This is a genomic window from Cellulosilyticum sp. I15G10I2 (assembly GCF_900095725.1).
GTDB lineage: Bacteria > Bacillota > Clostridia > Lachnospirales > Cellulosilyticaceae > FMMP01.
The window spans coordinates 1-115,343 of sequence record NZ_FMMP01000017.1; the positions used below are offsets into that span (position 1 = coordinate 1).

The following is a 115,343-nucleotide window of genomic DNA, read 5'->3' on the forward strand; positions in this document are numbered from 1 at the left end:
GCAAATTTTATATTCTTACAATCTAATATTTTTGGTGGCGATGCGACTAGGGGACACACCCGTTCCCATACCGAACACGTAGGTTAAGACCTAGTCGGCCGATGGTACTTGCTTGGAGACGAGCCGGGAGAGTAGGTGGCTGCCAAATTACATAAAAATCAATCTCTGCAAAAATGCGGAGTTTTTTATATTGTGGGGCAAAAGTTTAATGGCAGAACACCAGCCTTCCAAGCTGGCCACGTGGGTTCAATTCCCATCACCCTTTTCTAATTATATAGGTAGATATCTTAAGAATTTAAGGTATCTACCTTTTTTATTTCTGCTTATTTGCCAATCCATTATAGTTTCAGCTACTTCTATAAAAGGTTATAGTTTTCTATTTTCACCAAATAAAACCCAGGTTTGTGATCAGTTTTTAGCTGTGTCATGATATTTGGGTGCCATAGTAAATGGACAAGTCTGCCAGAAGAATGTTATAGTAAAAAGAAATTACACTTATCTATCAGTAGATTTTATGTAAATTAGTACAAGGTTCTGCAGATTGTGTTTGTAGTAAGGTATTGCTTGAAGGAGGAATTGTAGCTAGAGGGCGAAGTATTTGCTGATGATATTTCTTACAAGTACGCATTGTTTACTCCAATTGTAAGAAATAAAAAGCAGGCGACGGTTGGATGTCAGTCTGATGTCTAGAAAGGTTGGAACTAGAATGAACGATATATCTGGTTTAGTATTGGATTTGATCAAGGGAAATAGACTAATGAAGGGAAAAACAAGGAAAATCACTACAGAAATACGAAGAAATTATATATTGTTTGGTCTTTGCCTATTTCTATTTATTTCATTTAATATTTATGTTACTGGAAATTTTATTAAGAATTATACTGATCTTTTAGATAAGCACAAATCAATTAATGAGATGGCGGTATCTTATAATGATTCTAAATCATATTTTCAATTATATATGAAACAGCATGAAAAAGATGTAAAAGATGATTACTATCAGGCCAATGATCACATCTTTTTCATTTTATCTAATTTGCGAAATGAGATGAATAAGGATCGGTCGTGCATCATGATGTACCGTATTGTATATCAGATGCTCGAGCATAGGATGGAGAAAATTCAACCCTATATGGAGCCGAAAAGTACGGTGTACAAGGGAGATGTCAGCTATATTGAAAATCTGGATTTATTGATTGAGCGTAATATGAATTTGTTGAATTCTTATTACCTTGAATATATATCCGGTTTTTTTTCGGAGTATTCAAAACGGCTTAGAACGATGACTATTTTTGTAAATGTTTCACTGCTGGTGATAGCCTTTTTCAGCTTTTTTATTAATACCTCCATATATCGCAATATGGTAGAAGGAATTGAAAAGCTGACTGAGGCAGCACAGGAGATTAAAACTCAGAATTTGGATATAGAAGATATTGCATATACACCATATATTGAAATGAATTTTGTTATTCGTACATTTAATGAGATGAAACACACGATTCGAGAGATGATACAGGAGATTAATAAAAACTTCAAGATCAAGGAACGTCTATCAGAGCAGGTATTGGAAAATGAGATGCAGAAGAGGCGTCTGGCGGAGTCAAAGATGAAGGAATTACAGATGCAAATTAATCCACATTTTTTGTTTAATACATTAAGTTTGGTGATTCGCAGTATTCAGTTAGATGAAAAAGAAACATCCATTGTGTTGATTAAGTCTATTTCTCGTATTTTGCGTACGAGTATCGAGATACAATCCACATCAATTGCCATCGATGAAGAAATTGAATTGCTAGAATCCTATCTCTATATTCAAAAGATTCATGGAAAAGGTCGAATTGATTTTCAATTGGATATAAGAAAGTCGTATATGGATGAGGAAATCATGGTACCGCCATTGATCATTCAACCTTTGATAGAAAACGCAATTCAGCATGGGTTAAAAAATATAGTAGCAGATGGAAAAGTAAAGATTTCAATTGTAGAAAAGGCTAAATGTATACAAGTGATTGTAGAAGATAATGGATGTGGTTTGTCAGATCGTGTGGTTGATAATTTGAAAAATCATATTCAGACGAAGAATATAGGGATGTACAATGTTATGGAACGTTTGCGATTGATGTATCATAAAGACGATGTTATGGAGATTGAAAGTAATGGCAGAGGCACAAAAATTACTTTGTTCTTGTACAAGGAGGTAGAGGAGGCAGAGAAGATAGATGATTAAATTGATGATTGCAGATGATGAGCAATATGAGAGAGATTACCTACATAGGTCAATAAGCGAGCGATATGCTGGCATCCTTGATATTGTATACATGGCAAAGGATGGGGCGGAAGTATTAGAAAAAGCGGAAGAGTATCGGCCAGATATCATTTTAATGGATATACGAATGCCAAGGATTGATGGATTGGAAGCAGCGGCACAGTTAGTACGAAAATATCCAGAATTGCAGCTGGTTATTGTTTCAGCATATGGCGAGTTCTCATATGCAAAGCAGGCACTGAAAATAGGAGTAAAGGATTTTTTGGTTAAGCCGTATTTAGACAATGAATTGGCGGAAACACTAGATAAGGTAATTGCTGAGCTTGGTACAAAGTTTAAAAATAATTTGGATAAACAAGAATCCGAGGGTGAATTTAATTTTCATGAAGATATCGATAAGGATATTGTATGGGATGCAGCTTTTGGAAGAAAAAAGAATCCTATGCTTCAAAAAGAACTGGCTATGTGGGGAGTTCAGGACTGTAGTTTTAAGAGTATCGTTTTTTTAAACAATGGCATTTCTAGAATGGGACCCATTGGCTATGAGATTCTAAAAGGGATCTTCTGTATTAAACATACACATGTAATTATGAGCTATTTATTTAGACATCTGGTTGTGTATGTCTTCGCCGAAGAAGACAGTGCATATGCAGCTCTAAATGGATGTATTCGAAAAGCTAGAAACTATATTAAGGAACTAGACAAGGAAACAGTCTTTTGCGGAACAAGTGGCATTTATCAGGATTATAATGAGCTGCCAAAGGCCTACCAGGAGGCAGTGAGATATGTTTCGGAATATTCAAGTCCAGAAATAAAAGAGAATCTTGAGATGGATATCGGAAAATCATGGCAATTATGTGATTTAGAAGATAAGGTGTATTTTTATCTGGCAAATGGCAATATGGAACAAAGTTTGTTTTGGATGCGGCAAATATGGGAACTTCTTGGAGTAGAGGGTGGGGCTAATGAAACATTCAGAAAGAGTACATTGAGAAGAAGTCTTATGACAATTATTAGAAAGATTAATAAACTTCCTGAAAGTAGATTACATACTGCGGATGCCATTCATTTGTTTCGGCTTTTTTCACATGCATCAAGTGAAGAGTCAAAGTTGTACCAGTTTTTAGAAGAGTGTGTTCAACTTATCATAAAAAGCAAGAAAAGTATGCGGATTAATAATAATACTTTTGTGGTTCGGGATGCTAAAAGTTATATTGAAAATCATTATAATGAGCCGGTAAGTCTTCAGAGTGTGTCCGAAGCGTTAGGAATCAGCACAGGATATCTTAGCAAATGCTTTAAGAATGTTGAAGGAATTTCATTTACAGAATACCTAACCGATTATCGCTTAACAAAGGCAAAAGGGCTTATACGTCTAGGGAATAGTACCATAACGGATATTGCTTACAAAGTAGGGTTTTCTGATTCTAATTATTTTGGGAAATGCTTTAAAAAGAAAGAAAAAATGTCACCAAAAGAGTATTATACAATTCAGGCTATGGATTCAAATGTAGAGATGGAATAGTCCTGAACCAATATTTCCTTGTGTGGATTTCATATTACCTTTACCAATCTTCACAAAAAATTTATAATTACTTCATCAAAATAATGTTTTAGGAGGATGAAGTAATGAAAAAGAAAAAGTTAGCAGCAGTAGTAGCAGTCGTAATGGCGACAGTAATGGGAATGGGATTGGCCGGTTGCTCTCCGTCAGGAAATGCTGGTACATCAGCATCAGAAGGGGCTGGAAAGACAGAAGCAGTGAAAGCATCAGGAGAAACTTATGAACTAAAAGTCTCCACTACTCAACCTGATACATCTATGATTTATCAAGGGTTAAAGGCTGCAGCAGATAAAATTGCAGAGGATACAAACGGCATAGTAAAGGTTACAATATATCCATCTGGCCAGCTAGGTGCAGAGGAAGATATGATTGATCAGGCCTTATCAGGTGTTGGTGTTGCAGTTCTTACAGATGCAGGCCGTATGTCAAGCTATGTGAAAGATATTGGTATTTTTAACATGGCATACTTTGTTGACAATTATGATGATGGTCTGAAAGTAATCAACACAGATACATTTAAAGGCTGGTCAGAAGAACTGAAGGATCAGGGAATTCGTGTATTATGCTTTAACTATTATGATGGTGCAAGATCATTTATGACTCAAAAGGAAGCTATGAAACCAGAGGATTTAAAGGGACTGGTAATCCGTACGCCAGGGGCTGACCCATATAACGCTTCAATCACAGCAATGGGAGCAACGCCATACAATGTTGGCTGGTCAGAGGTTTATAACAGTATTCAGACAAAGGCAATTGATGGTTGTGAAGTACAAAATACTTCAGCAGTATCTTCTCATATTTATGAAGTATGTAAATATGTAAATAAAACAGAACATATTAATTTATTTAACTGTTTGATTGCTGGAGAAAAGTGGTTTCAAGGGATTCCAGAAGAATATAAGCAAGTTGTTTTAGATGGTTTCTATGAGTGTGCATATGATAATGCGCAGGATATTGTTGCAGCACAAGAAGACCTTGAAAAAACTCTTGTGGATAATGGGATGACAATCGTAGAAGTTGATAAAGAGGCATTTAAAGAAGCCGCTGAATCTGCATATGATAAGATGGGCTGGAAGGAACTTCGTGGTGAAATTTATAAAGAAGCAGGACTTAATTAACAGTAGATCTGGAGGCAAGAAATGAAAGCAGTCTATGAAAAATTTTGCAAACTAGAAAAAGTGATGGCAAGTGTATTGCTTGCAGGTATCATGGTGCTTGTTTTTGCAGCAGCGATGTTTCGAACATTCAAGTATCCATTAAACTGGGCACAGGATGCAGCGTTGGTAGCATTTGCCTGGATGGTGTTTATGGGAAGTGATCTTGCAATCAGAACAACAGGTTTTATTGGAATTGATGTTCTGCTTCGTAAGTTTCCGCCAAAGGTCCGCAAGATCTTGGATATTCTTTTTAAACTGATTATCATTGGCTTTTTAATGGTACTGGTAGTATATGGTGTTGTTATGGTTCAGACAGGTTATCAGAGACAGATCAATACGTTACATATTAGCTATGCATGGGTTACAGCAGCTGTTCCAGTAGGTGCACTGTGCATGATCATATCTACAGTTACAAAATTAGTAGAAGTAATAAAAACAAAAGCAGATGATTTAGGAAGGCGGGGAAACTAGTGGGATATGCAATATTAATCTTTCTGATTCTTTTGATACTTGGAATGCCGGTAGCATTTTCAATTGGTATTTCAGGATTATCATTTTTCCTAATTCGTGACTTACCAATGGCTGTTCTAGTGCAAAAATCAATTTCAACAACCCAGAGTTTTACTATGCTTGCAATTCCTCTATTTATTCTTGCAGGAAATCTGATGAATAGTACAGGGATTACAAAGAAATTGATGAAACTTGCAAATATTTGTACGGGACATATGTATGGAAATATTGGTCAAGTTTCATGTCTCCTTTCAACTTTGATGGGTGGTGTTTCGGGATCAGCAGTAGCAGATGCAGCAATGGAATGTCGTATTCTTGGACCAGAAATGAACCGCTTGGGATATAAAAAAGGCTGGTCTGCAGCAATTAATGGTCTTTCTGGCCTGATTGTTGCAACAATTCCACCAAGTATGGGGCTGATTATTTATGGTACAGTCGGAGAAGTTTCAATTGGCCGATTATTTATGGCTGGTTGGGTGCCAGGTGTATTGATGTGTATTTTCTTGATGATTGCTACATCATGGAGTGCGAAGCTTTATGGATATAAGCCAGAACACGACAGACCGGCAAGTATGGGTGAGATTGGAAAAGCAGCATTAGATAGTATCTGGGCTTTAATTTTCCCAATCATGCTAATTATATTGATTCGTTTTGGTATTATGAGTCCGTCAGAATCAGGCGCATTCGCCTGTGTATATGCATTAATTGTAGGTATGTTTATTTATAAAGAACTCTCATGGAAGGGCTTTATCAAAACATTGCAGGACAGTGTAAAAGACATAACGGTCATTACTATTATTCTTGCTTTTTCTGGAATCTTTGGATACGGAGTAGTATTTGACGATCTAACTACCAGTATTGCAACATTTATGGTGGGAATTACAGGGAATTCAACTATTTTGTTGATTATGGTTATCTTATTTCTTCTATTCTGTGGGATGTTTATGGAAACGACTGTTATTGCACTGATTTTAACACCTATTTTACTTCCTGTTATGCAGAGCGTTGGAGTAGACCCGGTTGTATTCGGTATGATTATGATGACATGTGTAACCTTTGGGGTGATGACACCACCAGTAGGAACTGCATTATACACGGTGTCAGACATTATGGATTGTCCAATTGAAGAAACAGTAAGATATGGATGGCCGTTTTATCTTGCAGTAATTATGGTGGTAGTATTTATGATATTTTTTCCACAAGCTATATTGTGGCTTCCAAATCTTGTTTATGGTGTGGCAACATAAAAAAATAAATGGTTTAGGCTGTTCTGTTGAAAAACAGGACAGTCTTATTGTGTGAAAGGGAAAAATGGGTTGGATAAGATATATGAGGAAAAGGATTAGAATTACAGTTGCTTTTGGAATAGGGATAGTCTTATTGGGCGTAATGGGAGGTTGTACCACAAAACAGAATGCTTCAGAGTTGAGCGAAGTAAAGGTAATCTTGCGATATGGGGAGGTAAACCCTGAAGGTCACATTATCACTAATACTGCCCATTATTTCGCAGATAGGGTAAAAGAACTTAGTCAAGGACATATTGAAGTTGAAGTGTATTCATCTGGACAACTAGGCGAGGAAACCCAATATTACCAAGCTTTGAAGATGGGTGCACTGGATTTATACCGAGGAAATATCGCATCGATTTCCGAAGCAGGCGATCTTGAGATTTCAGCACTGGCATTGCCGTATATTTTTAGAAACAGGGATCATTTTTGGGCGGTATGTAACAGCGAACTGGGTAATCGTCTGTTAGGCAGCGTTCAAGAAGCTGGCAGTCAAATGGTAGGGTTATGTTATCTGGATGAGGGACCGAGGAACTTTTTTGTAACTGAAAAACCAATAAAAAACCTCGCGGACATGAAAGATCTTAGAATACGGGTAATGCCATCAGAGATGTTGGAGGATACAGTGCGTGCACTTGGTGCGATTCCTGTCCCAACGGCCTATGCAGAATTGTATACTTCACTGGAATCTGGGAGTGTAAATGGCGGTGAAAACCCGATTATTAGTTACTATTCAAATCGGTTTTATAAGGTTGCACCCTATTATGTAAAAGATGGTCATTCCTACGCACCAAGTGTTATTTTGATGAGTGAGATTACTTGGAAAAGATTCTCAGAAGAAGATAAGGAAATTATACGTGAAGCAATAAGGATTACAGAAGAATTTAACAAGCGTGAGATTGAGAAGGCGGATAAAGAGGCTTATAAAAAGTTAGAAGATGCTGGGGTGATGATCACGGAGCTGGAAGATCCAGAAGACTGGAGTCATGCAGTGGAAATTGTATATAAGAAATATGGCCCAAAATATATGGATGTAATTGAAGCTGTACGAAATATCGAGTACTAGTATGCAGTGTTGCAGAATGCATGGAGGAGATATGGTTTTCTGTCAAGAAAAAGGACGACCTAAACGTGATTTTTTCATGAATAAATTATATTGCGGATTCTGCCTCAAAATCATGTGGAGACATCATATTGCAAAAACTATGAAGTCTAGTAGTATTATAAAATGTATCAATGTATTCAAATATCAACACATGGGCAAGTTTAAGATGCTTAATCACAAAACGATTAAGCCACTCGCGTATAATTACCCACAGTTTTTTCAGTAATTACATGGCCTTTGGCTTTTAGAGTTTCTGTTTTTTTATTATAACATCAAACATGAAAAAACTCACTTTAACTTCTCCTATTTATATTCTAGCATCAGTTGCTTGACTGTGACACCGACGGGGAGGTTTGGCATCTCGATGTCGGCTCATCGCATCTTGGAGCTGAAGCAGGTTCCAAGGATTGGGCTGTTCGCGCATTAAAGCGGTACGCGAGTAGGGTTCAGAACGTCGTGAGACAGTTTGGTCCCTATCCGTTGTGGGAGCAGGAAGTTTGAGAGGAGTTGTCCTTAGTACGAGAGGACTGGGATGAACGGATCTCTGGTGCATCTGTTGTCTTACCAAAGGCATAGCAGAGTAGCCAAGTCTGGATCTGATAAACGCTGAAGGCATCTAAGTGTGAAGCAGACCTCAAGATAAGACTTACCATCCTATAGAAACTACGTTTCATAGGAGTAAGACCTCTTAGAGACTATGAGGTTGATCGGTTGGAGCTGTAAGTGCAGTAATGCATGCAGGTGACCAATACTAACGGTTCGAGGGTTTGACCTAAAAAACAACGTTAATACATCGTAGTATTTGTTTTTGAGAGTGCAACAAAGTCTATTCATAGACACTCCAAAAAACTTCATGAATTAACGTTAAAAATAGCTTAATGCCGAACAGATTAATCTTTGAGGCTGGGAGAGAATAAGTATCCGGAAGATTTATCACGCAGTATTGCGTAGCAAATCTTATAGGTTTATTTAAAAGGCACTTAGGGAGACTGTTTGAACGAAGTGAGTTTCGACCGTTCGTTTAAAGAAAGCTATTTAGATTTGCAGCAAGACGAAGTCTAAATCTGGAGGATATTTATTCTCACTATTTTTGGTGGCGATGCGACTAGGGGACACACCCGTTCCCATGCCGAACACGTAGGTTAAGACCTAGTCGGCCGATGGTACTTGTCTGGAGACGGACCGGGAGAGTAGGTGGCTGCCAAATTACATAAAAAACAACCTCTGCAAAAATGCGGAGTTTTTTTATATTTGGGCTAAAAGTTCAATGCTAGAACGTCAGCTTTCTAAGTTGAATATATGAGTTCGATTCTCACCACCCGCTTACACAAAAAGTCATGAGATAATTAATCCCATGGCTCTTTTTTATATACTTTTTAACATATAAGAAACACTTGATATTCACCATGGACTCTAGTGTTACTGGCTGCTCTTAAGGGATCTGCCCTCTTTATGTTTTGACACTTATCTCAGTTAAATATATAATTAATGCATGTGATTTAACTTGATTTCTTAAAATATAATTATTACCTTGAAAGGAATATCTATAATGCCAAGCTTTAAAGACTTCTGGCTTCGTTTATCAATAAAAACTAAACTTTTATCTTACTTTTTTATTGTCATTGCAATAATTAGTTTTTTTAACTTGTATTTAAATAATAATAACTATACAATTATTGATCAGTTTAATGGTACTATGACTAATTATTACAGCATTAACCGTCTTATGGTGTTTACAGAAGAGAATAAGCATTTTGCTACAAAGTACTTACGAGAAAAAAAAGAAGAAGATAAAGCAAGCTATCTAAGCAAAAAAGCTGAGATTCTAACACTTGTTGCAGAACTCGAAACAAAACTCACTTCGCTAGATGCGTATTTTAGAATCAATGCCATAAAAAACGCCTTAGAGGTTATGTATGAAAAGTGGGATCAAACTATACTGGAACGGGAGCAAAATATTTCGACATATTTTAATGCATACTATGAAGGTGAGCGCATTAGTCTCTATACTAGCAGGTATATTGAGGATTTATTTTATATTAGTTTAGGAGAAGGTAATGAGCTTTATAAAAAGTTAGCAGAAGAAGCAAGAATCATGAGGCAGATCTCAATTATTCTCATTGCATTTAGTTCGGCTTTTGCCATGTTTATTGGTTTCTTATTTGTTAATTCATTTATTAATCCGATCAAAAAATTAGCAGATACATCCTTGCGTATTTCTTCTGGAGACTTAGAGGTTGAAGAAGTAACGATTGCATCAAAAGATGAAGTAGGGATACTAGCTGATTCTTTCAACACTATGAGTTTAAGTATTCAGAGTTATGTTAGTGATTTAAAAGAAAAAGTGATTATCGAAAAGCGACTTCATGAAGAAGAGTTAGAAGTCATACGAATGGAACAACTTCTTAAGGCCTCTCAGTTTGAAGCCCTGCAGTCTCAGATCAATCCCCATTTTCTTTTTAATACCTTAAATACCATATCAAGAACAGCTATGTTTGAAGAAGCAGAAGAGACATTAAAGCTGATACAAGCTTTATCACAGCTTTTTCGGTACAAGCTTAGAAATCAAGCTTCAGTCATTCCACTAAAAGAAGAATTATGGATGGCTAAAGAGTATATTTACTTGCAGAAGTCTAGATTTAAAGAACGCCTAACCTATGAAATCATAGTGGATGAAAGAAGTCAAATGGTCAGTGTCCCTATTTTTATGTTACAGCCCATTATAGAAAATGCCATTATTCATGGCATTGAGCATAAAGTACAAGGTGGTAAATTACGTATAAAAGTTACTAGTCGTTATATTGATGAAAAAGAAATAATTACGCTTAGAATTACAGATACAGGAGTTGGCATGAGTAAAAAACGGCTTGAGGAAGTTTTAAGTTTTAAAGATATTTCTCACCGCAGTATTGGTGTAAGTAATGTTTATCATCGCTTTATGATGATGTATAATCAACAAGGAACGTTTAAAATGATGAGTAAAGAGGGCTGTGGCACCTGCACGGAATTTAAGTTTGAAAGGAATGAACTTGATGGAAAGATATAAGATACTCATTGTTGATGATGAATCTATAGAACGGGATGCTATTAAGTTTATATTAAAAAAAGAAGCCTTATTTGATTTTGAGTTTTTTGAAGCAGTAAATGGACAGGATGCCATTTCAAGTGCGGCACTCCATACACCTGATATTATTTTAATGGATATTCAGATGCCTGGACTTAATGGGATTGAAGCTACCAAAGTTATAAAAAAAATATTGCAAGACAGCAAAATTATTTTTCTCACAGCGTATGATCAGTTTGACTATGCCCATGAAGCCATAAAATTGGGTGTTCAGGACTTTATCTTAAAGCCTGCAACTAATGAACGTTTTATAGAGGTTATTAAAAAAACAGTTGAGATGCTTCAAGAGGAAAAAGAACAAAAACTCCGTAAAAAAGAAATGGAATCTAAACTTGAGCAAGTCACTAAGTATTTAGAAAATGAATTTCTTACATCTCTTATTAATGGGGATATTGAAGAGGGGCAAGGTAAAGAGTACTTAGAATTTAACAGAGTGAATTTTAAGTGGGGAATGGGCATTGTTATTAGTACAAAAGCAGATCCAGAAGCTGTACCATCTATGCTGCGCTTACAAATGCTTAGAAAAAGGTTTTTGGAAAAGTTTGAGACAAGACTTGATATGATGGTAAACCATAAATATACCATTATACTTAAAGATTATATTTATGTATTTGCGCTAGGAGATACACAAAATGAACTTCTGCAAGTTCAGCAGAAAATTAGAGAAGCAATCAATGAAATAAGTGTATCTTTTGCTGAAGAACATAAGCTTTATGCGGATTTTGGTATTGGAGATCCGTGTAATAAACTTGATTGTCTGTGGAAATCTTTTTGGTCGGCAAAAGGAAACTGTAACAAGCGTCAGCCTATAAAAGAATCGATGAGCGAACAGAATTTAAAGGCTTTGGTTAAAAGTTTAAATGATCAAGACGAAGAAAGTTTTACCCGCTATATTGAGCTTGTTTTTGAAGACATTTCTCACCCTACACAAACTATTGAACATTTGCGTGTTAAACTCTATGAGCAGTTTATTCTTATTAGGGACTGGCTTTCTGATAAAATTTTTGATACGCCGCTGCACACTTTTGATCTTTTTAATCAGACCATGCAGATTAAGACTGAACATGAGGCAAAATGCTTGCTGAGGGAATTTGCTCATCAGTATATGGAGAAAATTAATAAGCAAAAAACAGATAAATCTTCCATTATTTTAGATCAACTGATCGTCTATATTAATATGCATTATGCAGAAAACTTAACCCTTGACCAACTTTCTTCTGTATGTTATTTAAGTCCTAGCTATATTAGTAAGGTATTTAAAAAACATCTTAATACTAATTTTATTGATTATCTAAGTTCGGTGAGAATTAGAGTGGCCAAACGTTTAATGAAAAATCCAGAGCTTTCTATGAAGGAAATTAGCTCTGAGATCGGCTATGTTGATCCTAACTATTTCACAAGAGTTTTTAAAAAGTATGAAGGCATAACACCTTCAGAATATCGTAGCAAATTTTATACAGGCGGAGGCTTAGAAAAAGAATATGAAGACAACTAAAGGGTTACTGATACTGTGTATAATAGGGCTTTTTATTTTGGGAAGTTGTAAAAACAGAATACCTGATCAGGAACAGAGTAAGCCGACGGTCTATTTGCGGTTAGCAGAAAATCAACCGCCTGATCACCCAACAACACAAGCTGATAAAGAGTTTGCACGCCTAGTAGAAGAAAAAACGAATGGGCGTATCGTTATTAAAGTCTATGATAGCGAGCAGTTAGGGCCTGAAAATGAAATTCTTGAGCAACTTCAGTTTGGGGGCATAGACTTTGCTAGGGTAAGTGCAGGAATGGCAGCACAAATAGCACCACAGCTTAATGTGTTACAGCTTCCTTATATTTATAAGGATAGTGACCATATGTGGCGGGTATTAAACAGTGAGATTGGTGAGTTTTTTCTGGAAAGTATTGCAGATAAAAACCTTATTGGCTTAACTTGGTATGATGCAGGGGCGCGCAACTTCTATAATAGTATACGAGAAATAAAGACTCTGGCTGATTTAGAAGGTCTGAAGGTCAGAGTTATGGAGAATCAAATGCTCGTAGACATGGCAAAAGCTTTGGGGACATACGTTATTCCTATGCCTTATGGAGAAGTATATAGTGCTATGCAAAGGGGGATCATCGATGGTGCTGAAAATAATTATCCAAGCTACGATACTTCACTTCATTATGAAGTTGCAAAATACTACACAATTGATGAACATGTGAGGATACCAGAAATGTTAATTGCAAGCCAAAAAATACGGGATCGACTATCAGAGGTAGATTTAGAAATTATTAGGGCCTGTGCTAAGGAATCTCAAGTTTTTCAAAGGAAAAAATGGCTTATCAAGGAAAAGGAGTCCGAACAAAAGCTGATAAAGGCCGGCGTTATCATTACTGAAATAGAAAATCGCAGTGAGTTTGTAAAGGCTGTTAGACCCCTCTATGACCAATATGCCAGCAATTATTTAGAGATCGTTAAGCAAATTCAAGACATGGAATAATATAAGTATTTGAACAAAATAATGCTATTATTACAAAATAGTCTTGGTAAACTCTGAAAAATAGCAGGCTGTTTTTTAGAGTTTATAAGATAGTCATGCTAATAGCCAGATTATTTATTGTGTGATAAAAACACTTTTTATATAATAAATATATAAGTTAAAACATTGATATTTAGGTATAAATATTAGTGTTTTGCGGAAAACTGGTGTTATGATGTAACAAAGTTACAGAAAACAACAAGTTTATCCATGAATTCACAGGAGGGGTAATATGAATAAGAAAATAGCAGCAATATTTTTAAGTGGTTTAATGGCAGTTTCATTTGCAGGTTGTGGTTTAAAATCACCAGAGGCACCAGCGGCACCAGCAGCACCAGCAGAAACAACAGCGCCAGCGGAAACAACGCCAGCAGAAACAGCAGCAGAACCAGAGGTTACTCTTATATATGCAGAAGTTAATCCATTAGATACTATTGTTGGTCAAACAGGTACTGCCTTTAAAGAAAAAGTTGAAGAACTTTCAGGTGGAAAGATTAAAATTGATATTCAGGCAAGCGGCGTTTTAGGATCAGAAAATGATGTCCTTGATGCAATGCTTGGCGGTGGCGGAACAATTGATATGTCTCGTATTTCAGCATTTGCTCTTACAAGCTACGGCGGAGAAAAATCAAAACTACTTTCTATTCCTTATACATTTGTAAGTCGTGAACATTTCTGGAATTTTGCTACATCTGAATTAGCGCCAGAATTCCTTTTAGAGCCACATGAAAATGGTAGTGGTGTGAGAGGTTTATTCTACGGAGAAGAAGGTTTCCGTCATTTCTTTACAGTTAAAGATATTAAGGGAATAGAAGACTTAAAAGGTATGAAACTTAGAGTTTCAAATGACCCTGTTATGCAAGGATTAGTAGAAGGTCTTGGAGCTTCACCTACAGTTGTAGCTTTCGGTGAACTTTATTCTGCACTTCAAACTGGTGTAGTTGATGGTGCTGAACAACCTATCGCTAACTACAAATCAAATGCATTCCCAGAAGTTGCACCAACTATCATTCTTGATGGACATACACTTGGGGCAATCCAAGTAGTTATCACAGATGAAGCTTGGGATAAACTTACAGAAGAACAACAAAATATTATTATGGAAGCTGGTAAGTATGCATCAGAATTCAACAGAACAATTTCTGAAGAAGCTGAAAACAAAGTCTTAGACCAATTAAAAGCAGAAGGTGTTAATGTTGTAGAAGTTGATGATATCACACCTTGGCAAGAAGCAGTTAAAGATGTAATTGCTACTGCTACAGCAAACAGTGCTGAACTTTATCAACAAATTGTTAACATGAAATAAGATTTACTAAGTATTAATAAGATGTTTTTATAGACACAGAGGAGGATCACAACCTTTGTGTCTAAATTTTTAAGGAGGTAAGGTATGCCTAACATTTTTAATACAATTGACAAGATTAAACCGGCATATGATGTGACGTATAAGGTAGTTCTTTTGTTATGTAAATTACTTTTAATAGTAGATATTCTTATTACCACTATGGCAGTGGCTGGCAGGTACATTCCTTTTATCCCAGATCCAGCATGGAGTGAGGAAGTCGTTTTAACGTGTATGGCCTATATGGCAGTGCTTTCTGCAGCTCTAGCGATTAGAAGAAATGCGCATATTCGTATGACAGCATTTGATAGGTATTTACCTAAAAAATTAGTAATTGGTTTAGACATTCTTGCAGATATTGCTGTTTTTGCACTTGCGATAGTTATGATCGTAGTAGGATGGAATTATGCAGTGCTGCTTGGCTCAAGAGGCTCTTATGTAAGTATGCCAAGCATTTCTAGGTTTTGGATGTATTTTCCAGTTCCGTTGGCAGGGATAGCCATGGTTATTTTTGAAATAGAAGCTATATATAATCATATTAAAAAATTTTTTGTACAGGGAGGGGATAAATAATGAGTGTTGAGAGTATGGCAATATTAATTTTGCTTGGTAGTTTCTTCATCATGGTATTTCTAAGATTTCCTATTGCATATGCAGTAGCACTTGCATCTTTATTTTCTCTTTTGTACCAAGGACTTCCGCTTACAACCATTGCTCAGCAGATGGTAAAAGGGATTAGTTCCTTCAGTCTTATGGCGGTACCTTTCTTTATTACAATGGGTTGTCTCATGGGATTTGGTGGTATCTCTGAAAAACTGATTGCACTCGCAAATGCCTGTGTTGGCTGGATGCGTGGCGGTATGGCGATGGTTAACATCGTTGCATCATATTTCTTTGGAGGGATTTCTGGTTCAGCAGCTGCTGATACCGCATCTCTTGGTAGTATTTTAATTCCTATGATGGTAGACCAAGGCTATGATGATGACTTTTCAACGGCAGTTACGATTACTTCATCTTGCGAAGGACTTTTAGTTCCTCCGAGTCATAACATGGTTATTTATGCGACGACTGCAGGTGGTATTTCTGTAGGAAGTCTTTTCCTTGCAGGTTATATGCCAGCCGCAATACTTGCAGTAACTTTAATGATTGGTTCTTATATCATTTCTGTTAAAAGAAACTATCCAAAGGGCGAACCATTCAGCATAGTTAATTTATTAAAACAATTTGCTGTTTCTTTCTGGGCACTTGCAGCGGTTCTAATCGTTGTAGTAGGTGTAGTTGGCGGCGTTTTTACAGCGACAGAATCAGCAGCGGTTGCGGTTATTTACAGTTTGCTTGTTAGTGTATTTATTTATAAAGGCCTTGATTGGAAAGGCGTTTGGAAAGTGCTTGATGTGTGTGTGGATACACTTTCAATCGTACTTATTCTGATTGCAACTTCTAGTATTTTTGGATTTGCTTTGACACGTCTACGTGTTCCAAGTTTAGCAGCAAATGCAATTATTAATCTTACGGATAATCCAATTCTTTTGGCACTGCTCTTAAATATTATCCTCTTGATTCTTGGATGTATTATGGATATGGCGCCAATTATATTGATTGCGACTCCGATCCTGCTGCCAATCGCAACTTCAATTGGTATTGATCCTATTCAGTTTGGTATTATGGTTGTATTAAACTGTGGTATTGGTCTTTTAACACCACCGGTTGGTGCGGTACTCTTTATTGGTTCGGCAGTTGGTAAAGTATCGATGGAGCGGGTTGTAAAAGCCACATTGCCATTTTACTTATGTATGGTTATTACACTTTTACTCATTACCTTTATTCCGGGAGTTAGTTTATGGCTTCCATCGTTATTTAGGTAGAGAAATATGAAATATACGTTTACTTATCGCACAACAGCATATGACCTTTGGCAGTTATCCATGTATAGTATTTATGGTTCAATGATCGGGATATGTAATATCATATTTACTGTTGCCATGTTACTGCTAGGCATAAGGTTTTGGGAAGATGTAAACAGCTTTGTGAAGATACTTTTAATAGTCGCAGTTTGTTTATTTACGATTATTCAACCAGCAGCTATTTATATGCGAGCCAAAAAACAGGTATCTGCGGTTTCGCATGATACAGAAATAGGTTTTAATGATCATGGTATTCATGTTAAAGCCGGAACTCAAACTTCGGAGTTGAAATGGCGTATGGTAAAAGGTATCTCAAAAAAACCGGGGATGGTTGTTATACTTCTTGTGACTAAGCATGGTTTTGTACTTAAGGATAAAGTGCTAGGACGCCAAAAAGAAGATTTATATAACTACATCATTTCAAAGACCAAAAAATAAACATAATTAACTTTAGATAAAAACAAAACCGTACTTACAGCCTATGTATTTACGGTTTTGTTTTTGATATAATAATGAAAAACTTAGATGATTAAAAGGAGAATATGATGGTAATTAAAGAAAATGATGCAAAAGTAACTATTCTAAATGATCTTGTAACACGCACGTTAATGGTTCATAATGATAAACTTATGATGATTCGTTTTGATTTTAAAAAAGGTGGAATAGGAGAGCCTCATAGTCATGATATCCATGATCAAGTGGGTTATATTCTGTCAGGTAAATTTGAATTAATGTGTGGGGGAGAAACTTATGTTGTAAGTGCAGGCGATTCTTATGTGGCTAATCCTGGAGTTGTGCATGGGGTTATTGCACTAGAAGATGGGGCTATATTGGATGTATTTACGCCTATTAGGGATGAATTTATTTGCTAGTCATGTTGTAATTGTTTTTAGCCCACAATAGTCAATAAAAAAACCTCTGTAAGTTGAGGTTTTTTTTTACGCTTTTTTATATGAAGTGAGCATATTAGGTATAAGTTTAAGAAGATAGTATTTTTTTAGAGGGTAGGACCTGTGTTTATTTCACTATATGAAATTATTTAACACAAAATGAAATAATGATTGACTATATACATAGAGAGGTATATAATAAATTTATAAGAAATACAGTTTCATATAATGAAAAATAGGGGGACTTTAGTATGGATATTCGTTACGGAGCTAATCAAAAGGATGCTAAGTATTATACGACAGAAGAATTAAGAGAAGAATTTTTGGTTGAAAACTTATTTGTAGCAGGTAAGAAAAGTATGGTTTATAGCCATATTGATAGAATTATTGTTGGTGGCGTAGTGCCTACTGATCAAGTGATTGAACTTGCAGATGGTGTGGATACAATGAAAGAACTAGGAACTAATTCTTTTCTAGAAAGAAGAGAGCTCGGTATTATAAACATTGGTGCTGAGGGTAAAGTTGTAGTTGATGGGGTAGAGTACGTAGTTGGCAATAAAGATGCTTTATATGTAGGAAAAGAAACAGCTAAAGTAGAATTTATAAGTAATGATGCAGCAAATCCAGCTAAATTCTATCTTAATAGTGCACCAGCACATACTGTGTACCCAGCAAAACATGTCAGCATGAAGGATGCTAAAAAAGTTGTTCTAGGAGACCAAGCTACTGCAAATAAGAGAACCATTTTTCAATTGCTGCACCCAGATGTATTACAAAGCTGTCAGTTAATGATGGGGCTTACAATGTTAGAAGAAGGAAGTGTATGGAATACAATGCCTTCTCATACACATGAAAGAAGAATGGAAGTTTACTTATACTTTGATATAGCAGATGATTCAGTTGTATTTCATTACATGGGAGAGCCTACTGAGACCCGTCATATTGTTATGCAGAATGAACAAGCGGTTATCTCACCAAGCTGGTCTATTCACTCAGGCTGTGGTACAAAGAACTATACATTTATATGGGGAATGGTTGGAGAAAATAAAACTTTTGATGACATGGACCATATCAAAACACCAGATTTAAGATAATAGAAACTATTTAAGGAGCGATAAATATGAATAATATATTAGATAAATTTTCATTAAGTGGTAAAGTAGCTATTGTAACAGGAGCGTCTACTGGGCTTGGCCAAGGCATTGCATTAGGTCTTGCAAGTGCAGGAGCAGATATAGTAGGTGTTGACTATGTTGAAATGCCAGAAACAGAAGAAAAAGTTAAAGCGTTAGGAAAAGACTTTATTGGTATAACAGCTAACTTACTTTCAATAGAGCCGATACAAGATATTATTGATCAAGCAGTAGCGAAATTTGGTAAAGTAGATATACTTATAAATAATGCAGGGATCATCAGACGTTGTGATGCCATAGATTTTACAGAAAAAGATTGGGATGATGTTATGAACATCAATGTTAAAACAGTATTTTTCTTCTCACAGGCTGTTGCAAAACAATATATTAAACAAAACAGCGGGGGCAAAATCATTAATATAGCATCCATGTTATCTTTCCAAGGGGGAATAAGAGTGCCTTCCTATACATCAAGTAAAAGTGGTGTAATGGGTATAACAAGAGCTCTTGCAAATGAGTGGGCAAAACACAATATCAATGTTAATGCGATTGCGCCAGGTTATATGGCAACAAATAATACAACTGCTTTAAGAGCTGATGAAGATAGAAATAAGAGTATACTAGAAAGAATACCTGCTGACCGTTGGGGAACGCCAGAAGACGTATCAGCACCAGCTGTGTTTTTAGCATCAGAAGCTGCTGACTACATCAATGGCTATACTGTAGCAGTAGATGGCGGTTGGTTAGCGAGATAATTGAAAATAGAGCATATAAATATGAGGCTGACAAAACGATTTTTGTCAGCCTTGTTGTTTTAAAGTACTTCCTATATAATAATAAGTAAAATGAGAATATTAAATGAAATATATTAAAGAAAGATAGGTTATACCATGGCTAAAGGCACACTGCAAACTGTAGATCGGGCATTACAGTTATTAGAGATTATATCAGAATACCCGCAAGGATTATGTACAAAAGAACTCGAGGATTTACTTGAGCTTAATAAGATTACCGTTCATAGGCTTCTTGCAACTTTAGAAAACAGGGGCTTTTTAGAAAGAGTCGGAAGCAACTATATTATAGGACTTAAAATGGTGGAATTAAGCAGTATGAAGCTTAATAATATCGAACTTAAAACAGAAGCATCACCCTATCTCAGGCAGCTTGTTAACATTTCAAAACTCCCTGTACAGATGGCTATTCTTGATCAAACAGAGGCAATATTTATAGAAAAGATTCATACGGTTAATAGTCTTAGAATGTACTGTCAAATAGGAAAAAGAATTCCATTGTATTGTTCCGGAGTAGGTAAAGCCCTGCTTTTGCAAGAAGATGATGAAAATATTCTTGCAATACTTTCTAAGATAACTTTTGAAAAGTTTACACCTACTACTTTAGAAACACCTAAGCAAGTTTTAGATGAGATTAAAACCGCAAGAAAATGTGGCTATACCATAGATAACGAGGAACATGAAATAGGGATTTTTTGTATAGCAGCACCTATTTATGATTATAGAGGAAAGATTATAGCAGCTCTTAGTATTGCAGGAGAAAGTAAAGCCTTCGTTGAAAAGCCAACAAAGGAGTTTACAGGCTTAGTAAAACAAACAGCTATGGACATATCTGCAAGACTGGGGTATACAAATATGAGTAGACACGAAAACTTGTCGCACAGATAATATGGAAATCATAATTTGTGTAGTGGCAGGCTCTAAGTGCCTGCTTTTTTTAATTTTTATTTATTTTAATATATGACATGTCTTTTTTACAAATAAAATCAAGATATTGCATAATGTTACTGTTTTTATTGTATTTGTATACATAATTTGATAATATTTAATTAGATTCTTACAATATAAAGAAACAACAGATAGACTTGAGTTATTCATCCCTATAATGTTGTTTATCAGAATGATTTCACATCACAATCATTTCTTAAGATTAAAATGCTATAAACAATCATTTAGAGAAGGGTGGTGATACGATTGTTAAGTTTATTAGAAAATTTAAAGTCGTATTTTAGTAAACATAGGAAGCAAGATCAGGATATTAATTATTATCTAAATCCTAATTATAAAATATATCCCAACTTTGAATCGATGAGGATTGCGATTGTGTATGGCGTCTTAGGGGTACTATGGATTTTACTGTCTGATGAATTATTAAGTAGAATTGTGACAGACTTAGAACTTTACAAAAGATTAGCGCTTTATAAGGGGTGGGCCTATGTAGTTATAACTATGATACTTATTTACTTGCTGGTTTTAGAAAGGCTTACGTTGTTAAAGAGAATGCTTAGAAAAATTTATGATAATTTTGAAGAACTCAGCGCAAATAATGAAGAGCTTATAGCTTTAGAAGAAGAGTTGAGGCACCAATTTGATGAGTTAGAGGTAAACCGTAATGCTCTTAGTATCAGTGAGCAAAGATATAAGCTGGCTGTTGAAGGTGCAGATTGTGGTATTTGGGATTGGGATGTGGAAAATCATATTTATTATTTTTCACAAAGGTGGAAAACCTACTTAGGTTATGAGGCTGATGAACTGGATAATACTTTTAAAGCATGGATTGATTTAATTCATCCTGATGAAAAGAAAGATGCTCTTAATAGAGTAAGGCATTATATTAGATCTAAAGAAGATTCTTATGAAGATGTTTATCGTATGCGGTGTAAAGATGGAAGCTATAGATGGATACTAAGTAAAGGGAAAGCAATATGGAATCCAAAAGGCAGATTAATAAGAGTTGCAGGTTCTCATACAGATATTTCAGAGCAGAAGCGGGTAGAAGAAAGGCTTAATTCCTTAGTTTATTATGATGCACTAACGCAGCTTCCTAACAGACTGTCATTTGAAGAAAAAGTAACTAAGTTAATTACTAATAAAAGAAGAGCCCATAAAAAGTTTGCATTACTTTATATGGATATTGATAACTTTAAAAATATAAATGACACTTTAGGACACCTAGCTGGGGATATGCTTTTAAAACATATTGCAGATATATTAAAAGAACATATTCAAAAGCCTGATTTGGCTGCAAGATTAAGTGGTGATGAATTCGCAGTTATATTTGAGAATATTAATGACAGACAAGAAGTTATTACCAAAATCTATAAGTTGCTCAAATACCTAAGAACACCATGGCATCTTTATAATCAGCAGTTTTTTATTTCGTTTAGTATTGGAATTGCCTTGTATCCAGAGCATGGTAGTGATTTGCCGCTTCTGCTCAAGCACGCAGATATGGCTATGTACGCAGTTAAGAAAAACATGAAAGATAATTACTGTTTTTATCTGCATGAAATGGAAGAGCAAAGTTTAAAGCATATTACAATGGTTAATGAGCTTAGACAAGCTATTGATAATGAAGAATTTGTTCTTTATTATCAACCTATAATGGATCTGGCAAATGGTGATTTAATAGCTGTAGAAGCTTTAATAAGATGGATACATCCTATAAGAGGCATGATATCCCCAATGGAATTTATTCCGCTAGCTGAAGAAACTGGGCTTATTTATACCATAGGAAAGTGGGTATTAAAGACCGCTTTGATGCAAAAGAAATATTGGGAAGACCAAGGCTATCCGCCTGTTAAGATGTCAATTAATGTTTCCGGAAAGAGAGTTACCCAAGATGAGCTTATAGATGAAATAAGACAAGTACTTTCTGAAACGCAAATAAAAAGTGATGAAATTCAGATGGAAGTAACTGAAACAGCAGTGATGGAAGATATTAAGGCATCAACTAGAATTTTAAAACAAATAAAAGATATGGGGATAAAGATAGCACTTGATGATTTTGGGGCAGGGTATTCTTCGCTAACTTATTTGCAAAAACTTCCCATTGATATAGTAAAGCTTGATAGAGATTTTATTAAAAACATCTCAAGCCAAGGTCAAGGGAATGTAATTGTAGAATCTATTATCAAGCTCACCCATGAACTCGATTTGGAGATCGTAGCAGAAGGCATAGAAACTAATGAGCAGTTAGAATTCTTAAAGATAAATAAATGTGACTATGGTCAGGGATATTTGTTTAGCAGGCCAATACCAAAAGAAAAATTAGAGCAATTGTTATCAGTAAAGCAGATTTAAAATTAATATAATGTATTTTTATAGAAACAACTTAAGTTAATAGGCTCTCTTTATGATAGACAGTTAAAATTATAAAACTGCCATCATGACGGGAGCCTGTTTTTACGTCATATATCGAACAAAGATAGGTCATTATTTTTCTTTTTCGCATAAATAAAGCAAGTATAATTAGAGATATAACTTTAGTTGAGAAAAAGGAGAAGATATAATGCGATTAAACGAATTTGATTTAGTAGTAGCTGGAGGCGGGCCGGCAGGAATAGCTGCAACGATTGCTGCGGCGAGAAATGGTATACGGACGCTTCTTATAGAACAAGCTGGTTATTTAGGGGGAATGGCCACCAATGCATTAGTACCAGCCTTTTGTCCTTATACTGACGGACATAACCTGGTGATAGGGGGAATTGGGTTGGAAGTATTAGAAAAGATGAAGAAAGAAGGCTATGAAAGCCCTTTTTATGATAATAAGCCTGATCGCATAAGAGGACTTGATTGGGTACCTATTGATGCTGAGATATTAAAAAGAGTATTCGATGAGCTCGTTATAGCCAGTGGAGCTCAAGTGCTTTTTCATACTACTGTAACTGGTGCAAATTACAAAGAAGGCGTTATAGAATCTGTAGATATACATCATAAAGGCGGCAAACAGACAATAAAAGCCCATTTTTTTGCAGATTGTACAGGGGATGCAGATTTAGTAGCCCTATCTGGTGGGGCATATGAATACGGAGATGCAAATGGACTCGTTCAGGCAGGTACACTTTGTTTTAGAGTAGCTAATTTTGATAGTGACCGCTTTATGAAATATGCCAGAGAAACGGGAGAAGACGGCAACTTAAATGTGGCTTCAAAAAAAGCAAGAGACGCAGGTGAATTTCCAACTGGAGAAAAAAACGTTGCAGGCATAGCACTTCAGGCAGATGGGGTAGCAGGCTTTAATTTTGGGCATGTGTATGATTTTTATCCATTGGATGCAGTTGATTTAACACGAGCAGAGGTTGAAGCTAGGTCAAAAATACCACAAATGATGCGTTTTTTACATAAGTATGTTCCAGGCGCAGAAAAAGCAGTTCTTGTTTCTAGTGGACCGCATATAGGCCTTAGAGAATCCAGGCGTATTGTAGGAGAGTATCAGCTGACAAAAGAAGATTATGATAATCGGAGGGTGTTTGAAGATGCCATTGCACGCTATGCATATCCTATTGATAGGCATGCAGTAAGATTGGAAGAGGCAGACTATGATTCACAAAACAGCGAATATGTTATTTCTAAATATAAGCGTGGAGAATACTATACCATTCCATTTCGTTCTTTATTGCCAAAAGGAATTAAAAATCTTATAGTTGCAGGAAGAACTATTAGTACTGATCGGGCTATGATGGGGTCTGTACGGGTTATGCCAGCTTGTTTTGCAACAGGAGAAGCAGCAGGGACAGCAGCTGCACTCTGCATAAAAAATGATCAGGAGATTAGAGATTTAGACACAAAAGAACTTCAAAAGGTGTTAATAAAACAAGGGGCTATACTCTAAGCTAACATCGAATATTATACATCCCATAGTCAGATAGTGGATTTAGTAAATATGAAAATTATATTAAGATAAGAGTACAAGAAACGCATGAAGCGTTAAATGAAGAGGGGGAAGTTTTATATGAAACAATTTAAAAGATTACTTGCGCTCACAATGGGTACTGTTGTAGCCCTTACGACACTGGCAGGATGTAGTAAACCAAGTAATACAGCGGAAACAACTAAAGAAACTAAGGAAGAAGCAAAAACAGAAATAAACAGCACAGAGACAGCACCTGGTGAAAAAACAGTTATTACTGTTTGGACAAAGGACAGACATGATGCCGAGTTCCAACAAGCTAAAGTTGACGCGTATAATAAAACAAACACAGATAATATTGAAGTAGTTTATGAGATTTATTCAGACAACTATGTGCAGGCAGTAGATATGGTATTTCAAAATGGAGATGCTCCAGATATGTTTGTTTTTCAAGAACAGATGTTTACTAACTACGTCAATTCTGGTAAATATGCAGATATTACACCGTTTATGGATGAGGAGTTTAAGAAGACCTTTGGTTCAGCACTCGTTAATGGTATGAACGTCATTGATGGCAAAACTTATTATGTGCCTACAGCAGCTACAACCTGCCGCTTGTTCTATAATAAGGAGATTTTTGACAGAGTGGGTCTTACAAAAGCGCCTGAAACCCTCGAAGAGATGGTTGATGCAGCTAAACTCATTACATCAAAACTTTCAGGAGAAGGAATCTATGGTTTTGCAGCTAATATGAAGAGTCCTACTTCTGCCTTAAACCGTTCTTTAGCTTATATGACAGAAAGAGAGCTTGGAAGACGCTTAGGCTACGATTTTGCAGCAGGTCAGTATAATTTTATGGACTATACAGATATTTTAAAGGCATGGAAAGAGCTTCTTTCACCAGCAGCGGCATTCCCAGGTTGTGAATCACTGGATATTGATCCACTTAGAACTCAATTTGCTGCAGGTAAAATTGGTATGTATATTTCATTTACTCATGCTGAACCTGGAGTATATGAAAATCAATTCCCTATGGAACAAGAATGGGCATGTGCACCAATTCCTACAAGTGGTGGAAAAGTAGTGGGCAAGCAAAACTATACACCTCTTAATGGTTATCTTTTTAATGCAGAAAGTGAAAATTTAGAAGCTGCTTGGAAAGTTTATAAAGCTATTTTTGCAAATGTTGATAATTTAGTAGAATACTATGAAGCAGGACTTGGTATTTCTAGTATTCCTGCTGTTATTGAAAAAGCAAAACCTGCTGATATCTATATCAATAATCCAACTTTACTAGTAGGAGATGGCGATGCTATATGGCCTAAAACACCTCACGAAAAGAATACAGATGCTGTTATTGTTGAAGGGCAAGTCATGTATGATGTATTTGGTGAGATGTTATTAGGTGATAAAGACATTGAATCTGGATTACAAGACTTAACTGCTAGATACAATGCAGCCTTAAAAGCTGGTATTGATGAAGGTATCGGTAAAGAAATTAAAATTGATCATTTTGACCCTATGAATCCATCTAAGTCATAATAAGTTACAGGTGAACATAAAAATCCTGACATTTGATGGTCAGCATTGTCACTAAAAAAATGGAGCTTTATAGCTCCATTTTATTTTAAAAAAGAAAGGAAGGATGACTGTGAACTTACAAGCAGCAGCAAAAACAAAAACACAGATATCTCCTGTAAAAAGAAAAGAAAGGCTTATAGATAACCTCAGATCATACAGTTTGTTGCTACCAAACCTCATTTTATTTATAGCATTTTCAGTTTATCCAGTCATTTGGACATTGCGATATGTTTTTTATCGCTATGGAGGATATGGATCAGGAGTTGCTAAATTCATTGGAATGGATAATATTATACGCGTTTTTAGAGATGAGATTTATTGGAAATCAGTAGTCAATACGCTTGTTTATGCAGGGGCTAAGATTTTATTTACGATACCTCTTGCTTTTTTACTCGCCTTAATACTAAGTAAAAAAAGAAAAGGGAATGGCCTCTTACAAAGTGTAATATTTGTCCCGACTATTATGAGTGCAGCAGTTATGGGTCTTGTATTTTATTTGCTTTTTAATGTCTATAATGGACAGATTAATCAATATCTGATGCAGTGGCATATTATTAAACAGCCTATCAATTGGCTTGGCAGAGAACATGCTATGAAAACATTAGTGATTACTGCTGTATGGGGTGGAGTTGGTAATTACATGGTTTACTTTATTGCAGGCATTCAGCAGGTCTCAGAAGATGCACTTGAAAGTGCAAGGATTGACGGGGCAAATAGATTACAGGCAGTTTGGTACATTATAATTCCTATGCTAGGACCTATTCTTAAAATTATATTAATGCTGTCTATTACAGCAGCCTTTCAAGATATGAATAATGTTATGGTTCTGACAGAAGGAGGACCTACTAATTCAACGATGGTAATGGCTTTATATGGCTATCAGTATTTCTTTTCGATTTCGCCAACTACTATCATAACACCACAATATGGATATGGCGCAGCAGTAAGTGCAGTCTCAGCAGTAATCGCAGGAATTATAACAGTTAGTTATCTTTTTATATCTAAAAAGCTAGATGATATTTATTAGAAAGCGAGGTCACATGAATGTATAAAACAAAAAAAATAGGCCTCGAGCTTATAGGACTTTCATTTATAGCTATTATGGTTATATTCACGGTATATCCTATTATATACACTATTTTAGGGTCCTTTAAAACGAACAGTGAGTTAACTTTAGGTGGCAGTTTTTTTCCGAGTATATGGCATTTTAAAAACTATTATCAGGCTTTTGTACAGGCAGATTTTACAAAGTACACCCTCAATAGTGTAGTAGTTAGTTTAACAACCATGGTCGTAGGGACGGCGACTTCAGCACTAGCAGGTTTTGTTTTTGCAAGAAAAACCTTTGTTTTTAAAAAACTGATTTTAGGAATGTATATTAGCCTAATGTTCGTAGCTTTAGGGTCTGTAACACTTTACCCTATTTATAGTATGTTAGTTGTGCTAAAACTTAACAAGACTATTTTGGGATTGATTTTAGCCTTAACAGGCGGGCAAGCATCACACGTCCTTTTAGTCATGGGATTTATAAGAGCCATTCCTAAAGAATTAGATGAGGCAGCAACGATTGATGGCTGCAACGTGTATGGCATTTTCTTCAGGATTATTTTGCCACTTATTAAACCTATTTTAGCTGTTGTAGCTTTATTTGTGTTTAGGTCAGCGTGGAATGATTATATTACTACATTAGTTATGAGTATTTCTATGCCTAAGCTTAAGACACTAACTGTTGCAGTTGTTCAGCTTAAATATTCTATAAATGCAGCAGCTGAATGGCACATTATGCTAGCTGGAGCTTCCATTGCTATTATTCCAATTTTGATGGTCTACTTCTTTTGCAACAAGCAATTTATAGGAGGGCTGACTGCAGGAGCTATTAAGGGTTAAGGGTTATTATTCAAGTATAATATATGATATAATTGTGACATAGAATGGCGCAGGAACTAGAGGGGATTGTTATGAGAGAAATCATTAAAAATACAAAGTTTAGAACAAAAATAATTGTATTATGTATGTCTATTTTACTCATCAACACGACCCTTGCGGGGATGCTTTATTATAGCTATGCGACCAAGGATACGCTGAATAATTATTATAATAGTTCAGAAGATATTTTATATCAAGCGAATAACCATTTGACAGACAGAGTTCAGTCAATTACAAAGCGGGTGCATGCTCTATATAATAATTCATATTTTTATAAGTCAGTCAATAATTACTTGACCCATGCAGATTCTGCTAATTATGCAAAGGTATTAGGAGATATGGCAGATTCTATCTCTGAACTTATTCAAGGAGATCGGTATATACACTCGGTCTCTGTCTATACGCAATATAGTGAGTTTGATAATTTTACTAGAACCAGAAGGCGGGAGTTTCGGTTTAAAGAATCAGACATGTATCGCTATTTTCAAGATAATCCTAGTGAAACAATTTGTTGGTTCCCGGCTAGAGTAGACCCTGTTTTTATTGGAAATGAAGTGGTTATACCTGTCGTTTACCGTTTTAAAATAGGCAGACAGGAAGTATATTTTGTCATTAGTCTGCAGCAGTCTGAAGTCATTAAATACCTTAAAAATACTTATTCCTCTTTTGAGAAACTATTTATAGTAGATCAATATGGACGAAATGTAGCGAACTGTGGTCCAGAAGAACTAAAGATAATAGCATTTCTTGGGAGTGAAGATTTAGAGGGGCAGAAGGCTGTTTGCAAGCAAGTAGTCTACAAAGGAATAGACTATTTAGGAACCTATACACAGATGAAAGGAACGGGCTGGCAGATTTACAGTTTAAGGTCGAAGGACTCTTTAATTGGCAATCTGGAGAAACTTAGGTCTTTTATTATTATCATTCTCATTGTAAGTACGATGGTAAGTATTATGGCCATTGTTATTTTGGCTAATAGCATAACTAAGCCACTACGCCAATTTGTCAACATTATGAATAAAACGATTGGGCAAGAGTTTCATGTGCAGTTTAGGTATCCTTATAATGATGAGGTGGGCCATTTAGCAAAAAGTTTTAACTATATGGTGGGTGAAATCGATGATCTTGTTACCCAGTTAAATATCAACATTGAAGCGCTAAAAGAAGAAAAGGAAAATGTAAAAAAGGTGCAGGCACAAAAACGTAAAGCTGAGCTTAAGGCACTTCAAGCGCAGATTAATCCACATTTTCTTTATAATACTCTTAATGCGATTACTTGGCAGGCGGCTGACCAGGGAGCAACAGAAATCAGTGTTCTATCAAACTCTTTAGGTAAGTTTTTTAGAGTTAGTCTCAGTAAAGGTAAAGAAATCATTACTTTTAGAGAAGAAATAGAACATGTAAGAAGTTATTTAAATATACAAAGCATTAGATATAAATCTAAGCTCAAATATGAAATTGATATTCAGGAAGAAATGTTGGATATGCCTATTATTAAACTGGTGTTACAGCCTTTAGTGGAAAATGCTATTTATCATGGGATTAAGCTTAAGAAGACGACGGGTTTTATTAAGATTTATGGAATTTGTCTCATACAGGATAGTGGCAAAAAGGTCCTCAATCTCTGCATAGAAGATGATGGTGAAGGTATTGGTGAAGAAAAGCTTGAAGTTTTAAATGCAAGTCTACGGCTTGGGGTGACTAATTCCAATGAAGGATACGGTATTTATAATGTAAACGAACGTATTAAATTATACTATGGAGAGGAATATGGTCTTATATTAGAAAGTGAGAAAGGGTGCTGGACGAAGGCAACAATTATGATTCCAATGCATGTAACGGAGGAGGAGTAGGATGTATCGTGTAATCATTGCGGATGATGAGGAATATGTAAGAGAGCTTTTGCCAAAATGGATTAATAAAGCAGATATTGGCATGGAGGTCGTAGGAACAGCTGAAAATGGGGAGCAGGCCCTTGATTTAGTGGAAACATTAAGCCCAGACATTCTGATTACGGATATATGTATGCCGCTCGTTGGCGGGTTAGATTTAATTAAAGCTATTCAGGAAGCCGATAATTCAATTAAGACAGTGATTATCAGTGGATATGATGATTTTACGTATGCAAAGACTGCCTTAGGGTTAGGCGTAACAGATTACTTATTAAAACCTTTTCTGCCAGATGAACTCTATAAAGTGCTGGACAAAATAAAAGAAGAATTAAGTCATAAGGAAATCCTTTTAAATAATATGCAGGATATGCAAAGTCAGCTGGAAGATAATTTGATGTATATTCAGGAGCGTTTTATTAAGGGTATTATCGAGAATCCTTCGGAACAAATAAATGTTATTGAAGAAGCAAAGAAAATTAGAATTGATCTTCAGGCGAAATTTTATTGTGTGGGAGTTGTAAGGATACAATCTAATCTTGGTAATGAACGATGGAACTTTAAAAATCAGAAGATGGTAGAGGACTTTCTTATTATCATCAAAGACGGTTATTTTGAAAACAGTCTCAGGCACTATGCTGTAAGCTTCAAAGATAGTCAGCTAACCATTATATTTTGCGGCAGTCACCCAAGTCAGCAGGAGTTTTATGATAGTATTGCAAGGGGGATTGAAAAGATTAATCAGAGCTTAAAAAAATACTATGATATGCGTTTGATTTGTGCCTTGGGAAAAGTGTATTTTAATTGGGAGGAGATTGCATCTTCGTATCAACAAGCTTTTGAACTTTTAAAAGGAACTTTAAACCATGAAGGCTGTATCATTTCTTGGTCAGATGCCGGGCAGGTTTACGCGAAAAAAGAAACTAGAGTTTATAAAAAACCAGAACAATTAGAAAAAGAACTTATTTTAAATATTAAGATGGCTTATAAAGATAAGGCTATTGAATGCTTAGGGACTATTTTGAACTATTACGAAAGCTTAAATGGAGGTGCTTCTGAATTTATAAATATTTCTCTAATGGAACTGATATTTTCCATTTCAAGTATGTTGGAGGAAGCAGATAAAAACTTGCATATTTGGGAAGATGAACCGATGAAAAGTTATTTGGCGAATGATATCTCTTCTAGAAGTTTATTAGATGCAAAAATTGTACTGGAGAAGTATATTGGTGTATGCTGTGAGAAATTTTGCAGTATAGCAGAAAGTCAGGGAGATAAAATTATCTATAAGGTAAAGGTTTTAATAGAGCATAATCTGGCAAATGAAGAGTTTAATCTGGAGTCAGCCTCATCACAACTATTTTTTAGTCCCCATTATATCAGACAATTATTTAAGCAAAAGACAGGTGAAGGCTTTATGGAATATTTAATCAGAAGAAGAATGGAAATAGCTGCTAAACTGTTAAAAGACCCTCAATATAAAATTTTAGATGTTGCGCTTAGCACAGGCTATAGCAATCAAAGGTATTTTGCGAGTTGTTTTAAAAAGTATTATGGGTGTACGCCTACTGAGTACAGGAGTCAGGAAAGTTAAACAGTTGACAGCGATACATATTTAGGGAGGATAAGAGATTATGGGAAAAATGTTTCCAGAATTAAAGTCAAGTGGAGTGATTAAGCGTTATAACGGGGGGGATCCTATTTTAAGTAAAGGTGATATGCCTTTTGAGGCGGATTGTATATTTAATGCTGGAGTTATCAAATATCAAGGGAAATACATCATGGCATTTCGTAATGATTATGATTACAATGAAGAAAAGCAAAACTTCAGAAAGTGTATGATTGGGCTTGCCTACAGTGAAGACGGAAAAAAATGGGATGTACAAGAAGAACCTTTTTTAACAGCGGCAGATTTAAATGATCCGGAGATAACAAGAATATATGATCCGCGTTTAACAGTTATAGAGGATAAGTGTTATTTATGTTTTGCAGTAGATACAAAGCATGGTATACGTGGAGGAATAGCTGTTACAGAAGATTTTAAAACAATCGAGATTTTATCAATGACAGCCCCCGATAATCGTAACATGGTTTTATTTTCTGAGAAGATTAACGGCAGATATGTAAGGCTAGAAAGACCTTTTACGGTTTACTCAAGAGGAGGAATAGATCGTTTTGATACTTGGATGTCTTTTTCTGAGGACCTTCGTTATTGGGGAGATTCAAAACTATTACTTGCAGTAGAAGATATTCCGTTTGCCAATGATAAAATAGGGCCGGGTGCACCGCCTATTAAGACAGAAGCGGGGTGGCTGACTTTATTCCATACGGTAGATATAGACAGAATGCGTGGTAAGAATGGATGGGAAGATTGTTGGCAAAAACGTTATTGTGCAGGGGTTATGCTGCTGGATTTAGAAGATCCATCAAAAATTATTGGGATGTCTCGTGAACCTTTACTGGCTCCAGAAACGAAGTGGGAAGCGGATGAAGGCTTCCGTACAAATGTTATCTTCCCAGGAGGTATGATTTTAGAAGATAACGGTGAAGTAAAGATTTATTACGGAGCATCGGATACTGTAGAGTGTTTGGCTACAGCTACAGTAGAAGATTTACTTGCTCTTTGTAAGCCGGTTTAAACTTTTTTAGAAGGTTAACATGAAGATAAAAAGATTATTAGCTCTATTTTTAGGAATTTAATTATATGAGCTTGAGACTTTGATTATTGAAACTGGCATAGGGCTATGGTATAGATGACATTTAAGCTCCTCCATTTTAATCTGTACATCCTATAAATTAGAATGTAATATAAGTGTGGGTGTGCTATAATATTCTAAGATAACTTTAGATTGGAGAAATTAAATGACTATTTATGATATAGCAAAATTATCAGGTGTGTCCTATGCTACTGTTTCTAGAGTTATTAACAATAGAGATGGGGTTAAGAAGGAGACGAGAGAAAAAGTTCAAAAAGTATTAGATGAATATGGTTATCTACCTAATAGTTTTGCAAGGGGGCTTGTGCGAAGCGAAATGAAGATAATTGGTATTAATGTTATTGATGTAAGAAATATTCATCATATTAATACTGCCTTTTATATTGAGCAGGAGTTTGCAAGACTTGGTTATACAAGTATTATTTGCGGCTGTGGGATGGATAATACAAAACAAGAAGAATATATAAGAGTTATGGCGGAGCGAAATGTTGATGGGCTTGTACTTATAGGTTCAAGGTTTCAAAATGAAACGACTAAAAATTGCATTAAAAAGTATTTTAACGAAAAGCCAGTAGTTATCGCTAATGGCTATTTAGATCTTGATAATATATGTGGAATTGTTCTTGATGAGAGAAAAGCTGTATCAGATACAGTTAATTATCTTGTTAGTAAAGGACATAGAAACATTGCATTTGTAAACGATTATATTAGTTACAGCAGTCAGGAAAAGCAAGGTGGATTTATTGATGGAATCACCAATAATGATATTGGATTTAATGAGAAAAATATAAGACATATTAAGACGGACATGAATATCAGTGAAATAGAGACTGAAAAGTTTCTGAAGATGAATAAGGATATAACAGCTATTATTTATAGTGAGGATATTATGGCCGTTGGAGGCGTAAAAGCTTGTAATAAGCTTAGTCTTAATATCCCTAAAGACATCAGCATCGTTGGTTTTAATAACTCTATTTATTCAGATATATCTACACCTAGAATATCAAGTATTGATAATAAAATTCATGATATGGGAGAAAAATGTACCAATGCACTTTATGCTATGTTGATGGGAGAAAAAGTAGAGCCCATCATTAAACTTGTACCGGAGTTTGTAGTTAAAGAGTCTACCAATTAGGAGCCTATGTATAAACATATTTTTGAGAAATAATAGTTATTCGTATTTTAATATGAGTGAAAATAGAAACCTGACATGTAGGAAAAATGATGTTAGGTTTTTGATATTTTGCAATCAAATAGTTGGGAAATAGTAGTTGAAATGTTGTTTTATATGGCAAAATAGCTATAAATACTTAGAGTTTTATGAATTAAAGTGACAAAACAAATAAAAAGGGTTGACGTATAAATTGATTTATGATATTCTAACCATAGAAATTGTAATCGATTACGAAAGCAAAAAAACAAACTTTATTTAACAATTGTTGTAAGCAATTGATTTTTTTATGATATAATTTGTAATCGATTACGAAATAAATTTAGAACTTAATTCTAAAATTGCAGTAGGCAATTTATTTTTTAAACTATTGATTGTAATCGATTACGAAAAGATAAGGAGATTATTATGATTTATTCATCTATCCATTCCACCTTCGACATACAAAAGTATCCTAAGGTGATTAAAGACGCTGTAGAGTTTTTTAAAAAGACTGATTTTAAGGAGTTTGAAGAAGGAGAATATGAGATTGCCGGAAAGGATATATTCTTTCAAGTAAAAGACATCATGACACTGCCAGTGAGTCAGACGAGGGCAGAGATACATCGCAAATATATAGATGTACAATTTCTTTATAGAGGCAAAGAATCTATAGGTGTTGTTGATGATACGGGTTTAAATGAGGTTGATGAAGATTTTTTAGAAGAAAGAGATATTCTTTTTTATAAAAATGTACCTGATGAGACGTTTATAACGATGAATGAGGGAGACTTTTGTGTCTTTTTTCCTAGCGATGTACACAGACCAGCATGTGAAAGAAATGGCAAGTCAATGATTCGAAAAATCGTATACAAGATTCATGTTAATTTACTTCAGTAATAAGAAAAGGAGGCAGTCATGAAAAATGTTAATTGGGGAATGATAGGATGCGGGCAAGTCACTGAGGTGAAGAGCGGTCCGGGATTATACAAGTCTAATCATTCGCGCTTAGTTGGAGTTTACGATGCAAAATATGAGCAGGCTGTCGGTTATGCAAAAAGGCATGGCGTCAAAAAAGCTTATCATACAGTAGAAGAACTTTTAAGTGAGAGTGATATTGATATTGTATATATTGCTACACCACCTATTTTTCATAAACAATATGCCATAGCGTGTCTTAAGGCGGGAAAAATACCTTATGTAGAGAAACCAGTGGCTATGACCTATGAAGAATGTCTTGAGATTAAAAGCTTGTCGGAGGAACTTAACATACCGGTTTATGTAGCTTTCTATAGAAGGGGTATGGAGAAATTTATAAAAATTAAAGAGCTTCTAGATCATAAAGAAATAGGAAATGTAAGATATGTTTATGTCACTCAAATTATGAAGGTAGAAGAGAGTGAACTAGATAAAAGCAACTTGCCTTGGCGTGTTAAGCCAAACATATCAGGCGGCGGCAAGTTTTTGGATATGGGTGTGCACGTGCTTGACTGCCTGACCTTCTACTTTGGGCAGATAGAGACTATGACGGGTTTAGTAGAAAACAAAGGGGGGTATTATGAGGCAGATGATACAGTCATGGCAACCTTTAAGTTTGAAAATGGTATTGTAGGTTCTGGAACTTGGTGTTATGTTGCAGATCAGGAGATCAATGAAGTACAGATTGTTGGAGACCGGGGCAGAATAGTTTATGATGGTTTATCTGCGAAGTCGTTTAAACTTGTTAAAGATGGCAGGGAGAAGGTCTATACATTTGAGGAACCTGAACATGTGGCAATGCCTTATCAACAAGCTGTTGTCAATGAGCTCATTGGAAAAGAAAAAAGTTTTGCAAATTTTGAAGAAGCTATTAACGTAGTTAGGATGACGGATATGCTGCTCAAAGACTATTATAGAAAAGAGGACTAAAGATGTTAAGAATTAAATATGAGGACATGGTTAAGACATTTGAAACAATTCTGCTTAAAAAGGGATTTAAGCCTGAGACTGCAAGAAAAAGTGGTGAGCTTTTTGCACAGAACAGCTTAGATGGGATTTATTCTCATGGTGTTAATAGGTTCCCAAGGGTTATCTCATACATTGACAAAGGCTATATTAAAGTTGATGCTGAACCTACTGTGGAGGCATCTGTAGGCGGCTTTGAAAGATGGAATGGCAATCTTGCAATGGGTAATACAAATGCAGATAGTGCTATGAACCGTGCGATTGAACTTGCAAAAACATATGGCATTGGTATTGTAGCACTGGGAAATACAAACCACTGGATGCGCGGAGGCGCTTATGGCTGGCAGGCAGCAAATGCGGGCATGATCGGTATGTGTTGGACCAATACAATGCCAAATATGCCGGCTTGGGGCACTAAAGATAGAAATATTGGAAACAACCCATTTATAATGGCGATACCAAGAAGCAATAATGAACACGTTGTTGTGGATTGCGCCATGGCTCAATTTTCATATGGAAAAATAGAAGAGTGTAAGATTAAAGGGCAACAGTTACCTGTTGTTGGTGGATTTGATTCTAAGGGGAATGCAACCACTGACCCTGTAGAAATCGAAAAAACCTGGAGAGTCTTGCCGATAGGTTTTTGGAAGGGTTCGGGATTATCCATTGCACTTGACCTTATTGCAGCAGTTTTAACAGGCGCTAATTCAACAACAGCTATCGGAAAAAAATGTGAAGATGAGTATGGTTTATCACAAGTTTTAATAGCGATAGACCCAACACATATGAGCAGCGTTGATGTAACAGACAGTATTATTAATGAAGTCATTGAAGATATAAAAACTTCCCAAAAGTCAGATGAAAATGGAAAAATATTCTATCCTGGGGAAATGGAAATTAAAACGCGAAAAGATAATTTGGAAAATGGTATCCCTGTAGTAGAAGAAATATGGAATACAATACTTGCGATGTAGGACAGAAGTTCGTTTATGATTCTTAATTCTTAACACATTTAAGAATATAGTAAAAAAATTAGGAGGGAATAGTATGAAAAAATTATTATGTATGATAGGGGCATTAGCATTAACTTTTAGTATGGCAGGGTGTGCTGCAAAACCAGAGGCTGCAAAAAGTGAGAGTAAAACGGAGACCACAGCACCAGCCGCGTCAGAGGCGCCAGCGGAAGTTATTAAACTACGTGTAGCACACAATCAAACATCTCTTGATAACCCATACCAATATGGACTTACTAAATTTGCAGAAGAACTTGAAAAACTATCAGGTGGGACGATGGTTGCAGAAGTATACCCAGGAACACTTGGTACAAATGAATCTGAACTTGCTATGAAACTCACAACTGATTCGGTTGATATGGTTGTTGCTTCTCCAGGATTTATGGCAAGTACCGGTGTTAAAGAGTTTGATTTACTTTCACTACTCTATTTATTTGATAGTTTTGAACATTGGGAGTCAACTATTGATGGTGAATTTGGAGATACAATGAAATCACTGATTTCAGAGAAGACGGATAATGAGTTTAAGGTTGTTGGTTATTATTCATCTGGTGTAAGAAATTACTATGGTAAAAAACCAATTACAGTACCTGCTGATGCAGCTGGGCTTAATATTAGATTACAAGCATCTCCAGTTCAACAACAATTCTGGCAAGCAGCAGGAGCCAACCCAGTTAGTGTAGGCTGGCAGGAACTTTATCAAGCTCTAAGTACAGGGACGACAGATGCGGCAGAGAATGATCATACGAATATGATGCTTCAAGAGCATCATAAAACACCAAATGGTAAATATACTTCATTAACAGCACACGATTATACAACAAGATTACTTTTAATGAATGGCAGAAAGTTTGATGGTTTTACAGAAGAACAACAAGGTTGGATACTTGAAGCCAGCAAGGCATCTGTAGCTGAAGAAAGAGCTGTAACATATAAAATGCTTGAAGAATCAAAAGAAAAAATTGTTGCAGATGGTGGGGTTATAAACGAAGTTGATTTAGAGACTTTTAGAACACTTGCAATGCCGATCCAAGATGCTTATGCGAAAGAAAATGGACTAGAAGATTTGCTTGCACTTACAAGAAAATAAATAATCTAAAGGAATAGAGAGTTTAATGGTTATCTACAAAGATAGCCTTAGACTCTTTTTTTTAGAAAGGACGGTTAGTAATGGATAAGTTATCTAGAATGATATATAAAGCAGAGCTTTCTTTAGGTGTGCTATTTATCAGTATATTCTTTGTTACCATTGTTATTCAAGTGGTTGGTCGCTATACAGGTGTTACTGTAAGCTGGACCGGAGAAGTTAGTTCGTACTCTTTCATATGGGCGGTGTTTATGGGGGCGGGGGCTATGACTTATGAGAATAAGCATTTTTCCTTTGCATCTTTACAAGAGAAATTAACTGGCAGGAAAAGAGAACTTATTAATATATTTATTTCGCTCGTTATTATGCTATATTCTTCAGCGACTTTATATTATGGCATTATAATAGCTAAGAAATTTTGGAATTATAGATGGATTAGCTTGCCGAGTATCAAAATGGGTTATACATGGTTGTGTGTACCTATTTTAGGAGGAACATGTACACTATTTTGTATCAACCATCTTATAAAATATTTTAAAAATTTTAGTGCGGGAGGGATAAAATAATGACACAAGCATTATTGGTTATTTTATTCACAGGGCTGATTGTTCTCGGCGTACCTATATCTTATGTGATTGGTATGGTAGCGTTTATAGGTATTTTATTAATTCCACAGTTAAGTGGTATTGTGGTTTTTATGAAAATGTTCACAGGACTTGATTCTTTTGTCCTTTTGGCAGTACCTTTATTTATTCTTGCAGCTAACTTAATGAATCATGGATCTATATCCAAAAAACTTATTGACTTATCTAGTGCGCTGGTAGGACATATAAGAGGGGGTCTTGCACATTCAAATATTTTGGTATCTATGATTTTTGCCGGGGTATCAGGATCGTCACAAGCAGATACTGCTGGTGTTGGTAAAATACTCATACCTCAAATGGAAGAAAATGGATATGACAAGGGTACGGCGGTAGGTGTTACCGCAGCATCATCTACTTTAGGTAGCATTATTCCGCCAAGTATTACGATGGTTGTTTATGCTGGTATTGCCAATGTGTCTACAAGTGCACTTTTTGTGGCAGGAATTATTCCGGGTGTTCTCTTAGGTTTAGCTATGATGCTTGTTGTCTATTTTATTGGTATAAAAAGAGGTTTTCCGAAAAATAAGAGAACCCCGCTTAAGACGACAATGCGTTTATTTTATAAGAGTGCACCTGCACTTATGACACCAGTAATCATTATTGGAGGTATTGTAACGGGAGCCTATACACCTACTGAGGCAGCAGCTTTTGCCTGTGTATATGCGCTTATTATTGGAATGTTTGTCTATAAAACAATCAAGATAAAAGATCTTCCAGAAATTATAAAAGAAACACTTAAGCTTAGCTCTTTATCACTATTTGCTTTATCTACAGCTAATGCACTTGGAGAACTCTTGGGATATTATAATGTATCAACTAAAGCATCTCAGTTCTTCGCGGGTATGCCAGGGGGTGCCTACACCTTTATTTTTGTAGTTGTTGTATTTTTCTTGATCATTGGGACATTTATGGATGCTGTTCCTGCTATGATACTATTTGTACCTGTTATTCTGCCTGCGGCGATTACGCTTGGGGTTGATCCTGTGCATTTAGGGCTTGTGATCATTATAACATTAGCACTTGGACTCGTAACGCCGCCTTATGGGTTATGCCTTTTAATAGCGGGAACTATTTCAGATCTATCTATTGAAGAATCCTTTAAGGGTGTGCTGCCTTATTTCTTAGTGGCTATAGCGGTACTCATTTTTGTTGCCTTTTTCCCAAATATTATTATGGGCATACCTAGATTTATTAATCCTAGTATTTTCTAAAATGTAATACTATTAACTATAAAAAAATGCACGCTTGATAAAATATTATGCTAAGGTACATAGTTTAATCTTTTTTATTGCGTTTTGTACCTCTGACATAGCGAAAGGAATGATTGGAAAATGAAAGCAGTATTAATACCTGAACCTCATAAAATTATGGTGATGGAAGTTGAGATGGAAAAACTGCAGAGTGAGAAAGATGTTCTAATTCGAGTCAAAGCTGGAGGGATTTGTGGGTCTGATATGCATGGATACCACGGAACATCCCCTTTTATAAACTACCCTGTTATACCGGGACATGAATTTGCGGGAGAAGTAGTTGAAGTTGGAAAGGAAGTAAAAGATATCGTTGTAGGGGATCATATTAGCGTAGATCCGGTGATTAGCTGCGGCGAGTGCTATGCTTGTAAGACTGGAAGATACAATGTGTGCTCAAGTCTTATGGTTCGAGGCGTGCATGTTAATGGAGGCTTTAAGGAATATGTTTCTATTCCAGCTTCGGCTTGTCATAAAATTGATAAGCATATTCCTTGGGAGGTGGCTTGTCTTGTGGAGCCCTTTACAATTGCATCGCAGTCCTTGGCAAGAGGAGGCATCACAAGAGAAGACATTATTTATATTGCGGGTGCAGGAGCTATAGGTCTTACAATTCTTTTAACGGCAAAAAGTGTAGGTGCAACTGTTATCATAGCTGATATATCTGATGAAAAATTGGCACGTGCTAAAGCCATTGGTGCAGACTATGTAATCAATACTATGAATAAATCGCTTGTAGATTTTATTGAAGAAACCGAGGGGGTTGAGGGGATAACCTTAGCTTTAGATGCGGTAGGGCATCCGAGTATTATAGAGGCTATTCTTCCTAATATGATGCCTACTGGCAGAGTCGTTCTTCTCGGGTTTTTGAAAACACCTTCTAATCTTATTCAGATGGAGGTAACAAAAAGAGAGTTAGATGTTAAGGGGTCTAGATTAAGCTGCAATAGATTCCCTATTGTAGTTGACTGCATAGAAAAAGAGATATTTAATCCAGAAAAGATAATTTCTCATAGGTTTAACTTTACAGAGATTGAAGAGGCTATTCATCTGCTAATCAGTAAACCTAATGAATGCTGTAAAATAGTTCTTTCTTTTTAGTTGATAAAAGGTTTTTAGTAAGTAAAGCCCTCAAGATATTAATTGTCTAGAGGGTTTTAGCTATGTACACCAAGCATAGCATTTTAGAAGAACTATTTGGTAATGCTGTACATTATGATAAAGAGAGTCAAATTTGTGCAACCTATGTCATGGAGACTGTTGAAAAAAACGATTGCAATGGCCGCTATAGTATGCAAAGATTTAGGAGAAGCCACTATTGCAATTGAATTACGGAAATAAATGGAGTAGAAGAATACTATGTTTACAACGTATATTAAACTTGAACAGAGGTATGATTATCTAGAGGACAGATTTGTAAAAGCACTTGTATCTCTGCGAAGATGCGCATAAATCGCGCTGTATTTCTAGAGAAGCTTGTGCTGTTAAAAAAAGATTGATAAAAATTAGAGTCTAATTATCAAAAGGAGGCAAAAAAATATGAAATTATCTTTTAGATGGTATGGTGAAGATGATAAAGTTACACTTCAGAATATCAGACAAATACCAGAAATGTAGCTGTTTTAGAAGATGGCAGAGGATTTGAAGAAAGAGCACATCTTTCTTCTTGTGGAAGTTTGGATATGTTTGCTATTTTGCAAGCGCTTCATAAAAATGGTTTTGATGGTTATATGAGGCCAGACCATGGGCGTATGATTTGGGGAGAAACTGGAAGAGCTGGTTATGGATTATATGACAGAGCTTTAGGGGCTACTTATCTTAATGGATTATGGGAAGCTCTAGAAAAGCTAGATAAGTAATAAAGGGAGTCTGAATGGCTTCTTTCGGCAAGTTGGGAACTAGCCAAAAGGTCTAGAATTGTGTTGACTGTTCTATTTAATAGCAAGTATACTAGAGAAGATTAAATAGGGGGTCGACATGAAACTAAAAAGACTATTCACTCTGTTTTTAGGGATTTTATTATATGGACTCGGGATTGTACTATCCATTAAAGCAAATCTTGGGATTTCACCTTGGGATGCATTTCACCAAGGGCTTTCAGCTCTAATAGGTGTTACCCTGGGGCAAGCTGGTATTGGGGTTGGACTCTTAATTCTGGTCTTTAATTATTGGCTTAAAGAAAAAATAGGTTTTGGTACAATTGTTAATATATTTGGCATAGGGCTGGTTATTGATCTTCTTTTCTACCTGGATCTCATACCAACAATGAATACACTATTAAGTGGAATAATAACAATTATAGTGAGTATGTTTACTATTGCTCTTGCGAGTTACTTTTATATTGGCGCAGGATATGGAACGGGACCTAGAGATGGACTTATGGTGGGGCTGGTTAAAAAAACAAATAAAAAGGTTGGTCTAATCAGAGGCAGCATTGAACTTACTGTTCTTGGGATTGGATTTATGCTAGGTGGAAAGATTGGACTGGGGACTGTCATTCTCGGAATTGGCATAGGACCTGTTGTTCAGCTTACTTTTAGACTTCTTCGCTTTAATGTAAGTGGAGTTAAACATGAATATCTTTTTGAAAAAAATAAGAGTGCAGACTATACAACAGAAGAACAGTCGTATAAAGAAAAGTGTGAAACAGAGCTGCAGTTCACAGCACAGAGTGAAATATAAAATAGGAGAGGCGTATTAAAATGCGCCTCTCCTATTTTTAGGTATTTGAAAATTTAGAGGCTCTTATTCATTTGCCTAGATCACGTATATCATACGTATAATTATAAACACGTCAGAAATCATACACGATTAGGTAAGATATTGGATATCTCCAAACGTGTAACCATATTAAAATGACAAAAAAGGCAAGGAAGAAAAGAGGAATAGACTATGCTGTATGAGTACAGTTAAAACCAAGCGGCATATTAGTTAGTCCAATTTTAAAAATTATAGAGTAGGTATTTTAAAGAGAGAGGGAGAATGAATATGATCCAATTTTCAAAGCAAGAGACTGGGAGGTTAAGGCAAAAGGCTATCAAACAACCTTATATTATACAAGTACTAAAAGAGCAGACGGAATCAATTTATAAAGCACCTGTTTTAGTACCGGCTGAGGGTATTGCAAATTGGGGACTTTACTATTACTGTAAAAGTTGTTCTGTGCATCTGACTTTTAATAGAGCAGACAGATTTCATCATGTATGCCCTGAGTGTGGGGCTGTTTATGAAGGAGAACCCTTTGACAGCACTTGGTGGAACTTTGTCAATACTGAAAACTATAAGGTCGCTTATACTATGGGGCTTATGTATCTCTTAAGCGAAGACAAAAGCTACGCCAGAAAAGTTATTGAGATACTAACGGCCTATGCCAAATATTATATAGACTACCAGATCCATGGAGATATTCCGTATAATGGACCGGGAAAGGCAGAGGCACAGACGTTAAATGAAGCTATCTTTATTAGAAATCTGGCTTTAGCCTATGACTTAGTTGAAGAATGCATGACAAGCGAAGAAAAGGAATTAATAAAGGACAGACTGCTTATACCAGGAGCGGAGTTTTTAAGAGAGCACCGCCACAATCAAATTCATAACCATGAAGTTATTACTAATTCTGCAATAGCTGTAGTGGGGGTACTTTATCAGCGTGACGATCTTATTACATTTGCTTTATATGAAAAATATGGTTTGTTATATCAACTGGAGCATGGCATATTAGAAGATAAAGTGTGGTTTGAATGTAGCTTTGGCTATCATTTTTATGCGCTGCTTAGTTTTCTTAGCTTTGAAAAATTTGCACTTAACACTTCTTATAGCACTATTAATCACCCCCATTATCAAGGGATGCTAGAAGCTGTATTCAACTTTTTGCAGCCGGATTTTTCGCTGCCACTGCTTAATGATACCAACTACGGGCATAGTTCGCTTAAACACAATTATTTATTTGAATTTGTTTACACGCACACAAGATCACCGCAGATTTTAAAGTTATTAAATGAAATCTACAAAGAGCAAGAGCGAAAAAACTTAGAAGCCTTTTTTTATGGGGTAGATGATCTACCAAAATCGGAACCTATAGAACTTAGATCGTATCATTCCGACAAAGGGTCTGGACATACTGTCTTAAGAGGAGATGACAATAGGTATTTATTATTTCGGCATGGTGCATATGGCGGAGAACATGATCATTATGACAGGCTCGGTATTTCTTATCTTGCACATGGAGAACGTATCGCGCCGGATATAGGAACCACAGGTTATGGCGCACCGCTTCACTATGATTACTATAAAAACACAGGTACTCATAATACCGTTGTCATCAATGAAGAAAACCAAATGCCTGCTGAAGGAAAGGTACTGCGCTTTGAAAAGGTGGGAAATATAACTTATATAGAAGCTGAAGTTGACTTTAAAAAGCCTTATGTGATGCCGGACAGCTTTACGATTGTACAGTGGGATGAGAAAAGTTATAAAAATGTGCGTATGGTTAGAAAAATAGCTTGGGCGGATACCTATATGGCGGACTTATTTATTGTGGAAGGGGTAGATGATTATTCTATTGATTGGTGTATGCACTTTTGTGGAATGAAATCAAGCCAACATGCGGATGAAAAGAAGATCCACCGTTTTTCTGATAAAAAGCCTTTCAAATATTTACATGATGTTACCCGGTTAGAGCCTATAGAACAAGTGAAAACAAGCTATAGGATTGGCGGGGCTAATCTTAATTTATTTACCTATCTTAAAGGTGGGGCAATTTACTATGGAGAAGGCCCAGATAACCCTTCTTTAAAAGATATGTCTTATGTTATACAGAGAATAGAGGGAAATAGTGCTGTATTTTTCAACATCATTGAATCTTATCAGGATCATGAAACTCTCTTAAACGTAGAGTTTAAAACAAGTGATGACAAAATAGAGGCAATTATTTATAAAAAAGATACAGTAGAAAAGGTGGTATTTGAGTTATAATGGTACAAGGTAATGAGATAGAGGAGGGAAGGGTATGATTTTCAAATCAGAAGTTATATATGAATATGACAACAAAAAAGTAAGAGAATACGTGATGTCAAATGACAGGATAGAGGTTCGAGTGATTAACATTGGAGCTAGCCTAAGGGGTATCTATGTGCCGGATAAAAACGGTAAGATGGAGAATGTTGTTTTAGCCCATCAAAATGTCGCGGAGTATTTAAAAGGATCGCCTTACTTTGGATCAATCGTTGGAAGAAGTGCAGGGAGAATTGCATTTGGTCAATGTGAACTCGGTGATCAACCTGTTCAATTAACGATTAATTCAGATGTGAACCATATTCATGGAGGTTTTCAAAATCTAGGGGTTTCCTATTGGGATATTGAGATGTTTGAAGACGAGAATGAAGCTGTCATTAGCTGTACTTGCAGCCAAGAAGATGGACATGAAGGCTATCCGGGAAATGCAGATTTCAAGGTTTTTTATCGTCTCAAAGATAATAGTTTAACGCTTGAATATGAGGGTGTGTGTGACAAACAGACTATTATGAATTTGACTAATCATGCTGCTTTTAATCTTAGCGGAGACTGCAAAGCAACTATTGAAGATCATGATTTAAAGATAGCATCAGAGTATGTTATGGAAGTAGATGCAAAGAAAAATGTTACGGGCAATCAACTAGCAGTTGAGCATACAGCTTTTGACTTTAGGTCTTTGGCTAAAATTGACAGCCGTTTAAAGAAAGGGCATCCGCAATTTGAAATTACAGGGGGGATTGATCATGCCTTTGTTTTACAGGATCCAAAGGAAATTGAGCTGATTGATGAAGTCTCTGGGCGAAAGATCAATCTCACGACCGATCAGGCATGCGTGGTGTGCTATACAACTAACTGGCTTGGTCAGCAAGTAACTTTGCAAAGTGGTCAACCAGCATGTAAACATATGGGGATTTGTTTGGAGACACAAGACTTTCCTAATGGTGTCAATCTAAAGGATTATAAAGTGAATCAGGTATTTAATGCAGGTGAAAAATATTATAGTAAAACGCAATTAGATTTTAGCGTAGTGAATCATAAATAGGAGCTATTTGAATAAAGCAGACAAGAAAAAGAGTGATGAAAATCCAAATTCTTGTCTGTTTTATTATAAGTTTTGGCTTGTTGTGTACTTGAACATACACGTTATAAAACCACCTGTAAGAGTCAGGTGGTTAATATTCAAAAATATAGTTATCCATCATTTGATGATTATTAAGCATAGCATCACTCGTTAATTTCTTTTGCCTAAGGGCTTTATCACTTTTAAGAAGTGCGCCGTAAATAATATCAATAACATATAAGAACATAAGATTATTTGATAAGGACATGGAGTTATGGGCTGTTACTTTATCAGAAGTAATAAACTTTAAGTCAACCAAGTCATTTAATTTAGGAGAATCGTAGCTCGTGATGGTAATGATTTTTGCGCCATGTTCATGACACGTCGTTACAGCTTGATAAATATCTTTGCTGAGAATAGTAGGGGCGATTATAATGGCTAAATCTTTTTCTCCTATATTCTCTGTATTAATGCGCATGTCTAACATATCAGTATGTGCTTTTGCAGATAATCCAACAAGATTAAATTTAAATTCTAGTTCATGGGCCACAAAAGAAGCATTAAAAAGAGCAATAATTTGAATGTTATGGGCTGATTTTATATAGTCTACTGCTTGGAAGACAATTTTCTCATCTAACATAGCAGAAGTATTCATTAACATTTGGCGATAATCCATTGTCATAGATTCAATAAAGCCAGTTTCACTGCTATAAGTATTTTGTTTTTTCATGCTATTATAAAAGTTTTCTTGAGCAAGTGCAATTTTAAAACCATTAAACCCTTTATAACCAAGTTTTTTGCAGAAACGGTTAATACTAGCTTCTGAGGTGCCGGTTTCTTTTGCAATAGTAGTGATTGTGCTAGACACAACATATTCTGCATTATTGATAACGTATTGACTTATTTCATTTTCGCTCATTGTGTAATTAGGCTGCATAGAAATAATTTTTGCGATAACTGCTGGTACCATTTTTTTACCTCACAATTAAGTATTTACAACATTACAATAACATAATGCAAACTAAATTGCAAACAGTGGCATAGGTAGTGGCGGTAATTTTCTTTGTTGGTGACTTGAAATGATTGATTATAAAAAAATAAATCAAATATATTGACGTCGAATGAAAATGATGATAGTATAATGACATAAAAAAGTATTTAATAATAATAAAAGTATACAATGTGCACAATTGGTGAGCTCGCGTAATAGCTTTGAAGTTTAAAAGAATGAAAATGATTTTCAGAAAAAGGCAGTATATTTTAAATGGAAAGGAAGAGATAAATGACGAAAAAAGTAAACTTACAGCCATTTGATGTGATTGTTGCAGGAGGCGGCGTTTCGGGGTGTGTGGCAGCTATTGCAGCTGGTCGAAGTGGGGCCTCGGTGCTTGTAATAGAACAGGCAGGTTATTTAGGTGGAACACTGACATCGTGTGGCGTAGGACCTATGATGACTTTTCATGCTGGTGAAAAGCAGATTATTAAAGGAATCATGGGGGAAATAGCAGAGCGTATGACAAAAAGAGGTTATTCCCCAGGACATATCAGAGATACGACAGGATACATAAGTTATTTAACACCTTTTAATGCAGAAGGCTTAAAACTCATATTAGATGAAATGTTAGATGAAGCAGGGTGTGAGGTGCTTTTCCATACTTTTATTGGAGCAGTTAAGTCTGAAGATCATAAAATAGCTAGTCTTACTATTTGTAATAAAAATGGTTTGAGTGAGATTGCGGGTAAAGTCTATATTGATGCAACGGGGGATGGGGATCTTGCTGCTTGGGCAGGAGCTTCAGTTATAAAGGGCAGAGAAACAGATGGGGCCATGCAGCCTATGACTACAAAAATGAAGTTTTGTAATGTAGACACATCCCTTTTAAGAAAGCACATTGCTCAGCATGCAGAAAAGTTTCCAAGACTCGTAGATAACATTGATCTTATGAATAAAACACCTTATCTTGCAATAGCTGGATTTATAGATGAGTTTAAAAGGGCTAAAGAAGCAGGAGAGATTTCAATTCCACGGGAAGATATCCTCTTTTTTGAAACGGATGTTCCGGGAGAATTTATTATTAATACAACGAGAATCATTGGGCATGATGCAACCGATGCAAAAAGCTTAAGTGATGCGGAAAGAACAGGTCGTATGCAATGTGCAGAGCTAGAAAGATTTTTACGTCGGCATGTACCTGGGTTTGAGAGAGCCCATCTTGAAATGACAGGACCTTCAATAGGTATTAGGCAGTCCAGACAGCTGAAGGGAGTATATACCCTTACAGCACAAGATATTTTGGAACGTAAGCAGTTTGATACAACGATAGCACATTCAGCTTACCCAATTGATATACATAATCCAAAGGGTGAAGGGACAGAAAGTATTTTTATGTCAGAGCCTGGAACTTACTACAGTATTCCTTATGAGATAATGGTATGCAATGAGGTGGATAATTTGTTGGTGACTGGACGATGCGTATCTGCAACATTTGAAGCACAAGCAGCCATTAGAACTACGCCTACAGCAGGCGCTTTGGGGCATGCCTGTGGTACAGCGGCAGGGATGGCAGTAAAAGCAAACCTAGATCCTAAGAAAATAGATGTTAAGAAACTGCAGAAGTTATTGAAAGAGCAAGATGCTTATTTAGAAGTATAGTGTTTGTTATTTTGATTTTGGCGGGACTAAAGTCCGTCTAAATAAATTATTTTTATGAGGAGGTTTTTTATGAACACACTACAAGTTATTGGAATTCTAGGTATATTTGCAGTACTCGTCATTCTTATGATGACTCGCAAAATACCAACCATTCTTGCACTGCCTATTATGGCAGTAGGTATTGCCTTAGTTGCAGGTATCCCTTTTATCTCATCAGATAAGGAAACTTTTACAATTGCAAAAGACGTGCTTGAAGGCGGTGCCATGAGAATGAGTACAGCTATTGCTGGACTTATATTTGGGGGATGGTTTGGCAAGATGCTGACCAAGATAGGTGTTACAAGAACGATTATCAGAAAAGCAGCTGAGCTTGCTGGGGATAAACCACTGCCGATAGCGCTTGCTTTCTTAGTTGTATGCTCTATTATTTTTGCAGCATCTAATGGACTTGGAATGGTTATTTTAGTTGGAACAATCATCCTGCCAATTATGATCTCAGCTGGCATCAGTCCGCTTGTCAGCGGTATTGTACTTTTGCTTGCAAACGGCATCGGAGTTACTTTTAGTGTAGGTACTTTGGGTGTCTACATAGATGTTTTAGGTTTGCCGCTTGGAACTGTTACAGCCTATTCATGGCTTTGCGGTATACCACTTATTATCGTTGCAATTATTATGATTGTTGTATCTATTAAATTCAGTGGTAAAACAAGTAAAGCTTGGGCCATGCCGTCTCTTGGGGCAGACGTTGTAACATCAGATAAAAATGTTAGAACAATAGCACTTATTAGCCCAATTATTCCTGTAGTTCTTGTTTTTGCATTTAAAATGCCTCTTGTACCAGCTATACTTATTGGTATTGCAGCTTCGTTAATACTTGCTACACCTAAAAATCCTATACAGATTGTTTCCAGTGCTTTTATAGAAGGGATTCAGGATACAGCAGGTGCAGCTGCTCTTATGATAGGGATTGGTATGACTTTGAAATCTGTTATGGCACCTCAAGTAGCTGAAATTTTACAGCCTGTTATCAGCGCGATTATTCCTTCAAGTCCGTTTATGTTTATCATCGTATTTGGGTTATTATCACCACTAGCAATATACAGAGGACCTCTTAATGTATGGGGGCTCGGTAGCGGTGTTGTTGCACTTCTTGCAGCAGCAGGCATGAATCCAGTTGCAGCTATGGTTGCACTGCGTTTAGATAGTAACGTTCAGGCTGTCTGTGATCCTACCAATTCGCATAATGTTTGGATTTCAGATTTTACAAAAACAGATGTTAATGAATATCTTAAAAAAACTATTATTTGGATTGCTATATCTACCTTTGTAGGTTTAATTGCAGCTAGCTTTATGGTATTTTAATAAGGAATTAAACAGCGCACATAGCACCAAAGAACGGTGCATAGGATCAAGTCATTTTAACCTATGCACTGCTTTTAAATTTGAAAATACTAAGGAAGATGACTTCCTTTTAAATATAGAGTGGAGGCTTTTTTATGAATAAAAAAGTAAGAATAGGCATAGATGTGGGCGGTACATTTACCGATGCAGTTATTATTGATAATGCGGATTATAAGGTGCTGGCAAAAATGAAAATACCAACGACTCATGAAGAGGGGGTTGCAGTTGGGGTAGTTAAGATTATTTCAACGCTTATGAAAGAAAATCAAATTGAGCCCGAAGATGTTATGTTTATTGCCCATGGCACAACTCAGGCAACCAATGCACTCTTAGAAGGTGATGTTGCACAGGTAGGAATCATTGGTATGGGAACAGGGGTAGATGCAAGAAGTGCAAAGTCAGAAACAAACATAGGGAATATTGAACTTGCACCAGGTAAATACTTAAATTCGTCTAATGCTTTTATTGATTCTGTAAGTGTAAATGATGAGATGATAGAAGCAGCTATTTGTGAACTGCTTGATAAAAAGGCTCAGGTTATTGTAGCATCGGAAGCTTATAGTGTTGATGATCCTGAAAATGAACTCAAGGTTATGGCGTGTGCGGCTAAAAAAGGTTTATATACTACAGGAGGCCATGAAATTTCTCAGTTATATGGACTGAAGATGCGGACACGTACAGCAGTAGTCAATGCAAGCCTTATTCCTAAAATGATAGAGACAGCTAACATGACAGAGCAAGCGGTATTAGATACAAAGATTAAGTCCGGCCTCATGATTATGCGCTGTGACGGTGGGGTAATGAGTATTAATGAGGTGCGTAAAAGACCTATTCTTACGATGCTTTCGGGCTTAGCGGCCGGGGTAGCTGGTGCACTGATGTATGAGAAAATTTCTGATGGGATCTTTTTTGAGGTGGGGGGAACCAGTGTAGATATTTCTGTTATTAAAAATGGAAAAGTTATGATCAAATATGCACAAGTCGGCGGACATAAAACTTATCTACAATCATTAGACGTACGTACTCTTGGGGTTGCTGGGGGAAGCATGATTCGTATTAAAGATAAAAAAATGATTGATATCGGACCTAGAAGTGCACATATTGCAGGCAAAAATTATGAGTGTTTTACTCCGGAGGATGCTATTACTGAGGCTTCGGTTCAGTTTGTAAGTCCAAGGGCAGATGATCCTTGTGAGTATGCAACAATTGTGGCCCAAGATGGTAAAGAGTATTCATTAACACTTGCAGGTGCTGCAAACTTGCTTGGCTATGTACCAAAAGATGACTATGCTTATGGCAATATAGGATGTACAAAAGTAGCTTGGTCAGCATTAGGAGATTATCTGAGCATAAGCGCTAAAGATGCGGCAAAACAAGCTATGGACATTGCTATTAAAAAGTTAGCAGTTGTTATTAATGATTTAATAAATGAGTATGAACTTGACCGTAAGTTTATTACCCTTGTTGGCGGAGGTGGAAGCGGAGCTGTTATTGTCAATGCTCTCGCTGGGCACTTTAACTTTAAATGGAGAATTGCCCAAAATGCACCTTATATTTCAACCATTGGCGTAGCCCTCGCTATGGTACGTGAACAACTGGAAAGAACGATTGTTAACCCAACCGATGAGGATATTAAGAAAATCCGTGCAGATATTATTGAAAGAATTGTAAAATCAGGTGCAAACGAGGAAACAGTTGATGTATCTATAGAAATTGATGCGCAGAAAAATATTTTAAGAGCAGTTGCCACGGGCGCAACGGAACTGCGTAAAAAAGACCTTAATGCTAATCAGCTTGGGACAGAACAACTTAAAAGTATTTCAGCTGAAGCTTTAGTTGTAGATAAAGAGCAGGTTCAGCCTATCTGCAATACAGGCAGATGGTACCTTTTTGAGGCAAAGACTTCTAAAAGGATACTCTTTGGACTTGTTAAGCTGAAAGGGAAGAGTTGTTGTGTAATCGACCGAGAGGGTGTTGTACGTCTCAAAAAAGAAAAGGCTGAGTATATCAAGTTTAAAAAATCTGAGCAGAAACAATTATTTAATACTTTTTTAGATGATAATACAACCTATTCAGATGCCAATGCAACGATCCCAAAAGTTTTTCTTTTTTACAAGGAAAAAATGCTTGATTTAACGGGGATGCAGACGGCAGAACAGCTTTATTCGATTATGGATGTTGAAACAGAGATTATGAGCGCTGATGAAGAAATCATTGCAGTAGCTTATAAATAGGAGGCATGATGATGAATATAAGTGATGAGATTCTTGCTTTATGTGAGCTTTCCAATGATTTGCTTTTTCATAAAATACCTCGACATAAATATAGTTATTATATTAAAAGTTCATTGAATGCCGGTAAACAGGCTGCAAAAGCGTATTTGGGAGAAGACATCCGAGAACTTTATAAAAAGAATGGGCTCGTTATTGAGTATTGTGAAACGACAAATAGTTATTGCGGTGTTAAATTTAGAGCTCAAGTTACGATGGGGAAAGAAGAAACTATTGTAACTTTATATACCAAGTCACTCAATGAATTTGCACAGTATAGTTCCTTTGAGGGAAATGCTTCGATAGCTTATGAAACTGCACTGGATGTCCATTTATGCCATGAGTTTTATCATTTTCTTGAACATAAAGCCAATACGTCTGTATCAGAGACCTTAGATTCAGTCGAAACGATCAAGCTGCCTTTTTTTACACGGAGGGCACATATTAATAGATGCAGTGAAATAGCAGCACATGCTTTTGCGCAGGAAATGCTGGGATTAGACCATCTGCCTAACATTTACGATTATATTTATCTTGTGAATACCTCGCAGATATCAAAAGAAAATTTTGATAAGATGATAGTAGAGTTTGGAGAAAAGCTATTTGATATAAACTTATCAAACTAAAAAATAAGTGTGCTAGACTAAGCTATAGAAAGAAAGTAAAATAAGAAGTATAGTAATTGTGAGGCATAATAGTGATAAATACTATGAGATAATTTTGCCAGGGGGGAAACTATGATTAATGAAGTTATGTGTTTAAAAGAAGCGTTTAAGGGACTCTCAGATTCGGACTATAATCCTACATTATCTGCTTATATTGTGGCCAATAGCAATGATATACATCCAAATTATAAAAGACCTAGTGTCGTCATTTGTCCAGGAGGCGGATATAGGCTTACTTCAGACAGAGAAGCAGAGCCAGTGGCTCTTAGATTTGTAGCAGCGGGGTTTAACGCTTTTGTTTTACGATATAGTGTGGAAACAAATAAGTACCCTGCGCAATTGCTGGAAGTATCCGCAGCGGTAGCTTATATCAGAAAGATGGCAAATAAGTGGTCTGTTGATGAAAATAAAATTATAGTATGTGGTTTTTCGGCAGGGGGACACTTAGCAGGTAGCTTAGGGGTGTTTTGGAATCAAAGTTTTATAAGAGAAAAGTTAGGGCTTGAAGCGGGTGAAAATAAGCCTAATGCTATGATTTTATCTTATCCCGTTATAACAGCTGGAGAGTTTGCTCACCAAGGGTCCTTTAACCATCTTTTGGGACCAGAAGCATCTCAAGAACAAAGAGATACACTTTCTTTAGAGAATCATGTCAGCGTGAATACACCGCCGACTTTTATATGGCATACATTAGATGATACTACTGTACCGGTAGAAAATGCACTGCTTTTTGCAAGAGCCCTTAGAGAAAAGAATATTTTGTTTGAGCTGCACATTTATTATCAAGGGGTTCATGGATTGTCCTTGTGCGATAAAACCACAGCGCATATTGAAAAGCCAGAACAGATTAATCCTCATGCTGCGACATGGTTTAATTTAGCTCTGGGGTGGCTGCATGAGGTACTGCAAATAGTCTGAACGTTAGTAAGTACACAATAGTTCATGATTGTTAAGAGTCTATTTAAAGATAAAATGACTGTCTTAATGGCAGTCATTTTTTTGTAAGAATTGTGCTAATGCGCGATCTTCTTGAGTGATGTGATTTATCAGCCATTCAAGTACAAGCAACTTTAATCCATCAATAATATGATCATTTAAACCATGTTCTGAAGCCTTGTTATACAGGCGATAAAGTTGTTTGATAAAATAGCTGTGTTCATCTCTATGATGTGTAAAATTTTTATAGTGATTTTTAAACATAACGGCTTCTTCGTGGCTGAAATGCTGGATAACATAATTGCTCAGAAAGGACCAAACATTCTCAATGGCTTCTAAATCCGTTGTATTACTTAAATCAAGTATCATACCTACTTTGTCAAATATACTTTTATGCTCTTCGTCAATATGTTCAATACCTGTCTTAAGGTCATCTGTCCACCATAACAATTGCAACACCTCCTTTTTTAATATTTTCCATTACTTTAGTGTATCATAATTTGTGCATATATACTAGATAATATTAATTCCCGTGCAGTCACATGGTTTAATTTAGCTCTAGAGTGGCTTCAGGATGTACTTAGAATAGTCTGAAACAATTTATTATCAAGGTATATTATACCTAAAAGGCCAATATAATATAAGAGAACAAATGCTCAAAGTCTAGAGGAATAGATTTTGAGCATTTTATTATTTATTGAGGTGATTTATAAGAAATCATATGAGAGGTATGAGACGTATTTTAATAATAGAGAAGTACCCAATGTTTTAATGAAAGGGGGGAGGACGTTATGAAATTCATTGTAGAGCATGATGAAAAAGAAAATGGTTACTTAGGGCAATATGCAGTACACATAGAGTATCTGGGTTTAAATTATAAAGTAATAGAGGTAGAAGAAAAATACGTATCATGGCTCAGAGGGATAACAAAGTATATAGAGCCTAGTTTTAATATTGAGCTCTGTAAAAAAGAAGAATACATAAGCGAAACTATTTTAAATAGTCAGGATATGGTTTTAGTTTCTATAGGTACTAAAAGTTCAAATAAGCGAATAGATGCCCATTATAATATGAATACACATACTTTTGAACAAAATAGTACTAGAAAAGATACCCAAGGATGTAGATGGATCAATTGCTATAGCCCTACTCAAAAGATAGATGCTGCAACGTATATCTGGTGTATCAGATACTTAAGAGATATTGCTAATGAATGGCAGAAGCCAATAATCATTTACGCTAATATCTATGTACCTGATGAAGCGTATAGATACAGGGCGCTTACTTACAAAGCTGTTAATAGTTATTTATCAGATATAGATGGCGTACTTATTACTAAATGTGCTAAAGCAGACATTTGTAAGTATTATTCACCCTCTCAAAAGTCTTATGAATTTTACTTAGATCATATCATTTATCTTAATGATTCTTTAGAACAAGCCATTACAAAAGCTATGCCGTATTTATATACTTCTCATGATCACTTTAGATTTAAAAGTATGTATAGGGACGATAGGCAAAATAGTGTTTTGTTTGAAGATGTTTTTTATCAAACGATAGTCCCGGACCAAGAAATATACATACCACTTAATTTGGGGAATTTTAGAGAGCCGGATGATTATGAAGCGTTAGGTTTAAAGCATATTCCGCTAATAGGTGATTATGGCATGTTGTATGCTAAAAAAAGTGTATTCGATGAACTAGGCGAAGTGCTAAGAATGGAGGTATCACACCCTTTTTATGTACCTATTTTAAGCTATTCACCTTGTGATAAAAATAGTATCACTCCAAACTTTTCTTATAGTGTGGCCCCTGAAAATTTAAAATATAGAGGTAAAGGGGTATATATAGGGATAATAGCCGTGGACGATGTAGATTATACCGATGAGGCACTGCTTACTCGAGAGGGAAAAAGCAGAATAGCCTGTATATGGCAGCAAATAAGGGCGGATGAGGGCGTGTATTGGTATAAAGATCAAATAGATGAGGCACTTTTAAGTGAGGCACCGGGGGAAATGATTAAACTTCCAGAAGGGGAGAGCAGTAGTACAGTGATGCTGGGGATTGCAGGCGGAAGAAGCAATGAGCCTAATTATAGTGGGGTTGCTACAGAAGCAGAATTTTTGGTAGCAAAAGTGAATACAGCACCAGAAGTTCTTCAAAGGTTGTATGGTGGGATGCCTTGTGAAGGGGCAATTACGATGGCAGATGCTCTTGTTGGAGCGCTGAAACTTATAAACTTTGCAAAAGAGAAAGAAAAGCCTCTTGTGTTATGCATACCTTTCAATGGTAATATTGATCCCCACGATGGCTCACTTATTCTTTATCAAATGTTAGGACAGATAGCCCAGAGGGAGTATCTCACCATTATAATACCAGCAGGGGAAGAAGCGGATAAGATGCATCATTATAGCCTAAAAGGGAACCAGCCAGCTACGACAGCTGTTAATATAAGAGTACAAAGGGAAAACCAAAATATAGTTGGTATTATTTATCAAAAGTTCGTGAATATTTTTACAACTATTTTGTATCCGCCGGTAGGGCTGGGAGGAGAACCTATCGATTTAAAGATAGCGGGTGTTACCCGCTTAAGAGGAGCTACGATTTATTCCAATGGGTATAAAATCAGTTTTTTAAATGGGGCAATTAGAATACTATTCAGGATTAATAATCCGCCAGTAGGAGAGTGGAGAATTGAGATAACGTCAGATACTGAAGTGTTAAGTCAAATAGATATCTGGATCTCTCAACAAGATCTTAATGAGCATATAACACTTAACCCTGCTAGTCCTTTTATTACAGTAGGTTCGTTGGGAAATACTAATAATGTAATGACTGTAGGAGGGTATGATAAACAGAGTATGGTAGTACTTAGAAGTTCTGGGAGGGGTTATAGCTGGGATAATAGAGTGAAACCGCTTTTTATAACTGATGCAAGTAATATTATAGCACCTTGTAAACAGGGAGAATGGGTTGCTGTAACAGGGACTTTAGCAGCAGCAAGTGTTATGTTAGGTGCAGCGGCAACGCTTTATTGTAAATTTATTGATGAACAGGTTTTTCCTTTTCCTAATACATTAGTTATGAATAGCATGATACTTAGTACGGTTAAACAACTTGACGGCGTAGAGTATCCTAATCCAAGTCAAGGTTATGGGATATTCGATATACAAACACTTAACGCATTACTTAGTATTCCTTATATTTTATAAGTAGCCAAGAGCCAGTGACTGCATAAACAGTCTTCTGGCTTTTTTATTGCTTTTTTCTAAGCTGGGTGATATAATTTGGGCAATTATTATATTTCAGTGTGTTTTACTGAAATAAGGGAGGTGTTTATCGTATTTGATTTATCCGGACATACAGGTATTGTTACAGGAGCTTCCAGTGGAATAGGCTATGCAATAGCCAATGCATTAGCAGAGGCGGGGGCGGTTGTTTATGCGATAAGCCGTAGTGGTAAAGTAAAAGATGATAAGGACGGTGTGCATCCGAATGTGATACATCAAGTCGGAGATGTCTGTGACTATCCTCATATGACAAAGCTTATAGAAGAAATTGGAGAGATAAAGGGTATTGATTTTTTGATTAATAATGCGGGTATTACGGTTAAAAGACGGGCGGAAGAGTTTTTAGATGAAGATTTTGATCGTATTCATAAGGTGAATGTCAACAGTGTATTCAAACTCAGCTGCCTTTGTTATCCCTATCTCAAAAGATCTCCTTATAAGGGGCGTATTGTTAATATTTCAAGTATGGCTGCACATTTGGGTTTTTCGGAGGTGGTACCGTACTGCTCGAGCAAGGGGGCGGTACTAGCTATGACCAAGGGGCTTGCTGTAGAGTGGGCTAATGATAATATTACTGTAAATTCTATTGCACCGGGATGGTTCCCGAGCGAAATGTCAAAACAAGTGATGACACCTGAACGCAAGGCTAAAATATTAGGACGCATGCCGGTGCATGCTTTTGGTGATACAAGAGATCTTGGGGCAATGGCGCTTTTTCTTGTGAGTGGTAATTCAGCTTATATTACGGGTCAGGATTTTGCTGTGGACGGTGGAGCCTTGGCTTATGGTTTCTAAATAGAATAGCCTATTCCACATCAAGGCTATGGTATACTTGACTTGGAAACACTTAATAAATTACTTTCAATACCTTTTGTTTTATAAAATTATAGAAACCAGAGACTAATTAAAAACAGTCTCTGGTTTTTTAGATGCAATATAATATGAAAGACGTTAGGTATCAATAGGGTATATGTATTATACTAGTATCATAAATAAACTATAAGTTTAGGAGAATACCTATGAAGGGAAGAGAAGAAAAAGAATTGGTATATCGTCTGCTGGAAAAGGAGTATTCTGTTTTTTATAATTTGCTTAATCAACAAGAAATTACACTACATTGGCATAAGCATTATGAGATTTTATACCTTGAAAAAGGTGTTGTAGAACTTATATTGAATGGAGGGGCCGTTTTATTTAGAGAAAAAGAAATGATACTGATTAATGCTTATGAGTCTCATAGTATAAAAGCATTTGAAGAGAGTAAATTTTTAGTTATGCAATTTAAGGCAGAGTTTTTGGAAGAAGAGTATTGTAAGCTTTTTAAGATGAAATATTTAGTAACTTTCTTAAATAATATCAATATTAAAGAGCGTATTGTTAAAGAAAATAGTATGTTTGAAAACGATATTATGCAGATACAGGAAGTATTATATAAGAGGCCAATAGCTTATGAAATATGTATAAGGGCTAGTATTTTAAAGATTATTTATAATCTTATCCAAGAAAAAATAATTTGCATTCCAGATATAAATCGGATAGACTATAAAAATTTAGATATTATAATGCAGGCTATAGACTACGTGCAGAATAATTTAGGGAACAAAATAGAGGAAAAAGAAATTGCAAAAGTATTAGGCTATAATCAGTCTTATTTTTGTAAGATGTTTAAAGAAATTATGGGACAAACTTTTATGGAATATGTTTTGTATCTAAGGATCAGTGAAGCAGAAAAAAGCCTTATAAGTACAGAGAAGAATATCACTGAGATTAGTTTGGAATCGGGATTTAACAGCCTATCCTACTTTAACAGAGCATTTAAAAAGAAAAATAATATGTCTCCTATAAACTATAGAAAAGCAAAAAACAAAAATAGTTCAAATATAAGTGAAATGAAGGCAAGTAAATGGGAGGGGAATATTCTATAATAAGGGAAAACATAGAGTGGGGTGGGCGAAATGAATTCCTATGAAAGAGTGATGGCTAGGCTGCAGGGCAAAGAAGTTGATAAAATTCCTAACCTAAACATTGTGATGGCATTTGCTGCAAAGTATATCAATATACCGTATAGTCATTTTGCGGCAGATTATAGATATTTAGTAGAAGGCAATATTAAATGCTGCGAAGCATTTGGAATAGATGTCGTAACGGCTATGTCAGACCCTTGGAGAGAAGCCCACAGCTTTGGAGCTAAGATTATCTTTCCGGAAGACGATATCCCTTACTGCAATGAAAAGCTTATTAAAGATTATGCTATTGTAAAAGATTTAAAAGTGAAAAGTCCTTTTGAAGATGAAAGGTTATTAGATCGTATTCGTGCGATAGAACTTTATAAAAAGGAAGTCGGAGGTAAATACCCGATTGTAGGGTGGGTAGAAGGCGCCCTAGCAGAAGCGGCAGACCTTAGAGGGGTAAGTGAACTGATGATGGACTTGATTTTAGAACCTGAGGCGGTTACAGAACTTTTTGAAAAGATTTATGAAGTGCAATATGCATTTATGAAAGCTCAAGTAGAAGCGGGAGCTGATATTATCGGGATAGGTGATGCAGTAGCTTCTCTAATAGGTCCTGAACTTTATTGCCAATATGCATTGCCCTACGAAAAAAGGATTATCCAAGATATTCACAAGTTGGGAGCTCAAGCAAAGCTTCACATTTGCGGAAATATCGAACCTTTATTAGAAGATATTGCAGCAGCTGGTGCAGATATTGTAGATATTGACTGGATGGTGAATTTTGAAAAAGCAGTTGAGCTCTTTAAAGGAACTAGGACCTGTGCTTGTGGTAATATGGACCCTGTAGCTGTATTTCTAAAAGGTAATAAAGAAATTATTACAAGAGAAGTAGGTAAGTGCATGGCAATGGCTGATGAAAAAACACTACTTGCGGCTGGGTGCGAAATACCAAAGTATACAAATTTTGAAAACTTGAAGTTAATGAATAGTATGCTTTATATTTAACAGAAATGCAAAAAGTATAGATTACGAAGATGGCGTCTCTTTATAGAGGTCATCTTTTGTTATATCTATAGAGTAGTAATATTTTATTCTTTTAGTAATATTTTAAGCTATAACAAAAATGATAGCAAATACGGATTAAGATAACAATTTGGTGTAAATATTTAATATAAATATTAAGTATTTACAATTTTTTTTATAGAATTATACCAGTATAATAATGTTAGATACAAAAACAAGTTTAGGAAATAATATAATATCTAAAAAGAAAATGGGGGAATCAAAATGAAAAAGATTTTTGCCTTAGTGATGTCAGTAGTATTAATGTTAGGTATGACAGCATGTTCAAAACCAGCAACAGCACAAACTGGAGAATCAGATAAAGCTGAAGTGACTCAAACTGATAAGAAAGACCAACTCTATATAGAAGTTTCTGCACTTGGAAACTTAGACTATTTTTATGATCATAAGATGGGAATGGAAAAAGCAGGAGAAGAACTTGGTGTTAGAACTGAATATGTTGGGCCTGCAGAATATGATATGAATGCTATGGTTTCGGCTTTTGAACAAGCAATTGCTAAAAAACCAAATGGTATTGTAGTCGTAGGATTTGAACCTTCATTAGATGCTATCGTTAATAAAGCTATTGATGCAGGAATCCCAGTAGTTACTGTAGATGCAGACCTTCCAACTTCCAAAAGACTTGCTTTTGTAGGAACAGGAAACATTAATGCAGGCAGAATGGGCGGAGAGAAGATGGCAGAGATGATAGGTCAAACAGGAAAAGTTGCTATTATGACTAAACCAGGACAATCGAACCTTGAAGAACGTGTGCAAGGTTATCAAGAAGCATTTAGTAAGTATCCTGGAATCGAAGTGGTACAAATTGCGGATACACAGTCAGATCCAGTTGTGGCAGCACAGGCGGCAGCGAGCTTATTACAAAAATATCCTGACCTTGCAGGTATTGCATGTGTTGAAGGAGCAGGTGGTGCTGGAGCAGCTACAGCAGTAAAAGAAGCAGGACTCAGCGGTAAAGTAAAAGTTATAGCAATGGACAGAGGAAATGAAGTTATTCAAGCTATTGAAGAAGGAACTATTTCGGCTACAGTAGCACAACAAACAGCTCTAATGCCTTATTATGCAACACAAATACTTTATAATTTAAATAATAGTAAGGTACAAATAACAACAGATAATGCTGCGGCAGGGGTACTTGGTATTCCAGCAGCTGTTGATACAGGTGTAGTTATTGTTGATAAGGATAACGCGAAATATTTCAAAAGATAGTCTTTCTATTAGCCCAGAATCTTTTCTGGGCTGACTTAAATAAATACATCAACATGGAAAGCAGGTGAATACGGTGAGTGAATACATGCTTGAGGCGAAGGGGATTATTAAAACCTTTCCGGGAGTAAAAGCACTAAGTGGTGTAGATCTTAGAATCAAAAAAGGAGAGGTCCATGCTTTAGTGGGAGAGAATGGTGCTGGAAAAAGTACACTGATGCTTACACTTGGCGGGATCTATAAGCCTGATAGCGGTACTATTTATTTAGATGGAGAAGAAGTTCATTTCGATTCTCCAAATGATGCTAATCAAAAAGGAATTAGTGTAGTATATCAAGAGTTAAGTCTTATTCAAGGATTAAGTGTGGCAGAAAACATTTTTGCTAACAGGCAGCCTGTTAAGATGGGAAACATAATAGATGTTAAAACGTTACATAAGAATACAAGAGAGATGTTAGCTTTATTTAATGCAGATCATATTGATCCAGCTATGCTTGTAAAAGAATTATCAATAGCTAATCAGCAAGTAGTAGAGATCCTTAAGGCGATGTCATTTAATCCTAAGATTCTTGTCCTTGATGAGCCAACTTCATCTTTAACAGAGGCTGAAGTTAAACAGCTTTTTACAAATATAAGAGTGCTTAAGTCGAAAGGCATTTCTTGTATTTATATTTCGCATCATTTGCATGAAATATTTGAAATAGCAGACACAGTGACAGTCCTCAGGGACGGACAGTATGTAGCAGATGCACGGATAGAAGATATTGACGAAGAATTTTTGGTGACTAAAATGGTAGGCCGAAAGATAGAAAACATTTTTGGGTCTAGATCAGAGGAGGCAAAAATAGGAGAAGTACTCTTTGAGGCACAAAACATCGGCAGAAAAGGAGCTTTTAAAAATATCAGTTTTAATATAAGAGCTGGAGAGATAGTCGGGTTTGCAGGACTTGTAGGAGCTGGAAGAACAGAGGTCGGCAGGGCCATTTTTGGAGCAGAGCCTATAGATACAGGTAAGTTATGCTTAGAGGGCCAGGAGATAAATATAAAAACATGCAAGCAGGCCATTGAAAAAGGGATTGGGTATTTAAGTGAAGATAGAAAGACGCAAGGGCTGTACTTAGAATTTTGTATCAAAAATAACTTGCCAGCTAATCGTTTGTCGAAGTTTTCAGAGAAAGGTTTTCTAAAAGAAGACCGTATTGAAGAAAATGCACATAGCGTTGTCAAAGCATTTGGTGTAGCAACCCCGAGTGTTCATCAGTTTATTAAAAACTTATCCGGAGGCAACCAACAAAAAGTTTTAGTTGCCAAATGGGTTGGCATTTGTCCAAAGCTTCTTATTGTAGATGAGCCGACAAGAGGCGTAGATGTAGGCGCAAAGAGTGAGATTTACACTATTTTAAGAAATCTTGCAGCCAAGGGTGTTGCCATTATGGTGATATCTTCTGACCTGCCAGAGGTGCTTGGGATTACAGATCGGGTGATTGTTATGAAAGAAGGACAAATCGTTGGGGAACTTGGAAGACAAGAAGCCAATGAAGAAAAAGTTATTGCCCTGGCAGCAGGCATAGGCAAAAGTAAGAAGGGAGCATAAAGATGAATGTTATAAAGAGAATGACTAAACAAAGAGAGTTTATGATCTTTGCGATTGTCTTGGGCGTATTTATTATAATGAGTTTTGCCTCACCCTATTTCCTGGGGACAGGAAATATGTTGGCGCTTCTCCTAGGATTATCTATAGAAGTTTTAATTGCAGTAGGTATGACTAACCTGATGGTTTCTGGTGGTTTTGATATGTCAGTTGGATCAGTTGTTGCATTTACTGGAGCAATGACAGCTATGCTTATCACAAAAGGGATGCCTGTTGTAGTAGGCATATTAATAGGTATAACTATAGGCGGATTAGTAGGTTTATTCAATGGCTTTATTATAGCTAAAATAGGGATCAACCCTTTTGTAACAACGCTCGCAAGTTTAAGCTTATTTAGAGGATTAACTTTAATAATATCAAAAGGACAAAATATTTCAGGTTTAGGAGAAGCTTTTAATGCTGTTGGACAATCTAAGTTATTAGGTATTCAACTGCCCATTTGGTATGCGGTAATACTCGTTATCATAGGAGATATTTTACTTAGAAAGTCGCGGTTCTTTAGACAGAGTTATTATATAGGCGGCAATGAAAAGGCTGCTAAATTATCAGGAATAGATGTAGATAAGATTAAAATATTAAATTACGTGATAGTAGGAGCCTTGGCAGGTTTTGCAGGAATCGTTATGACATCAAGGCTGGGTGCTGCAGCGGTTACAGCTGGAACAGGGCTAGAGTTAAGAGTGATAACAGCAGTTATTATAGGCGGGGCAAGTTTGCAAGGTGGAGAAGGTACAGTTGTAGGTGCTTTTCTTGGATCACTGCTTATGGCACTTATAACAAATGCCTTAACGCTCTTAGGTGTAGATGTCTACTGGCAAACCTTTGTTATTGGAGCAACGTTACTTATCGCAGTACTTATAGATCGAGCTGGTAAATTAAGAAAAGAAAAAAGTGAAAGATTAGCTAAAGAGGGGGCAAAACTATGCAATACACAAGCTTTGAAAGAGTAAAGATGGCACTTGAACATAAAGAATCGGATAAAATACCCTTTGACCTTGGGGCAAGCGTCTTAACAGGTATTAATAAACATAGTTATATCAATTTAAGAGACTATCTTGGATTACCCAAAAAAGAAATTGAACTCTGTGATGTCATGCAGCAACTTGCAAGAGTTGATGAAGATGTAATAGAAAAATTAGGTGTAGATGTAAGATGTGTTGATCCAACGCCTCCTTTAGAAAAAGGATTAGCTAAAGATATGGAAGAACGTGGTGAGTATTATGAGATGAATGATGAATGGGGAATCGGCTGGAAAATGCCTGTTAAAAACGGTCATTATTTCGATATGATTAAACGACCACTTGAAACGATAGATACAATAACTGATATGGAAAACTATCCATGGCCAAACCCAGTAGACCCAGGCAGATTTGCGACACTTAAAACAAGAGCTGACAAATATGTATATGAAGATAAAAAAGCTTATATATTAGGAAGACAGTATGCAGGTATATGGGAGACGGCGCTGTGGATGAGTGGTTTTGAGAAATTCTTCTGTGATATGCTTGCAGAGCCTGAGTATGCCCATGCTTTAATGAACAAAATTACAGAATTAAAGATGATGTATTGGGAAAAAGCACTAGAAACAGTGGGAGATAATGTACTTATCATATCAGAAGCTGATGATCTTGCGACTCAAAACAGTCTGCTTTGTTCAGTGGATTTATACAAAGAAATGGTGCATCCTTATCATAAAAAATTATTTAGTTTTATAAAAAGTAAGGCTAAAAATAAAGTTCATATCTTTTACCATACTTGTGGTGCAGTAAAACCACTTATTCCTTATCTGATAGAAGAGGGCGTAGATATCTTAAACCCTGTTCAAGTTAATGCACAAGATATGGATACAAAACTGCTCAAGAAAGAATTTGGCAAAGACATGACTTTTTGGGGCGGTGGTGTAGATACACAACATGTATTACCTTTTGGAACACCTCAGCAGGTAAGAGACGAAGTTAAAAGAAGAATTGAAGATCTTGCTCCTGGAGGAGGATTTATCTTTGCGGGTGTTCATAACATTCAAAGTGATGTTTCACCACAAAATTTCATGGCCATGTGGGAAACACTTCAAGAATATGGAATATATAAGTAAAGTATAATCATGAGCTAATACAATGGTTTAGAAGATAAAAGATAACTATAAGTGAGGTTTACTTATAGTTATCTTTTGTAGTATAAAAATAAAGTTTCCACATACTTATAAACTTTACAAGGGAGGTTGAGGATATAAATACAGCTATATTAAAGCTGCAAATAGTGTATAATTATTAATATAATTATATCGAATGACCATAGGGGGATAAGCGTGTATAAAGAAAGATTGAAAGAGTTAACTCATAGTGTTCTTCTTGATGCAAGCCAACTGGCGTTTATAGAAGAAGCACCAAAGACATTTAATCTACTAGATTCATACCTGAAGTTTTTTAGATATTTATCCAAGGAAAAAGAGAAAGAATGTCTTGACTATGAAATAGAAGTAATTGAACACTATATAAATATCCAAAGAACACATTATGATTTTAATTTTGAGGTGGCTATTGATAAAGATAAAATGCTTAAAACCATATTTATAACTAAATCAAGCTTAATTGCTTTCTTTGATAAATTACTAATCAATATATTAAGTCAAGAAGAAAAATGTAAAAGGATGGCATTAGAATTTGAAATTCAAAATGGGCAAGTTAAGGTTATTCTAGAAGTTTCATATTTAAATAAGGCTGAAATATTTAGTGCTTTATTATAAAAGGTGGGGGATATATGATTAAGCTATTAATAGTTGATGATGAGCCTTTATCTCTATATGCTATCAGGGCTTTGGTTAATAGAAGATTTCCAGATGTAAGCATAATAGGAGAGGCAAAAAATGGACAAGAGGCTGTGAATCTATATAAGATGCTTAAACCAGATATGCTTATTATAGATATTAAGATGCCTATATTAAATGGCATAGATGCTTCAAAGCAGATATTAGAGGAGTTTGAAGAGGCTAATATCTTAATACTTACAGCGTATGATAGCTTTAATTACGTACAAAATGCACTTAATATGGGGGTGAGAGGCTATCTGCTTAAACCTATAAATGATCAAGATACAGTAGAAAAGATAAGATCATTAATAAACACCATTAACTATAAAAAAGAAAAAAATAATAATGATGGCACCTTAGAAGAAAAAGTGAATAGCATTAAACCCCTTGTGCAGAAAGAACTTATATCCCAGATGATTTATGGCAGTATAAAGCAAGAAGACTTAAAAAACTATGCAGCTTTTTTTCAGTATAATATTAATAAGGGCTACTTTATGTTAATAGGATTTAAAAAAGATATTTCGTACAATTCTGGAGATGAAATACAAATTAAAAATATTAAAAGCAAAATTTTGCAGGGGATAAAAAATTTAGTGGTAACAATGAGAAAGTGTATAATAGGAGACTTTGTTGGAAGGGGAATCCCCTTATGGTTTCCGGTGGATGGAAATGAAAATAGTGAAGAGATTTGTAAGGAGTCTAAAAAAATTGGGGAAGAAATAAAAAGAAGGATAAGCGTAGTAGCTAATGTTCCTGTAGGAATAGGAATAGGAAATGTAGCAACTTCTATAGAGTTTTCTAAAGAATCTTATAGTGAGGGGTATTTAGCTTTAAAAGCTGCTCTAAAATGTAATAATGTTATCCATTATATTGAAATGAAAGAGAGCTTAGCAAAGGAGAATATAAGATATCCGGTTCAACTTGAAGAAAAACTTATAGATTTAATCAAGGTAGGGGATATAGTACAGTCAAAACAAGTTATAGAAGATATTCTAGAGGGAGTATTTAATGAGTTTTCTGAAATGAAAGATATAAAAGAGTATTTATCACAGCTTTTATCTATCGTTAAGAGAACGATGCTGCAATTAGGGATTGGAATTAATACGCTGACAATGATAGGAACAATGGATGATCTTACGCATTTAAGTGATATAGCAGAAATAAGGATCTGGAGCAGAAGAAACTTATTTAATATTCTCCAGCTTATAGAAGAAATACAGGATTTGAAAGAAAAGATGATTTTTACAAAAATACATAGTAGTATTCATAAAAATGTTTTTGCAGATATCTCATTAGAGTGTATAGCGCAAGAAGTTGGAATTAGTCCACAATATTTAAGTAAAATATTTAAAGAAGAAACAGGTATGAACTTTATAGACTATGTAACAGGCAAACGAATCAGTTATGCAAAAAAACTTTTAGACAATAAGGATAAAAGTATAAGAGAGATAGCTATAGCAGTAGGGTATTCGGATTCGAGTTATTTCACAAGGATTTTTAAAAAGATTGTAGGGCTTACGCCAAAAGAATATAGAGAGTTTGGTATGAGGTGATAAAAATGAAGAAACCTAGTATAAAAGGCCTTGATATCAAAAGCTTTAGCTTGAAAAAGCAGTTGTTAGTTTATTTCTTTATTATTATACTCATTATGTCCTTGACTAATATTTCCTTTCTTTATAAAACTCAGCTTTACTATGAAAGCTTTGATTCTATACTAAGAAGAGCAGAAAAAATTGATGAGGTATCCGTTGCGATAGATAATATAGTTAATATGGTTGTTGAGTATTTATATAATACAGAACAAAATAATTTAGGGAATTATGAGAAAGAGTATAATAAAGTAGTAAATAAACTTAAGGAGATTCAAACATCTGATAATGAGAAAATTTACTATAAGGGTAGGGACATCCTCAGCATGGTTGAGACCTTTAATGAAAAAAAGGTCAGATTTATTCAGTTAGCGGAAAAAGAAACAGAACGTATTTATATTGATAAATACGTAGAGGAGCTTTATAGATTAAGCGGCTATATGCAGAGTGAAGTGAAGATTTTGTTAGTGCTACAAATGAGAGATGCGCAAAGTTATTATGCCGGTTTGGAGCGAAATCTTATTATAGGAGAAAATATTATTTATCTCTTAATGTTTTTTATTACGCTGTTATGTTTTATATTTGCTATAAGATTTTCTAGAAATATTGCTATGCCTATCCATAAGTTAGCTATTATGTCAAAAGAAGTGGCAGAAGGAAATTTAGACATTGAACTGATTGACATAAAGACTGGAGAAGAAGTAAGTATTCTTGTGAAGTCTTTTAATAATATGGTTATTAGACTCAAACAACTGATAGAAACTATAAAACAAAAGGGGCAGATAGAAAATGAATTAAAACAAGAACAAATCAAAAATTTAGAGGTATCTCATTTACTTAATAAAACAGAACTGGATTTGCTGCAGTCTCAGATTAACCCACACTTTCTCTTTAATACACTCAATAGTATTTCTGCTCTTGCAGAGATTGAAAGTGCCGAGCAGACAAAGCTCATGATTAAAGAACTTTCTAGTTTGCTGTGGTATAACTTAAAAAGAATAAGTATGAATGTCACACTAGGAGAAGAATATAAGGTTGTAGAGAGCTATCTGTACATTCAAAGTAAGCGATTTGGAAATAGATTCTATTTTGATACATATCTAGATTCAAAGGTCGAAAACTTTACTATACCCAGTATGATCCTCCAGCCCTTTGTAGAAAATGCCATCATACACGGGCTAGAGCCTAAAAGTCATGGAATATTAGAAATAAGTGTGAAAGATGAGGGGCAATGCATCCGAATAATCATACAAGACGATGGTGTAGGCATGGATGAACAAAGGCTACAAGAAATTGTTTGTACAGAGCCAAGTGGACTCACTAAACATAGAGGGATTGGCATTAATAACGTTATAAAAAGGCTTAATATAGCTTATGGAACCAATGTAGTGCAGATAGAAAGCGAGCTTGGGAAGGGAACGAAAGTCACTATATTACTTCCTAAAGTGTAAGTGGGTAAAATAATCCTGCTAATAACTTATTATATTTATTTATTTTTATAATAAATAAATAAAGAATGACTATGACCTTATAGATAAAGGGAGTGGTCATTTTTTAATGAGATAAGGAGTTTTTAATATGACTTAAAGAAATAGTTATGATATATATTTATAAACTAAAGTAGTGTATGTCATATTAAATAGTAGAGATTTACCAAGGTGTATGCGCAGTGCTGTAGTTGTCGCAGCAGATATGTACAAATAAAAGAGGATAGCAGCTAAGAAGGAGGCGTTAGAAGTGTATACACCGACAAAGAGAATAAACAAGTTCTTTACGAGTAGTACTCAGCGTAATAAAGAATGGATAACTAAGCTCAAGAATAACAATCTACTAAAAAATATTTATAGGGGTAGGTATCTGTATCTGTTAATAGCCCCTATGGTGATATGGCTTATATTATTTAAGTATAAACCACTATATGGGCTACGAATTGCATTTAAAGACTATAGTTTATTTAAAGGTATTGATGGGTGGATTAAAATAAATCTAAAGATGAATTCTATTTATGATATCTTTAACTTTCTCAATTTCAAGCCAGTCTGTTTCCCAAATAGTATATTCGGATAAGATAGGTAATCCCATAGTTACTGTTTGAGGCCTATAAAGCATCGGGCTTTCTTTCTCTTTCTTGCCGGAAAGATGATAGGCTTTTGCATGAGTTGTCTTTACTATTTCTTCAATGTTACTAGAATTTAATCCGCTGCCTACTAATATTTCAACTTGATTTCCTGCTTTATTTACAAGTTCTTTAATACAGGAAGCACCTTGGATACAGGTTTGCTGCTGACCTGATGTAAGAATTGTGTCAATTCCAAGGGATTTTACTTGTTCAAGCGCTTCAAAAGGATTTTTACATACATCAAATGCTCTATGCAAGGTGATATGCAGTGGTTTTGCAAGATCAATGAGAACTTTTAAGCGTTCAATATCTAGGTCGCCGTTTGGAGTTAAAATGCCAATAACTATTCCTTTTGCACCATGTTCTTTTGCAACTTTGATTTCTCGCTTAATATATTCGAACTCAAATGGTGTATAACAAAAGTCCCCAAATCTAGGCCTTATAAGCACATGCAAAGGGATATCTACTGATGCGTTAACTAAATCAATTAAGCTTGATGTAGGAGTAGTGCCGCCTATTATTAGATTACTGCATACCTCCAATCGTGTTGCTCCGCCTTTTTGTGCAGCTAAAGCTGATTCTACGGAGTCCACACACACTTCTAATGTGATTTTATTCATTGGATTACCTCCTGTTATTTAAAATGATTTTTTTAAGATTATAGTGATAATCTCTTTAGTTTATAATAAACAATAATACCATACATTTATATAATATATTTAAAGAGAAAAATATTTTCTAAATAGGCTCATTTTATTTATTGTTTTTGAAAGTATCATAGGGTCTCCATCTATAAAGTTATTGTAATAAAATGTCGATAATTAGAATGAAGACATGGAGGGAGACATACATAATGAAAAACTCATTAAAACAAGCTAAAGGATTAGCTATTAGGACGAAACTTATTTTGGTAACAGAGTTATTGTTAATCATACCAGTACTTGCTCTAGGCTTAGTAAGCTATAGTGTTGCGAAACAAGAACTTGAAGAGAGCGGGAAGGTTCTTCTGAAAAATAGTGTAGAGATGACACTGCAAGTTATTGAACAAAATCAAATACTTGTAGATGGAGGGAAGCTAACACTAGATGAGGCGCAAGAAAGAGTTAGAGAATATATGCTGGGTGAGAAAGATGCCGATGGGACAAGACCGATTAATAAGAATATAAATCTTGGAGAAAATGGCTATTTACTGGCCTATACACAAGAAGGTATTGAAGCAGCACATCCTACCCTTGAAGGTAAGAATGTACTGGATGCTCAAGATAAGAAAGATGGTTCGTATTTTGTGAAAGAACAGATCAGAATAGGAAATGAGGGAGGAGGCTATCTAACTTACTGGTGGACACTTCCCAATTCGCAAAAAATTTCTGATAAGGTTGCTTATCAAAAGACTGATCCGCACTGGGGTTGGGTTGTGAGTGCTGGAACTTATATGAATGACTTTAATGTAGGTTCAAGTAAGATTTTTATTACAATGATTATGATGCTTTTAGGCGTTATAGTTATAGGATCTATAGTTATTATAATATTTGCACAACACATAGCTGTTCCTATTAAAAAGATTGGAAAAGCTGTAGATGCTGTAGCCTCGGGTGATCTATACATACAGGATTTGGGTATAAAGAATAGAGATGAGATTGGGAGACTTAATGAATCATTTAATATAATGGTGAAAAATGTTAATGAGCTCATAGGTTCTGTGAAGAATTCAGTGGATGTAGTATTTAAATCCTCAGAACTATTAGATAGTATCGTTGATGAAAACACAGTAACTATTAATGAGGTAGCAGTTTCTGTTAATGAAATTGCACAAAGTTCAGAGGAACAAGCGAGAGGGACAGAGCATGGTGTTATGAGAGTCAAAAGTTTATCAGAAAGAATAGAGCAGGTAACAAAGCTTACAGTAAAAACTGATGAAGCAGCAGCTGCAACAAGCGGTATAAGCAGCAAAGGATTAGAGGCAATTAAGATCCTTACGAATAAATCAGAAGAGAATAGCAAAGCGGCACAAAAGGTTAATGAAATCGTACTGGAAGTTGACAGAAGCTCTATAGAAATCAGTGCCATTGCAGAGGTTATTAGTCAGATATCTGATCAAACTAATTTATTAGCTTTAAACGCTGCTATAGAAGCTGCAAGAGCTGGAGAACAAGGGAGAGGATTTGCTGTCGTTGCTGAAGAAGTAAGAAAACTGGCGGCCCAATCCGCCATGTCTACTGGCAAAGTTAAAGAGTTAATAAGTGAAATACAGGAGAGGTCAAATGCTGCTGTTAAAGCTATGGAAGAAGGCGGAGCAATAGCTAAGGAACAAAATGATGCCGTAATAGAAGCTAAGTCTATTTTTAATCAGATATTAGAAGCTTTACAAGGTATTACAGAAGATATACGTAATATTAAAGGATATAGCTTTGAAATGGAAAGAGAAAAAGATGAAATAATTCATATTTTAGAAACACTTTCGGTTGCAACAGAACAAAATTCAGCGGCAACAGAAGAAGTTTCAGCTGCGACAGAAGAACAGTTAGCTAGTATAGATGGCATTGTTTCGCATACGCAAGATTTAAAAGAGCTTGCCGGGCAGCTTAAAGAAAAGGTGAGCGTATTTAAGGTTACACAGATATAAGGGAAATATTACAAGTATAATATACTCTAAACAAGATATACTAACTATGTAAAACCAAATATGAATGTAAGTAGTAAGTTATATGAAAATATAATTACAAAAGCATTCATCCTTAGGAATAAGCTGCAAGGTTTCATTAGGCACTTATCGGCCTAAGAGGTACTAAGATCAACATAACTTACTATAATAAGGAAGTTGATCTTAGGGTAATGGTTTTATAGTAATAAAAAAGCTACTTAACATCATATCAAAATATGACGTTAAGTAGCTTTTGTGTTTTGGTTTTTATACGCCAGAATAAGCGCTGAAACCGCCATCAACAGGAATAACTACGCCTGTTACAAAGCCAGATGCTTCATTAGAAAGTAAATATAAAAGCGTTCCAATTAATTCTTCAGCTTCACCATAACGGTTCATAGGAGTAGCATTAAGAATTTTTTCGCTACGTACTGTAGGGGTACCATCTTCATTAAATAATAATTTTTCATTTTGTGCAGTTACAAAAAAACCGGGAGCGATTGCATTGACTCTTATGCCTGATTTTGAGAAATGAACGGCAAGCCATTGCGTAAAGTTGCTAATAGCTGCCTTTGCTCCAGAATAGGCGGGGATTTTTGTAAGAGGTGTAAAGGCATTCATCGAAGAAACGTTTAAAATGGTGGCATCTTTTTTATCTAACATATCTTTTGCAAAGACTTGTGTAGGAATGAGTGTGCCTAGGAAATTTAAATTAAATACAAACTCTACCCCAGCAGTATCAAGATCGAAGAATGTAACAATATCTTTATCTATATCTCCTGGGAAATAATATTCGTTTGTAGTGGTGGCTTTAGGGCTATTGCCTCCAGCACCATTAACTAAAATATCACATGGTCCTAAATCACTTGAAACAGCAGCGTGTACTTGTTCAAGATCGGCCTTATCAAGTACATTGGCTTTGTAAGCTTTGGCGATATAGCCTGCAGAAGTTAGTTCATCTGCAAGTTTCTGTGCAGCTTCTAGATTAAGATCAAGAAGAGCAACTTTTGCACCACACTTAGCAATAGCCTTTGCAAACATACCACAAAGCACACCACCAGCTCCAGTTACAACAACAACTTTATTAGTCAGATTAATATTAAAAGGCAGATTCATAGTTGATTACTCCTTACTTGTTTTTGAAAGGGTTTCCCATATACCTGTAAGATACGCAGCACCTAATGCTCTATCAAATAAACCATAGCCAGGTCTTCCGGTTTCTCCCCAGATCATACGGCCGTGGTCAGGACGTACATAACCATCAAAGTTGTTTTTGTGTAAAGCTTTTACAATCTCAACAATATCTAAAGAACCACAAGGTGAGAAATGAGCAGATTCTTCAAAGCTTCCGTCATCAAGAATTTTAACATTACGTATATGCATAAAGTGGATTCTGCCCTGAGCGGCATATTTATCTACCAGCTTAACCATATCATTGGTTTTGGCGCAGCCAAGTGAGCCGGTACAAAATGTTAAGCCATTGTATGTGCTATCAACGAGTTTTAAGAAGCGATCCAAATTCTGTTCGCACGTAATAAGTCGTGGTAAGCCAAAAATAGGCCATGGCGGATCATCAGGGTGAATAGCCATTTTAATATCATTTTGCTCTGCAACAGGAATAATTTGTTTTAGGAAATATTCAAGATTGTCCCATAATTTTTCTTCGTCAACCTTTGAGTAAGCATCAAATAATTTTTGAAGATCTTCTTTTTTATAACTTGAGTCCCAGCCAGGGAGAGATAATTCGCCTGTGAGCGGATCCATTTTTTCAACCTGATCTTTATAGTAAACAAGAGCTGTAGACTTATCTTCAAGCATCTTATCAAGCTGTGTTCGTGTCCAGTCAAATACTGGCATAAAGTTATAGCAGATGACTTTGACGCCTGCTTTTGCTAGACGGCAGATGTTTTCTTTATAGTTTTCGATATATTGGTCACGAGTAGGCAGTCCGAGCTTAATATCTTCATGAACAGGTACACTTTCAATAACATCAAACTTAAGTCCTGATTCTTCCACCTGATTTTTGAGATTTATAATACTTTCATTACTCCAAACCGATCCGACTGGAACATCATAGATTGCAGTAACAATACTTTCCATATTAGGGATTTGTCTAATATAATCAAGAGTTATTGCATCATCCATACCGTACCATCTAAATGATAATTTCATAAATAACCTCCTCTTTAAATTTATTGCGTGGTTGTATTTCAAGTATAACAAGTATAAAAAAATAATCCTAGTCTATAAAAGACCTTAAACTTGCAAAAATTGCTCATAATTTATATAATAACATTGAAGGTGATCCTATGAATAAAAAACAAAAATATACAGCGCGTCAAATTATGTTAGAGGCAGAATATGAGGTTTTTCATTATAAAGATAAATACTTAAATCAAATACAGCTTCATCACCATGACTTTTATGAGATTTATTTATTTCTCGCCGGAGATGTTGATTATTTAATAGAAGGAAAAATATATAGATTGCTTCCAGGTGACATTGTAATTATTAATTCTAATGAGCTTCATCAACCCGTTTTTAAAGATAACTCTAAGCCTTATGAACGTATGGTTCTGTGGATAGATAAAGAATTTGTAAAAGTGCTTTCTACTTCAAAGACAAATCTTGCAAGCTGTTTTATGCCTGAAATAATAAAAGAACATAATGTAGCACGGCTCCCTATGGAGATCGTTCAAAGTATAAAACTAATATTTATAAAGTTGTTAAATTGTAAAGAGCAAGATCGTTTTGGGGGAGACATAGACTATAAAGCCTATATTACAGACCTTTTACTTATAATTAATAAAAGTTATTTGCAAAGAGATGATATCGCTTTACAAATGAAGGTAGATGTTAAAAATAATCATCTCATTCAAGCGGTAATGCGCTATATTGAAGAACACATAGAGGAAGAAATACCCTTGGATTATTTAGCAAGCCAATTTTACGTATCTAAATTTTATTTATCCAGAGAATTTAAAAAGCATACGGGAACCACTATTCATCGCTACATTATACAGAAAAAATTGATTACTGCTAAGGAATTAATTCTTCAAAATCTTCCTTTGATAGAAATTTATAAACTTATAGGTTTTGGAGATTATTGCAATTTTTTGAGAGCTTTTAAAAATGAATATGGGATTACTCCAAAAGAGTTTTATAAGTATATGATCAATAAATAAGGTTTTTAAAAATGACTTAAACATACTAAAATCCGTAGAAAGGGCAGCCTTCTACGGATTTTAGTATGTTTAAGTCATTTACTATTTTTATAAGAAAAAAATTGCATAACATATGTGCATAATTTCGAATATATGCAAAAAATTGCAGGAAGCTTTATTAATATTGATGATTAAATAGTAATGTGATATAAATATATTACACATACAAATGATTGCGCAAAGTAATTATTTGTACAATTTGCACAATATATGCGCAGTGTTGATGCAGGTTGTACGCACTCATTTTAACTATTAATTAATCATATGAATATAAAGGAGATTATAATTATGGCAAAAGTAAAAAACTTCAAAACTATTTTCCCTGCAATTTCAATTCCAATGTTTGATGACTATAGTATCAATGAACCATTACTTAGAAAATATGTGAAATGGTTGTCGACGTTTGATGAAATTGGTGGTCTGGTATGTAACGGACATACAGGTGAGATTACAGGACTTACTAGAGCAGAACGTAAAAGAGTAGTAGAAATTGTTGCAGATGAAGTTGGCGATGAGATGACCATCATTTCCGGTATCAACTGTGAAAATACAAGAGAATCTATAGAAATGGCAATAGAAGCAAAAGAAGCAGGTGCTGACGGCATTCTCCTCATGCCTCCTCATATGTGGCTGCGTTTTGGTATGAATCCTAATGCTCCATTTGAATATGTAAAAGACGTTGCAGAAGGTGCTGACATTGATATTATCATTCATTTATATCCAGCTACTTCAAAAGCTTTCTATCCAGTAGAAACTTTAGTAAAGATGTGTAAAGAAATTGATCATGTAAAATGTATCAAGATGGGAACTCGTGTAACAGCTCTTTATGAACATGATGTTCGCATACTACGCAGAGAATGCCCAGACATTTCTTTAATCACATGTCATGATGAAACATTAATGACTTCTTGGTATCCAGGAATGGACGGAGCACTTATCGGTTTTGCTGGCTGTGTTCCAGAAATAATCACAGAAGCTTGGAAAGCTGTAAAAGCTCAAGATTATGCAAAATGCCGCGAATATGCAGAAAAATTATATCCAATTTCTCAAGCGATCTATGGAGGTGGACAACCAAGTGGTGAAGCACACGCTCGTATGAAAGAAGCACTCGTACAAAGAGGTATATTCGAGAATGCCCTTATGCATCGTCCAGTTCTTCCACTAAGCCAAGAAGAAAAAGACTGGGTTAGAGCAGGACTTGAAAAAAGCGGCTGTAGTAAAGTGACACTGTAATATAAATTTAGCAAGATGCCATTTGCTGATCTACATATATAGTAGGGTAGAGGGCATCTTTTTTCCAATAATAGTGCAATGTGATTTATGAGAAGGGGGTAATTGTATGAAAAAAATATTGAGTGTACTTTTGTCTTTATTATTGTCTAGTTCTGTGTTAACAGCCTGTGGAGGAGCTAACACAAATAGTGGGTCAACAAAGAGTGCTGAGGTGGTAGAAAATAGTGCTAATGCTACAGATAACAGTGAAAAAAGCTATACAAAACCTAAGTTCTTAACTATTGGGACAGCTGGTACAGGCGGGGCGTATTATCCAATTGGGATTACAATGGCTCAAATTATTAATGATAATCTGGGTATTGATACTACTGCACAGGTAACGGGAGGAGCTACTGAGAACAACTCCCTTATCCAAGAGGGAACAGCTGACTTAGCTATTACACAGGCATCTTTAGCCTATGCTGCTGTTAATGGCAAAGATCCTTATAGTAATAAACTATCTTCTGTTCAAGCTATTATGACAGGCTTATCTAAAGGTATTTTTCATGTTGTAACCTTAAAGTCTTCTGGAATTAACTCTATTGCGGATTTGAAAGGTAAAACGGTGGTTTTAGGACCGGCTGGCGGTGCAGCTATTACTATGGCAAATGAGGTATTCGCTGAATACGGATTTTCAATAAATGATGTTACAGCAAGTTACGTTACCTATTCAGATGGTATGACGGCGTTGACAGATGGTACTGCGCATGCAGTTGTGGTTCAATCGGCGGCACCTGCATCGGCTATTTTGGAACTTGCAGCAACTAACGCGAAAAATATGGTGATTCTTTCACCTGAAAAGGATAAAATAGACAATATATTAAAAAATTACCCTTATTATCAAGCAATTACAATCCCAGCAGATGTGTATGGAACTGATTCGGATATTCAGACTATTTATGTGTCAAATATGGTAGTTTGTAGTGCGGATTTACCCACAGAGCTTGTATATGACATCACTAAGACATTCTTTGAAAATTTGGATCAACTTAAAGAATCGAATCCGGCTGCTAAAGCATTAACTTTAGAAGGAGCGGCTATTGGTTGTCCTATTGACATTCATCCAGGTGCGCTTATGTACTATAAGGAAGTGGGGGTAATTAATGATTAAATCACATCTAGCAAAACTTCCGGAATACTATGTTAAAGTAGCTTATATTTTATGTTCGTGTATATTTTTGTATTTTGCCTCATTTGGGTCAACATCAGTAATGGCACAACGTTCTTTGTTATTAACATTGCTGGTACCAACAGTCTATATTATGAAGCCTCTAAAAATTAAAGACCAAACATATTTTTGGACAAGGGCAATAGACTTGATTCTTGCTATAAGTCTAATTATAGGTGGAATATATATTATGGCTATTTGGAACGATCGCGTTTTAAAGACTGGCCCGGCGCCAGCGATGGATGTTGTTATGGGTACAATTATGATCGTTTTAGTACTTATTGCAGCACAGCGAACAACGGGTAAAATTCTTAGTATTATTTCTGCTGTTTTTGTTCTTTATACTGTAGCAGGTCCATACATGCCGGGATTTTTGGCACACCGGGGTGAAACATGGAAAAGAGTTGTTACATTTATGTATGTTTCTACTGAAGGCATTTTTGGTACGCCAGTTGGTATTGCGGCTACATTTATAATGGTTTTTATTGTATTTGGATCTTTTTTAGCATCTTTTGGAGTAGGACAATGGTTTGTTGATTTTGCCTACATAGTCACTGGGAGGTATCGGGGAGGTCCGGCAAAAACTGCAATTGTTGCCAGTGGTTTAATGGGAATGATTTCAGGCAGTTCGGCAGCGAATGTTGTGACTACTGGTTCTTTTACGATTCCGCTTATGAAAAGAACTGGGTATAAAGATTATGAAGCCGCAGCTGTAGAGGCTGTTGCGTCAAGTGGAGGTATGTTTACGCCGCCAATTATGGGAGCAGGAGCATTTATCATGGCAGATTATGTAGGTCTTCCGTATGTTGTTATAGCAAGGGCTGCTATTATTCCTGCTCTTTTGTACTATCTTTCAGTCATGCTTTCGGTTGACAGTATTGCTGTACAATCAGGATTAAAAGGCTTAGCGAAGTCAGAGCTGCCTCCGATAGCTGCTGTAGTTGGCAGAAAAATGCTTAATGCCATTCCTATTTTGGTCTTAATTGGACTTATATCCATTGGATTTAGTGCAACTAAGGCAGCGGTTTACTGTATTGTATCAATCCTTGCCATTGCATGTACACAAAAAGAGAATAGACCGACACTTAAAAATATATTAACTGCTTTGTATGATGGTTCAGCAGGAGCAGTTGCAATTGTGGCAACTTGTGCATGTGCAGGATTAATTGTTGGTGTTTTATCAATGACTGGTTTAGGTGCAAAGCTTTCTTATCAGCTTATCAGTATAGCTGGGGGAAACCTATATATAGGTACACTATTAGTTGCGATCATTGCAATTATTCTGGGGTGTGGCATGCCACCTACGGCGGTATATATCATTTTAGCTTCTGTTCTTGCACCGCCGCTTGTTGAGATGGGTGCTATAACACTAGCGGCTCATATGTTTATTTTCATATTCTCATGTTTAGGAGCCATTACGCCGCCAGTTGCACTGACAGCTTATACAGCAGCAGCAATTGCAGGCGCTGATCCTAATAAAACAGGATTTAGAGCGTTTAGATTCGGTATTGTAGCTTATATTGTTCCATTTATATTCATTACATCTCCGTCTTTACTCCTCAATGGAGATGATACGGTTATAAGTACTATAGTAGCCTGTACAACAGCCATCATAGGCGTATTCTGTTTAGTTGCAGCTTCAGAGGGATGTCTTTTTGTAAAGATCAATACTATTCAGCGTATATTGTTTGGGGTTGCAGCTTTAATGATGATTGTTGCGGGGACAATTACTGATGTGATTGGCGTCAGTGCAATTGTGATTGCAATTATAGTTGGTATTATAGCTAAGAAAAACATAGCGCTCAGTCAATCCTAAAATATTGAAGCGGCTATTTAGTTATGGTAAGCATTTATAGGCCTTTGAATGGGTAAGTACCGTTTGGAGGTCTATTTATAATACCCTGGATACGCTGTAGAACAAATGATAGCATAAAATGAGGAGGTTGTAAGAATGGCTAATTTAAAGGATGTCGCCAAGCTGGCACGGGTGGATGTCAGTACTGTTTCAAGAGCACTTAATAATACCTCCTATGTTCACTCAGAGACGAAGAAGAAAATATATGCCGCTGTGGAACAGCTCGGTTATAAACCTAATTTGATTGCCAAAGGTTTGCGGCAAGGAAAAAGACATACTTTAGGCGTAGTGGTTCCTGGCATTAACTTTTCTATTTTTGGAGAAATTGTACAAGGCATCGAAATGGAGGCGCGTAAGCTGGGGTATGGGGTGATGATCTGCAATACAAAAGATCATCCAGAGGCAGAGGAAGAATGTCTAAACAGGCTGCGTAATGGACTAGTGGATGGGATTATTATTGCATCTACAGGACAGAATGCACAACTTTTGAGAGATATTATGAGCAGCGGTATTGCTATTATGCAGATGGTCAGAAAACAAGATAAGACAATAGGGAGTGTTGTGGCAGATTATTATGCCTGTGGCTATGAAGCGGTCAAATATCTTGCAAAGAAAGGGTGCCGCAACATAGGGCTCATCAATGGTTCTATGAACATTATACCGTATAAAGAGAGATACAAAGGCTATCATAAGGCAATGAAAGAACATGAGCTGGAAGAGCATGTGGCTGACTCAGCTTGGTCTAAGGGAAATTATTTTAAGGGTGGATATGACGCAACTGTTCAGTTGTTAAAGGAAGCTCCTGCCCTCGATGCCATTATTGTGGCAGTAGATATGCAGGGAATTGGAGCTATTCGTGCTTTGGCGGAAAGGCAAATAGCAATACCCGAGAAAGTAAAAGTTATTAGTCTTACGGGGCATTCTATTGGCAGTGTGCTAGAGACTGCAATGACTTCTATGGAGATGCCGGCCTGGCAAATGGGTGAACAGGTTACGAAGATGATTATTGAAAGTATTGAAGCGGAGCCAGAAAACAAGCCGAGCTTAAGGCATATGGTGTTTGAAGCTTCTTTAATAGAAAGAGAAACAACATAACGTCTTGCTTAAAGCATTATGCTGAATCCTCAAGAGATTTTTATTAAGTCTATTTTATGATATTATAATATAGATTTCACATCTTTAAATTTTAGTTATTCACGATAATATGTGATGTGAAATCATTCTGAGAAACAACATTATAGTGATGAATAACTCAAGTTTATATGTTGTTTCTCTATATTATGATCAAAAGGATATCTTTGGTTTATAGAGCTAAATAGTAGGTAATGCATCTTGTTTTAAATAAGAGGAGTATGAGAATGGTTAAAAATGCAAATAAAGCTTCGCAGGAAGTTTTTGATCAAAGTAAGATAGAATGCCTTCCATTTAAAGCTTTATTAAAGAGAATTGGGCCAGGAATTGTCTTGACAGGCGTAGTCATTGGGCCTGGTGCCATAACAACGGCATCAATACTCGGTTCACAATATGGTTATTCCTTGATATGGCTGCTTATACCAATAACTTTTATAGGAATCACCTTTATGCTGAGTACGTACCGTATTTCTCTGCTTACAGGAATGCCGGCTCTTCATGCCATTAAGCATTATTTTGGTAAGGCTGCAGCGGGGTTTGTGGGAAGTGCTACCTTCCTTGCTTGTATGTTTTTTACTGTGGGGAACATATCTGGAACGGGTGCTGGCATGAATCTAATATTTGGGGTGAATTGGAAGTTAGGCGCACTTGTTATGATCTGTGTCATGATTTATTGCTATTTTTCTAAAGGTGTTTATTCGAAAGTAGAAAAAGGCATTGCACTATGTATCCTAGGGATGATTTGTGCTTTCTATGCAACACTTATTGGCACAGGAGGACCTGTATGGGGAAAAATGGGAAGTGGACTGACACGGTGGGGATTTCCTGAAGGAAGTCTTGCGACAGCACTAGCATTTATTAGTACGAATGCTTCCCTGACAACGGGTATTTATGGCACCTATTTAGGGACAGAGAAGAAATGGAAGAAAGAAGATATGTTCAATGGTGTTATGAAAGCTGATGCGATTGCACATGTGATGGGTGTTATCCTAATCAGCGGAGCCATCGTAGTAGTAGGTGCGATTGTACTCTATCCTGCAGGGGCTGCAGTTAAATCTCCATCACAGCTGGTTGAAATGCTGATACCTATAATGGGGAGTGCAGCAAAGTATATCATGGGGATTGCTCTTTTGGGAGCTGGATTTTCTTCTTTGCTCGGAAATACACAAAGAGGCGTGGTACTGCTGTGTGCAGGATTTGATAAAGAGACAGCACTAGAATCTAAGAATGTTCGCTGGGGTTCTATGATTGTACTTGCGATTGCAGCGCTCATCTGTTTCAACTACGGCGGTTCACCGGTACAGCTCATCTACTTTGCGAATGTGGCAACTGCGATAGCAACTCCAGCAGCAGGACTATTCATTACAATAATGATTTGGAAAAAGGATGTGAATAAAGGTCTGAAACAACCGAGGGCTCTGCAGATCTGCATGACAATTAGCTATATATTCTGCCTAGGGATTACCGTTTCAGCCTTAGTTAATACCCTACCTAAGTTTATAGAATCTCTGCTTGCATTGTCTTAATTTCTGATAGGTCCCTTTATTGCTATCAAGCGATGAGGGGATCCTTGTATAATATAAAAGTTTGAATTTAGGATGAAAATATGCTATAACTGAGATAAAAGAACAAACGATTGCACAAAGCGGGGAGTTGTAAATATGGCTACTTTAAAGGATGTTGCAAATCTGGCATGTGTGGATGTCAGTACTGTTTCAAGAGCACTTAATAATACCTCCTATGTTCATCCAGATACGAAGAAAAAAATATATGCGGCAGTAGAACAGCTTAGTTATAAGCCGAATCTCATAGCAAAAGGTTTACGCCAGGGAAAACGGCACACTTTAGGGATAGTGGTTCCAAGCATTAATCTTTCTATTTTTGGAGAAATTGTACAAGGTATTGAAATGGAAGCACGTAAACTGGGATATGGGGTTATGATATGTAATATAAAAGATGATCCAGATGCAGAGGAAGAATGTCTAAACAGGCTGCGTAATGGACTGGTAGATGGGATTATTATTGCATCTACAGGACAAAACGCACGACTTTTAAGAGATATTATGAGCAGCGGTATTGCTGTTATGCAGATGGTCAGAAAACAAGATAAGACAATCGGGAGTGTCGTGGCAGACTATTATGCCTGTGGCTATGAAGCGGTAAAATATCTTGCAAAGAAAGACTGTAGACGTATCGGGCTTATTAATGGTTCTATGGATATTATACCGTATAAAGAGAGATACAAAGGGTACCACAAAGCTATGAAACAGTATGGACTGGAGGAACATGTGGCAGGATCTTCTTGGCCTAAGGGGAATTATTTTAAAGATGGATATGATGGGGCTATGCAGCTGCTAGAAGAAGTTACGGATTTGGATGCTATTATTGCCGCAGCAGATATGCAGGGAATTGGTGCTATTCGTGCCTTAAAAGAGCGTCAGATAGTAATTCCTAAAAAAGTAAAAGTTATAAGTCTTACAGGCCACTCGATTGGTGGTATGCTCGAGACGGCCATGACTTCTATGGAGATGCCGGGACGAGAAATGGGCGAGCAGGTTACAAAGATGATTGTTGAAAACATTGAGGCGGAACCAGAAAACAAGCCTTGCCTAAGGCATGTGGTATTTGAAGCGTCCTTGGTGGAAAGGGAAACAACATAACATTGAGAATTTGTAGTAGAAATTGAAACTAAATAAATTAACGAAATAAACAGGAGAAATTCAACAATTCCTCCTGTTTATTTCGTTAGCTAAGCTGAGTTTTGAATTCCTGCAGGCTTACACCAGTCACCTTCCTAAAGCATTTTATAAAATAATTGGGATCGGGAATACCAACCATTTGTGCCAGTTGATATGCCTTGTAGTTTGTAAGCTGAAGGAGATTAATGGCTTTTTGAACCCTCAGTTCTACTAGATACTCAGTAAAAGATTTATGGGTTGCCTTTTTGAAGATACGGCTTAAATAACTGGGATTAATAAAAAAAACTTTTGCAAGGCTAGTTAAAGATAGATCTTCATCACTGTAATGTTCTTCGAGATAATGGATAATTTGTGAGATGGTATCATTAAGCCGATTACCGTTTTCGTTATACATCAGCTGACAAAACTCAGAAATAGTATTTATTACGTATTTTTCAATATCAGTATACAATTTAACACTTATCAAATGGCTATACGATAAATCATTAAAATTTAAGGAGGTTGCTGATACGCCTGTATGAATCAACGCCTCTTTTACCTGAGTTAAAATACTAATTGCTTGATATTTGATGGCACTTAAATCCGTAAGGCTATCTTGCAGCGAATCATGCAGCAGCTCACAAGCAGCTTCAGATGCCTGTGTGGATAACCCAGATTTAACAAGTAAAATCAAATGATCTAATGGATTATCAGATGATCTATTGTAATGGGTATTTAGATTCTCAAAATTATGATTATAAACAATTTCTTCATCTAAAATATAACAGAGTTTAAGTGCATTTTTTGCATACTGATAAGAATAGGCAATCTCACCAGTGTGTGTGGCAACAGTGCCTATCCCACAATATACGGTTGTACTAAGGTTAGATTTCAAATAAGCGGTAATACGTTCACTAAGTTCAGGCAGATAAGTATTTTTTTCGCTGCAAATGACTACAATTTGATGATGAGCATCTAAAAAGGCGTAGAGGTTTTCAATCATAGTAAAGGTTTCTTCGATATAAATGATACAGTTATGAAGAATACGACGTCTTTTGGCATCTGTATATTTATTATTATCAAATAGCACTTTAATGACAGCAAGTTGTACGGGATAAGCCTCTTGGTTTAACAAAGCTTTGGTGACTTCTAAATGATTAAATAAATCCATGTCTGAAAGATTGCCGTTAATGAGTCCATATAAAAACTTATTTCTAAGTTCTAGTGTATTGTCTTTAATATATTTAAAAGAAATTTCCTGTTGGATAAGTTTTTGTCTTTTTTCTACTATTTTATCTGAAAGTTTTTTTAAAGTAGTTGTGATAATATCAGCATCTATGGGTTTTAAAATAAAGTCGGAAACGCCGATAGAGACTGCTTGCTGTGCATAAGTAAATTGTTCATGGGCAGTGATAATAACTACACTAATATCTATATAATGCTCCATGATTTGCTTGCTGAGTGTAATGCCGTCCATATAGGGCATCTCAATATCTGTAAGAACAATATCGGGTTTAACTTCTTCTATAATATTTAGAGCCTCTATACCGCTAGTAGCATCAGCTATAACCTCCATATCAAGAGATTCCCAGTCGATACATAATCTAAGAAGATTTCGGGTATTTTGTTCATCATCAACTAATAACACTTTTAATCGTTTGTGAGTCATTCGATTTCCTCCTTAACTGGTATTTTGAGAGTGACGGTAGAGCCTTTAAACCGCTCACTTGTTACCTCATATATATCATTAGTTCCGTAATGTATCTTAAGACGGGCGATCGTCCCGCGTAAGCCGAAGCTCATAAGATTTTCTTCTAAATATTCGCTTTGTATATGTTGGATTTCTTCAGGAGACATACCAAGACCGTCATCTTCTACTGTAATGTAAAGCGTATTCTTTATCAAGTTGGAAGTTATGAGAATATTACCAGGTTCACCACTGGGTTTAATTCCATGATAAATACAATTTTCTACAAGCGGCTGAAGCGAGTTTTTGAGAATAGGTATTTTTAGAGTATCTTCGGCTAAAGCATAGCTATCATTAAAAAGTGTACCATATCTGAGCTTTTGTAAAGTGAGATAGTTTTTGATCATTGTTACTTCTGCCTCGAGGGTGATAAGTTCATTTCCTTTATTAAGGCTGAATTTATAAAACTGACCTAATGCATTAATAGCACTATAGACGTCTTTATTGTTTCTGGAAAGTGCTAAATAGGCAATGCTGTCAAGGGTATTGTAAAGAAAGTGTGGTTTAATCTGTTCGTTGAGTATATCCAGCTCAAACTTTCTTTTTTGCTTTTCTGTATCGACTTCTCGGATAATCATCTTTTCTATCTCTTTAACCATTAAGTTGTAAGTGTTTTTAAGTTCGCCCAGTTCATCGTTTCCTGTTAAAATATTGACCCGCTTAAACCGTCCTTGTTTGACGCCCTCCATAGCAGCAATCAGCTTATTAATAGGAGAGATCGCAAAGTTTGCAGCAAAGAAAGAGGCTGAAAGAAAGATAGTAATGGTACAGACGAGTAATATTACTAAGATGAAACTAAGCGTATTGATGGTTCCGTTCATTGTATCTAGAGGGGTATAACTTATAATTTTCCAGTTATACTTAGGGATTTCGGAAGAAAGTATAAAAAATTTTGCACCATCTATTTTTTCTACTATGCCACTAAAGTAACTATTTATGGTACGGGGTAAATTAATAGGGGTGCTGTCTTTGTCCTTGATAATGGGCTCGTCATTGGCATCAAGAAGAACAAAGGAAGTGCCATATTTAAGTTTAGTTTCTTCGATAATAGGTGAAAAGAAGTCCTGAGAGATATTGATGACTAAGAGTCCTATAGGAACTAGTTTTTCAACATCATACAGTATACGTATCATAGAGATATTATTTTTTCCTGTATTAGGGATAAGAGTCCCGCCAGCATTAATATTAATAAGATATTTCCCTTCAAGCGCTAAGACTTCTTCATACCAAGGCGCAAATCTAATGTTGTCAACCAGTGAAAAAGTCACGGATCTAGAGGCATTTACATTTGCACCACTAAAACGATAGACAAAGATAGAATCGATAAAAGGAAATGTCACATAGAGCTGCGTAAGTGTTTGATAAACAGGTCTGCGATAAGCCAGACTGTTGTCGTAGCTAGTTAAATACTTGCGCACATTTGAATCAGATATAATAAGTTTTGATACGTTATTAATTGTTTCGATGTTAGAGTCAATATTAGATTTCATAAGATCTATGGACTGATAAGCACTTTGATGCAGTTGTTTGGTCCTTTGCGTATCCAGGACTTGAACATATAAAATACTAGTTATAATAACATAACCTATCATAAAAGCTGTAAAAATAAGTATAATTTTTGTTTTGATAGAAGCATCCATAAATTTTTGTTTGATTCTATTAATAAGCACATTATAAGTAAACATAGCTTCTCCTAAAAATATCCCATTTGTTTATATAAGGGGGATTTACAGTTATAATAGTTAAAAAGAAATAATTATACTATTATATCATAGTTATAAATGATAAAAAATAAAAGAGTAAAACTTTTAAAAGTAAAAAATATGCACAAAATAGGTCATAGGATTACATTTAATTAATGTAATAAGTACAATATAATGAGACTATCTTAAACAAATAAGAGGAGGAACTATCATGAAATTAAAAGGGGTTAAGTTTCTATCTGCAATACTTGGACTTAGTATGCTTGCAGGAACTATGGGATGTGCATCTGCACCTAAACAGCAAGAAGCAGGTGGACAAAGTACTCAAAGTGAAAAAAATAATACGAATACAGCAGGTGATTCGAAAGAACCAGTGACACTTAATTTTTGGCACATCTGGGGAGCAGAAACAGATGCTTCTTATGCAGCGGTTAAAAAAGTTATTGCTGATTTTGAAGCTGAGTATCCACAAATCAAAATAAAAGAAGATACAACAGAAAATGAAGCTTATAAAACAAAAATTAAAGCATCAGCAGCAGCAAATGAACTTCCAGATCTTTTCTCAACATGGGGAGGCGGATTTTCAAAACCATTTATTGAAGCCAACAGAGTGCTTGCTATTGATGAATATTTAAATGATGGTACAAAAGACAGACTAGTAGGCGGAGCACTTGCTAATGTTACATATAATGATAAGGTTTATGGCATGACATTTGGACTTGCATGCGGCGCATTATTTGTAAATAAAGAACTCTTTGAACAAAATAACATTAAAATTCCAGAGACTTATACAGAACTTATTGAAGCTGTAAAAGCTTTTAAAGCGTTAGGTATTACACCTATGAGTGTTTCTGGTAAAGATGTATGGACAATTGCAATGTATTTTGATGCAATGGCATTAAAAGCAGCAGGTAATGATAAAGTGGTAAGTACACTTACAAAACAAGGAAGCTTTAAAGATCCAGAATTTCTAAGTGCTGCTTCTAAATTTGCTGAACTTGTATCTCTAGGTGCATTTCCAGATGGTGCTGCAGGCCTTTCAAAGGATGAATCAGATCTTCCTTTCCTAGAAGGAAAAATTCCAATGCTCTTTAATGGAAGCTGGACTGCGGGAACTGTTTATAGAGAAGATTCTCAAATTAAAGATAAAGTTATTCCAATTGGATTCCCAGTATTTGAAGATGGTAAAGGTAATAAAAACCAGTTTACTGGCGGTGCTGTTGATGCAATCATGGTCAACGCCAATACAAAATACAAAGAAGAAGCAGTACTTTTCCAAAAATATTTCACAGAAAACATGGCACGTGAAGGCTATCTAGCAGGCGCTTATCTTCCAGCATGGAAAGTAGATGTAGATGAAACCAATATCAATCCAGTGACGGTTGAACTTGCAAAGCTTATAAGTGATGCAGAAGGCTTTACACTATGGTGGGATACACTTTTAGAAGGTCAAGATACACAAGTTTATCTTAACACACTTCAAGAATTATTATTAGGGGCTGTAACGCCAGAGCAATTTGTGGATAAGCTTCAAACGATGTATGAATAAAGGTTAGAATTTTAGTATTCTCCAGTTGCTCACCTACGTATTTTTAAAAATCTAAGCACTTTCTTCAAATGAACGGTCGAAACTCGCTGCGCTCAAACAGTCTCCCTAAAGACCATTTGAATAAACTGCTAAGATTTTCTTAACAAAATACTCCAGAGGCAACTTCCGAATGCTAAAATCCCCTTGCTAAGGGACAAAATATTTAAGAGCATTAGCTCTACTTCGTTAGAGTTAGTAAGATTAGAATGGATTAATCGAAAAAGAAATATTAACGACCACTATATGTAAAGTAAAAGTGGTCGTTAATATATTAAAGATAAGACTAGAATGTGAAGGGGTGGATTTATGGAGCGTGTGTGGAGAGATAAGAAGGCAATAGCATTTTTCCTTTTTCCTTCGTTTGCTATACTAGCATTAATTATTATAGTGCCGATTGTTATGTCGTCTTATTATAGTTTGCTCAAGTGGGATGGATTTGGAAAAGGTGATTTTATAGGACTCAAGAATTATATTAAGTTGTTTAGTGATCCGGCATTTTTAATGTCAGTGAGAAATTCATTGATATTTGCTGCTACATCTGTTTTTATTCAGCTGCCAATTTCTTTATTGCTGGCGCTTGTTATATCAAAAGGTGTGAAATATGAGAGATTTTTCGTAACTGTATTTTTTATACCAGTTATTATTTCTACTGTTGTTATCGGGCAGCTTTGGATGAAGATTTATAATCCTGAATATGGGCTTTTGAATATGTTTTTAAGGGCAGTTGGCCTAAGCAATCTTACAAGAGAATGGCTGGGAAGCACGGATACAGCACTCATGGCCAGTGTAGTACCTGTTTTGTGGCAGTACATAGGGTATCACATGTTGCTGATGTATGCAGGGATTAAATCTATACCAGGTGATGTTTTTGAGGCAGCCAAAATAGATGGTGCTTCGTGGTTTAAAACTTCAGCCTTTATTACCATTCCTATGTTAAAACCTATTCTAAAAGTGTCTTTAACCTTTGCAGTAGTAGGAGCGCTTAAGGTGTTTGATCTTGTTTTTGTATTAACAAGAGGGGGTCCGGCCCGTGCGAGTGAGGTAACCAGTACGCTTATGGTCGAAACCATCTTTAAAAGTAATAGTTATGGTTATGGCAGTGCCATGGCAGTATTTGTTATTGTAGAATGTTTTGTTCTGTATTTATTGATTGGAAAACTCTTTAAAACGGATGAGGTGGCATAATGAAAGATAATAAAAATAATTTAATAACATCTCATAAAAAATATAGTTCAGGGTTGATGTACCTATTTCTCTTTATTTGGGCAGGTATTCAAATATTTCCTATTTATTGGCTTGTTACCTTTTCACTAAAAAGTAATAGTGAGATATTTGGAGGAAATGCGCTAGGACTTCCTAAGGAGTGGCTGTGGGGGAATTATGCTAAAGCCCTTGTGAATGGTAAAGTAGGTTTGTATTTTATGAACAGTATTATTGTGACAGGAGCTACAATTCTTATTACAGTAGTTGTCTCTCTTATGGCGACATATGCACTGACAAGAATGATTTTTAGACTCAAGAAACCAATGAATGCTTTTTATATGCTAGGACTGACAGTACCTATTCACTCAGCATTACTTCCTGTTTTCATTATGTTAAGAAGTATGAAGCTTGTTAATTCTTATGCAGCACTTATACTACCTTATGTTGCATTTGCTATTCCGATGGCAGTGATGATCTTTACTGGATTTATGTCGTCTATTCCTAAAGAACTTGAAGAATCTGCTTGTCTGGATGGGTGTAATGTATATGGTGTCTTTTTTAAGATTATCACACCCCTTATGAAACCAGCTGTTGCGACAGTAGCGATCTTTACGTTTTTACAAGCGTGGAATGAACTTATGTTTGCAGTAGTCTTTATTAGTGATACAAAATATAAAACACTGACAGTAGGGATACAATCTCTGGCAGGCCAATATACTATTGATTGGGGCGCAATAGGAGCAGGGCTTGTTGTTGCGACGATCCCAACACTTATAGTTTATATCTTTATGAGTAAGAAGGTGCAAGACAGTCTTATTGCAGGAGCTATTAAGGGTTAGGATATCAACAGATAGAAAAGGGTGAGGTAGAGTTTTTGGAGCTCCCACCTACCAACGGCCTATCCCGAGTCGCTCCAAAAACTCCACCTCACCCTTCCAACTATTTAAGCTATACAGGATAGAGGGGAGTTCTTGGTTTAGGACTTTCTTAGATCAGAAGGCGTACAATGCCTTAGGGCTTTGTAAGTACGATTGAAGTTGCGAATACTATTAAAGCCGCATTCGAGGGCTATATCTATAATGGGCGTTGTGCTGTTTAGGAGCATTTCTTCAGCTTTGGAGATTCTTATATTATTTAAATAGGCAATAAAACTCATGCCGCATAAATTTTTAAAAAGTATTGAAAACTGAGATGTGCCGAGATCTGCGAGGCGGGCCGCATCAGAAAGGGTTAGGTTGTCTTTGTAATTATGATTGATATAATTTATAACATCCTGCATTTTTTTGATAATCAAATAACGCTTAGTACGGCTGTCGGACTGGGCGATTCTTGGGATATGCCTTAGCAAAAGTGCATGGGCTTCGAGCAGCTTACTTTTTACAAATATCTGATAACAGGGATTTTTTTTCCGCAATTCCTCTGATATTTCAAGCAGTAAGCTGCCCATTTTTTTAGAGATATCGATAGTTAGGTTAAGACTACTCATCAGTGTATGATCTAAAAAAGAAGCAATGAATCTAGAGTTTTCCGGCCACGCAATAGAAGAGTCAATAAAATCTGTGCTAAAAACAATTAGAATAGCCTGACAGTTAAGGTCTTCACTATCATAAAAATGAACATCTCCGCTGCAGCAAATACCCAGTTCACCGGATGTGAGTATTTTGGTCTGAGAATTGATGCTCATTCTGAGTTCACCTTCATAAACGTAGACGAGTTCAATATCTTTGTGCCAGTGGGCCAAAAAGCTAAAACGGCTAAACTCAGAAATAAGTATGGGAAGTTCACTCGAATAGACGGGTATTTCGTAATATGCACTCACTAGGTCACCTCGGATTTTTAATATTTATACCCATTGCATATCACAAGCTTTTCTTGTGATACTGCCTCAAATGAAAAGTTGAAAGTGTTTTTTCAACCTTCATTTAAATTATAATCAAAATCGTAAGATCCGTCCATTATTTATTAAAAACTGCGAGCAGTGATAAGAGAAACTTGCTATGATGACAATAAAGATTAAAACGAGATGAAAGGTAAGGAGAAGAAAATGGAAAACCGACCAAGCTACTTAGATGTTAACTTAACACCGGAAGAAAGAGCAAAAGATTTAGTAAGCCGCATGACTTTAGAAGAAAAGGCTTCTCAACTTAAATATGATGCACCTGCTGTAAAGAGATTGGGTGTTCCTTATTATAATTGGTGGAATGAGGCCCTGCATGGGGTTGCAAGAGCTGGGACAGCTACAGTATTTCCACAGGCGATAGGGCTTGCAGCGATGTTTGATGATGCATTTCTAGGACAAATAGCAGATATTATCGCTACAGAAGGCCGTGCTAAATATAATGAACAGACAAAAAATGAAGATAGGGATATTTACAAAGGCATTACTTTTTGGTCTCCTAATATAAATATTTTTAGAGATCCAAGATGGGGAAGAGGTCATGAAACATATGGGGAAGATCCCTACCTTACTACAAGGCTTGGGGTAGCTTTTGTAAAAGGGCTGCAAGGAGATGGAGCGTATCTTAAAGGGGCAGCTTGTGCAAAGCATTTTGCAGTGCATAGTGGACCAGAAGGCGAAAGACATAGCTTTAATGCTATCGTATCTGATAAAGATCTATGGGAAACTTATCTGCCAGCATTTGAAGCCCTTGTTAAAGAAGCAGATGTTGAGTCTGTAATGGGCGCTTATAATGCGGTAGGCGGAGAGCCTTGCTGCGGCAGTAAGACTTTACTTAAAGATATATTAAGAGATAAATGGGCGTTTAAAGGCCATGTCGTATCAGACTGCTGGGCGATAAGAGATTTCCATACCAACCATATGGTAACTAGTACAGCGCCAGAGTCAGCGGCTTTAGCTCTTAAAAATGGCTGTGATCTTAACTGCGGTAATACGTACCTGCATATGCTGCAAGCGTACGAACAAGGTCTTGTGACAGAAGAAGATATTACAACAAGCTGTGAAAGACTGATGACAACCAGAATTAAGCTGGGGATGTTTGATACGACTGAGTATGATACCATTCCTTATGAACTCAATGATTGCAAGCTGCATCATGAGGCAGCACTTGAAGCAGCTAGAAAGTCTGTGGTTTTGCTTAAAAATGACGGCGTACTGCCACTTAACAAAGATAAACTTAAAAATATAGCTGTGATTGGGCCAAATGCCAACAGCCGCGCAATTTTAAAAGCTAACTACTGTGGCACTGCTTCTAAATATATTACTTTATTAGAAGGTATTCAAGATGCGGCAGGTGAGGATGTAAGAGTATTTTATTCTGAAGGCTGCCACTTATATAAAGACCGTGTAGAGCCTCTCGCTTTTCCAAATGATCGTATAAGTGAAGCTGTATCTATTGCAAGGCTCTCTGATGTCGTTGTTTTATGTCTTGGACTGGATGCAGATTTAGAAGGAGAAGAGGGAGATACTGGTAATAGTTATGCTGCGGGAGACAAGCCAGATTTAAAACTTCCTGGACTTCAACAAAAACTTTTAGAAAAAGTAACCGAGGTTGGCAAACCTGTTATTGTACTTTTAAGTACAGGAAGTGCCATGGCTGTTGACTATGCAGATGAGAACTGCAGTGCAGTGCTTCAGACTTGGTATCCAGGCGCCTTAGGGGGACAAGCGGTAGCCCAATTATTGTTTGGGAAATATTCGCCATCAGGTAAGTTACCCGTTACTTTCTATAGAGAAACAGATGTACTGCCGGATTTCACAGACTATTCTATGAAGAATAGAACTTATAGATATATAGAAAATGAACCGTTGTATCCTTTTGGCTATGGACTTACTTATGGAGATGTCAACCTTACAGATTTAAAACTAGACCAAGATGAAATAAGAGCTGGAGAAGGCCTAAAAGGGACTGTGGTCATAAGCAACGAATCAGATGGAGAAATTGAAGAAGTTATACAGGTATATGTTAAAATAAAAGGTACTGAGTATGAAGTTTTAAATCATAGACTATGTGATTTTAAACGTGTAAATCTTCAAAAGGGTGAGAAGAAAGCGATTGAGATAGATATAAAATCAGATAGCTTTAAGGTTATAGATAATAAAGGCAATAAAATTTTTGATGGCAATGAGGCAATAGTATATGTTGGAATCAGTGGACCTGATACAAGAAGCCAGGCACTGACTCAGAAAGAAGTGTTGACTAAAAAGGTATTAATTAAATAAGAAGGTAAAAGGAACCTCTTGCTAAAGAAAAATCTTTGCAAGGGGCTGCTTTTATTTATCTATTTTGGTGATTATAAAAGGGGTGAAAGAAATGCTTGGTCAGATTGGGAAAAACGTAAATTTGCAGTTATTGGATAATTTCAAGATTCGCAATAAACTCATTATGATTTATGTTTTTTGTGTGGTTATCCCAGTGTTATTAAGTAACTATGCCATGTATTCTTTTATCAGAGAAACAGCTATTAAAGAACAAAGAAGTATGCTTGAAAATATGCTTGAACGTTTAGAATATAATTTTACTGAAAAAATTAATTCTTGTGTATCCATCTCAAATTATCTTTATACAGATAGAGCGCTAAATCAATTTATTAAAAATACATATGCAACGCCTATAGAATATTATCATGAATATAATAAACTTATGCAGGATAATGTTATTCGATATTATTATACGGCTCAGTCGGTATACAATATCGAAATTTATACGGACAACCCTGGGATGATCAATGGGGGGAACTTTTTTCAGGTTAAAGATGTGGTAAATGAACAGTGGTATAAAGATTTTTTAGAGTCTGGAAAAGATATTTTTGTTTATTCTTACTACAACGAAGGAAAGCGACATTTATCTTTTTTAGGACCAGCAAGAACAATTAGTATTATTAGAACACTTGATAATATTAATAAAGGTGGACACAAACGTCTATTGAAAATAGATATGGATTATAACGGTTTTTTAAATGATGTATTAAATGAAAAAGAGAATAAGACAATTTATATATGTGACGACAGGCATGTTTTGCTAAGCAGCGAAGATGTGGAAGCTGGTCAAATGGATTTTTTAGATAAGAGCGAAATAGCATTAAAGGAGGTGACTATTGAAAAACAGTATAATGCTATTTCAGATCAATGGACTATTTATGTAACAACTAACAAAAGCAATCTTATGAATCAATTGGCAGATAAACAGATGATGTGGTTTATTATCGTAATATGTAACTTTATATTACCTACATTTATCATTATTATTATCAATCGTTCCTTTAGTCATAGAATTGATTTAACAGAAGAGCATCTTAGAAAAGTTGAAAAAGGAGAGTTTGAACGTATTAATTGCTATGAGGGAAAAGATGAAATAGGAAATTTAATTAGAAGCTATAATCTTATGGTAGTAAAAATCAAAGAATTAATCGAGGTCGTGTTTAAACGAAATTCAGAAAAGCAAGCACTAGAAATATCCAAAAAGCACGCAGAACTTAATGCGCTACAGAGTCAGGTTAATCCTCATTTTTTATTTAATACACTAGAGAGCATTCGCATGAGATGTTTGATTAAACATGAAATGGAAACAAGCGATATCATTGGAGAATTAGCTATGCTTATGCGCAGAACAATTGAATGGGGAAAGGACTTTGTTGCTATTGATGAAGAAATGAGATTTGTTGAATCCTATTTAAGTATACAAAAATATAGATTTGGAGAGCGCCTAGCATTTTCTTTTTATGTAAAAGAAGAGTGTAAGGCTATTAGAATTCCTAAATTTAGCATTATTACGTTTGTTGAAAATGCTTGTATCCATGGTATTGAAAGAAAAACAGAAAATGGATCTATTACTGTTGTGATTACAGATGATGAGAAAAAACTTCTCATAGAAATAATGGATAACGGCAGCGGGATGAGTGGAGAGCAGCTAGAGGAAATAAGAAAAAAGTTTAGAAATGCTTCCGTTGATATGTTAAATGAAGCAGGTGGCATTGGCATGCTAAATGCATATATCAGACTAAAGATGTATTATCTGGATGAAGTCCTGTGTGAAATAGAGAGCGAGGAGGGGAAGGGGACTTATATCTTTTTAGAAATACCTATCAGGTATAATGAGAACTTATTGGAGTAACAAACTAGAGAGAGAAGGGGGAGGCATATGATTAAGGTATTAATTGTGGACGATGAGCCCTTTATTCGTCAAGGGCTTAAAATTTTAATTGACTGGGGAAGTTATGGTTATGAGATTACAGCAGAGGCAGTAAATGGTAAAGAAGCAATAAATATATTAAAAAGCCATAGGATAGACCTAGTTATTACTGATATTAAAATGCCGGAGATGAATGGACTGGAATTCATAGGATATGTGCGCCAACATATTTCCCCAAATATGAGGTTTATTGTATTAAGTGGATACTATGAATTTAATTATGCTAAACGTGCTATTCAATATAAGGTAACAGATTATATTTTAAAGCCTATTCAGAAAGAGGAACTTATCAATATTTTAGTTAGAGTAAGAGATGATTTTGAAGTATGCAAACAAGAAGAAAAGGATAAAAAGGTTCAAAATAGAATAGTATACGATAGAAATCTAATGAATGTGATATATGGTAACTATGAGCAAAAAAATCTTGACTATGTGAAACGTTATATAAGTGATTCAAAAGAAATGTGTTACATTAGTTTTGAAATAGATGAAACAGATAATACATTTGGAGACCTTGAGATAGAGGAAAAAATAAATATACAGAAGTCTTATTTTGAGCACCTTCTAGGGATACTTCAGGAATGCCCCAATAACATCATATATGGGGTTGGAAAAAGTGAGGGGTTATTTGATATTGGCTTTGTTTTTCTAAAAGAATTTGCTGAAAAAAGAAATATGAATGATCGCAGTTATATTTCTGATCTTTATGAACAAATGAAAGAGATAAATACTTATGTTTTAAATGTTTTTATAGGGCATTATGTAGAGAAGATTGAAAAATTATCAGATTCCTATAGGTCCATTGCTATAGCCCGTTCTTTTCATAATTTTTCCGATAAAAAACAGAATATAGCATATTGGGATGAAGTAGCCTACAGGAAAGCTAACCAACTAGGAGTAGGAAAGAAATTAATTGAGAAATTAATTCTACATGTAAAAAACAATGAGGTGGAACTCATAGAAATAAGTGTAGACAAAATATATAAAGAATTACAAGAAAAACTTATTGAGCCAAGGCTTATTAGCACCAATATTTACTATCTCTTATACTGTTTGATTGATTTAGCTAAAGAGCTAGACTCTGAAGGGAATCAACGAGAAATACTTCAGTATCTAGGAGAAGAGGCTTTTGATAAATTGGCAGTAGGAGGAAGTGCTGGTCATTTCAAAAGGTTTGCGGTAGAGTATTCCAATTATTTAGAACAACTTCGTATAAATGCTTCAAAGGGTGGGCTACTAGTAAAAATTGAAAAAGATATTGCAGAACATTATATGGAAAATATAAGTTTGAAATCCTTAGGAGATAAGTATTATATTAACAGTGTATACCTTGGACAGCTCTTTAAAAAAGAATATGAGATACCCTTTAAAGATTATCTAAATAAACTGCGTATTCAAAAGGCTATAGAATTGTTAGAAACAACAGATGAGCGCATCTATACCATTGCCGCTCAAGTAGGGTATAATAACCCGGATTATTTTATTAATAAATTTGTACAGTTAAATGAGATTACACCCCATCAATATCGCATAAAAAATAAAAAACATAAAACATAAAAAACATAAAACATAAAAAACATAAAAAACTTTAGATTATATAAGTTTTATGTGTTTTTTTATTTAGTTTATTGGGATGAAGTTTTTGTGCATATTTATTATAATAAGTTTAAGTTATAAAAATAATTTGTGCAGAGTTACAAAGCTCTGGGTCGGCCGAACCTCATTATTTTTGTAAATAGAGAAATTATAGGGGGTAAAAATGAAAATTTATAAAAAAGTTCTAGGCATAGTAATAACTATAGTTCTTTTGTCAACAGTGATAGTGGGATGTGGAAAAGATACAGTTGAAACTAATAATAATAATAATGCAAAGTCAAATACAGCAGAAGGACAGATAAAAACATTTACAGCTTTTATGGCAGTGCCAGGAATTGAAATACCAGAAGATAACCGTATGATGAATAGAATTGCTGAAAAAATAGGGGCAAAAGCTGATGTAAAGTTTTTAACTGGTCAAACAGCAGCTGAAAGAATAGGAGTTATGATAGCTGGGGGTGAATACCCTGATTTTATTGATGGATCAGATGGGACCCCACAGCTTGTTGATGCAGGAGCGTTAATTCCTTTAGAAGATCATTTAGATAATTATCCTAACTTAAAGAACTTTTACTCAGAAGAAGAATGGAATAGAATAAAAAAAGAAGATGGACATATCTATTACATACCTCAATTTGGAAACATCCAAGGAAAGAATGTACAAATAGATCATAACGATGAAGCCTTTTGGATTCAAAAAAGAGTACTTAAATGGGCAGGGTTTCCAACAATTAAAACAGTAGATGAGTATTTTGATTTGATTCAAAGCTACCTTGCAGCTAATCCAACTGCTGATGATGGACAAAAAAACATAGGATTTGAATCTTTAAGTGACGACTGGAGATATTTCTGTATAGAAAATCCTCCAATGTTTTTAGCAGGTTATCCAAATGATGGTGCTGCAATTGTAGACCCAGTAACCCTTGAAGCAAAAGTATACGACAGAATACCAGAAGCAAAAATTTACTTTGAAAAATTAAACGACATGTACAATAAGGGTGTTGTTGACCCAGAAGCATTTACTTTATCTTACGATCAATATATGGCAAAACTCTCATCAGGAAGAGTAGTGGGGATGGTAGATCAGTATTGGAACTTTAGAGATGCTGATCAGGCATTAAAAACACAAAACCTTGATGATAGAACCTATGTACCTCTGGGTCTAGTGCTTGAAGAAGGTACAGAACCTAAATACTTTGGACCACCAGCATTTAATACTGGAGGAGGTCTTGGTATAACTGTAAGCTGTAAAGATGTTGAGGGCGCACTTAAGTTTTTAAATGATTTATTAGATCCAGAAGTTATGACTATGAGATACTGGGGAGATAAAGACGTAGATTATTTTGTGGATGCAGATGGCTTATTCTATAGAAATGAAGAGCAAAGAGAAAACTTTAGAAATCAAGATTTCTTAAATAAAAATGATTGCCCATACGACTGGTTCCCTCATTATGAAGGAATGAGCGCAGATGGTATAAATGCTATTAAACCTAAAGAACAACCAGGTGAATTCTACGCAACGCTTAGAGACATAGACAGAGAAATTCTAGACGCTTACGGCTATGATAGATGGACAGATTTCTTACCACAAATGGAAGAAAACAGCCCATGGTATCCTTTATGGTCAGCTAGAAACACATGGACAGCTGATACACCTTATGGTATCGCATGGAAGAAGATGGACGATGTAAAACATGAATGGCTTCCAAAAGTTGTTATGGCTTCAAAAGCAGACTTCGAAAAAACTTGGGATCAGTATATGAAAACTTATGAATCAGAAATAGATTATAAAGCATATGAGGCAGAATTAACTGCTGAAGTAGCAAGAAGAGTTGCACTAGCTAAGGGTAAATAGAAATGTATAATTTTATATTGACAAATAAGTAGTTGAGATCATTTGAGAGGGTGTTTTACAAGTCTTTTGTTAAAGCTTATAAAACACCCTTTATCAAATGAAGTGAATTTGAATAGAAAGGACTATAACGATGAATGTTGCTAGTATAAAGCGTAAAAATATAAAAAAAACTGGGCAGCTTGCAAAGAAAGAAAATATTTGGGAACAAATGGGTAGACAAAAAGAATTAATTTTAATGAGCATACCCTTTGTGGTTTATGCACTTATTTTCTATTATTCGCCTCTTATTGGATGGGTCATGGCTTTTCAAAACTTTAAGCCTGCCAAGGGTTTTTTTGAACAAAAATGGGTCGGATTTAATCATTTTGTATTTATGTTCTCAGATAAAACCTTTTTAACTGTCATTCGCAATACTTTAGCGATGAGTATTATTATTCTAGTTTTAGGATTTATTTTTTCTATAGGCTTTGCATTACTGCTTAATGAAGTAAGACAAATAAAAGTCAAAAAATTTATTCAAACAGTATCCTATTTACCACACTTTTTATCATGGATTATTGTTACAGGAATTGTACTCGATGCTCTTTCAACAGAAACAGGTATTATTAACCACCTTCTTATGTATTTTAATATCATACAATCTCCGATTAACTTTTTGGCTGACCCTAAGTATTTCTGGGGAATCGTTGGTTTATCTAACGTTTGGAAAAGCACTGGGTGGGGAAGCATTATCTATCTAGCAGCTATAACTGCAATCAGCCCAGATTTATATGAAGCGGCTTCCATTGATGGAGCTAATAGATTGCAAAAGATTAGGCATATTACTTTGCCAAGCCTTAAGCCTACTATTTTCATTTTACTTATTATCAATATGGGTAACGTGCTTAATGCTGGATTTGAAGTTCAGTATTTATTAGGAAATGGTTTAGTCCAAAGCGTATCTCAAACCATTGATATTTTTGTTCTCAAGTATGGTATAGGACTCACTAACTATTCTTTGGCAACAGCAGCAGGTATTTTCAGAAGCGTAATAAGTATTATTTTGATAGTCATAGCCAATTATGCAGCAAAAGCAGCTGGCGAAGAGCGATTGTTTTAGGGAGGGTATGATGAAAAGTAAATTAATTTCCAATATGAAATTTGGTGAAATAATATTTGACTTAATTAAATGGATACTTTTAGTTTTATTTGTTCTAGCAACTATATATCCTATCATTAATACGTTGGCTGTTTCTTTAAATGAAGGAGCAGATGCATTAAAGGGAGGTATATTTTTACTGCCAAGAAAGTTTACATTAGAAAATTATTTTTTGGTGTTTAAGAACAAAAATTTGGTTCAAGCTTCTTTTATTACCGTGTCACGAACAGTCATTGCAACAGTTCTTCAACTGTTTTTAACTGCTATGTTATCTTACGTACTTTGTAGAAAAGGCTTCATATTTAGAAAGTTTGTAACGATACTTTATGTGCTTACAATGTATGTCAATGCAGGACTTATTCCTAACTTTCTGCTAATGAAGTATTTAGGGCTTACCAATAATTTTTGGGTATATATTATCCCAGGCATGATCAGTGCATTTAATATGATTGTTATTAGAACTTTTATGAACGGACTGCCAGATAGTTTAGCAGAGTCTGCTAAAGTAGATGGGGCAGGGGAGTTTAATATATTTATCAATATTATTTTGCCGCTCTGTAAGCCTGTACTTGCTACAGTAGCACTATTTATTGCAGTTTATCAATGGAACTCATGGTTTGATACAATGTTGTATAATTCTTTTGATAATTCTTTGACCACACTTCAATATGAACTTATGAAACTCCTATCAGCAGTAACTAACCAAGGTGCCAGCGCGGAGGCTATGAAAAATAGCGGCAATATGGTTACGCCCGCAACTATACGTGCAGCAGCTACTATTATTACAGCATTCCCTATTGTATGCTTATATCCTTTCTTGCAAAGGTATTTTGTTGCAGGACTTACTATTGGAGGCGTAAAAGAATAATTTGTTTTATTAACTTACAAAGGAGATCGGTGTGAGCGGAGCGTATTATACAGGAGAATACAGAAATGTTTTTTTAGAATACACCTTTGCGTAAAGGGCGTAGAAGGTTGTGAACTGAAATAATGAAAGAGAGGGCTTGATGTGATAAAGTATATTGTTGATGTTAATCATAAAAAAGAAATAATTAATAAAAATATTTATGGTCATTTTTCAGAACATCTTGGAAGATGTATTTATGAAGGAATTTATGTAGGAGAAGAGTCTGGGATCCCACATGTTAATGGCATGAGAACAGATGTAGTAGAAGCTTTAAAGGGTATCAAAGTTCCAGTCCTTAGGTGGCCGGGAGGTTGCTTTGCGGATGAATACCATTGGAAGGATGGGATTGGGCCTAAAGAAAACCGTAAGAAAGCAATAAATACCCATTGGGGCGGGGTGATTGAGGATAATAGCTTTGGAACTCATGAGTTCATGGAGCTATGCCGTCAAATAGGTTGTGAACCTTACATCAATGGGAATTTGGGCAGCGGAACAGTTCAAGAGATGTCAGAGTGGGTAGAATACCTAACTCATGATGGCATTTCTCCTATGGCAGACCAAAGAAGGGCCAACGGTCAGGATAAACCTTGGGAAGTAAAATACTTTGGGGTAGGCAATGAAAACTGGGGCTGCGGTGGCAATATGCGACCAGAGTATTATGCGGATGAATATCGCCGTTATCAAACTTATTTAAGAAACTATGGAAACAATAAACTCTACAAAATAGCCTGTGGGGCTTGTGTAGATGACTATAACTGGACCAAGGTTCTGATGGAAAGCGCGACAAAATTCATGGATGCTCTTACGCTTCATCATTATGCTATTCCTGGTGGGTTTGATAATAAAATGCCTGCTTTAGGATTCGATGAAGAGGCTTACTACCTTACTCTAAAGCATGCTGCATTTATGGAAGAACTGCTGGATAAACATATTCATATTATGGACACATACGATAAAGATAAGCGCATTGCACTGATTGTTGATGAATGGGGAAGCTGGTATCAAGTAGAACCCGGAACTAATCCAGGATTTTTATATCAACAGAATACTATGAGAGATGCGATGATTGCAGGAATGACTTTGAACATCTTTAACAAGCATGCGGACAGGGTACGCATGGCAAATATAGCACAAGTGGTCAATGTGCTACAGGCTGTTATTTTGACAGAAGGAGCCAATATTGTGCTGACTCCGACTTATCACGTATTTGATTTGTATAAAGTTCATCAAAATGCTAGGCTGCTAGAAAGCTTTATCAGTAGAACAGAGGTTGGAAGCAAAGAAAATGCTGTTTGGGATTTATATGAATCGGCTTCAATAGATGAGAGTGGGCACATTCATGTAACGATTTGTAATACTGATTTAAAAGAAGAGAAGGTTATTGAAGGCATACTGCGGGGGTATAAATCTGAAACTGTAAAAGGACGTATGCTAACTGGTAAAATGGATGCACATAATACATTTGAGCATGCAGATGCGGTTAAAATAGTAAATCTTACAAATGTGATGCTTAATAAAGATGCGTTCCAATTAACGGTACCCCCTTGCAGTATAGTACAGCTTGCTTTTACTGGAGCCTGAAAATATCACTATTTAAAACAATCAGTATTTTTGAATTACATAAGGGTAAGTCATAAAGTGGAGTGTGCATAGCGCCTTACAATTAATTAGGAATGGAGAAGTGTATGATGAAAAAACAAGGAATGAATCCTTATCTTCCGTCATGGGAATACATTCCAGATGGAGAACCGTATGTATTTAATGATAGAGTCTATGTATATGGCTCACATGACCGTTTTAACGGCCATGTATACTGCTTAAATGATTATGTATGTTGGTCTGCGCCTGTAAATGATTTGGGTAATTGGCGGTGCGAAGGGGTCATTTATAAAAAAACTGACGATCAACTTAATCATGAGGGAAATATGTGTCTTTATGCACCTGACGTCACGGTTGGACCAGATGGACGGTATTATTTATATTATGTTCTTGATAAAATGCCAATAGTATCTGTAGCTGTTTGTGATGCACCGGCAGGAAAGTATAAATTTTATGGATATGTTCACTATTCAGATGGGGTGCGGCTAGGAGAAAGAGAGGGAGATGAGCCTCAGTTTGATCCTGGCGTACTAACTGAAGGAGATAGAACTTATTTATATACGGGGTTCTGTGCTATCGGTGATAAATCAAGAAAAGGGGCTATGGCAACGGTACTTGGAGCAGATATGCTCACCATTTTAGAAGAACCTGTATTTATAGCACCGAGTGAACCCTATAGCGTGGGAAGTAGTTTTGAAGGTCATGAATTTTTTGAGGCGCCTTCCATAAGAAAGAAGGGAGATACGTATTATTTTATCTACTCTTCTATTGCTATGCATGAACTGTGTTATGCTACTAGTAAATATCCTACAAAAAGCTTTACATATAGAGGTGTCATTGTGAGTAATAATGACCTGCATATTGATTCTTATAAGCCAGAGAATAAACCTATGTTTTATGGTGGCAATAATCATGGCAGTATAGTTGAAATAAATGAAAATTGGTATATTTTTTATCATAGACATACTAATGGATCAAATTTCAGCAGGCAGGGATGTATGGAGCAAATAGAAATTTTTGATAATGATACAATTCCACAAGTAGAAATGACATCCTGTGGTCCGAATGGAGAAGCATTAATAGGACACGGAGAGTATCCAGCGTATCTGGCATGTAATCTGTTTTGCCAAGATGAGGAAAAGTATACGGGTGATCTATGGATGGATAGTCAGTTTCCAAAAATAACACAGGATGGAAAAGATGGAGATGAAGAAGTAGGATATATAGCCAATATGAAGGATTCTGCTACGGCTGGATTTAAATATTTCGACTGTCATGCAATAAAGAAAGTTAAAATTAAGGTACGGGGATATTGCAGAGGGGCTTTTGAAGTGAAAACCTCATGGAATGGTGAAGCCTTGGGCAAAATACCTGTTGATTTTACAAATATATGGACTGAATATGCTGCAGATATAGAAATTCCAAATGGCATACAAGCGTTGTATTTTACTTATACAGGGACGGGAAGAGCTAGCTTGGCTTCATTCGCGTTGGAATAAGAGACCGAGATACATGCGGACGCCGTGGTAGATCTATTAACAGGAGTGTATTTTAGACCTGATTTTTATAAGAGAAAAGCAGGTACTGCACATTGTGTAGTACCTGTTTTAAGATAAGTGAGGGATTATCTGCGAACCCATACCAACATTTCGCCGGGGGTTCTGTTAGCCCAAGTATAATAAGGAATCCATTTAAGTTTTTTATTTTGCATAATAGGGGTGATGTCAGCGTGATACAAGGATGACGCATCCCAGTTTTCATCTGAAAGGTATTGGCCGCTCGAGGTAATAGTTACGACGCCGCCAAGCAAATCCTCTTCAAATTGACACGTAAAGTCTGGTGCACTACCTAAGCAGACTCTGTGAAGCCCTTTGCCGTTATCGGCTTCTTCAAGACAATAAACAATAGGTCCCCTTGTAATCGCTACTTTACCTATATTTTCTCTAACATTTGGATGGGCAGAGTTGATTCTAACAGGCATCTCAAAAACAATTGTAATTTCATCCTTATCATGCCATTTTCTCTCAAGATAAGCATAACCGTTAGTAAGGGTATAAGCAGCAGGACAGCCATTGACGCTGATCATATATTGATTACACCAAGCAGGGATCCTAATGGCAATAGTAAAATTTGTTTCTTCTTTAAGAGTTAGGCCTATAGATACCTCTTCATCCCAAGGATAATGAGTACGTACACCCAAGCAGACATCTTGATCTCCAAGATTCAGTTGAATATTACCACCTACATAAAGATGCATAAAGAGTGTATCTTCTTTTTGTGTATAACAATAGCTGGCGAGAGACGTGAGCAGCCTTGCAACATTGGGGGGGCAGCAGGCACAGCCAAACCATTTTTGACGTTCTACTTTAACATGTCTTCGAAGATGATCCTTTTCAGAGGCTTCAGGAACTACTTCTAAAGGATTCACATAGAAGAACTTTTCCCCATCTAGGGACATACCACTTATAATACCGTTGTATAAAGCTTTTTCCATCACGTCAGCATATTGACTTATGGGAGAGATCTCAAGCATTCTTTTTGCAAAGAAAACCAGTCCTATAGCTGCACAAGTTTCTGCATAAATGGTATCATTAGGCAGGTCATAATCATAAGTGAAAGCCTCACCATAAGCAGAAGAACCTATAGCACCCGTTATATACATCTGCTTATTAACAATGCTGAGCCATAGTGTTTCACAAGCTTGCAGCAGAGACTGATCATTTGTTTCCCGAGCGACATCAGCCATACCGGAGTAAAGGTAGGCAGCTCTTACGGCATGGCCTTCGGCGGATGTCTGCTCCCTTACAGGAAGGCCTGCTTGATAGTATTGATATTTAAAGTAACTGTCCTTCCAATGAAAATTATTGTTATATAATTCACCTTCCGCTTCAAAGTACAAAGGGGATTGACCTCTTTGATCAATAAAATATTTTGCAAGGTTTAAGTACTTGATATCATCAGTCAGATTATAAAGTTTTACAAGGGCCATTTCGATAATTTCATGACCAGGATAACCTGGGAGTAGATTGGTATCAGTGCCAAAGACCTCAGCAATATAGTCAATATATTTTTTGATAGTATTTAAGAGCTTATCTTTGCCAGTTGCTATGTAATAAGCAATGGCACCTTCTAGCAGATGGCCTGCACAGTAAAGCTCATGATTATCTCTAAGATTGGTCCATCTCTTTTCGAGTCCGTTTATAATATAGTAAGTGTTTAAGTAACCATCAGGCTGCTGAGCAGCACATACAATGTCTATGGCCTCATCAGCAATCTTTTGGAGCGCTACATCGGGATGCCACATCAGCGCATAACCGACTGCTTCAATCCACTTGCCAAAGTCACTATCTTGAAAAACACAGCCGCCAAATTCACCCTCCATCATACCAGCAGCTATTTTAAAGTTTCTCATACAATAACTGGGTTCTGCGCCTTCGATACGGTCATTTAGGGCTTCCCACTGATAAGGGATGACATGTTCTCTTGCTATCAGAAGGAACTTTTTCCAAAAACTATCGTTTATATTAATTGCTCTTAAGTCTAAGGGTTTACTGAAATTTTTAGTATACATGATTAACGCTCCTTTAAGTATATAAATTTGGTATTTAATCTTTTAGGCCAGATAACATAATCCCTTTTACAAAGGCATCCTGGGCACATAAAAAGGCTACTAGAACAGGTAGAATTGATATAAAAGTAGAAGCCATAAGTACAGGCCAGTCTGTGGAATACATCCCCTTCATCTTTGCAAGACCAAGGGGCAAAGTATATAAGGTTTCATTGTTTAAGTAGATAAGGGGCGTAAAATAATCATTCCATATCCCCATAAAACAGAATATTGCTAAGGTAGCAATAACTGGCTGTGCCATAGGTAATAAAATCCTTATAAAAACTCCAAATGGTGTGCAGCCATCTATTTTTGCTGCTTCATCAAGCTCCGTAGGGACGGTGATGAAAAATTGACGCATTAAAAAAGTACCAAATGCCGACACCATTGGAGGAATCATAAGTGACCAATGGGTATTAAGCAAATTGTAAAGTTTCATCTGCAAAAAGTTAGGGATGATTGTAACCTGAAAAGGAATCATCATAGTTGCGAGGTAAAGGATAAATAGTTTATCTCTTACCTTAAACTGAAGCCTTGCAAAACAAAATCCTGCCATGGCACTTGTGAAAAGCTGAAAAAATACTACCCATGCGGATATTTTTAAACTATTGAAGAAATATCTAAAATAGTTAAACCGAGAAGCTATTTTTAAATAGTTTTCCCAAATAAGTTTTTCTCCAAAAAAGGTGGGAGGGAATACAAAAACCTCACCAAGTTGTTTTAAAGAAGTTGAAATCATCCATAAAAACGGTAGTAACATGACAGCTGAGCCAGCAATCAATATGATATGACAAATAAACTTAGCAAGGAGCTCTTTTTTATACACGCTTAATCTCATAATTTCTGCCTCCTTTAATAAATATTCCGTATATTTTTTTCAACCCGAAGATTAATCGCTGTAACAATTAATACTACGAAGAATAAAAGATAAGCAATTGAACAAGCGTATCCCATTCTAAAGTATTTAAAAGCATTTTCGTATAAATATTGAACAAGAACCGATGATGAACGGCCGGGTCCGCCATTTGTCATCAAAATAACAGAATCAAAAACTTGGAATGAACCTATTATGGACATAATAAAAATGAAGAACGTGGTAGGAGACAACAGTGGTATAGTGATATAAAAAAACTCTTGCATAGGATTTGCACCATCAAGTTTGGCTGCCTCATAATACGTTTCTGATATGCCCTGCAAACCTGCTAAAAAGAGCAGCATGTTATAGCCAATGCTTTTCCAGATACCCACGATGGCTATTGCTAGGAGCGACGTAGCAGAACTTGAAAGCCAGGAGGGACCTTTTAAGCCAAATAAAGAGAGTATGTAATTTAATAGTCCAAATTCAGGATTATAAATCCACTGCCAGACTACGGCAATAGCAACCATAGAGGTAATAGAGGGCAAGAAGTATACCGCTCTATAAAAACGTCTTCCAAATACTTTTTGATCTAAAACAACCGCAAGAATTAATGAGAAGACCATACCTACTGGCACGGTAGTGACTGTATAGACTAAGGTATTGCGCAGTGTCTGATGAACGATAGGGTCCTTAAACATTTCTATATAGTTTTGTAAGCCGACAAACTTCATAGGCGAGACAATATCATAGTCCATGAAGCTAATCACAAAAGTGGCGATAACAGGAATTAAAATAAACATCAAAAAGCCTATTAAATTAGGTAATAACATAATGAAGGCCCAAGTTCCATCTTTATAAAGCAGCTTATTGAATTTATGAGATGGACGTGTTTGAATAGGTTTTTCAGGTGAAACGTTGGATGTGTGTGTGTTTATCATTAATGCACTCCTCTCTTAAGTAAATCATTTTAACCAAAGTTATGTCGCGTGTTTAATAAAATAGCAGGCACAAAGTGATCTTTATACCTACTATTTTCAATACATATACATTTCACATTTTAAATTTTATTTAGTGCCCAAAACCCTTTCTAATTCTTCATTACAGCGCTTATCAATATTCTCAAGTGTTACGTTTATATCTTGACCGTCTTTAAAAAACTTATCACTTTCTTCAGTCATGATATCACCGCATTTAGTAGATTTTTGAAGGGCTGTTGGCTCAACAATAGCATCTTTAAAGTATGAGAGCATGTGTTTATAACTATCGCCGTGAACATCTTCTTTATACCACTTAGCTACGCCATCAGATTCATACATAGATTTGCGGTTTGGCATCCAAAGTCCGCTGGAAACTAGAGCACCTTGATAATCATAACCCGAAAGGAATGTTAGAAATTTCCAAGCTTCCTCAGGATATTTTGTAGTTGCTGAGATAGCATGAAGATGTGCTTGACCGGTTGTCAGCGCCTTATCAAACTTAGGAAGTGGCGCCATTCCTACATTAAAGTTCATACTTGCAAGCTGCTGGAGTGCCCAAGAGCCATCGATAAGCATGGCAACTTTTCCGGTCTGAAGCATCTGTGCTGCACTCATTCCTACATTTTCTAAAGTCGTAGCATCAGGCGCTGCGCCGTCTACTACACGTAAGTCACGAATAGCCGTCATAACTTCTGCGACTTTAGGATCGTTCATTGTAGCTTTTGAGTAATCGGCATTAAATACAGCCCCGCCGTTTGAATAGAACAAAGTTCTTCCAAGCCAGGTTTCTAAGCCATAGGCGCCATAAACCTCAGTACTGTCCCCGTTTTTAATAGTAAGCTTTTGAGCCAAAGTTCTAAATTCTTCCCAAGTCATAGCTTTTGTGGGATCTGCATCGGGATAAGGAAGACCTGCTTTATCAAAAATGTCTTTGTTATAATAGATGATTGGAGATACTGTACATGCAGAGATACCATATATATTATTGTTTACAGTCATAATTTCTTTGGACGAATCGATAATATCATCGACAGGGAAGTTGCTGTCAAACCGGTCTGTAATATTCATCAGAGCATCTTTATCTACAAATGTCCGATAATCTGCTGAACCGATAAAAAATACATCAGGTGCAGAGTTGCCGGCAACCATAGTCATGAGTTTAGCGGTATATTCAGTACCAGAGAGTCCAGGGGTATAATCTATAGTGATGTTAGGATTTTGAGCTTCAAATTTAGCAATCCCCTCTTTAACAGCTTCAGTTTCTAATGGGCTTGCTTCCCAGCCCATAAAAGTGAGTTTTACTTTACCGCTGCCGGAAGAAGCGTTAGAGGATGAATTATCTGAGCTGGTTGATGCTGTATTATTTGAGCAGGCTGTTGCCATCAGCAAAGTTAAAGATAAAATAGGTGCAATTATTTTATAGAATTTCATGGTAAATCCTCCCTATATTTTAAAATAAAGTATATAATTAGAGCTAGGTAAACATCACGTCCATGTAAGTAGTTAAAACTTATTTCTGACAAAGGAAAAACATGATATAATTTAAATACTTATCCGGAGTCGTAATTTAAAAAATATCACAATTTATTCTCTTGCATTAAGTATATTGTAGTTAAAAGTTACAAACAACTCGTATTAATACAGAATAGGTGGTGAAATCCTAGATGTTATATTTATTATATCAAAGCAAGGCGTCTTTAAAGTATATTTCGAGCGGTAAATTTGTTTCTGATAAACCATTTATTCACTCAAGAAGAAAACTCAATACATTTGTCTTGCTAATTGGCTGCAAAGGCACATTGTACATATCTCAAAACAATGTGAATTATGAACTTAAGCCTGACACCTTTATACTTTTATTACCAGGTTATGAACATTTTGGATATCAGCCTTCAGATCCGGCACTTTCTTACTATTGGTGTCATTTTACACTGGACGAACAGGTTTATAAGTTGCTTTCGTATCATGAAATGAATCAATATACCTATATCATGGATAATGAACTGATTAAAGATGATGCCCTAAATACATACATATTACCAGAATGTGGAAGTATTTTATCTTCTGATAGAGCCAGGGTATTTTTTCGGCAGCTTTTAGATTTATCGAATAGGAACTGTTATTCAGCGTATATGTGTGATTATGTACTAAGTCTTTTAGCTATGGAAATTACCGAAGCTTTTCTAAGCGATAATAAAGCAAGAAATAAAGAACTTACAAAAACACACTGTACCATACCAGAAATCATGGAATGGATTAGAATTAACTATGACAAAAGGCTTACCGTGAATCAAGTAGCTCAAACGTTTAATTATAATCCGGACTATCTATCTACCACATTCAAGAAGGTTACAGGCGTATCTTTATCCAAGTATATTAATAAAATGAAAATTTCTATTGCTAAAAAACTTTTGTTTAACTCAAGCTTATCTATAAGAGAGATAGCTTATAAAGCGGGTTTTGATGATGAAAAGTATTTTATGAAGCTCTTTAAGCAACTGGAAGATGTAACGCCTACTCAGTACCGCAATGCTTTTTCTAGGACCCATTTGAATAATAAGTAAGCAGTAGAAAGTTCTCATATAAATAGTAATGAGTATTTAGAGTATGCCTTAACCAGTCAATGTCACCTACATTGTACAGGATGCTATGCAAGGGCTAATAAGGTATAGATAGATCAAGAGGCTAAAGATCAGCTCACTGCTAAAGCGTTAGGTATTGGGTTGATATTACTGGCTGGGGGAGAGCCGCTATTAAGAATGGATATTATATCTAAAGCAGGGGTTATAGCATACAAAGAAAAAGTCCTCCAGTGACTGTTTATCAAACAGTCACTGGAGGACTTAGCGTGTATTATTTAAAAACTTTTAATCTAGATTCAACAGGCTGAAATGATTTCTCACTAGGTGCAGCCGTAGGCTTGCCAAACGGCATCTGGGCAATAAGCTTCCAATTGTCGGGAATACGCCACTCTTTTTTTACATCATCATCAATAAGAGGACTATAGTGTTGCAAAGATGCGCCTAATCCTTCAATTTCTAAAGCATTCCATACCACATATTGTAACATACCACTTGATTGTTGTGACCAAATAGGGAAGTTATCCTTATAAAGCGCAAATTGCTGCTGAAGAGAGTGAATAACAGCCTGATCTTCAAAAAATAAAACTGTACCATATCCGTTCTGGAAAGAATTTATCTTTTCTTCAGTAGCTGCAAATTGATCTAAAGGAACCACTTTTTTAAGAGCCTCTTTAGTTAGATCCCATAATTTATCATGATTTTTACTAAGTAAAACAATAACGCGTGAACTTTGAGAGTTAAAAGCAGAAGGTGTATGTTTTATGGCATGACCAATGATTTCTGAAATACGTTCATCTGAAATAGTAGACTCTTTTGAGATACTATAAATAGAACGTCTTTTTTCTACTGCTGTATAAAAATCTTTTGACATAGTTAGCAACCTCCTTGTTTTTATAGAATATAAATATAACCTTATAGACTTATATATAGTATAGCGATTTTTTAAAAAATTAACAATATTATATGTGATGTAACAATGACGTTAATTCTGTGACCTTTAATCATTAATTTGTTCATTATCTATAGAATATATACGTTTGGTTTAGATGATCATAGGGAGGCTAAGCAGTTCTTTATTACTGCCTATCTAAATATGACTCGCTGACTAACGGGAGTATATTATCACAAAAGTAAGACTTATTTAGTGATTGATAGCCCCTGTTGGTATTCCCTAATCTGTAAATTAATGATTTTAAGTTTTACGATATTGTTCAGGGGTTATACCTGTTACTTTCTTGAAAATCCTAAAGAAGTATTTGACATTATCATAGCCGACTGCTTTAGCAACCTGATACATTTTTTTGTCCGAGTCTCTAAGCAGGCGTTTAGCTTCCTCGGTACGGACAGTGTTGATATAGTCTACAAAGTTCTGGCCTGATTTTTTCTTAAATAAATGACTGAAATAACTACGATTCATATAAAAAAGCGAAGATATAAAATCAGAGGTTAAATCATTAAAATAGTTTCGCTTCACGTAGGTCTTAACATTTTCTATCGTATCTTGGCAAGCATAGATACTTTTTGACTGCATGCTCAAGGAAATATTCGTAAAGAACTGAAGAAAATAAGCTTTAATTTCTTCAAAGGTAAACATGCCGTTAAAGATGCTTTGCACACTTGAAGAAGTATTACCCTGAGCAACATTATCAAAATAAAGGTTTAAAAGCTCACGGATTTTTTGCGTTATTTCGATGCAGTAATATTTCAGGTCATATAACGTACATTGTGGCTGCATCATAAAATAATTAAATAAATCCTCGACGAGTGCAATAACACGTTCTGTCTCGCCTGTTTCAATACGGAACAAAAATTCCTGGAGATTTTTCCAATGAAGAGGCGTAACAGGCATATTCTCTACTGTAAAAAGATAGTATGTGTTCTCTTGAATGAGTTTTTTAGAGTTAAGCGCTGCAACTGTTTCCTTGAACGCACTGTTTAACTGAATAAGCTCAGATTTTGCAGTGCTTATTCCAATAGAAATGTTTTGATCATCATGTTTTAGCAAATTAATAAAATCGCTGGCTATTTGCTGATACAGTGTATTGAGATTGAGTGGTGTATTTTCTGGGAAAAAGAGCACAAAAAAGCCTATTTTATCATTATGCAGATGGGATAGATAAAGACTTAGATCCCCAAAGCCTTGAGATTGTATTAAATCTGTCAGAAGCGTTTCATCAAACTTTTTGACGGCATGCAATGTAAGCAATATGAAATGGTGATTTTGGTCAAGTAGTTTAAGCTTATCGGAGACCAGTTCGGGAGATGTTGTATGATAACCCAAAATCAAGTTTTTTAAAATATGGAGGTCATAATCATATTTGGCAAATTCTTTTTCGGCTTCGATCGAAACAATTTTATTTTCAAGTTCTGTTTTATTTTCTATGAGATTAATCGCATGCTTGATGGCATCTTGAATCGCATTACGGTTAAAAGGTTTTAAAATATAACTGATTGCCTTTGCTGCAATGGCTTGTTTGGCATATTCAAAATCCTTATAGCCACTTATGACAATAATCTGTTTATCAGTATATTTTTCATTTAGTTGCTGAAGTAGGCCGATGCCATCTAAAATAGGCATATTCATATCGGTAATAATAATATTAGGGTTTAATGTCTCGATAAGTGAGAGGGCCTCTTGACCATTAGACGCCTCCCCGATGCATTTAACTGTATCATTTAAGCTTCCAATTTTTTTGATAGTACCCCTTCTTGTCAGCGGCTCATCATCTACTACAATATAAGTATACATCTACTATCCCTCCCTTTTTAAAATTGGCAGTTTAATGCTGATTTTTGCACCTTTATTTTCTTCACTATGCACAGATAAGCCATAGCCTTTGCCATAATAGAGCGCGATACGAGAATGAATATTTTTTAAACCGATACTTTGCTTGTTGCGATGTCCAAGTTCTGTAAAGTGGGCAGGTTCAGCAAGTTTAGCTCGTATGGCTTTAAGCTGAGCCTCGTCCATGCCTACCCCGTCATCAGCTACTTCAAAATAAATATGCTCATCCAAAGTATAAGCTCGTACTACAATAGTTCCGCTGGTTTGGCAGCGTTCAAGTCCATGATATAAAGCATTTTCAACAATAGGCTGCAAAATGAGTTTAAGTACCTGCAGACTGCCGATATGTTCTGGGGTATCAAAGATCACATTGAATCGATCTTCAAAGCGTATTTTCTGAATAGACATATAATCATTAACATGGCTTATTTCATCACGGATGGTCACGAGTTCGCTCTGTGTTTTAATACTATAACGAAACATATTGCCAAGAGCTAAAGACATGATAGAAATACTTTCGACTTCTTCAATCTCAGCAATACTGTTGATAGATTCCAGTGTATTATATAGAAAATGTGAATTAATCTGAGCTTCTAAAGATTTCATCTGAGAATCCAGTGTAATAAGTTTATTTTGATACTGCTCTTTGACATGACGGTTAATCTCTTCGAGCATGTTGTTATATTCATTATATAAAATACCAATCTCGTCATTACGTGAGAGATACTTAGGGTCACAAATCAGACGATATTCATGGTGTCCAGCCATGGTTTTACTAAGTTTTGTGATTGGTTTTATTAAATAATGAGACAATATAATAGAAATAACAATAAATAAAAGACAGCACAGCGCGGCGATAACAATAATCAAGATTTTTGTAATATCAAATTCATGATACAGCTTTTCGTGATTAATAGCTGCTACCAGTACTAATTCACCAATACCAAGAGGATGCTTGAGGATTTGTGTGTTTTTTTGGGTAAAAGGCGCTTTAATATCATTGATATTAGAATACAAAACAGACCCGCTATTTTTTTGTATAGATAACAATGCACTGTCAGGCAGTGTGTTGATACTGCTCAAGTTAAAGACATTAGGCGAACAGTCAATGAGTAGAACCCCTAAAAATTCTTTAGAATAGACATCATAAATAGCTCTTGAAAAGGAGATTGAGGGTTTAGAATTAATAATAAAGTCTTTTTTTGTAATATCGCTTATATGAATTTTGCCTTCTAGGGATAGGGTAGACTGATACCAGTCATCTTCAAAAGGTTTATAACCTAACTTGATATCAATGCCGTTGCCATAACCATAACCGATATTTTCACCACTGGGGGTAAAGATAAAAAGACCGTTAATATAATCATTGGAGTAAATGAGGTTTTTGGCAACAAACATCATATTATTACGGCTTTTATAAAGGTCATAAGTGGTATAGCTGCCATCGTTCACTTTATATTTTTTAAGATCATCGACAATGGAGTAAGTTGTTTCAGAGTAAAATTGAAAGATCTCAGAGATGCGGTTGATTTCATTAATGGTATCAACAGATTCTCGAAGGGCGCTTTCAAATATATTACTGGCGACTTCATTCATTTGTTTGTTAACAAGGTTGGTATATCTATCGTAGGTAAATGTAGTAATAATAATAATAGGAATAATAGAGAGTAATAAAAAGATTAGTAAAAATTTCTTGTTAAGGTTCAAAAAGTATCCCCCCTTGGCTAAAAAACTAAAA

At 35.8% G+C, this 115,343-nt stretch carries 89 protein-coding genes, 1 tRNA gene, 2 rRNA genes, 1 pseudogene and 2 other annotated features; of the genes and pseudogenes, 77 read left to right on the forward strand and 16 right to left on the reverse strand.

What is annotated here, in order from left to right:
- Positions 1–30: 30 nt before the first annotated feature.
- The 8 genes from rrf (BN3326_RS16285) to BN3326_RS16320 all read left to right on the forward strand — a co-directional run bounded on the left by rrf (BN3326_RS16285) (position 31) and on the right by BN3326_RS16320 (position 7,849).
- A 5S ribosomal RNA gene (gene rrf, locus BN3326_RS16285) occupies positions 31–148 on the forward strand.
- A 54-nt stretch (positions 149–202) separates the two neighbouring features.
- Positions 203–258: transfer RNA gene (locus BN3326_RS16290), tRNA-Gly, on the forward strand.
- A gap of 424 nt (positions 259–682) precedes the next feature.
- Positions 683–2,227: a sensor histidine kinase gene (locus tag BN3326_RS16295; RefSeq protein ID WP_083258820.1), complete on the forward strand. Its 1,545-nt coding sequence runs from the start codon at positions 683–685 to the stop codon at positions 2,225–2,227.
- A complete protein-coding gene (locus tag BN3326_RS16300) occupies positions 2,220–3,791 on the forward strand; it encodes a response regulator transcription factor (RefSeq protein ID WP_070000327.1) in 1,572 nt (523 codons plus the stop codon). Before BN3326_RS16295 ends, BN3326_RS16300 begins: the two co-directional genes overlap by 8 nt.
- Before the next feature lie 104 nt (positions 3,792–3,895).
- Positions 3,896–4,948, forward strand: coding sequence for a C4-dicarboxylate TRAP transporter substrate-binding protein (locus BN3326_RS16305; RefSeq protein ID WP_070000328.1), 1,053 nt, complete (start codon positions 3,896–3,898; stop codon positions 4,946–4,948).
- Between the two features lie 21 nt (positions 4,949–4,969).
- Positions 4,970–5,458 (forward strand): TRAP transporter small permease, encoded by a 489-nt coding sequence (locus BN3326_RS16310; protein ID WP_070000329.1) that lies wholly within the window; start codon positions 4,970–4,972, stop codon positions 5,456–5,458.
- The gene (locus BN3326_RS16315; protein WP_074463620.1) at positions 5,458–6,744 is read left to right on the forward strand and encodes a TRAP transporter large permease; all 1,287 of its coding nucleotides are present in this window, start codon (positions 5,458–5,460) and stop codon (positions 6,742–6,744) included. The genes BN3326_RS16310 and BN3326_RS16315 overlap by 1 nt, the downstream gene beginning before the upstream one ends.
- Positions 6,745–6,826: 82 nt before the next feature.
- Complete coding sequence (locus BN3326_RS16320) at positions 6,827–7,849, forward strand: TRAP transporter substrate-binding protein (protein ID WP_070000433.1); 1,023 nt, start codon at positions 6,827–6,829, stop codon at positions 7,847–7,849.
- An 85-nt stretch (positions 7,850–7,934) separates the two neighbouring features.
- Here the strand turns inward: BN3326_RS16320 and BN3326_RS22805 are convergent, their stop codons facing one another.
- Positions 7,935–8,111, reverse strand: a complete 177-nt coding sequence (locus BN3326_RS22805; RefSeq protein WP_141722949.1) for an IS3 family transposase — start codon at positions 8,109–8,111, stop codon at positions 7,935–7,937.
- Between the two features lie 66 nt (positions 8,112–8,177).
- Positions 8,178–8,356 (forward strand) — a sequence feature (23S ribosomal RNA rRNA prediction is too short).
- A gap of 20 nt (positions 8,357–8,376) precedes the next feature.
- Positions 8,377–8,651: a sequence feature (23S ribosomal RNA rRNA prediction is too short), on the forward strand.
- Positions 8,652–8,977: 326 nt separating this feature from the next.
- On the opposite strand from BN3326_RS22805, the gene rrf (BN3326_RS16330) reads away from it, so the two are divergent.
- The 33 genes and pseudogenes from rrf (BN3326_RS16330) (at position 8,978) to BN3326_RS16480 (ending at position 45,702) form a co-directional block, all read left to right on the forward strand.
- A 5S ribosomal RNA gene (gene rrf / locus BN3326_RS16330) occupies positions 8,978–9,095 on the forward strand.
- A 342-nt stretch (positions 9,096–9,437) separates the two neighbouring features.
- Positions 9,438–10,934: a sensor histidine kinase gene (locus BN3326_RS16335; protein ID WP_070000331.1), complete on the forward strand. Its 1,497-nt coding sequence runs from the start codon at positions 9,438–9,440 to the stop codon at positions 10,932–10,934.
- Complete coding sequence (locus BN3326_RS16340) at positions 10,921–12,507, forward strand: response regulator (RefSeq protein WP_070000332.1); 1,587 nt, start codon at positions 10,921–10,923, stop codon at positions 12,505–12,507. Before BN3326_RS16335 ends, BN3326_RS16340 begins: the two co-directional genes overlap by 14 nt.
- Entirely contained in the window at positions 12,494–13,495 is a 1,002-nt protein-coding gene (locus BN3326_RS16345; protein ID WP_070000333.1) for a TRAP transporter substrate-binding protein, read from the forward strand. Before BN3326_RS16340 ends, BN3326_RS16345 begins: the two co-directional genes overlap by 14 nt.
- 271 nt (positions 13,496–13,766) lie before the next feature.
- Positions 13,767–14,840 (forward strand): TRAP transporter substrate-binding protein, encoded by a 1,074-nt coding sequence (locus tag BN3326_RS16350; protein WP_070000334.1) that lies wholly within the window; start codon positions 13,767–13,769, stop codon positions 14,838–14,840.
- An 84-nt stretch (positions 14,841–14,924) separates the two neighbouring features.
- Positions 14,925–15,449: a TRAP transporter small permease gene (locus BN3326_RS16355; RefSeq protein WP_070000335.1), complete on the forward strand. Its 525-nt coding sequence runs from the start codon at positions 14,925–14,927 to the stop codon at positions 15,447–15,449.
- The gene (locus tag BN3326_RS16360) at positions 15,449–16,741 is read left to right on the forward strand and encodes a TRAP transporter large permease (RefSeq protein WP_070000336.1); all 1,293 of its coding nucleotides are present in this window, start codon (positions 15,449–15,451) and stop codon (positions 16,739–16,741) included. Before BN3326_RS16355 ends, BN3326_RS16360 begins: the two co-directional genes overlap by 1 nt.
- A gap of 6 nt (positions 16,742–16,747) precedes the next feature.
- Complete coding sequence (locus BN3326_RS16365; protein WP_070000337.1) at positions 16,748–17,218, forward strand: YcxB family protein; 471 nt, start codon at positions 16,748–16,750, stop codon at positions 17,216–17,218.
- A 107-nt stretch (positions 17,219–17,325) separates the two neighbouring features.
- Entirely contained in the window at positions 17,326–17,652 is a 327-nt protein-coding gene (locus BN3326_RS16370) for a cupin domain-containing protein (RefSeq protein ID WP_070000338.1), read from the forward strand.
- A 269-nt stretch (positions 17,653–17,921) separates the two neighbouring features.
- Positions 17,922–18,764 carry a 5-dehydro-4-deoxy-D-glucuronate isomerase gene (gene kduI / locus BN3326_RS16375; RefSeq protein WP_070000339.1) on the forward strand — a complete coding sequence of 281 codons (843 nt, stop codon included), beginning with the start codon at positions 17,922–17,924 and terminating at the stop codon, positions 18,762–18,764.
- A 26-nt stretch (positions 18,765–18,790) separates the two neighbouring features.
- Positions 18,791–19,558 carry a 2-dehydro-3-deoxy-D-gluconate 5-dehydrogenase KduD gene (gene kduD, locus BN3326_RS16380; protein ID WP_070000340.1) on the forward strand — a complete coding sequence of 256 codons (768 nt, stop codon included), beginning with the start codon at positions 18,791–18,793 and terminating at the stop codon, positions 19,556–19,558.
- A 135-nt stretch (positions 19,559–19,693) separates the two neighbouring features.
- Positions 19,694–20,482, forward strand: a complete 789-nt coding sequence (locus BN3326_RS16385; protein ID WP_070000341.1) for an IclR family transcriptional regulator — start codon at positions 19,694–19,696, stop codon at positions 20,480–20,482.
- 306 nt (positions 20,483–20,788) lie between these two features.
- The gene (locus BN3326_RS16390; protein ID WP_070000342.1) at positions 20,789–22,897 is read left to right on the forward strand and encodes a putative bifunctional diguanylate cyclase/phosphodiesterase; all 2,109 of its coding nucleotides are present in this window, start codon (positions 20,789–20,791) and stop codon (positions 22,895–22,897) included.
- A 208-nt stretch (positions 22,898–23,105) separates the two neighbouring features.
- Positions 23,106–24,428 carry an FAD-dependent oxidoreductase gene (locus tag BN3326_RS16395; protein WP_070000343.1) on the forward strand — a complete coding sequence of 441 codons (1,323 nt, stop codon included), beginning with the start codon at positions 23,106–23,108 and terminating at the stop codon, positions 24,426–24,428.
- A 120-nt stretch (positions 24,429–24,548) separates the two neighbouring features.
- Complete coding sequence (locus BN3326_RS16400) at positions 24,549–25,988, forward strand: ABC transporter substrate-binding protein (RefSeq protein ID WP_070000344.1); 1,440 nt, start codon at positions 24,549–24,551, stop codon at positions 25,986–25,988.
- Between the two features lie 109 nt (positions 25,989–26,097).
- Positions 26,098–27,054 carry a carbohydrate ABC transporter permease gene (locus tag BN3326_RS16405; RefSeq protein WP_242876017.1) on the forward strand — a complete coding sequence of 319 codons (957 nt, stop codon included), beginning with the start codon at positions 26,098–26,100 and terminating at the stop codon, positions 27,052–27,054.
- Positions 27,055–27,071: 17 nt separating this feature from the next.
- Positions 27,072–27,914, forward strand: coding sequence for a carbohydrate ABC transporter permease (locus BN3326_RS16410; RefSeq protein ID WP_070000345.1), 843 nt, complete (start codon positions 27,072–27,074; stop codon positions 27,912–27,914).
- A 71-nt stretch (positions 27,915–27,985) separates the two neighbouring features.
- Positions 27,986–29,806, forward strand: a complete 1,821-nt coding sequence (locus BN3326_RS16415) for a cache domain-containing sensor histidine kinase (protein ID WP_070000346.1) — start codon at positions 27,986–27,988, stop codon at positions 29,804–29,806.
- Position 29,807: 1 nt separating this feature from the next.
- Complete coding sequence (locus BN3326_RS16420; protein WP_070000347.1) at positions 29,808–31,436, forward strand: response regulator; 1,629 nt, start codon at positions 29,808–29,810, stop codon at positions 31,434–31,436.
- Between the two features lie 40 nt (positions 31,437–31,476).
- A complete protein-coding gene (locus BN3326_RS16425; protein WP_070000348.1) occupies positions 31,477–32,481 on the forward strand; it encodes a glycoside hydrolase family 130 protein in 1,005 nt (334 codons plus the stop codon).
- A gap of 223 nt (positions 32,482–32,704) precedes the next feature.
- Positions 32,705–33,697 carry a LacI family DNA-binding transcriptional regulator gene (locus BN3326_RS16430; protein WP_070000349.1) on the forward strand — a complete coding sequence of 331 codons (993 nt, stop codon included), beginning with the start codon at positions 32,705–32,707 and terminating at the stop codon, positions 33,695–33,697.
- Positions 33,698–34,141: 444 nt separating this feature from the next.
- Positions 34,142–34,612: a NanQ anomerase/TabA/YiaL family protein gene (locus BN3326_RS16435; protein ID WP_070000350.1), complete on the forward strand. Its 471-nt coding sequence runs from the start codon at positions 34,142–34,144 to the stop codon at positions 34,610–34,612.
- 18 nt (positions 34,613–34,630) lie between these two features.
- Entirely contained in the window at positions 34,631–35,620 is a 990-nt protein-coding gene (locus tag BN3326_RS16440; protein WP_070000351.1) for a Gfo/Idh/MocA family protein, read from the forward strand.
- 2 nt (positions 35,621–35,622) lie between these two features.
- Positions 35,623–36,630, forward strand: coding sequence for a 3-dehydro-L-gulonate 2-dehydrogenase (gene yiaK / locus BN3326_RS16445; RefSeq protein ID WP_070000352.1), 1,008 nt, complete (start codon positions 35,623–35,625; stop codon positions 36,628–36,630).
- 73 nt (positions 36,631–36,703) lie between these two features.
- On the forward strand, positions 36,704–37,759 hold the full coding sequence (locus tag BN3326_RS16450; protein WP_070000353.1) for a TRAP transporter substrate-binding protein: 1,056 nt from the start codon (positions 36,704–36,706) through the stop codon (positions 37,757–37,759).
- An 80-nt stretch (positions 37,760–37,839) separates the two neighbouring features.
- Positions 37,840–38,322, forward strand: a complete 483-nt coding sequence (locus BN3326_RS16455) for a TRAP transporter small permease (protein WP_070000354.1) — start codon at positions 37,840–37,842, stop codon at positions 38,320–38,322.
- Positions 38,322–39,611, forward strand: coding sequence for a TRAP transporter large permease (locus BN3326_RS16460; RefSeq protein ID WP_070000355.1), 1,290 nt, complete (start codon positions 38,322–38,324; stop codon positions 39,609–39,611). The genes BN3326_RS16455 and BN3326_RS16460 overlap by 1 nt, the downstream gene beginning before the upstream one ends.
- A 120-nt stretch (positions 39,612–39,731) precedes the next feature.
- Positions 39,732–40,748, forward strand: coding sequence for a zinc-binding alcohol dehydrogenase family protein (locus BN3326_RS16465; protein WP_070000356.1), 1,017 nt, complete (start codon positions 39,732–39,734; stop codon positions 40,746–40,748).
- 62 nt (positions 40,749–40,810) lie between these two features.
- Positions 40,811–40,975: a hypothetical protein gene (locus BN3326_RS22065; protein WP_171903853.1), complete on the forward strand. Its 165-nt coding sequence runs from the start codon at positions 40,811–40,813 to the stop codon at positions 40,973–40,975.
- A gap of 279 nt (positions 40,976–41,254) precedes the next feature.
- A pseudogene (locus BN3326_RS21265) lies at positions 41,255–41,506 on the forward strand (mannonate dehydratase); the annotation flags it as partial.
- A 118-nt stretch (positions 41,507–41,624) separates the two neighbouring features.
- Positions 41,625–42,329, forward strand: a complete 705-nt coding sequence (locus tag BN3326_RS16470) for a YczE/YyaS/YitT family protein (RefSeq protein ID WP_070000357.1) — start codon at positions 41,625–41,627, stop codon at positions 42,327–42,329.
- 306 nt (positions 42,330–42,635) lie between these two features.
- Positions 42,636–44,621: a heparinase II/III domain-containing protein gene (locus BN3326_RS16475; RefSeq protein WP_070000358.1), complete on the forward strand. Its 1,986-nt coding sequence runs from the start codon at positions 42,636–42,638 to the stop codon at positions 44,619–44,621.
- 34 nt (positions 44,622–44,655) lie between these two features.
- Positions 44,656–45,702: an aldose epimerase family protein gene (locus tag BN3326_RS16480; protein WP_070000359.1), complete on the forward strand. Its 1,047-nt coding sequence runs from the start codon at positions 44,656–44,658 to the stop codon at positions 45,700–45,702.
- 130 nt (positions 45,703–45,832) lie between these two features.
- Here the strand turns inward: BN3326_RS16480 and BN3326_RS16485 are convergent, their stop codons facing one another.
- Positions 45,833–46,690 carry a MurR/RpiR family transcriptional regulator gene (locus BN3326_RS16485; RefSeq protein ID WP_070000360.1) on the reverse strand — a complete coding sequence of 286 codons (858 nt, stop codon included), beginning with the start codon at positions 46,688–46,690 and terminating at the stop codon, positions 45,833–45,835.
- 312 nt (positions 46,691–47,002) lie between these two features.
- Here BN3326_RS16485 and BN3326_RS16490 point away from each other — a divergent pair, with 312 nt between their 5' ends.
- The 5 genes from BN3326_RS16490 (at position 47,003) to BN3326_RS16510 (ending at position 53,627) form a co-directional block, all read left to right on the forward strand.
- On the forward strand, positions 47,003–48,373 hold the full coding sequence (locus tag BN3326_RS16490) for an FAD-dependent oxidoreductase (protein WP_070000361.1): 1,371 nt from the start codon (positions 47,003–47,005) through the stop codon (positions 48,371–48,373).
- Positions 48,374–48,442: 69 nt separating this feature from the next.
- Positions 48,443–49,735: a citrate transporter gene (locus BN3326_RS16495; protein ID WP_070000362.1), complete on the forward strand. Its 1,293-nt coding sequence runs from the start codon at positions 48,443–48,445 to the stop codon at positions 49,733–49,735.
- A gap of 134 nt (positions 49,736–49,869) precedes the next feature.
- Positions 49,870–52,008, forward strand: coding sequence for a hydantoinase/oxoprolinase family protein (locus BN3326_RS16500; protein WP_070000363.1), 2,139 nt, complete (start codon positions 49,870–49,872; stop codon positions 52,006–52,008).
- An 11-nt stretch (positions 52,009–52,019) separates the two neighbouring features.
- Positions 52,020–52,670 carry a hypothetical protein gene (locus BN3326_RS16505; RefSeq protein ID WP_070000364.1) on the forward strand — a complete coding sequence of 217 codons (651 nt, stop codon included), beginning with the start codon at positions 52,020–52,022 and terminating at the stop codon, positions 52,668–52,670.
- A 111-nt stretch (positions 52,671–52,781) separates the two neighbouring features.
- Positions 52,782–53,627: an alpha/beta hydrolase gene (locus BN3326_RS16510; RefSeq protein WP_083258838.1), complete on the forward strand. Its 846-nt coding sequence runs from the start codon at positions 52,782–52,784 to the stop codon at positions 53,625–53,627.
- A 63-nt stretch (positions 53,628–53,690) separates the two neighbouring features.
- On the opposite strand, the gene BN3326_RS16515 is transcribed toward BN3326_RS16510, so the two are convergent.
- The gene (locus BN3326_RS16515; protein WP_070000365.1) at positions 53,691–54,095 is read right to left on the reverse strand and encodes a bacteriohemerythrin; all 405 of its coding nucleotides are present in this window, start codon (positions 54,093–54,095) and stop codon (positions 53,691–53,693) included.
- Positions 54,096–54,436: 341 nt separating this feature from the next.
- Here BN3326_RS16515 and BN3326_RS16520 point away from each other — a divergent pair, with 341 nt between their 5' ends.
- The 11 genes from BN3326_RS16520 (at position 54,437) to BN3326_RS16570 (ending at position 68,673) form a co-directional block, all read left to right on the forward strand.
- Positions 54,437–56,857 carry a S8/S53 family peptidase gene (locus BN3326_RS16520; RefSeq protein ID WP_070000366.1) on the forward strand — a complete coding sequence of 807 codons (2,421 nt, stop codon included), beginning with the start codon at positions 54,437–54,439 and terminating at the stop codon, positions 56,855–56,857.
- Between the two features lie 75 nt (positions 56,858–56,932).
- Positions 56,933–57,730, forward strand: a complete 798-nt coding sequence (locus BN3326_RS16525) for an SDR family NAD(P)-dependent oxidoreductase (protein ID WP_242876018.1) — start codon at positions 56,933–56,935, stop codon at positions 57,728–57,730.
- Between the two features lie 224 nt (positions 57,731–57,954).
- Positions 57,955–58,860 carry an AraC family transcriptional regulator gene (locus tag BN3326_RS16530; RefSeq protein ID WP_070000367.1) on the forward strand — a complete coding sequence of 302 codons (906 nt, stop codon included), beginning with the start codon at positions 57,955–57,957 and terminating at the stop codon, positions 58,858–58,860.
- A gap of 30 nt (positions 58,861–58,890) precedes the next feature.
- Positions 58,891–59,892 (forward strand): uroporphyrinogen decarboxylase family protein, encoded by a 1,002-nt coding sequence (locus BN3326_RS16535; protein WP_070000368.1) that lies wholly within the window; start codon positions 58,891–58,893, stop codon positions 59,890–59,892.
- Positions 59,893–60,174: 282 nt separating this feature from the next.
- Positions 60,175–61,179 carry a substrate-binding domain-containing protein gene (locus BN3326_RS16540; protein ID WP_070000369.1) on the forward strand — a complete coding sequence of 335 codons (1,005 nt, stop codon included), beginning with the start codon at positions 60,175–60,177 and terminating at the stop codon, positions 61,177–61,179.
- Between the two features lie 73 nt (positions 61,180–61,252).
- A complete protein-coding gene (locus BN3326_RS16545; protein ID WP_083258844.1) occupies positions 61,253–62,770 on the forward strand; it encodes a sugar ABC transporter ATP-binding protein in 1,518 nt (505 codons plus the stop codon).
- A gap of 2 nt (positions 62,771–62,772) precedes the next feature.
- Positions 62,773–63,777, forward strand: coding sequence for an ABC transporter permease (locus tag BN3326_RS16550; RefSeq protein WP_070000370.1), 1,005 nt, complete (start codon positions 62,773–62,775; stop codon positions 63,775–63,777).
- On the forward strand, positions 63,750–64,919 hold the full coding sequence (locus BN3326_RS16555; protein ID WP_070000371.1) for a uroporphyrinogen decarboxylase family protein: 1,170 nt from the start codon (positions 63,750–63,752) through the stop codon (positions 64,917–64,919). The genes BN3326_RS16550 and BN3326_RS16555 overlap by 28 nt, the downstream gene beginning before the upstream one ends.
- Positions 64,920–65,132: 213 nt before the next feature.
- Positions 65,133–65,570, forward strand: coding sequence for a histidine kinase (locus BN3326_RS16560; protein WP_070000372.1), 438 nt, complete (start codon positions 65,133–65,135; stop codon positions 65,568–65,570).
- A gap of 14 nt (positions 65,571–65,584) precedes the next feature.
- Positions 65,585–67,186 carry a helix-turn-helix domain-containing protein gene (locus BN3326_RS16565; RefSeq protein ID WP_070000373.1) on the forward strand — a complete coding sequence of 534 codons (1,602 nt, stop codon included), beginning with the start codon at positions 65,585–65,587 and terminating at the stop codon, positions 67,184–67,186.
- Between the two features lie 5 nt (positions 67,187–67,191).
- A complete protein-coding gene (locus BN3326_RS16570; RefSeq protein WP_070000374.1) occupies positions 67,192–68,673 on the forward strand; it encodes a sensor histidine kinase in 1,482 nt (493 codons plus the stop codon).
- Between the two features lie 535 nt (positions 68,674–69,208).
- On the opposite strand, the gene BN3326_RS16575 is transcribed toward BN3326_RS16570, so the two are convergent.
- Positions 69,209–69,961 (reverse strand): copper homeostasis protein CutC, encoded by a 753-nt coding sequence (locus BN3326_RS16575; RefSeq protein ID WP_070000375.1) that lies wholly within the window; start codon positions 69,959–69,961, stop codon positions 69,209–69,211.
- A 233-nt stretch (positions 69,962–70,194) separates the two neighbouring features.
- On the opposite strand from BN3326_RS16575, the gene BN3326_RS16580 reads away from it, so the two are divergent.
- A complete protein-coding gene (locus BN3326_RS16580; protein WP_242876019.1) occupies positions 70,195–71,964 on the forward strand; it encodes a methyl-accepting chemotaxis protein in 1,770 nt (589 codons plus the stop codon).
- A gap of 285 nt (positions 71,965–72,249) precedes the next feature.
- Here BN3326_RS16580 and BN3326_RS16585 read toward each other — a convergent pair whose 3' ends face one another.
- Together BN3326_RS16585 and uxuA are read right to left on the reverse strand one after the other, a co-directional pair.
- Positions 72,250–73,098 (reverse strand): SDR family oxidoreductase, encoded by an 849-nt coding sequence (locus tag BN3326_RS16585; protein ID WP_070000376.1) that lies wholly within the window; start codon positions 73,096–73,098, stop codon positions 72,250–72,252.
- A 6-nt stretch (positions 73,099–73,104) separates the two neighbouring features.
- The gene (gene uxuA, locus BN3326_RS16590; RefSeq protein ID WP_070000377.1) at positions 73,105–74,154 is read right to left on the reverse strand and encodes a mannonate dehydratase; all 1,050 of its coding nucleotides are present in this window, start codon (positions 74,152–74,154) and stop codon (positions 73,105–73,107) included.
- A 137-nt stretch (positions 74,155–74,291) separates the two neighbouring features.
- On the opposite strand from uxuA, the gene BN3326_RS16595 reads away from it, so the two are divergent.
- From BN3326_RS16595 to BN3326_RS16625, 7 genes are all read left to right on the forward strand, one after another.
- Positions 74,292–75,167: an AraC family transcriptional regulator gene (locus BN3326_RS16595; protein WP_070000378.1), complete on the forward strand. Its 876-nt coding sequence runs from the start codon at positions 74,292–74,294 to the stop codon at positions 75,165–75,167.
- Between the two features lie 327 nt (positions 75,168–75,494).
- On the forward strand, positions 75,495–76,439 hold the full coding sequence (locus BN3326_RS16600; protein ID WP_070000379.1) for a dihydrodipicolinate synthase family protein: 945 nt from the start codon (positions 75,495–75,497) through the stop codon (positions 76,437–76,439).
- A 106-nt stretch (positions 76,440–76,545) separates the two neighbouring features.
- On the forward strand, positions 76,546–77,589 hold the full coding sequence (locus tag BN3326_RS16605; protein WP_070000380.1) for a TAXI family TRAP transporter solute-binding subunit: 1,044 nt from the start codon (positions 76,546–76,548) through the stop codon (positions 77,587–77,589).
- Positions 77,582–79,462, forward strand: a complete 1,881-nt coding sequence (locus tag BN3326_RS16610; protein WP_070000381.1) for a TRAP transporter permease — start codon at positions 77,582–77,584, stop codon at positions 79,460–79,462. The genes BN3326_RS16605 and BN3326_RS16610 overlap by 8 nt, the downstream gene beginning before the upstream one ends.
- A 135-nt stretch (positions 79,463–79,597) precedes the next feature.
- Entirely contained in the window at positions 79,598–80,596 is a 999-nt protein-coding gene (locus BN3326_RS16615; RefSeq protein WP_070000382.1) for a LacI family DNA-binding transcriptional regulator, read from the forward strand.
- A gap of 263 nt (positions 80,597–80,859) precedes the next feature.
- The gene (locus BN3326_RS16620; protein WP_070000383.1) at positions 80,860–82,158 is read left to right on the forward strand and encodes an Nramp family divalent metal transporter; all 1,299 of its coding nucleotides are present in this window, start codon (positions 80,860–80,862) and stop codon (positions 82,156–82,158) included.
- A gap of 135 nt (positions 82,159–82,293) precedes the next feature.
- Positions 82,294–83,292: a LacI family DNA-binding transcriptional regulator gene (locus tag BN3326_RS16625; RefSeq protein WP_070000384.1), complete on the forward strand. Its 999-nt coding sequence runs from the start codon at positions 82,294–82,296 to the stop codon at positions 83,290–83,292.
- An 85-nt stretch (positions 83,293–83,377) separates the two neighbouring features.
- On the opposite strand, the gene BN3326_RS16630 is transcribed toward BN3326_RS16625, so the two are convergent.
- Positions 83,378–84,979, reverse strand: coding sequence for a response regulator (locus BN3326_RS16630; protein ID WP_070000385.1), 1,602 nt, complete (start codon positions 84,977–84,979; stop codon positions 83,378–83,380).
- Positions 84,976–86,742 (reverse strand): sensor histidine kinase, encoded by a 1,767-nt coding sequence (locus BN3326_RS16635; RefSeq protein ID WP_070000386.1) that lies wholly within the window; start codon positions 86,740–86,742, stop codon positions 84,976–84,978. Before BN3326_RS16635 ends, BN3326_RS16630 begins: the two co-directional genes overlap by 4 nt.
- Before the next feature lie 229 nt (positions 86,743–86,971).
- On the opposite strand from BN3326_RS16635, the gene BN3326_RS16640 reads away from it, so the two are divergent.
- The 3 genes from BN3326_RS16640 to BN3326_RS16650 all read left to right on the forward strand — a co-directional run bounded on the left by BN3326_RS16640 (position 86,972) and on the right by BN3326_RS16650 (position 90,390).
- On the forward strand, positions 86,972–88,309 hold the full coding sequence (locus tag BN3326_RS16640; RefSeq protein ID WP_070000387.1) for an extracellular solute-binding protein: 1,338 nt from the start codon (positions 86,972–86,974) through the stop codon (positions 88,307–88,309).
- A 345-nt stretch (positions 88,310–88,654) separates the two neighbouring features.
- Positions 88,655–89,533: a carbohydrate ABC transporter permease gene (locus BN3326_RS16645; RefSeq protein WP_070000388.1), complete on the forward strand. Its 879-nt coding sequence runs from the start codon at positions 88,655–88,657 to the stop codon at positions 89,531–89,533.
- Positions 89,533–90,390, forward strand: a complete 858-nt coding sequence (locus BN3326_RS16650) for a carbohydrate ABC transporter permease (RefSeq protein ID WP_070000389.1) — start codon at positions 89,533–89,535, stop codon at positions 90,388–90,390. The genes BN3326_RS16645 and BN3326_RS16650 overlap by 1 nt, the downstream gene beginning before the upstream one ends.
- Before the next feature lie 137 nt (positions 90,391–90,527).
- Here BN3326_RS16650 and BN3326_RS16655 read toward each other — a convergent pair whose 3' ends face one another.
- A complete protein-coding gene (locus BN3326_RS16655; RefSeq protein ID WP_074463621.1) occupies positions 90,528–91,370 on the reverse strand; it encodes an AraC family transcriptional regulator in 843 nt (280 codons plus the stop codon).
- A gap of 225 nt (positions 91,371–91,595) precedes the next feature.
- Between BN3326_RS16655 and BN3326_RS16660 the strand changes: the two genes are divergently transcribed.
- The 8 genes from BN3326_RS16660 (at position 91,596) to BN3326_RS16695 (ending at position 104,294) form a co-directional block, all read left to right on the forward strand.
- Positions 91,596–93,731, forward strand: a complete 2,136-nt coding sequence (locus BN3326_RS16660) for a glycoside hydrolase family 3 C-terminal domain-containing protein (protein ID WP_070000391.1) — start codon at positions 91,596–91,598, stop codon at positions 93,729–93,731.
- Positions 93,732–93,822: 91 nt separating this feature from the next.
- Entirely contained in the window at positions 93,823–95,622 is a 1,800-nt protein-coding gene (locus tag BN3326_RS16665) for a sensor histidine kinase (RefSeq protein WP_070000392.1), read from the forward strand.
- 27 nt (positions 95,623–95,649) lie between these two features.
- Entirely contained in the window at positions 95,650–97,257 is a 1,608-nt protein-coding gene (locus BN3326_RS16670; RefSeq protein WP_070000393.1) for a response regulator transcription factor, read from the forward strand.
- A gap of 202 nt (positions 97,258–97,459) precedes the next feature.
- The gene (locus BN3326_RS16675; RefSeq protein WP_070000394.1) at positions 97,460–99,151 is read left to right on the forward strand and encodes a type 2 periplasmic-binding domain-containing protein; all 1,692 of its coding nucleotides are present in this window, start codon (positions 97,460–97,462) and stop codon (positions 99,149–99,151) included.
- 130 nt (positions 99,152–99,281) lie between these two features.
- Entirely contained in the window at positions 99,282–100,250 is a 969-nt protein-coding gene (locus BN3326_RS16680; RefSeq protein ID WP_070000395.1) for an ABC transporter permease, read from the forward strand.
- Between the two features lie 10 nt (positions 100,251–100,260).
- Entirely contained in the window at positions 100,261–101,157 is an 897-nt protein-coding gene (locus tag BN3326_RS16685) for a carbohydrate ABC transporter permease (protein WP_141722947.1), read from the forward strand.
- Positions 101,158–101,298: 141 nt separating this feature from the next.
- Positions 101,299–102,777 (forward strand): alpha-N-arabinofuranosidase, encoded by a 1,479-nt coding sequence (locus BN3326_RS16690; protein ID WP_070000397.1) that lies wholly within the window; start codon positions 101,299–101,301, stop codon positions 102,775–102,777.
- A 107-nt stretch (positions 102,778–102,884) separates the two neighbouring features.
- Positions 102,885–104,294 (forward strand): family 43 glycosylhydrolase, encoded by a 1,410-nt coding sequence (locus BN3326_RS16695; protein ID WP_070000398.1) that lies wholly within the window; start codon positions 102,885–102,887, stop codon positions 104,292–104,294.
- A gap of 125 nt (positions 104,295–104,419) precedes the next feature.
- Here the strand turns inward: BN3326_RS16695 and BN3326_RS16700 are convergent, their stop codons facing one another.
- From BN3326_RS16700 to BN3326_RS16715, 4 genes are all read right to left on the reverse strand, one after another.
- Positions 104,420–106,366, reverse strand: a complete 1,947-nt coding sequence (locus BN3326_RS16700) for a glycoside hydrolase family 127 protein (RefSeq protein WP_070000399.1) — start codon at positions 106,364–106,366, stop codon at positions 104,420–104,422.
- Positions 106,367–106,400: 34 nt separating this feature from the next.
- Complete coding sequence (locus BN3326_RS16705; protein WP_070000400.1) at positions 106,401–107,240, reverse strand: carbohydrate ABC transporter permease; 840 nt, start codon at positions 107,238–107,240, stop codon at positions 106,401–106,403.
- A gap of 14 nt (positions 107,241–107,254) precedes the next feature.
- Entirely contained in the window at positions 107,255–108,199 is a 945-nt protein-coding gene (locus BN3326_RS16710; protein WP_083258847.1) for a carbohydrate ABC transporter permease, read from the reverse strand.
- Positions 108,200–108,325: 126 nt separating this feature from the next.
- Complete coding sequence (locus BN3326_RS16715; RefSeq protein WP_070000401.1) at positions 108,326–109,669, reverse strand: ABC transporter substrate-binding protein; 1,344 nt, start codon at positions 109,667–109,669, stop codon at positions 108,326–108,328.
- A 233-nt stretch (positions 109,670–109,902) separates the two neighbouring features.
- On the opposite strand from BN3326_RS16715, the gene BN3326_RS16720 reads away from it, so the two are divergent.
- Entirely contained in the window at positions 109,903–110,802 is a 900-nt protein-coding gene (locus tag BN3326_RS16720; protein WP_070000402.1) for an AraC family transcriptional regulator, read from the forward strand.
- Between the two features lie 289 nt (positions 110,803–111,091).
- Here the strand turns inward: BN3326_RS16720 and BN3326_RS16725 are convergent, their stop codons facing one another.
- The 3 genes from BN3326_RS16725 to BN3326_RS16735 form a co-directional block, all read right to left on the reverse strand.
- Complete coding sequence (locus tag BN3326_RS16725) at positions 111,092–111,691, reverse strand: nitroreductase family protein (RefSeq protein ID WP_070000403.1); 600 nt, start codon at positions 111,689–111,691, stop codon at positions 111,092–111,094.
- A gap of 321 nt (positions 111,692–112,012) precedes the next feature.
- Positions 112,013–113,569, reverse strand: a complete 1,557-nt coding sequence (locus BN3326_RS16730) for a response regulator transcription factor (RefSeq protein ID WP_070000404.1) — start codon at positions 113,567–113,569, stop codon at positions 112,013–112,015.
- Positions 113,570–113,572: 3 nt separating this feature from the next.
- On the reverse strand, positions 113,573–115,312 hold the full coding sequence (locus BN3326_RS16735; protein WP_083258849.1) for a sensor histidine kinase: 1,740 nt from the start codon (positions 115,310–115,312) through the stop codon (positions 113,573–113,575).
- Between the last annotated feature and the right edge of the window lie 31 nt (positions 115,313–115,343).

What these genes read in the sequence shown, in the direction of transcription:
- BN3326_RS16335 (WP_070000331.1), top strand. Translation starts at nt 9,438, where the DNA reads ATGCCAAGCTTTAAAGACTTCTGGCTTCGTTTATCAATAAAAACTAAA.
- BN3326_RS16635 (WP_070000386.1), bottom strand. Translation starts at nt 86,742, where the DNA reads ATGTTTACTTATAATGTGCTTATTAATAGAATCAAACAAAAATTTATG.
- BN3326_RS16680 (WP_070000395.1), top strand. Translation starts at nt 99,282, where the DNA reads ATGAATGTTGCTAGTATAAAGCGTAAAAATATAAAAAAAACTGGGCAG.
- BN3326_RS16630 (WP_070000385.1), bottom strand. Translation starts at nt 84,979, where the DNA reads ATGACTCACAAACGATTAAAAGTGTTATTAGTTGATGATGAACAAAAT.
- BN3326_RS16730 (WP_070000404.1), bottom strand. Translation starts at nt 113,569, where the DNA reads ATGTATACTTATATTGTAGTAGATGATGAGCCGCTGACAAGAAGGGGT.
- BN3326_RS16520 (WP_070000366.1), top strand. Translation starts at nt 54,437, where the DNA reads ATGAAATTCATTGTAGAGCATGATGAAAAAGAAAATGGTTACTTAGGG.
- BN3326_RS16530 (WP_070000367.1), top strand. Translation starts at nt 57,955, where the DNA reads ATGAAGGGAAGAGAAGAAAAAGAATTGGTATATCGTCTGCTGGAAAAG.
- BN3326_RS16550 (WP_070000370.1), top strand. Translation starts at nt 62,773, where the DNA reads ATGAATGTTATAAAGAGAATGACTAAACAAAGAGAGTTTATGATCTTT.
- BN3326_RS16695 (WP_070000398.1), top strand. Translation starts at nt 102,885, where the DNA reads ATGAAAAAACAAGGAATGAATCCTTATCTTCCGTCATGGGAATACATT.
- BN3326_RS16700 (WP_070000399.1), bottom strand. Translation starts at nt 106,366, where the DNA reads ATGTATACTAAAAATTTCAGTAAACCCTTAGACTTAAGAGCAATTAAT.
- BN3326_RS16345 (WP_070000333.1), top strand. Translation starts at nt 12,494, where the DNA reads ATGAAGACAACTAAAGGGTTACTGATACTGTGTATAATAGGGCTTTTT.
- BN3326_RS16670 (WP_070000393.1), top strand. Translation starts at nt 95,650, where the DNA reads ATGATTAAGGTATTAATTGTGGACGATGAGCCCTTTATTCGTCAAGGG.
- BN3326_RS16455 (WP_070000354.1), top strand. Translation starts at nt 37,840, where the DNA reads ATGGATAAGTTATCTAGAATGATATATAAAGCAGAGCTTTCTTTAGGT.
- BN3326_RS16480 (WP_070000359.1), top strand. Translation starts at nt 44,656, where the DNA reads ATGATTTTCAAATCAGAAGTTATATATGAATATGACAACAAAAAAGTA.
- uxuA (WP_070000377.1), bottom strand. Translation starts at nt 74,154, where the DNA reads ATGAAATTATCATTTAGATGGTACGGTATGGATGATGCAATAACTCTT.
- BN3326_RS16675 (WP_070000394.1), top strand. Translation starts at nt 97,460, where the DNA reads ATGAAAATTTATAAAAAAGTTCTAGGCATAGTAATAACTATAGTTCTT.
- BN3326_RS16450 (WP_070000353.1), top strand. Translation starts at nt 36,704, where the DNA reads ATGAAAAAATTATTATGTATGATAGGGGCATTAGCATTAACTTTTAGT.
- BN3326_RS16715 (WP_070000401.1), bottom strand. Translation starts at nt 109,669, where the DNA reads ATGAAATTCTATAAAATAATTGCACCTATTTTATCTTTAACTTTGCTG.
- BN3326_RS16365 (WP_070000337.1), top strand. Translation starts at nt 16,748, where the DNA reads ATGAAATATACGTTTACTTATCGCACAACAGCATATGACCTTTGGCAG.
- BN3326_RS16420 (WP_070000347.1), top strand. Translation starts at nt 29,808, where the DNA reads ATGTATCGTGTAATCATTGCGGATGATGAGGAATATGTAAGAGAGCTT.
- BN3326_RS16435 (WP_070000350.1), top strand. Translation starts at nt 34,142, where the DNA reads ATGATTTATTCATCTATCCATTCCACCTTCGACATACAAAAGTATCCT.
- BN3326_RS16625 (WP_070000384.1), top strand. Translation starts at nt 82,294, where the DNA reads ATGGCTACTTTAAAGGATGTTGCAAATCTGGCATGTGTGGATGTCAGT.
- BN3326_RS16605 (WP_070000380.1), top strand. Translation starts at nt 76,546, where the DNA reads ATGAAAAAAATATTGAGTGTACTTTTGTCTTTATTATTGTCTAGTTCT.
- BN3326_RS16310 (WP_070000329.1), top strand. Translation starts at nt 4,970, where the DNA reads ATGAAAGCAGTCTATGAAAAATTTTGCAAACTAGAAAAAGTGATGGCA.
- BN3326_RS16410 (WP_070000345.1), top strand. Translation starts at nt 27,072, where the DNA reads ATGTATAAAACAAAAAAAATAGGCCTCGAGCTTATAGGACTTTCATTT.
- BN3326_RS16565 (WP_070000373.1), top strand. Translation starts at nt 65,585, where the DNA reads ATGATTAAGCTATTAATAGTTGATGATGAGCCTTTATCTCTATATGCT.
- BN3326_RS16570 (WP_070000374.1), top strand. Translation starts at nt 67,192, where the DNA reads ATGAAGAAACCTAGTATAAAAGGCCTTGATATCAAAAGCTTTAGCTTG.
- BN3326_RS16475 (WP_070000358.1), top strand. Translation starts at nt 42,636, where the DNA reads ATGATCCAATTTTCAAAGCAAGAGACTGGGAGGTTAAGGCAAAAGGCT.
- BN3326_RS16485 (WP_070000360.1), bottom strand. Translation starts at nt 46,690, where the DNA reads ATGGTACCAGCAGTTATCGCAAAAATTATTTCTATGCAGCCTAATTAC.
- BN3326_RS16660 (WP_070000391.1), top strand. Translation starts at nt 91,596, where the DNA reads ATGGAAAACCGACCAAGCTACTTAGATGTTAACTTAACACCGGAAGAA.
- BN3326_RS16360 (WP_070000336.1), top strand. Translation starts at nt 15,449, where the DNA reads ATGAGTGTTGAGAGTATGGCAATATTAATTTTGCTTGGTAGTTTCTTC.
- BN3326_RS16555 (WP_070000371.1), top strand. Translation starts at nt 63,750, where the DNA reads ATGCAATACACAAGCTTTGAAAGAGTAAAGATGGCACTTGAACATAAA.
- BN3326_RS16495 (WP_070000362.1), top strand. Translation starts at nt 48,443, where the DNA reads ATGAACACACTACAAGTTATTGGAATTCTAGGTATATTTGCAGTACTC.
- BN3326_RS16535 (WP_070000368.1), top strand. Translation starts at nt 58,891, where the DNA reads ATGAATTCCTATGAAAGAGTGATGGCTAGGCTGCAGGGCAAAGAAGTT.
- BN3326_RS16580 (WP_242876019.1), top strand. Translation starts at nt 70,195, where the DNA reads ATGAAAAACTCATTAAAACAAGCTAAAGGATTAGCTATTAGGACGAAA.
- BN3326_RS16645 (WP_070000388.1), top strand. Translation starts at nt 88,655, where the DNA reads ATGGAGCGTGTGTGGAGAGATAAGAAGGCAATAGCATTTTTCCTTTTT.
- BN3326_RS16540 (WP_070000369.1), top strand. Translation starts at nt 60,175, where the DNA reads ATGAAAAAGATTTTTGCCTTAGTGATGTCAGTAGTATTAATGTTAGGT.
- BN3326_RS16415 (WP_070000346.1), top strand. Translation starts at nt 27,986, where the DNA reads ATGAGAGAAATCATTAAAAATACAAAGTTTAGAACAAAAATAATTGTA.
- BN3326_RS16460 (WP_070000355.1), top strand. Translation starts at nt 38,322, where the DNA reads ATGACACAAGCATTATTGGTTATTTTATTCACAGGGCTGATTGTTCTC.
- BN3326_RS16340 (WP_070000332.1), top strand. Translation starts at nt 10,921, where the DNA reads ATGGAAAGATATAAGATACTCATTGTTGATGATGAATCTATAGAACGG.
- BN3326_RS16600 (WP_070000379.1), top strand. Translation starts at nt 75,495, where the DNA reads ATGGCAAAAGTAAAAAACTTCAAAACTATTTTCCCTGCAATTTCAATT.
- yiaK (WP_070000352.1), top strand. Translation starts at nt 35,623, where the DNA reads ATGTTAAGAATTAAATATGAGGACATGGTTAAGACATTTGAAACAATT.
- BN3326_RS16300 (WP_070000327.1), top strand. Translation starts at nt 2,220, where the DNA reads ATGATTAAATTGATGATTGCAGATGATGAGCAATATGAGAGAGATTAC.
- BN3326_RS16305 (WP_070000328.1), top strand. Translation starts at nt 3,896, where the DNA reads ATGAAAAAGAAAAAGTTAGCAGCAGTAGTAGCAGTCGTAATGGCGACA.
- BN3326_RS16615 (WP_070000382.1), top strand. Translation starts at nt 79,598, where the DNA reads ATGGCTAATTTAAAGGATGTCGCCAAGCTGGCACGGGTGGATGTCAGT.
- BN3326_RS16685 (WP_141722947.1), top strand. Translation starts at nt 100,261, where the DNA reads ATGAAAAGTAAATTAATTTCCAATATGAAATTTGGTGAAATAATATTT.
- BN3326_RS16505 (WP_070000364.1), top strand. Translation starts at nt 52,020, where the DNA reads ATGAATATAAGTGATGAGATTCTTGCTTTATGTGAGCTTTCCAATGAT.
- BN3326_RS16370 (WP_070000338.1), top strand. Translation starts at nt 17,326, where the DNA reads ATGGTAATTAAAGAAAATGATGCAAAAGTAACTATTCTAAATGATCTT.
- BN3326_RS16705 (WP_070000400.1), bottom strand. Translation starts at nt 107,240, where the DNA reads ATGAGATTAAGCGTGTATAAAAAAGAGCTCCTTGCTAAGTTTATTTGT.
- BN3326_RS16640 (WP_070000387.1), top strand. Translation starts at nt 86,972, where the DNA reads ATGAAATTAAAAGGGGTTAAGTTTCTATCTGCAATACTTGGACTTAGT.
- BN3326_RS16650 (WP_070000389.1), top strand. Translation starts at nt 89,533, where the DNA reads ATGAAAGATAATAAAAATAATTTAATAACATCTCATAAAAAATATAGT.
- BN3326_RS16465 (WP_070000356.1), top strand. Translation starts at nt 39,732, where the DNA reads ATGAAAGCAGTATTAATACCTGAACCTCATAAAATTATGGTGATGGAA.
- BN3326_RS16355 (WP_070000335.1), top strand. Translation starts at nt 14,925, where the DNA reads ATGCCTAACATTTTTAATACAATTGACAAGATTAAACCGGCATATGAT.
- BN3326_RS16500 (WP_070000363.1), top strand. Translation starts at nt 49,870, where the DNA reads ATGAATAAAAAAGTAAGAATAGGCATAGATGTGGGCGGTACATTTACC.
- BN3326_RS16400 (WP_070000344.1), top strand. Translation starts at nt 24,549, where the DNA reads ATGAAACAATTTAAAAGATTACTTGCGCTCACAATGGGTACTGTTGTA.
- BN3326_RS16610 (WP_070000381.1), top strand. Translation starts at nt 77,582, where the DNA reads ATGATTAAATCACATCTAGCAAAACTTCCGGAATACTATGTTAAAGTA.
- kduD (WP_070000340.1), top strand. Translation starts at nt 18,791, where the DNA reads ATGAATAATATATTAGATAAATTTTCATTAAGTGGTAAAGTAGCTATT.
- BN3326_RS16320 (WP_070000433.1), top strand. Translation starts at nt 6,827, where the DNA reads ATGAGGAAAAGGATTAGAATTACAGTTGCTTTTGGAATAGGGATAGTC.
- BN3326_RS16620 (WP_070000383.1), top strand. Translation starts at nt 80,860, where the DNA reads ATGGTTAAAAATGCAAATAAAGCTTCGCAGGAAGTTTTTGATCAAAGT.
- BN3326_RS16470 (WP_070000357.1), top strand. Translation starts at nt 41,625, where the DNA reads ATGAAACTAAAAAGACTATTCACTCTGTTTTTAGGGATTTTATTATAT.
- BN3326_RS16440 (WP_070000351.1), top strand. Translation starts at nt 34,631, where the DNA reads ATGAAAAATGTTAATTGGGGAATGATAGGATGCGGGCAAGTCACTGAG.
- BN3326_RS16430 (WP_070000349.1), top strand. Translation starts at nt 32,705, where the DNA reads ATGACTATTTATGATATAGCAAAATTATCAGGTGTGTCCTATGCTACT.
- BN3326_RS16385 (WP_070000341.1), top strand. Translation starts at nt 19,694, where the DNA reads ATGGCTAAAGGCACACTGCAAACTGTAGATCGGGCATTACAGTTATTA.
- BN3326_RS16510 (WP_083258838.1), top strand. Translation starts at nt 52,782, where the DNA reads ATGATTAATGAAGTTATGTGTTTAAAAGAAGCGTTTAAGGGACTCTCA.
- kduI (WP_070000339.1), top strand. Translation starts at nt 17,922, where the DNA reads ATGGATATTCGTTACGGAGCTAATCAAAAGGATGCTAAGTATTATACG.
- BN3326_RS16295 (WP_083258820.1), top strand. Translation starts at nt 683, where the DNA reads ATGTCTAGAAAGGTTGGAACTAGAATGAACGATATATCTGGTTTAGTA.
- BN3326_RS16350 (WP_070000334.1), top strand. Translation starts at nt 13,767, where the DNA reads ATGAATAAGAAAATAGCAGCAATATTTTTAAGTGGTTTAATGGCAGTT.
- BN3326_RS22065 (WP_171903853.1), top strand. Translation starts at nt 40,811, where the DNA reads ATGTACACCAAGCATAGCATTTTAGAAGAACTATTTGGTAATGCTGTA.
- BN3326_RS16585 (WP_070000376.1), bottom strand. Translation starts at nt 73,098, where the DNA reads ATGAATCTGCCTTTTAATATTAATCTGACTAATAAAGTTGTTGTTGTA.
- BN3326_RS16575 (WP_070000375.1), bottom strand. Translation starts at nt 69,961, where the DNA reads ATGAATAAAATCACATTAGAAGTGTGTGTGGACTCCGTAGAATCAGCT.
- BN3326_RS16395 (WP_070000343.1), top strand. Translation starts at nt 23,106, where the DNA reads ATGCGATTAAACGAATTTGATTTAGTAGTAGCTGGAGGCGGGCCGGCA.
- BN3326_RS16595 (WP_070000378.1), top strand. Translation starts at nt 74,292, where the DNA reads ATGAATAAAAAACAAAAATATACAGCGCGTCAAATTATGTTAGAGGCA.
- BN3326_RS16665 (WP_070000392.1), top strand. Translation starts at nt 93,823, where the DNA reads ATGCTTGGTCAGATTGGGAAAAACGTAAATTTGCAGTTATTGGATAAT.
- BN3326_RS16725 (WP_070000403.1), bottom strand. Translation starts at nt 111,691, where the DNA reads ATGTCAAAAGATTTTTATACAGCAGTAGAAAAAAGACGTTCTATTTAT.
- BN3326_RS16425 (WP_070000348.1), top strand. Translation starts at nt 31,477, where the DNA reads ATGGGAAAAATGTTTCCAGAATTAAAGTCAAGTGGAGTGATTAAGCGT.
- BN3326_RS16710 (WP_083258847.1), bottom strand. Translation starts at nt 108,199, where the DNA reads ATGATAAACACACACACATCCAACGTTTCACCTGAAAAACCTATTCAA.
- BN3326_RS16490 (WP_070000361.1), top strand. Translation starts at nt 47,003, where the DNA reads ATGACGAAAAAAGTAAACTTACAGCCATTTGATGTGATTGTTGCAGGA.
- BN3326_RS16720 (WP_070000402.1), top strand. Translation starts at nt 109,903, where the DNA reads ATGTTATATTTATTATATCAAAGCAAGGCGTCTTTAAAGTATATTTCG.